The sequence below is a fragment of the Arthrobacter sp. AFG7.2 genome, assembly GCF_002892835.1.
Taxonomy (GTDB): domain Bacteria; phylum Actinomycetota; class Actinomycetes; order Actinomycetales; family Micrococcaceae; genus Arthrobacter.
In genome coordinates, this window is record NZ_PJMB01000005.1 from 113980 (window position 1) to 224801 (window position 110822).

The window sequence follows — 110822 nt, forward strand, 5'->3', positions numbered from 1 at the left end:
CCGGTGTCGGGCGGCGTGGTTGGCGCGGAAGCCGGCACGCTGACCTTTATGACGGGCGCGGACCCAGAGGACTTCGACGAGGTCCGGCCACTGCTGGAGGTCATGGGAAAGCGCGTGGTCCACTGTGGCGGCCATGGCGCAGGACAGGCCGCCAAGATCTGCAACAACCTCATTCTCGGCGTCTCCATGATCGCTGTCAGCGAGGCCTTTGTGCTGGGAGAAAAGCTCGGGCTGTCCCACCAGGCGCTGTTTGATGTCGCCTCCGCTGCTTCGGGCCAATGCTGGGCCCTCACCACCAACTGCCCCGTGCCGGGACCGGTCCCCGCCAGCCCCGCCAACCGGGACTACCAGCCAGGCTTCGCCGGAGCCCTGATGGCCAAGGATCTTATGCTGGCCGTCAACGCCCTTCACAGCACCGGGGTAGCAGCCCGGATGGGTCCTCTCGCGGCGGAGATCTACGGTACGTTTGCGGCGGGGGAGGGCGCAGGCAGGGACTTTTCCGCCATCATCACTGACATCAGGGAGAGGTCCGGTCACGCGGCCGGCGAACCCAACACCTCAGCAGACAGTACGACGCACAACGCAGCGCAGGACGACGGGAGCCCGGAATGACGGAATACGCGAACATCCTTGTGGAGCAGCGGGGCCGCGTGGGCCTGGTGACGCTGAACCGCCCGCAAGCATTGAATGCCCTGAACAAAGCCACTATGGAGGAACTGGTGTCGGCTGTGACGGCCATGGATTCCGATTCCGGTGTGGGAGCTGTGGTCATCACCGGCTCGGGCAAGGCCTTCGCCGCGGGTGCCGACATCAAGGAGATGGCGGACCAGGAGTACATGGACATGTACTCCGCCGACTGGTTCCGCGGCTGGGAGGACTTCACCCGGCTCCGCATCCCGACGGTTGCAGCGGTATCCGGGTTCGCTCTTGGGGGCGGCTGTGAGCTTGCGATGATGTGTGACCTGATCATCGCAGGGGACAACGCAAAGTTTGGCCAGCCGGAAATCAACCTGGGGGTCCTGCCGGGCATGGGCGGCTCACAGCGGCTCACCCGCGCCGTGGGCAAGGCCAAGGCCATGGACCTGATCCTCACCGGCAGGTTCATTGGAGCGGAGGAAGCTGACCGTTGCGGACTGGTGTCCCGGGTGGTTCCTGCGGAGGATGTGGTGGACGAGGCCCTGAAAGTCGCAGAGGTGATCGCGTCCAAATCCAAGCCTGTGGCCATGATTGCCAAAGAGGCCGTGAACGCCGCCTTCGAAACCGGACTGGCCCAGGGAGTCCTGGTGGAGCGCCGGTTGTTCCACTCCCTCTTTGCCACCGAGGACCAGAAGGAAGGCATGGCGGCGTTCACGGAGAAACGCCAGCCGGAGTTCAGGCACCGGTGAAGGCAAGGGACTCCCGGTAAGTGGCGAGGTCACGCTCCATTTCCTCAGCCATCAGGTGGTTATTGATGACGACGGCGGTCCAGGCTGCCGTTGCCGCGGAGGCAAGTACCTGCGCCTTCAGGTCTGAGACATTGCCCGCGGCCCACACCCCCGGGACGGACGTGGCGCCATCGGAGTCCGCCGCAAGGTAGGTTCCTGCTCCCATGGGATGCTCGGAGAGGGCCAGGCCAAGGCTGTCGAACGCTTCCAGCCGGGCCTGGGCCCGCGGCCCAACCACCAGGGCTTCCACGGCAATCTCCGGGCCTCCCGCCAGGGCGACACCCCGCAGTTGGTCATGGTCAACCCTGAGGGCTTCCACTGCCCCGCCCACCACTTTGATCCCGCGCGCAGCAAGCTGTTCCGTTTCGGCGTCCGACGGGACAACCCTGTCGTTGAGGAACAGCGTGATATTGCTGCTCCACTGCCGGAAGAGCAGGGCCTGGTGGACCGACCACGGGCCGTTTCCCATGATCCCGATAGCCTTGTCCTGCACTTCCCAGCCGTGGCAAAACGGGCAGTGAAGGACGTCCCTGCCCCAGCGCTCGCGGAGGCCAGGGATGTCCGGCAGCTCATCCACCAGGCCTGTGGTGATCAGGAGCAGGCGGCCGCGAAGCTTCCTGCCGTCGTCGAGGGTTACCTCGAAACGCTGCGCCACGTTGCCACTTGTGGACACCACCCTGCCGCGGATGATGGCAGCACCATACTGTTCTGCCTCGGCCCGGCCAATGGCCAGGAGCTCGCCGGGGCTGATGCCGTCACGGGACAGGAAACCGTGGACACCCCGGGCAGGGGCGTTGCGCGGTTCCCCGCTGTCAATCACAGCGACAGAGCGGCGGCTCCGGCCCAGCATCTGGGCGGCGCTGAGCCCTGCAGCGCCGCCACCGATGATCACCACGTCATAGGTCATTTCATTTCTGTTGCTCATGAATCCATGGTGCTGTGGCCCCTGACCCGGTAGCAAAGATCTTTGCTGAAATGGCAAGATAAGGGCATGGGTGACAGTGGCATGGGCAGTGGAACGGACGCAGTCCTGGCGGCGGTGGGGCCCCGGCTCAGAGCGCTCCGCCTGGCACGCGACATGACTTTGTCGGCTTTGGCCGAAGCCACAGGCATCTCGCTGAGTACGCTCTCGCGGCTGGAGTCCGGACAGCGGCGGCCCAACCTTGAGTTGCTGTTGCCCCTGGCCAGGGCGTACCAGGTTCCGCTTGATGAGCTGGTGGGGGCGCCGGCGACGGGTGACCCCCGGGTGCATCTGCGCCCTATCACTGTCAGGGGGATGACCATTGTCCCGCTGACCCGGAAACCGGGCGGCATCCAGGCCTACAAGCACATCCTGCCGGCGGGCCCGCTGGACCAGCCACATCCCCAGGTGCACGAGGGGTACGAGTGGCTGTATGTCCTCAACGGGAAGCTCCGTATGGTGCTGGGCAGCCAGGACCTGGTCCTCGGGGCCGGGGAAGCCGTCGAGTTCGACACCCGCGTGCCGCACTGGTTTGGGAGGGCGGACGGAAAAGCGGTGGAGTTCCTCAGCCTTTTTGGGACGCAGGGGGAGCGGATGCACGTCCGTGCAAAGCCGACGTAACTCCGGGTCCAGACTTTTTTCAGCTGCGTAAGGTAGACAGGCAGGGCAACGTGGAAGCAGACGGGGGAGTTGGAATGCTGGGAATGGCTGCTGATACAGGCGGGTCGACAGATAATCTCACCGGCCTGGTCGGTTTGGCTGCCCGGACCATCGAGCAGCTGGGTGAGTGGGGTGTGGGTGCCTTCACCCTTGCCGAAACCGTGGTGCCGCCCATCCCGAGTGAAGTGATCCTGCCGTTGGCTGGCTACCTCGCCAAGCAGGGATCCCTGAATCTGGTCCTCATCTTCATTACCAGCACCCTGGGGGCCTACCTTGGTGCGCTGTTCCTCTATTGGCTGGGCGCAAAACTGGGTCTCGAGCGTTCCATCCGCGGACTGTCCAGGTTGCCTTTGGTGGACCGGGAAGACTTCGAAAGGGCCGCAGGCTGGTTCCGCCGCCACGGCAGGTCCTCGATCTTTTTCGGCAGGCTGCTCCCCGGCGTGCGCAGCCTGATCTCCCTCCCGGCCGGAGCATCCGGCATGCCGCTAACCACCTTCAGCCTGTACACCGTCGCGGGCAGCGGTTTGTGGAACGCTGCGCTGATTGGCCTGGGATACCTCCTGGGAACCCAGTACCAGCTGATTGAAAAGTATTCGAAGTTCCTGAATTATGCGGTGTACGCTGCCCTGGCCGTTTTGGTGGCCGCGGTGGTGGTTCGGCGGCTTAAGCGGGAGAAATTCCGGCCCTGACCGGTCAGTCCTGAAAGTCGCCGGCGTTCCGGCGGAAAGCTCCCAGGATGCGGATCAGCTGGTCCACATCGCCTGCATCAAAGCCCGGGGCGCTGAACACGCCGGCGTTAAGCGCCGCCGTCGAACGTTTCGCCAAGGTGCGTCCCGCTGCGGTGAGCTCAATGAGTGTTGTCCTGCCGTCGGTGGGATGCCGGGAGCGCTCCACCAGTCCGGCGCGCTCAAGGCGGTCCACTGCATTCGTAATGGACGTGGGATGCACCTGGAGCAGTGCGCTCGCCTTATTCATGGGCAGGGAGCCTTTCCTGGCGAAACTTAGCAGCGCCAGGAGCTCATAGCGGGCAAACGTCAGCCCGAAAGGTTTGAGCGTGGTCTCGATCCGGGCCAGCAGGATCTGCTGCGTCCGCATAATGGCTGTGATGGCGGCCATGGAAGCGGCCGCGTCCCCCCAGCCGTGCTCCTCCCAGTTCCGCTGCGCTTCGGCAATGGGGTCGCGGGACAGCGAAGTATCCATGGAACACCTTTCCTGCCAGTGACGTGCCTCACTCTTTCTCCTGCCTTGTGAATATACTAGGACATCCAACGTTTGGTGGAGCGGAAGGGGCCGGAGCGCGTGGAGCTTGATGGACTCAACGGGACGCTCCCTTTCCCCGATGCTGACCTCATGTACATCGCGGATCTCCTGCCTGCCTCCGAGCGGAAGCGTTATCTCCGTATCCGGAAGTTCCTGCAGGCGCGCGTACGGGCATCATCCATTCCATACTGGAACCGCGAAGAGTTTCCCTTTGGCCTGCTGGCGGAAATGGGCACGTACGGCCTTGGCGCCCTCCATGTGGACGGCAGCTCCACCCTTTTCAAGGGCATGATGTACGTGGAGCTGGCAAGGGCGGACGTATCCCTCTCTGCACTGGCCGGAATCCACAATGAACTGATCGTGGGCACGCTCACCGCGCTGGGTTCTGAGGAACAGAAGCTCCGTTGGCTGCCCGGCCTGAAGACCTTCACGCGCCTGGGCGCCTTTGCCCTGACCGAGCCGGAGCATGGCTCGGACATTTCCGGCGGGCTGGAGACATCCGCCCGGCTCGACGGCGGCACCTGGGTCCTGAGCGGCGCCAAGCGCTGGATCGGGGCGGCAACCATCGCCGACTTCGCGCTGGTCTGGGCTCGGGATGTGGAGGACCGGCAGGTCAAGGCCTTTATTGTCGAGACGGACAGGCCCGGCTATGCGGCCACCAAGATCTCCAACAAGATCGGCCTGCGGATCATGCAAAACGCCGATATCACGTTGGATAGCGTGCGGATTCCGGCCGGCAACCTGCTGCCGGGCGCCACGGGCTTTTCCGCAGCGAACGGTCTATTGCGGGACTCGCGGGCCTGGGTGGGCTGGCAGGCGGCCGGAATCCAGCTTGCCGCGTTCGATGCCGCCCGTGCCTACTCACTGGCCCGCCGGCAGTTCGGGAGGGAACTGGCACGGTTCCAATTAGTCCAGCAGCAGCTCGCCGACATGCTGGGCAATGCCACGGCTTCACTGTCCCTCATGGTCCAGCTGGCACGTATCCGGGAGGAAGGAAAGCTCGAGATGGCACAGGCGGCCATGGCAAAAGCCACCACCACCAGGCTGGCGCGGGCCACGGTGGCCATGGGGAGGTCGCTGCTGGGCGGTAACGGCATCAGCGCGGACTATGAGATGGGCAAACTGTTCGGTGACGCCGAAATTCTCTATACCTACGAAGGCAGCTACGAGATCAACTCCCTCATCGTGGGTCGGGCCGTAACCGGGAAGTCAGCGTTCCTCTGAATTCCCCCTTCTTCACCCCGGCCGGGCCGTTGTCCCGCCTGCCCGGCATGGGTAGCATCAAACACTAAGCCTACTTAGTGTTTATCCCGGATGTTCATTCGAAAGGGGAGGCGGCATGCGCGTCAGGAATTCAGTGGTGGTTATTACCGGGGCGTCCAGCGGGATCGGCAGGGCCACTGCCCTGCGTTTCGCCACCAAGGGGGCCCGGCTGGTCCTGGCTGCCCGGGGAGCGGAATCGCTGGAAGCCGTCGCTGCTGCGTGCAGGAAACGCGGCGCGAATGCCATCGCCGTCCCCACCGACGTCACCGACGCCGGCAAGGTGGGGGAACTGGCCTCCCGCGCCGTCGAGGAGTTCGGGCGGCTGGATGTGTGGGTCAACAACGCAGCGGTCGGCGCCTTCGGCCTGCTGACCGAGATTCCGCCACAGGACTTCCAACGGGTATTGGATGTGAACATTACCGGCTACGTCAATGGTGCCCGGGCTGCGCTCATCCGCCAGACAGCCCAGGGCTCGGGCACCCTGATCAATGTTTCGTCCATCGTGGCGGAAACCCCGGTGCCCTACTCCGCCGCGTATTCCATGTCCAAGGCCGCGGTACGGGCCCTCAGCATCAGCCTGCGCTCGGAACTGGCCCGTGAAGGTGTTACCGGCGTGAACGTGTGCACGGTCCTCCCGGCCACTATTGATACGCCGTTCTACCAGAACGCAGCCAACGTCACGGGCCGCCGCCCCAAGGCCATGCCCCCCGTGTACACGCCGCAGCGGGTGGCCAAAGCCGTGGTGAAGCTCGCAGCACACCCCCGGCGCGAAACGGTCGCGGGTGGACTGGGAGGCAGGCTTTTGGTCCTGCAGCACAAGTTCTCACCAGGCGCAGTTGAAGCGGCCATTGCCCGGCAGGTGGACCACCGCCAGCTCTCGCGGCGGCAGTCAGCCGCTGTGACTACAGGGAACCTTCACCAGGCGTCGCAGTACATCGGAACGGCTTCCACCACCGGCGGATGGCACGGCCGACGGCGGACGGCGCAGCGGATGGCAGCGGGCGCGGGAGTACTGGCGGGGGCCGCAGTCGCACTGCGGAAGCGGCTGGGCCGACGGCCCTGAGCTGTACCAGCCATCCCGCGCCACGCCGTCGTTCCGGCCGTACTTCCCTAGAGGTTCCTTTTGGCGTAGGCACGCAGCGCGTCCCGCACGAAACCGGCGCCCGCTTCGCCACCGTAGTTTGCTGCGAACCGGGCGTCGGCGACGTACATCTCCGCCAGCCCCTCCACATACCCCTTAACGTCCCCGCCGCTTTCAGACGCGGGAGTACCGGGGATGGACGTCAACCACTCAACGTGGCGCCGCGCCAGGTCCTGCGCTTCGGGGCTGTCAGCGGCGAGACCTGATCCGGACGCCGCGATCCAGTCGCTGCCGAGCCTTTCGGCGCGGGACTTCCACTCCTGTTTCTGCCCGGCTCCCATGCCCCGCCACCAGGCATCGGCTGTGGCGTATGCATCCTTGCCCCAGCGCTCCTCCACCTCGTCCTTGTACTGGGTGTGGTCGAAGCCGTCAAACATCTTTTCCGCCATGAGGTCGCCTCCTTCTTTCACTGTTTCGATTGTTTGCTGTACGGACAGGACCTGCCGCGCCAGCCGCTCCTGCTCCCGCCGGAGCCAGTCCAGGTGGCTGCTCAGCGCTTTGACCGTGTCTGTCTCGTGCTGGAAGACTTCGGCGATTGCCGGCAGCCCCAGCCCGAGTTCCCGGAGCAGGAGGGTCCGTTGAAGCTGCAGGAGCGCTGCCCCGTTGTAGTAGCGGTAGCCGTTATTCGCCACGCGGCTGGGTTTTAGAAGCCCGATGTCGTCGTAGTGCCGGAGCGTGCGGCTGGTAGTGCCTGCCATCCTGGCGACGTCCTGGATGGACCAGTCCACACCTGCCCCGGCTTCGGTTGCTTCCATGCTCCGAGCGTAGGGGTTGACGCTGCGTCAAGGTCAAGCAGGCTTTTCGGGGAAACCATGACCGCGGGGGCGCCGGCGGCCGGAGCGGTTCCTTGCCTGCGCAACGAGCCGGCGGAACGCGATGATGAAAACCGCCTCGATCACCAGCATCAACCCCACCAGCAGCCATTCCCCCCGGGCAGCGAAAACAATGCATCCGGTCAGCGCCAGGGCTGTCCCCAAGGCAAGGGTGTACACGGCGAATCCAACGGCGACGCGGGCGCTGCGTACTCCGGTCCGGAAACCGAAGCCGAGGGGTTCCCCGCCCGGATGTCCGGGAATGCGGTCCGGCGCGGCCGGTCCCAGGTTGTCGAACTCTTCCCATGGGTCCTGGTCTTGTCCGCTCACCCTCCGATTGTCCCAAATTCCGGGCTGAAGGGGTGGAAGGAAGGGTATTGCCAGGGTTTGGGGAAGCAAAAAACAGCGGCCCCTCCAGCTGAACGCTGGAGAGGCCGCTGCAGGGTACGGGGGTCCGCCGGCTTGCACCGGCGGGCACCTAAGCCTTTAGAGCGGGCGGATGTTCTCTGCCTGCGGGCCCTTGGGGCCCTGGGTCACATCGAATTCGACCTTCTGGTTCTCATCGAGTGAACGGTATCCGCTGCTGGCGATAGCCGAGTAGTGGGCGAAAACGTCAGCGGACCCGTCATCGGGGGCAATGAAGCCAAAACCCTTTTCGGCGTTGAACCATTTAACTGTGCCTGTTGCCATGGCTGCATTCCTTCGTGTGACTCTGATTCTCTCCCCCGGCCATCGGCCAGGAGTGCGGGGAGAACGTCCCCCGCAGTCCCCAACGTACGGGGCGCAGGCCCCGGTTGCAAGGGTTGGGCAACATTTGGCGAGGTCAGCGCATGCCTTCACGGCGGATAGCGGTGGCAATTGCGGCCGCCCTGGTGTCCACGCCGAGCTTGGCGTAGATGTGGGCAAGGTGGGTTTTCACCGTGGCTTCCGAGATGAATAGGCGCCGGCCTAGCTCGCGGTTGCTCAGTCCCTGGGTAAGCAGGCTGAGCAGTTCCGCCTCCCGAGGAGTAAGTATTTCTTCCGGGTTGCGCAGTTGCTGGAACAGCCGCGATGCCACCGGCGGGCTCATGACGCTCCTGCCCTGCACTGCACCGCGAATGGCAGCGAAGATTTCCTCCGGTGCAGCGTCCTTCAGCAGGTAGCCCATGGCGCCGGCATCCACCGCACGCACAATGTCGGCGTCGGAATCGTAGGTGGTGAACACCAGGATGGCCTGCCGGGCGTTAACCGCGCGAATCCTCCGGATCGCCTCGATCCCGTCCATCCCGGCACCCATGGCAAGATCCATGACCACTACGGCAGGTTCCTGCTCCTGCACCATTCGCAGTGCTTCCTCCCCGGATGCCGCCTCTGCCGTCACCTGCAGGTCCGGTTGGGTTCCCAGTAGCGCCCGCAGCCCGCTCCTGACCACCAGATGGTCATCCACGAGCAGCACAGTGATCGCGCTCATGCCTGATGCTCCACTGGCTGCTGCCCGTCCCCGGCGACGGGCAGCTGGGCCGCCACGATTGTCCCTTCGCCCGGTGCGCTTTGCACTGAGAAGGTCCCGCCCAGCTGCTCCACCCGCTGCCGCATGGCACGCAGTCCGTACCCTCCGACGCTCGACGGCGCTGCCGCCGCCGCCGGATCAAAGCCCCCGCCGTCGTCGTAGATGTCCAAAGTGACTGCCTCGGGAAGGAAACCGAAGGTCACAGTCACTGCGTCAGCGGAGGCGTGCAGCCGGATGTTGGAGGCAGCGCTCTGCACCACCCGAAGCAGGGCATGGCGGACGTCTGCAGGGACAGGGCGCGGTTGCCCGGTGACCAGGAGCCGGGCTTCGGGGACGTACTGCCTGGCTGCGAGGAGCAGGGCGTCGGGAAGGGGACAGTTCTCGAGTCCGGGGGAAGCGAGTTCGTGCACCAGGGCGCGTGTCTCTGACAGGCTGCCCCGGAGCAAGGCACTGGCCCGGCCAAGGTCCGTGTGCGCTGAGTCCGAGGGCCAGGAGCGCCCTGCGGCTTCGAGAAGGAGCAGGCTGCTGGCAAGTCCCTGGGTCACGGTGTCGTGGATTTCCCGGGAAACCCTTTCCCGCTCCTCGATGGTGCCGGCACGGCGCTCGCTCGCTGCCAGCTGTCCCTGGGCAAGGGAAACCTCAGCGTGCAGCCGGCGCTGCTCCTCGGCGTCGTGCTGGATCTGGTCGTAGATCAGTGTCAGCATGGCCCCCACTGCCAGGGGGCCGAGGAGCATGGCAAGATCCGTGCCGTTGCTCATCCGGAACAGTCCGGCAGCCGTGGCGGCAGCGGTAATACCTGCTGCGGCGTAGGCCGCGGTTCCGGCCAGGGCGGCGCGGCTGAGGAAGAACAGTGCGAACGAGCACCAGGCGAAGCTGGGTGCGGCGATCACCAGGACAGCCCACAGTGCCACGAGCGCAAACATCCATGGAGCGCCGGGGCGCCCCTGCCGGGCCAGAACCGCGACGACGGCGTAGAGCAGGCAGGCGCCGGCGGCCAGGCCGAGGATCACCAGGTTGTCGGCGGGGCTGTGCCGCATGACGTAACGGACCAGTGACGCCACCAGGAGAACAGCGAAGCCAAGATGGACAGCCAGGTCGATGCCCGCCACGGAGGTTCGGCCCGGATCGCTGCCGGAGGAGAAGCCCGGGGCTGTGCCGGGGCCGGCCCTGACGGGGCTGTCAGGCGTTTGGACGGATGCTCGGGACATGGGGATTCCGGTTCGGCTGGAGGGCAGGCTATCCACAATGCTATGGCTCCCGCTCCTCTGCGTCTCTCAGCCTTTTGGCTGATGCAGCTGGCCTTTTGGCGCAGGAGGCAACAGCCAAAGGCCCGATGGCAGGGCAGGCCGGCGCGGGAAGGATTGAAGGGTACCCGCACCAAGCATTCGATCAGAGGAACACCATGAAGAAGTCCGCGAAAGTCCTTGCCGCCGCAGCCGCCAGCGCGCTGGCCCTCACCGCCGGGGTAACGGTTGCCGCGAATGCCGGCGCCGGTTCCGCTCCCACTGCCGTCCCTGCTGCCGATGTCCAGCCAGTGCCAGAGAACGTGGTGCAACAGAACCGGATCTCCGTGGGCGCTTCCGCCAGGGCGGTGCAGGCGGCTTTGGCGAAATGCCAGGCGGACAAGCTTCCCTTTGTGACGGTGGCGCTCGTGGACCGCTTCGGGACCGTGCAGGCGCTGCTTCGAGGAGACAACGCGGCCGAGCACACCATTGAGGCTGCACAGCAGAAGGCCTACACCGCCGCCGCCTTTGGGACCCCCACCAGCGAACTGGCCAAGCGCATCAACGGAACCGGCCCCGGCATCGCCGACCTCCCCGGCACGCTCTTCCTGGCCGGCGGCGTCCCGCTAAAGGTGAACGGGGTTTCGGTGGCCGGCATCGGCGTCGGCGGCGCTCCCGATGGCGCGCTGGATGAGGCCTGTGCCGCAGCCGGTGCGGACGCCATCGCGGCCGCCGGCGCCGCTCAGTAGGCTGGGCGCATGAGATGGTTCGGGGCCCTGTTTGTGGTGCTTGGCCTGGCCGGGTGCCAGGCGGGCCCGGGGCCGTCAGAGGCAACGGCGTCCCGGCCGCCGTCGCCTCTGACGACCCCAGCCGCCGTCCAGCCGCCCGCAACGGTACCGGCGTCTCCCTCCCCTGTACCGGCAACCACACTGCCTGCGCTCTCCGCTGAAGCGCAGGCGCAGCTTGACCAGGAGCTGATCGCCGCAGCCAAGGCAAACAACGTGCCGCTGGTCAGCCAATTGATTGCCCGCGGCGGCAACGTCAACGCCAAGGACGCCATCCAGGATTCGGCCTTCCTGTACGCCGGTGCCGAAGGATTCAATGAGGTGCTCCGGCTGACGTTGGCCGCCGGGGCGGACGTCGCCAGCACCAACCGGTACGGCGGGACAGCACTGATCCCGGCCAGTGAACACGGCCACGTGGAAACGGTGCAGATCCTCATCGATGCAGGAGTGCCGGTGAACCACGTCAACAACCTTGGCTGGACCGCCATGCAGGAGGCCATCCTGTTGAACAACGGCAGGCCCAGGCAGCAGGAAGTGGTCAGGCTTCTCCTGGCTGCGGGCGCGGACCCCACCATCAGGGATCCGGAGGGAAGGACTGCGCTGCAGAACGCGGAACGGCTGGGGTTCACGGAGATCGCCGCACTCATCCGAGCCGGCGGCTAACCCCGGCTAAGGGGGTTACAGGGCCTCGAGGATGCTGACGTAGTTGGCGATGCCCACGCCGCCCATGTTCTGGACCGCGGCCCGGCGGGGGCTGGCCAGCTGCATGCCGCCCGCGGTTCCGGTCAGCTGCATGGCGGCGATGACGTGCTGGGATACTCCCGTGGCTCCCACGGGATGGCCCTTGGCCTTGAGGCCGCCGGAGGCGTTGATGGGCAGTTTCCCGTCCTTGTACACCCAGCCCTCCTCGACGGCACGGGCACCCTGGCCCGGCTCCGTCAGGCCCATCGCCTCGTACATCAGCAGTTCAGCGATGGTGAAGCAGTCGTGCACTTCCGCGAAGTCCAGGTTCTCCAGCCCGACACCGGCCATCGCCAGGGCGCGCTGCCAGGACACCCGGGTGGCGTTGAAGGCAACCGGGTCCCGGCGCGATGCGGGGAAGAAGTCGTTGGCGTGGCCGAAGCCTGCCAGCCGCACCGCTGCGCCGGCACCGCCGGTCGGGGAAGTGGACAGCACGACGGCGGCGGCGCCGTCGGACACGGGGGAGCAGTCGGTGCGGCGCAGCGGGTCGGCCACCATGGGGTTCTTGTCCGAGACCGTGCGGCAGAAGTCCTCGCCAAGGTCCTTGCGGAGCTGGGCGTAGGGGTTGTCCACGCCGTTGCGGTGGTTCTTTGCGGCGATGCTGCCCAGGACATCACCCAGGTTGCCGTCGCCGTACCGCTTCCCGTAGTGCTTGGCCACCTCGGCAAAGAGTCCAGTGAAGCCGGTGGTGGAGGCTTTACCCGCCATGTCATAGTCGGCGCCCAGGAGCCCTGCCCCCACCACGTCAGCGCCCGCGTGGGTCATCTTTTCCGCGCCGATCACCAGCACCGTTTTCGCTGTGCCCGCCAGCAGGGACTTGGTGCCCTGCTGGAAAGCTGCGGAACCGGAGGCACAGGCGTTCTCCACGCGGGTGGCGGGAACGTTCGCCAGGTCTGCCGAGACCTGCAGCGCCAGCGACGACGGGAAGGCCAGCGGCATCATCCCGGAGTTGAACTGGCCGAGGTAGATTTCGTCGATCTGGCCGGGCTCGATCCCGGCGTTCGCGATGGCCTCGGTGGCAACCTGGACGATCAGGGACTCAAGGGTTTCCTCTGTGAGTTTTCCGAAGCGGCTGTGTCCCCAGCCGGTCAGGAGGACATCCTTACCGAACTGTTCCTGCAGGCTCATGCTGTGGCTCCTTCCAGGGCAGCGGCTGCCGGCGCGTCCAGGGCCACGGTGAACGCGGCTTCCGTCTTTTCCCGGATCTCCTCCACCGTGACCCCGGGAGCGAGGCGGGTCAGCGTGAGCTGCCGCCCGCCGTCGTCCGTCCTGTAGAGGTCGAAGACGGCGAGGTCGCTGACGATCCGGTCCACGCACGCCAGTCCCGTGAGGGGCAGGGTGCATTCCCGCACGATCTTGGCGCTGCCGTCCTTGGCGTTGTGCTCGGTGAGGACCACCACGCGGGGCGTCCCGGCCACCAGGTCCATGGCGCCGCCCATGCCTTTGACCATCTTGCCGGGGATGGTCCAGTTGGCGAGGTCGCCGTTGCCGGAGACCTGCATGGCCCCCAGGATGGCTACTTTGACGTGTCCGCCCCGGATCATGCCGAAGGAGGTGGCGGAATCGAAGATGCTTCCGCCGGGGAGCACCGTGACGGTCTGCTTGCCCGCGTTGATGAGGTCGGCGTCCTCCTCGCCCTCATAGGGGAACGGGCCCATGCCGAGCAGGCCGTTTTCGCTCTGCAGGACAACACGCACGCCCTCGGGGAGGTTGTTGGCCACCAGCGTGGGGATGCCGATGCCCAGGTTTACGTAGTCGCCGTCGTTCAGTTCTTCGGCTGCGATGGTAGCCATGTCATCCCTGGTCCAGGCCATGGGGGTCCCCTTGAATGAGTAGTGGGGGTTAGGCCGGAACAGTTTCCGCAGTGCGGCGTGCGGCGGGGCGCACGGTGCGCTGCTCGATGTCCTTGACGCGCTCCCTGGCCTGCACCAGGCGCTGGACGTACACGCCGGGCGTGACGATGTGGTTGGGATCCAGTTGCCCAGGTTCCACAACCACTTCGGCCTCCGCGATGGTCAGGAGGCCGGCTGTTGCAACCACCGGGTTGAAGTTCCGGGCGGTGTAGCGGTAAAACAGGTTTCCGTCCGTGTCTGCGGTGTGCGCGTGGACAAGCGCGACGTCGGCCCGGATCGCGCGCTCGCGGACGTACGTTTCGCCGTCGAACACCTCGTGGGGCTTGCCCTCGGCAACCAGGGTGCCCACGCCGGTTTTGGTGTAGAAAGCGGGGATGCCGGCGCCGCCGGCGCGGAGGCGCTCCGCCAGGGTTCCCTGCGGCGTGAACTCCACCTCCAGGTTGCCGGCCAGGTACTGCTCCGCGAAGAGCTTGTTTTCGCCCACGTAGCTGGCGATCACCTTGCGGACCTGGCCCGCTTCGATCAGGATTCCCAGACCCTTGCCGTCCACTCCCATGTTGTTCGAGACCACCGTCAGGTCCTTCACACCGGAATCGCGGACGGCTTCGATCAGGTCTGCGGGGATGCCGCTCAGGCCGAAGCCGCCCACGGCAAGCGTGATGCCGTCCTGGAGTGCCCCCGCCAGGGCGACGGCGGCTGCTGGTTGAAGTTTGGACATGGCGCCTCCTCATTGAGAAGCCCGAAGTGTTTGTCCATCTTGTGGACCCGGGGCTTGGAAAAGGACACTACGGGCGCTTTGAAGGGCGTGTCAAGGCGAGAAAAGGCGCCTTTGACTCCGGATTTTACAGTGTGGACGGTAGCATTAGCCGAGTCCATATTATGGACAATTGAGGAGGAAAGTGACTAATTCGTCAGTACAGGGCGCCCAGGTGGTCAGCCGCGTCGCCGGACTGCTGCGGCTTGTGGGGCGCAGCGCAGAGGGGATGCCGCTGTCCGCTCTGGTGAGCGAATCCGGGCTCACGCGGCCCACCGCTTACCGGCTCCTCTCCTCCCTCGCGTCCGAGGGATTGCTGGACCACGACGCGGGCAGCGGGAACTGGGTGCTGGGCCCTGAGATGCTCCTCATGGGGTCGGTGGCTGCCGCGCGGTTTCCGCTTGAGGACATTGCCCGGCCGAGCCTTCGCAGGCTGGCCGGGGCCACAGGTGAGAGTGCCTTCTTCTCCATCCGCCGCGGTTCGGAGACGGTGTGCCTGCTGCGTGAGGAGGGGAGCTTCCCTGTCCGGTCCTTTGTGCTGCACGAGGGTGTCCGTTTCCCCCTCGGTGTGGCCTCCGCGGGCACCGCCATCATGGCATTCCTGCCCGAGGCCGAGCAGGAAGAGTTGCTGGCTGATTGGGGTGAGCGTGCCGGCGCCTTCGCGGCGGGCCACCCGGAGGAGCTGGTCCGGGCCAACCTTGCCCGGACACGGCAGGACGGCTACTCGGTCAATCCGGGGCTGGTACTGGAAGGCAGCTGGGGGATGGGCGCCGCGGTGTTCGATGCGTCAGGCAGGCCTGCCTGGGCGCTTTCCCTCACCGGGATCGAGCCCCGCTTCAAGCCCGAGCGGCAGGAGGAGCTGGGCGGCCTCCTGATGGCCGAGGCGCACCGCATCACCCAGCAGCTCAACGGGGACGGGAAGGGGAGCAGGACGCACTGAGTCTGCCCACCTTTGCCGGGGAACGACGACGGCGCCCCGCCCTTTCCGGTGCGGCGCGCCGTCGTGCTTCCTGACAGTGGGGGAATCCAGCGGCCCCCTGCTGAGCTCCTAGAGCCCCGCGCGGGGCTCTTCCGGGCCCTGGCGCTTCCACCAGGTATCAAAAATGGTGACGGGGACGGTGCGCTTGTGCCGGGTACGCAAGTACTTCTCTTCGATCAGTTCGGCCACGGACTCAGGGACGTCCCGGCCTTCCAGGTAATCGTCGATCTGGTCGTAGCTCAGGCCCAGCTCGTCCTCGTCCGTGCGGCCCGGCTTGTCGTCCAGCAGGTCCGCGGTGGGCACCTTCTCCCAGACGCGGGCAGGAGCGCCGAGCTCGGCCAGCAGGGCGCGGTTCTGCCGTTTGTTCAGGCCAAACAGCGGAAGGATGTCCGCGCCGCCGTCGCCGTATTTGGTAAAGAAGCCGGTGACGGACTCCGCGCCGTGGTCCGTGCCCAGGACCAGGTAGTTGTGTTCTCCAGCCAGGGCATACTGGGCGATCATGCGGGTGCGTGCCTTGGTGTTGCCCTTGTGGAAGTCGGAGATTTCGGAGCCCACGGTCTTCTCGAACTCGTCCTCGAAGCCATCCACGGCGGCCGAGATATTGAACGTCCACTCGGTTTTGGGCCGGATGAAGTCCAGGGCGGCCTGGGCATCTTCCTCGTCGTGCTGGACGCCATAAGGCAGGCGCACGGCCACGAAGTTCGCGTCCACACCCTCGGCCTCGAGCTCCTCGACAGCCAATTGGGCCAGCTTCCCGGCCAGGGAAGAGTCCAGGCCACCGGAAATGCCCAAGACAAAGCCCTTCGTGTGGGTGGCCTTCAGGTAATCCTTGAGGAATGTGACGCGCCTGCGCACCTCCCCGGCGGGATCGATCCGGGGCTGGACGCCCATTTCTTCAATGATGCTTGCCTGGAGTTCGCGCATGCTGACCAGCCTAGCCAGCGGCAGCAACAGGCCTCAACCATCCACACCGTTCCACCCCCACTAAACTGGGGTCCATGACTTCCCCCAGTGACACTGCAGTAGACACTGCAGCCGCCCGCGCCCGCCTGCTGGAACTGATCAAGGAACTCGCCGTTGTCCGCGGCAAGGTGATCCTGTCCAGCGGGGCCGAAGCCGATTACTACATCGACCTCCGCCGCATCACGCTGCACCACGAGGCCTCCAAGCTCGTGGGCCAGGTCATGCTGGCCCTGGCGGACGACGCCGGGATCGACTTCGAGTGCGCCGGCGGACTCACCATGGGAGCCGATCCCGTTGGTACCGCAGTGATGCATGCTGCCGTTGACGCCGGCCGCAAAGTTGACGCCTTTGTGGTCCGCAAAGCACAGAAGTCCTACGGCATGGGCCGCCAGGTGGAGGGCCCGTCCGTGGAAGGCCGCAAAGTGCTGGTCCTCGAGGACACGTCCACCACGGGCGGCTCGGCGCTGACAGCAGTGGAAGGCGTCCGGAACGCCGGCGGCAACGTTGTGGCCGTCGCCGTCATCGTCGACCGGGACACCGGAGCCAAGGAAAAGATCGAGGCGGAGACCGGCGTCCCGTACCTGTTCGCCTTCGGCAAGGATGAACTCGGCTTGTCCTGACCCTCCGGGGCCCCGGCTGCCTTGGCCTTTCAGCAGGGCATCCGGAGCCCTGTGGACTGGCTGGACGCCCGCCTGCGTGTTGGACCGCACCGTGGGGCTGCTCTATCATTTGCGATAACCCCTTTTTCCCCGTACGGAGAACGTGCACCATGCTCCCCCCTGAACAAGCCTTGAGCACCACCGATCAGGTTCAAAACCTGATCCTGGAAAGTGCCGACTTTGAGGACTTCCTCAACGAACTGGCGCGGTTTTCCGCGCACCAGATGGCCGGTGACGGCGACGACGCCCTGTGCGGCATCACCCTCCTCCGGGACAGGAAAGCGGCCACCATTGGCTGGAGCAGCGATTCGGCGCGGGAAGTGGATGAAATCCAGTATTCGCTGTCGCAGGGGCCCTGCCTGACAGCCGCCCAGGAGGAACGCGAGGTCAACGTTCCGGACCTGTTCGAGGAAAACCGCTGGGGCCCCGACTATGCCGCAGCGGTGGCCTCCCATGGCCTGCGGTCCGTGTTGTCCCTGCCCTTCAACCTTCAGGGTGAAGCAAAGGCTGCGCTCAACCTGTACTCCGATGCGCCGCACAAGTTCGATGAGCGTGCCGCTGCAAGGGCGAGGGAACTCACGCGGGAGATTTCCCAGGCGCTCCGCCTGGCAGTGCGGTTCTCGCTCCACACCGACAGCGCGGCCAATCTCCGGGCGACGTTGGAGTCCCGGACCATCATCGACATCGCCATCGGCATCGTGATGGCCCAGAACAGGTGCAGCCAGGAGGCAGCGGTTGCCATCCTCACCGAGGCGTCAAGCAACACCAACACGAAGTTGAGGGACATTGCCAGGTCCCTGGTGGACTCGGTGGGAGGCACCGGGACGCGCACCCACTTCCAGGAACCCGGGAAGCGGCAGGCAGACCAAAGCGCTTAGCACGCCGGACTCCTTGTTACTGGCGGGTTGTGCCGAGCTTCCACGGAGGATACGCTTACCGAGGTTGAGCCGTCGGCCATAGACACCCTCTTTTGGAGTACCTATGGACCGCGCTTTAAACGCCCTCGTTAACGTTGATGTCCCTGCCGACATCGTCCGGATTGATATCCAGGGGAGCCTGAACCAGGGTTCCCGCACCGAACTCGTCCACATAATCCGGCGCGTCCGAAGGATGGGGATCCGCTCCCATATCCGCGTGGACCTCTCCGCGGCTGAACTGGTGGAGTCGGTTGCCCTTGCCGGACTCCGGAGTGACCTGAACGCCGTCGATGCAGGCAGCCTCCCCGGAATTTACGGCAGCGGCGTGTCCCTGGATCTGTCCCCCAATGCCGAGGGGCAGCCCGGAGCACAGAAGGGGACGCAACAGCCCCTTGCACTGATCGACGTCCTGACGGACGTGACCGAGGACGGCCAGGACTTTGCCGACGGGTACCCGCTGGTGCCAACCGGCCAGCTGGAGGAGTTGTGCGGCCGGCCGCTGGGGGAGTACTCGGACGAGGAACTGCTGGCTGCGAGCGACTGGATCTTCGCCCTGCTGGACAAACCAAAGGCCTTCGCCGGCCCGGACCTGCTGGGCCGGTACAACGACATTGGGCAGGAGTTCCTGCGGCGCCGGCGCGAGTCCCCGGCACCCCTCCCCGCCTCGGAGGGCCAGGCCGCGAGCTGAGCCGTCCGGCTGACCGGGCGTCACTGAATGGTTACCCCGGCATTGTTGCAGCAGCGTGTTCAGGTGTGCCTACGGTAGAGGTGTGCCGTATGAGGGGGAGGTAAGTCCGCAGAGCCGGTCCGGGATACCGGGTGCCCGGCTGCTGGCGGAAGGTGCTGCCCTTAAACAGTTTTCGCGGCGGGGATTCCTGGCGACAGCCGGAGCTTCAGGGGTGCTGGCTGCAGACATGCTCCTGACCCGGCAGGTTCAGTCCCAGCGGCGCTCGGACCGCATCCTTCCGGTTCCTGACGACTTCGCCGATCTTTACTACCCGGATGCAAGCTGGTTTCTCTTTCCCGGCTATAAGACCAGCTGGGAAGAGGCCCAGTGGATCCTGAACTCACTCCGGGGGGCGTTGAACCAGCGGGCCCGGCTGGCGGCAGTGGGTTACTCCAACCAGGGCCTGAATATTGACGACATTGTGATCGCCGTCATTGAGCACGTCCGTGCCCTGAAACTCACGAAGCTGTTTTTCTATGGCCACAGCTTCGGCGGAATGGTGGCCACGCAGGTGGCTGCACGCCTGCTGGAGCTCCACGGGGTGGAGGTCGAATTCATCGTCCTGGACTCAAGCCCGTACAGCAGAAATGATGTCCTGGACCAAAGCTGGTTCGACGGCGTGGTGTTCCTGTACGAGAGGGGGTTCCGGTTCCCGTCCGCGCTCCGCGGCAGCTACGAGCTGGGGGAGCGGGTCATCCACAAGGACGAACGGACGTGGCGCCAGATCCTCGACCAGACGCTCGAGCAGCTGTCCCCGATCGCGCCCTCAAGCGTGCTCATCCAGTCTGAATCAGCGTACATCTACCACTTCGACGGAAGCCGGTTCGTCGGCAAGCTGGGCTCTGCAAAGATGGCATATATCGGCAACTCCCGGGACCGCACCGTCCGCTACCAAACGGCCGTGGAAGCGTGGACTGTGGCCTTCACGGCGAACATGGTGCCGAGCATCCTGCATACGGAAGGCGCCAGGCCGGCCCATGCAAGTCCGGGCTGGAATCCGAACGTTTACCGGCCCGTCCTGAAGGAGCTGCTGGACGAGTATTTCCCGCTGCCCCGTGGCGGATCCAGGGTGACAGTTTTCTAGGCTGTCCTAGACCTGGTTCTTCAGGTCAGCCACCGAATTCAGGATCTGGTTGGGCCGGAACGGGTACGCGGCAATGTCATCCTTGTGGGTGATGCCGCTGAGCACCAGCACAGTGTGCAGGCCGGCTTCCATGCCGGCGATGATGTCCGTGTCCATCCGGTCGCCGATCATGGCGGTGGTTTCGGAGTGGGCATCGATCTGGTTCATGGCAGAGCGGAACATCATGGGGTTGGGCTTGCCCACAATGTAGGGCTCGCGGCCGGTGGCCTTGGTGATCAGCGCCGCAATGGCTCCGGTGGCAGGCATGGGGCCGTCCTTGGACGGGCCGGTGGCATCCGGGTTGGTGGCAATGAACCGCGCCCCGGCCAGGATGAGGCGGATGGCCATGGTGATGGCCTCGAAGGAATACGTGCGCGTCTCGCCAAGCACCACAAAGTCCGGGTTCTGGTCGGTAAGGATGAAGCCTGCCTCGTGCAGCGCCGTCGTCAGTCCCGCTTCGCCAATGGTGTAGGCACGGTTTCCTGATTCCGAGCCCCGAACCTGGTCCTTGAGGAACTGTGCGGTGGCCAGGGCCGAGGTCCAGATGTTCTCCTCGGGGATCTCCAGTCCGGAGGAGCTCAGGCGTGCAGCCAGGTCCCTCGGGGTGAAGATGGAATTGTTGGTCAGCACCAGGAAGCGCTTGGACGTATCCACCCAGCGCTGGATGAGCTCCGCAGCGCCGGGAATGGGCTGGTTCTCGTGGACCAGCACACCGTCCATGTCCGTCAGCCAGCACTCGATGTCCTGGCCGCTGCGATACACCGAAGGGTTGCCCTTGACCTCGTCCGCGTCTGCCATGCCTACCTCCGCCTGTGATGAAAGCCCGAAAAGTCCAGTCTAGTGTTGAGGGGTGAACCAAACCCCCGGCATGACATCTGAACCGCAACCAATACCTGGGGAGATGCAGGGCGGGCCGCAGCCCGAGGCGGCGCAAGGCGAAAAGGCCGAGGTCGGCGTCGGGCCCTGGGAGGGTGAACTGCCGGAAGGCGACCACTGGGATCCCGATCTCCTTGCTGACGGCGACCGCCGCAACGTGCTGGACAAATACCGCTACTGGAAACACGAAGCGATCGTGGCGGAACTGGATTCCAGGCGCCACAACTTCCACGTGGCCATCGAGAACTGGCAGCACGACCTGAACATCGGCACGGTGGTGCGCACCGCCAACGCGTTCCTTGCCAAGGAAGTGCACATCATCGGACGACGGCGGTGGAACAGGCGCGGCGCCATGGTCACCGACCGCTACCAGCACGTCCGCCACCACCCCACGGTCGAGGACTTCGTGGCCTGGGCGCAGGGGGAAGGGCTGGCAATCATCGGGATCGACATTTTCCCGGACTCGGTCCCGCTGGAAACCTATGAACTGCCCAGGGACTGCGTGCTGGTGTTCGGCCAGGAAGGTCCGGGACTGACGCCGGAGGTCCACGAGGCCGCCGTGGCCACGTTGTCCATCGAGCAGTTTGGCTCCACCCGGTCCATTAATGCCGCCTCCGCGGCCGCCATCGCCATGCACGCCTGGGTGCGCCGGCACGTGTTCAACCAGCACACCTGAACGGGTGGGGCCTGCGGGGTGAGGGTGCGGGTTGCGGGTGGGGCGTAATCCGGAACACTCCGCGCGGGTAATGGCTAGGATGGTGCTAGCCGTAAGCGGTACTCCAGGGTTACCAGCCCATAGACGAACCTCAGCATAGGAGTCAGCATGCCCATTGCAACCCCAGAGATCTACTCCGAGATGATCGACCGCGCAAAGGCGGGCGGCTTCGCATTCCCGGCCGTGAACGTGACGTCCTCGCAGACGCTGAACGCCGCACTGCGTGGCTTCGCGGAAGCTGAGTCCGACGGCATCGTGCAGGTCTCCACCGGCGGTGCGGCCTACTGGTCCGGCGCCTCCACCAAGGACATGGTTGCCGGCTCGCTGGGCTTCGCGGCGTTCGCCCGCGAGGTGGCCAAGAGCTACAACGTCAACATTGCCCTGCACACGGACCACTGCCCCAAGGACAAGCTGGACGGTTTTGTCCTGCCCCTGCTGGCTGCCTCCGAGGCTGAGGTCAAGGCCGGCCGCAACCCGCTGTTCAACTCCCACATGTGGGACGGCTCCGCCGAAACCCTGCAGGAAAACCTCCGCATCGCCCGCGAACTGCTCGAGCGCACCGCGGCCGCGAAGATGATCCTTGAGGTCGAGATCGGCACCGTGGGCGGCGAAGAAGACGGTGTTGAGAACGAGATCAACGAGAAGCTTTACACCACTGTTGAGGACGCCCTTGCCACCATCGAGGCACTGGGCGCCGGCGAGAACGGCCGCTACATCACCGCACTGACCTTCGGCAACGTCCACGGCGTCTACAAGCCCGGCGGCGTCAAGCTCCGCCCGGAAATCCTCAAGGACATCCAGGCCCAGGTTGGAGCCAAGATCGGCAAGGACAGCCCGTTCGACCTCGTGTTCCACGGTGGCTCCGGCTCCTCGGACCAGGAAATCGCCGACGCCGTCTCCTATGGCACCATCAAGATGAACATCGACACCGACACCCAGTACGCCTACACGCGTCCCGTGGCGGACCACATGTTCAGGAACTACGACGGCGTCCTGAAGGTCGACGGCGAGGTGGGCAACAAGAAGACCTACGATCCGCGCGTCTGGGGCGCTTCCGCCGAAGCGGGCCTGGCAGCCCGCGTGGTTGAAGCGACCAAGCAGCTCGGTTCGGCCGGAAAGACCTTCTAGATGTCGGATGAGTTCCGCAGGAACCTGATGGGCCCGGAGCCTACGCTCCTGCCTGCCGAGACCGAGGTCTACCAGCAGCTGGACGCCGGCCAGGAAGCCCTGGACCTGGTGGAGAAGCATCCCACGTCCTCACTCCTGTGGGCCGTCCTGGCTGAAGAGGCCTGGGCTGAGGGACGCACCATCGATTCCTACGCCTACTCGCGCGTGGGCTACCACCGCGGACTGGACTCGCTGCGGCGCAACGGCTGGCGCGGCGTGGGCCCCATCCCGTGGGAGCACGAGCCCAACCGCGGCTTCCTCCGTGCCCTGTACTCGCTTGGCCGGGCGTCAGCCGCCATCGGCGAGGCTGAGGAGCCGGAGCGGATCGAAAAGTTCCTTAACGACTCCGACCCCACGGCCAAGGCAGCCATCGAAGGCTCCTGAGATGTGGGCCCACGCCCAAAGGGTTCCCTGGCCGAGCTTGCGAGGCTAGAGGGCGGGTGGGGGAACGACGGCGGGCGGTCACCTTTTATGAAAAGGTGACCGCCCGCCGTCGTACGTTCAGGGGACTAGCTGGCTTTCTGGAGCCCGGTCCGCGCCATCGCATCTGCGTAAGCGACGCGCATGTCCTCGAGGTACTCCTCCTGGCGCGCCGGTGAGCCGGCAAAAGCGCGGCCGCTGAGGGAACGAACCTTGTAGGTCTTCAGGCCGCGGCGCCAGAGCAGCGGGACTTCAGTTTTCAGCAGCAGGTTGGCCAGCCGGTTGGCTTCCGTGCCGTGGGCAACGATGACCGAGGCGCGCGGAACGAGTGCCAGGAACTTGAGCAGCGGCTTGAGTCCGGCAGAGATCTGGTCCGGCGTGAACTTGCCGTTGACCTCTCCGGGGGTGTGCCACGGGTGCACGTTCCAGGGCATGACGAATTCCGGACGCAGGCCCAGCTTCCACTGGATGCCGAGCATCCGGGTGGCGGCGTCATGGTCGCCCGCGGTGATGAAGCCGGACTTGTCGGCCTCGCCGATGTTCGAGTACAGGCTGATGATGCGGCACTCGTCGACGTCGTGCATGGGGTCCACATAGGGCACCACCATGCCGGGCTTCGCAGCCTGGAGGGAATCGCACAGCTCGTTGACCGCTGCAACGTTGGGTTCGTAGCGGCGGCTCAGAAGTTGGTCATGAAAGGATTCGGGTGCCAGGGCTGTCATGTAGTGCTGGGTCTCCTGCGGGGATTGGTGTTGCTGCCAGCACGGACAGCAGGCGCACGACGGCGCACTGCATCCGTGATGGTTGAAATGGGGTGGGCCGATTCCTGGTCGGCCGTTACCAGTTTACCAAGCCCCGGGAAACGAAACGCCGGTCCCGCTGACTCGATAAAAGTTGGGCACGGGACCGGCGGTCCTGGCTGGCCGAAAAACGGCTACCAGAGGCGCTTGGTTGCCCGGCGTGCGCCCTCCCCCAGGGCCTCCAGCTTCGCGAAGGCAATCTGCGGGTGGACCCTCCCGCCGAGCCCGCAATCGGTAGAGGCAATGACGTTCTCGCGCCCCACGACCTCCGCGAAGCGCACGATGCGGTCCGCCACCAGGTCCGGATGCTCCACCACGTTGGTGGCGTGCGAGACAATGCCCGGGATGATGACCATTCCTTCGGGAAGTCTCGTGTCCTCCCAGACCCGCCACTCGTGCTCGTGGCGCACGTTGGCCGCCTCGAAGGAGTAGCCGCCGGCGTTGATCTGCAGCATGGTGTCCACCAGGTCCGCGAGGGGAAGGTCGGTAGTGTGCGGGCCGTGCCAGGAGCCCCAGCAGAGGTGGAAGCGCACCTGCTCCTCGGGGAGGCCGCGGAGGGCGTAGTTCAGTGCCTCCACCCGGATCTGCGTGAACTTAAGGTAGTCCTCAACAGTGGGTTCGGGACTGATCTGGTCCCAGTTCTCCGCGATGGAGGGATCGTCGATCTGCAGGATCAGGCCGGCGTCGGTAATTGCCTTGTACTCTTCACGAAGCGCATCGGCGCAGGCATAGATGTACTCCTCCTCCGTGGCGTAGAACTCGTTGGTGATGCGCGAGGCGCTGCCGGGGGAGAGGGCAGCAACGAAGCCTTCCCCCAGTCCGGCTGCTGTGAGGCCAGCCTTGAGGTTGGCGATGTCCGAGGCCACTGCCTCCTGCCCTGTGTAAACCAGCGGCCCGGTGACCTTCGGGAACGGCTTCGGCCCGCCTGTGAAGATGCCGCTGGTGGGATCGTTATAGGCCTCGGCAAAGATGGCGCGGTCGCGGCGGTGGATGAAGCCGGTCAACTGGACGTTGCCCGGGCTGGATTCCTTCGGCTCCACCGCCCACTTCGCGTCATTGTCCAGCTCCAGCCCGCCCATCCGGGCGAAGGAGTAGGACCACCAGGCGCCGTAGTCCACTGCCGCTGACATGGCATGGCCGTACTCGCCGTCGTTGGGAATGTCCACGCCCAGGCTCTGCTGGCGCTGCACCAAGTCAACAACGGAGGCGGTGAGCAAGTCGTTGTAGCCCTCCACGTCCGTGGGGTTCTCCTCGCGTGCCGCATTGGCGGCAATCAGTTCAGGCGTGCGGGGCAACGATCCTGCGTGGGTGACGCGGATGTGGTCAGTGTTCAGGGACATGCTGGAATTCCTTTCCATCGGTCCTGGCAGTAGCACCTTCCCAGGGCAGGACGTGTCTGCTCTCAGTGGGGTTGCTGCGGCGTCAACGATCCAGGTCTCTCGGCCGCTCCGGATGGGTCCCTCCCACTCAATTCGAGGGGGCTGCCCGGGAGCAAATCCGATTCCGGAATATGTCGGGGAGCGTCCAGTGCATCCGGCCATTCGGAACGTAATAACTGACTGCAGATTGCTGTCATGTCCATTGACAGCATCAGTTCAGGTTGGTTGGCTTTTGTCACAGCCCGTCCCTGGGGGACATCGGGGGCTGGACGCATCCAATGCACTTCCGAAAGAGGTACCTCACCGTGAGAAAAACCCTGGCAAACTTCAGGACTTTGGCACTGACCGGAGCCCTGGCCCTGGCCGCAGTAACCGTCCCGGCGCCGGCTCTCGCCGTCGGAGAAGGCCCCAACTATGACGGCAACGGCCAGATCACCACGTCGAAGCTTGCCACCTACGACCAGATGGTCTCGTTCCTCAAGGACCAGGACGCCCGCCAGTCCGCCATGGAGCTGGAAGTTATCGGCCAGACCGTGAAGGGCCGGGACATCCACCTGGTGAAGTACATCTCGGACCCGGCCAAACCCACCATCCTCTACCTGACCCAGCAGCACGGCAACGAGCAGCTCACCACTGAAGGTGCCCTGGAATTCGTCAAACACCTCGGCACGGGCAAGTCCGCAGGAATCCTTGACGGCGTAAACATCCTGGTGGTTCCCATGCTCAACGCGGACGGCGCCATGGGCGACGTGAACTTTTCCCTTGACGACTACCTGGCCAAGGGGGACCGCAACATGACCCGCTACAACGCCAATGAAGTGGACCTCAACCGGGACCACGTGGCCAAGGTCCAGCCCGAGACCCAGGCGCTGCACAACAATGTGATGCGCAAGTACAACATCGATTACATGATCGACCTCCACCACCAGGGCACCCGGAGCCAGCGTGACGGCGAACTGGTGTCCGGCTCCATCCTGTACCCCACCACTCCGAACGCCGATCCTGCCGTAGTGGAAAAGTCCAAGCAGCTGGGCGCCGTGGTCTTCGAAAACGTCGACTCCACCGGTTGGGGCCACCTGGGCAAGTACGTGGGCGGCAGCGCTGAAACCATCAGCCGCAACGGCATCGCGGTGGAGTACGGCATCTCAACCCTGCTGTTCGAGATGCGGGGCATGTCCGACCACTACCTGGACGGCTACGCCCTGGGGCTGCGGAGCAACGGCTACCTGATCAAGCAGACGGTGACCACGCTGACCGCTACCGCCGCTGCCATTGCTGACGGTTCAATTGCCGACGCCGACACCTCCTTCTGGGACAGCCTGGCCACCCAGACCTCCCGTCCGGGAGAGGAAGCCGACGACGAGTAGCAACACCCGCTGACGGTCCGCCGCGGTCCTTGACGTGCAGGAGTCCTTTACCTTGCGCGAAGGGCCGCGGCGGCCCAACGAGTGGACAAAGTCACTCATCGGCTAAACTTGGGTGGTAAGAGCCCCGGAACTCTTGCGTCGCTGCGCCTCCCGCGGGCCGGCGAAGGCCGGTACGTTCGGGGCATTCTCATGAACGGCGCTGTGCAGGGCCGCCACGCTGTGGCCGGTACCGGGCAGCCCGAACGAATGGGGGAGGATCCCATGCCAGCAATTGTGATCGTAGGAGCCCAGTGGGGCGACGAAGGAAAAGGCAAGGCCACCGATCTTCTCGGAGGCCGTGTTGATTACGTCGTCAAGCCGAACGGCGGCAACAACGCCGGGCACACCGTCGTCGTAGGCGGTGAAAAGTACGAACTCAAATTGCTGCCGGCAGGCATTCTCAGCCCCAACGCAGTCCCCATTATCGGCAACGGCTGCGTGGTCAACCTCGAGGCCCTCTTCCAGGAGATCGATGGCCTGCAGGCCCGGGGTGCGGACACCTCCAAGCTCCGTGTTTCGGCCAACGCCCACCTGGTGGCCCCGTACCACCAGATGCTGGACAAGGTCACCGAGCGCTTCCTGGGCAGCCGCGCCATCGGCACCACAGGGCGCGGCATCGGTCCGGCCTACATGGACAAGGTGGCCCGGCTGGGCATCCGCGTGCAGGACGTCTTCGACGAATCCATCCTCCGCCAGAAGGTGGAAGGGTCCCTGCGCCAGAAGAACGAACTCCTGGTCAAGGTCTACAACCGCCGCAGCGTTGTGGTCGATGAGATCGTGACCTACTTCCTGTCCTTTGCCGAACGGCTCCGCCCGCTGGTTATCGACAGCACCCTGGTCCTGAACACGGCATTGGACGAGGGCAAGGTGGTCCTGATGGAAGGCGGCCAGGCGACCTTCCTCGACGTCGACCACGGCACGTATCCGTTCGTGACCTCCTCCAACCCGACAGCAGGCGGCGCCTCCGTTGGTTCGGGCATCGGACCCACCCGCATTTCCCGCTCCATCGGCATCATCAAGGCCTACACCACCCGCGTGGGCGCCGGGCCGTTCCCCACCGAGCTCTTTGACGAGATGGGTGTCTACCTGCAGAAGACCGGCGGAGAATTCGGCGTCAACACCGGCCGGCCGCGCCGCTGCGGCTGGTACGACGCCGTCCTGGCCCGCCACGCCTCGCGCGTCAACGGCTTCACGGACTACTTTGTCACCAAGCTGGACGTGCTCACGGGCATCGAGCAGATCCCGGTGTGCGTCGCTTACGACGTTGACGGCGTCCGGCACGACGAAATGCCCATGACGCAGACCGAGTTCCACCACGCAGTGCCGATCTTCGAGTACTTCGAGGGCTGGACCGAGGACATCACCGGCGCCCGCACCCTCGCGGACCTCCCCGAGAACGCGCGCAACTACGTGCTGGCCCTCGAGAAACTGTCCGGTACGCGGTTCTCCGCCATCGGCGTGGGGCCGGACCGGGACCAGACCATCGTGGTGAACGACCTCATCAACGATTAGCCCCCAGGAATTACGACGGCGGCGGGCCACCATGCAGGTGGCCCGCCGCTTTTGTGCTCCCGGACACCGAGGGGCGTGCTCTGTTGAACACCGGGCCTGCCCGGGGGAGGCCGGGTCAAAAAAGTTTTTCAACATTTTCTCCTGCATGCGTAACCCCGGACGTACCTGCAGCGATTACCCCTATGTAGCGCCGGTCTGGAACTTGTCCCCCATCACGTTCCAGGCCGGCTCTTTCACTTTCCGGCGGCAGGGGCAGCTGCCATGCCGGACCGGAAGCGAGGACGCGTGGCGTTCCGGTGCAAGGGTTACTGAGCGGTAAAGTGATGCCGGGGAAAGCTCCGCACGCCGGACAGGTTCTCCATCATGACAACCCCTCTTTGACTGAAAGCACTACGTCTGTGACCGATGCCCTGGCAGATGAGGCCGTGCGGGACGCACCCGCCGGGACAGCTGCTTTCAGCGTTGTCTACCGGACATATGCATCACAGGTTCTGGGCTATCTCACAGCCCGGGGAGTCGAGGATCCGGAGGCGGTCATGCAGGAAGTGTTCCTCTCCGTCCTGCCGCGGCTTGACACTGTTCACGGGGGAGCCGCAGGCCTTCGTACCTTCATCTTTTCGGTAGCCCACGCCCGGATGGTGGACGACCACCGGCGCCAGAGCCGGACCCCCGCCAAATTGCCCTTCGAACCCGAACTGGACCACCGCGAAGATCTGTCCGCTGAGACCGAAGCGCTGGAACGGATTTCGCCGCAGGAAGTCCTGGGCTTGCTGGACGCCTTGCCGCAGGACCAGCGGGAAGTACTGGCCCTCCGCCTCGTGGCGGGGCTCACCGTGGAGCAGTCAGCGGAGGCCATGGGCAAAAGCGAGGGTGCTGTGAAGCAACTCCAGCGGCGGGCCATCCTCAAGCTCCGGGGACTCGCGGACGTGAAGGAATACCTGAAGCCATGACACCACAAACGGACCACACAGCAGCCGCTGTTGACGGGATGCTTCTTGATGCGGGCCTGGAGCAGGACGGAGAGCTCCGTCGCGTCCTCCTCGCTGTCACGTCATTGGCGGATCTGCCGGTCCCGCCCCCGTCCGGAGAACTCGCTGCCCTGCTGAGTGTTGATCCTGCAGGGGAGACCTCGGAGGAGGACCCGCATCAGGGCAATGAGGGAACCGTAATGGCGGTTGACGACCTTGGGCGGCGCCGACGGCTCCGTGCCCACCGGACGACTGTGGCCGGACTGGCCCTGGTGGCGGGCATGGGAATGGGTGTGGGCACCGTGGCGGCCAGTTCCACCGGTCCTGCCAAAGACGGCAGCCCCTCCGTACAGCAACTGCTCGAGGACTGGGCGCCGTCCTGGACCCTCCGCAGCCCGGCGGACAGCGTGCCGGGGTTCCTTCAGGCACATGACAATGACGGCGATGGTGGGGACGTCCGCGGGCACGGCGGCGGCCCTGCCGGCCATGAAAACGTCCTTGCCCAGGACCCGCCGGAAGACCTGCCGTCATCCGAGCCGTCTTTGCACGCCCCGGCACCCGAGGCCCGGGAGGAGGGCAGGCAGGAACCCGGGCAGCTTCCTGCGGTTCATGGGCAGGACGGAGGGGACGCACCGGAAAAGAACGCTTCGGGAGGTTCGCAGGGCACGGCAGCCGGAGTGAACGGAGCCGCCCGGCCGGATCCCGCCAGCGGTACGGGCAGCGGGAACGCATCACCTGCAGGCCACGGGTCGGGACAGGGGGCCGGTCCTGCTCCCGGGGTGCTGCCGGAAGCAGGGCAGGGTCCGGGAGCGCAGGGGGGCGGAGCTGCGTCAGGGCCCAAACCTGTTCCAGGTGCTAAATGGCTGGAGAAGTTCGGCCGTTAGCCGGACACTGGCCGGCACTACGCCCGCCCCACGTTTCCTCCGCGTAGGCTGGGCGAATGGGCCATACTAACGATCCTGCAGTCATGGAACGCCTGATGCGCACCAAAGGCCGCTGGGCCATCGTCGGGTTGACCACCAACGAGTGGCGCGCTGCCTTCGACACCTCGCTGTTCATCCGTGACAGGCTGGGGATGGAGATCATTCCCGTCAACCTGCCCGGAGAGCCGGTCCACGGTGAAACCGGGTACTCCAGCCTTCTGGACATTCCTGCTGCCAGGCAACCCATCGACGTCGTGGACTGCTTTGTCAATTCCCACAGGGTGGGGGACGTGGTGGACCAGGCCATTGCGGTAGGCGCAAAGGCCGTATGGATGCAGCTGGGGGTTGTTGATGAGGCCGCCGCGGAGCGGGCCAAGGCAGCAGGGCTGGACGTTGTCATGGACAGCTGCCCGGCACAGCAGGCCTGGAAATACAACCTCTGACAACCCGCCGTACACTCAGCGCTGCAGCAGCTCCGGATAGTGCCGCTCCGTGACATCCGGGTGCGCCCGCATCCTGCCCTTCAGCATGTTAAGGCCAAACGAGGCCAAAAGCGGGTTGGCCGGGTCATCCGTGATTCCCCTCGCTGCAGCCTTCAGCTCCGGCGGCAGCGGTACGGGATCAATCACGGCATCAAGCCGCGGGGACCAGAAGAACGGAACGGAGTACCGGTCCACCCCCGTCGGAGGCGCCTGCACGCGGTGGATGGTGGCAGCCAGGTATCCCTCCGTCGCAACTTCCAGCATCTCACCCAGATTCACCACCAGTGCGCCCGGAACAGGCTCTACCGGAACCCAGCCGGCGGCTCCGGGCGGCCGGACTTCCAATCCGCCCACGTCGTCCTGGAGCAACAGCGTGACGAATCCGTAGTCGGCATGTGAACCCACGCCCTGGTCTCCGGCGGCCTCCACCACTCCGCCCACGTAATGCACCAGCTTCCCCATCCAGGCCGGTGAATCCCGGAACGGTTCGTCAAAGTAATTCTCCGGCAGCCGGAGGGACACGGCGATGGCCCTGAGCAGCTCCATCCCCACCGAGGACATCAGTGCGGCCCACTCCATGGCGGCCGGTTCAAGTTCCGGGAAGGATTCATGAGGCCATAGGTTGGGGCCCTGCAGCAACCAGAACGGCTGGTCCTCCGGGTAGTCCATTACCGGCTGCCGCTCAGGCGAGTAGTCGATCTGCTCCCGCGCGTCCGCCCTTCCCTGGGTGACCTCTGTGCCCATCCGGGTGTAGCCGCGGAAGTGCGGTGAAAGCCGGTTATCCAGCTTCAGGCGCTCCTCAAGCGGCAGGGCAAAGAACCTCCTGATCACGTCCAGCAGCTGCTCGGCCTGGCCGGGGGCTGCACCGTACCCGGTGATCTGGAAGAAGCCCACGTTGTGGGTGGCGTTCCGCAGCTGCTCGATGAAGTCGGGGCTGAATGCGCCGTTGGCCTGCCGTGCCCTGCCCAGGTCCAGAACAGGTATCGATCCCTGATCGTGTGACATCCTCGCAGACTAGCACTGGACGCAACGGCTTTATAGGCTTCCTGGATGGAACCCGACGCACTGCGGAAGATATGCCTCTCGTTTCCCGGAGCGTATGAGGACTACCCCTTCGGCCCGGAGATTGCCGTCTTCAAGGTCCGGGCTCACGGTGCCGCCGGTGCCCGCCAGGAGGGGAAGGTCTTTGCGCTGTCCCCGATGACCACGGACGGGTATGTAAACCTCAAATGTGAGCCAGGCCTGGCAGTGCAGCTGCGCTCCGCGCACCCGGACATCACCGGAGCCTGGCACATGAACAAGAACCATTGGAACGGCGTGCGGCTGGGCGGGGCACTTCCCGATGACATGATCCGGGACATGGTGGAAGACTCCTACGACCTGGTGGTGGCAGGCCTCAGCAGGAAGCAGCAGGAACAGCTCGGGTGGGCGCGCCTGAGCGGTTCGGCCGGTGGAACGCATGCCTGAGAAAAGGCCGGCTGCGGGCGGGCTCAACTATCCCGGAATTGGCGGCACGGAGCACGGCACTGCCCCCGCCGGCTACCCGCGGGTCCTGGAGGAGGCCTTTCTTGGCAACGGCATAGGGGTGTACCGGCAGGTCGCAGCAGGCATCCTTGCCTGGGAGCTGCAGCGGCGGGCCGGGCTGCGGGTCCGCTCCGATTCGCCGTCGGCAGAGCCGGGCGCGAGGGTGGTCAGCGGCTTCGGCGCTGGCCCCTTCCGGCTGAATGCACCGTGCCAGGTGGTATGGGTGCGGCAGCCTGCGCCCGAAGGAATGCCGCAGTCCGCAGGGTTCGGCTACGGAACGCTGCCCGGGCACCCGGCCAGGGGTGAAGAATCCTTCGAAGTGGAAATCAATGGCCGCGGGGAGGTGTTCCTTCGGATCCAGGCATTCAGCAAACCAGCCAACTGGTTCTACGCCGCCGGCGGACTGGTCACCCGTGCCGCGCAGCGCTACGTGACCTCCCGGTACATTGAAGGGGCACGTACTCTTGCATCGGAAGGAACCCCACGTGATCTTCATCGTCGTTAAGTTCAAGGTCAAGCCGGAATGGTCGGAGCGCTGGCCGGGCCTGGTGTCAGACTTTACAGCGGCCACCCGGCAGGAACCGGGAAACCTGTGGTTCGACTGGTCCCGCAGCCTTGACGATCCGAACGAGTTCGTCCTGGTGGAAGCTTTCAAGGACGACGCCGCCGGGGACCATGTCAACAGCGCCCACTTCAAGCAGGCCATGGCGGACATGCCACAGGCCCTGGCAGAGACCCCGAGGATCATCAGCCGCCAGCTCGACGGCGAGGGCTGGGATTCGATGGGCGAACTCACCATCTGAGCAGCATCAGTATTTCGGTAGGCTGAAGCCATGTGGATCGGCTGGATCGAATTCGACATCCTCCTGGGAGACGTCCAAAGCCTGAAGGAAAAACGCTCGGTGATCAGGCCCTTGCTGGCTGACATCAAGCGGCGTTTCGAGGTTTCGGTCGCGGAGGTGGGTGATCACGCCCAGCACCGGCGCTCGCAGGTCGGCGTCGGCCTGGTGGCAGCCGACCGGGCCCACCTCGTGGAAGTGCTGGACGCCGTCGAACGCTTTGTGGCTGCGCGCCCGGAGTTCGAACTGCTCAGCGCACGCCAGCGGGACCACCACAGCGAGGATTGATCACCGGGCCTCCCACGCCTCTGTCCAAGTTATGTCGGCGAGTGTGGACTGGCCCCTGAGGCTCGGGTGGAAGTAGTCCAGGATGCTCATATCCTCCGGGCTCGGCACATGCGCGTAAAGGGCTCCGCCATCATGGCGGCAGCTTGTGTACTGGGCGCACGATTGTGCCAAGGCGGCGTTGAAGGCCTCCTGGCGCCGGACCACCTCCTGCCGGGCCTCCTCGCTGGCAGAAACGGCCAGCATTGACTGGCAGGCCCCCGAAGCTGACCAGGCGGACTGCGCTGCAGGGTCCTCTCGAAGGACATGCCACAGCTGGTAAAGGCTGGGGATGCTGCTGACGAATACCCGGGGCCGTGGCTCCGTCCGGTCCAGTATTTCCAATGCCTGGGTCACCGAGGCCCTGAAGTCCTCCACCGGCGTCATGGTCTCGAGCGATGACGTGCAAAGATCATTCGCGCCCATCAGCACCGTGACATATTCGGGCCGGTGCCCGGCTGCTGCCGCAGCCTGGCGCGGCAAATCCGAAGCCTTCGCCCCGCTGACGGAGTGATTGGCGTTGTTTCCCCTGATGGCCGGGCCCAGCTGGAGCAGCCGTTCGTAGTGGCTGGCCACGCCATCACCGGGACCGTCTCCGGTTGACCAGGACTGTGCCGGCTGGTCGCCGGGCCGGCAGCATGCATTATTGGCCTGGCTCAGTGAGTCCCCCAGGGCAGCCATGCTCCGGGGATACACGGCTTCCGCTGCTGTCTGGGGTGTTGGTGCCGCAGCCAGCGTGACAAGGATCAGCAGCAGCAGGACACTGAGGTACCGCGGCAACGTGCGCACAGCACGATTAAAGCGGAAATCCGCGCCCATCAGGACGTCCGCACCCGGTCAGGGGTGGGACGTCCGGATCAGGCGCGGACCCGATGCAGCGGTGCCGGGACCTTAGCCGAAGTACTTCGGCAGCGTACCCTCGTGCGCTTCGCGGAGGGCGTCCAGGGACAGCGCCTCCACACCGTTGATCTCCAGGGTGCCGCTGGCCGCGTCCACCACGCCGATGCGGGTGTGGGCGAAGCCGCGGGCGGTGCACATGTCCGTGAAGCGGACTTCCTCGGAGCGGGGGACGCCCACGACGGCGCGGCCCTGGGACTCGGAGAAGAGCGCCGTGAACAGGTCCACGCCGTCCCGGTCCAGGACATCCTGCAGCGCGATCCGGGCACCCACGCCGTAGCGGAGCGAGGATTCCACGAGGGCTGCCGCGAGGCCGCCTTCGGAGAGGTCGTGCGCGGAGTCGATCATGCCGTCCCGCGATGCATTGATCAGGATTTCGCCCAGCGCGCGTTCTGCCTCGAGGTCAACCTCCGGCGGCTGGCCGCCCAGGTGGCCGCGCATGTTCGCCCACTCGGAACCGTCCAGCTCAGCACCCGTGGTGCCCAGCAGGTAGATGGCCTGGCCGTCCTCGCGCCAGCCCGACGGCGTGCGCCGGGCAACGTCGTCGAGCTTGCCCAGGACTGCCACCACGGGGGAGGGGTGGATGGGTGTGGTGCCCGTCTGGTTGTACAGCGAGACGTTGCCGCCGGTGACCGGGATGCCCAGCACCATGCAGGCGTCGGACAGGCCGCGGATGGCTTCGGCGAGCTGCCACATGACATCCGGGTCCTCCGGGGAGCCGAAGTTCAGGCAGTCACTGACGGCCATCGGGACGGCGCCCGAGGTGGCCACGTTGCGGTAGGCCTCAGCCAGGGCCAGCTGTGCACCATGGTACGGATCCAGGTAGGTGTAGCGGCCGTTGGCATCGGTGGCCAAGGCAACTCCCAGTCCGGTTTCCTCGTCCACCCGGACCACGCCGGCGTCGTCGGGGAACGCCATGGAGGTGTTGCCGCCCACGTAGCGGTCGTACTGGTCCGTGATCCAGGACTTGGAGCACATGTTCGGCGATGCCACCAGCTCGGTGACGGCTTTGGCCAGTTCAGCCGGGGCAGCCGGACGGCCTGCGTCCTGCACGGAGCCGGTGAAGGTGTCGGCCTGGACGGCATCCTGCCATTCCGGACGGGCGTATGGACGGTCGTAGACCGGGCCGTCGTGCGCCACGGTGCGGGGATCGACGTCGACGATCACGTCGCCTTCCCAGGTGATGATGAGGCGGCCGGTGTCGGTCACCTCACCGAGCCAGGAGTACTCCACGGCCCACTTGTCCATGACGGCCTCGAACGCTTCCACGTTCTCCGGCGTGACAACGGCCATCATGCGTTCCTGCGACTCGGACATCAGGATCTCGCCCGGGGTCAGCGTGGGGTCGCGCAGCAGCACGGAGGTGAGCTCCACCTGCATGCCGCCGTCGCCGTTGGAGGCGAGCTCGGACGTGGCGCAGGAGATGCCTGCCGCGCCGAGGTCCTGGATGCCTTCCACCAGCGAGCCCTTGAAGAGCTCCAGGCAGCACTCGATCAGGACCTTCTCGGCGAAGGGGTCGCCCACCTGGACGGCGGGGCGCTTGGACGGCTTGGTGTCGTCAAAGGACTCGGATGCCAGCACGGAGGCGCCGCCGATCCCGTCGCCGCCGGTACGCGCACCGAACAGGACCACCTTGTTGCCCTTGCCGGAGGCATTGGCCAGGCGGATGTCCTCGTGCCGCATGACGCCCACGGCGAGGGCGTTGACCAGCGGGTTGCCCTGGTAGACGGAATCGAACACCATTTCGCCGCCGATGTTCGGCAGGCCCAGCGAGTTGCCGTAGCCGCCGATGCCGGCAACCGCACCGTGCATGACGCGGGCGGTGTCCGGGTGGTCGATGGCACCGAAGCGCAGCGGGTCCATGACGGCCACGGGGCGGGCGCCCATGGAGATAATGTCGCGGACAATGCCGCCGATGCCGGTTGCGGCACCCTGGTAGGGCTCAACGAACGACGGCGAGTTGTGGGATTCGATCTTGAAGGTCACGGCCCAGCCGTCCCCCAGGTTGGTCACGCCGGCGTTTTCGCCGATGCCCACCAGCATGTCCTTCTTCATTTCCTCCGTGACCTTCTGGCCGAACTGGCGCAGGTGGTTCTTGGAGGACTTGTAGGAGCAGTGCTCGCTCCACATGACGGAGTACATGGCCAGTTCAGCGCCGGTGGGGCGGCGGCCCAGGACTTTGACGATCTCGTCGAACTCGTTCTGCTTCAGGCCCAGTTCGGCCCACGGCAGCCCGGTGTCCGGAGTCTTCGCGGCGTTTTCGACGGTGTCAATGTTGAATTTCTTGGTGGTGTCGATGCTCACTTGCCGGCTCCCACAATCTTGGTCAGTACGGAGGTGAAGAAGCCCAGGCCGTCGGTGTCCGACCCGCCGATGCCATCGAGGGACTCGGGGCCGAAGCCCGGCTCCACAGCGTGCTCGGGGTGCGGCATAAGGCCCACCACGTTGCCGGCGGCGTTGGAGATGCCGGCGATGTCGCGGCGTGAGCCGTTGGGGTTGAAACCGACGTAGCGGAACACTACGCGGCCCTCGGCCTCAAGGGCGTCCAGGGTTTTTTCATCCGCGATGTACTGGCCGTCCTGGTTTTTCAGCGGGATGGTGATCTCCTGGCCCGCTTCGTAATCCACGGTCCACGCAGTGTTGCTGTTTTCCACGCGCAGCACCTGATCGCGGCACAGGAACTTCAGGTGGTCGTTCTTGATCATCGAACCAGGCAGCAGGTGCGATTCGGTGAGGATCTGGAAGCCGTTGCAGATGCCCAGGACGGGAAGCCTGGCGTCACTGTTGGCGGCGTCGATGATCCTGGACATCAGCGGCGCGAAGCGCGCGATGGCGCCGGCGCGCAGGTAATCGCCGTAGGAGAAGCCGCCGGGGATGATTACAGCGTCCACGTCACCGAGTCCGCTGTCACCGTGCCAGAGTTCGACGGCGGTGCCGCCGGCGAGGCGGACGGCGCGGGCGGCGTCACGGTCATCGAGGGTCCCGGGGAAGGTGACGACGCCGATCCTTGCGCCCGCGAGCCTGCCGGCGCCGGGAGCGTCGGAGGCGGGTGCTCCGCCGATCAGGGGAAGTTCAGTCATGTCAGGCCTCGACGACCTCGACGTTGACGACGTCCTCGATCACGGGGTTGGACAGGAGGGTGGCTGCGGCGTCGCGCGCCTGGGCCAGGATGTCCTCGGTCACCTCGCCGTCAACCGTCAGTTCGAAACGCTTGCCCTGGCGGACAGAGCTGAAGCTGGTGAAACCCAAACGGGGGAGCGCGCCGACGATCGCCTTCCCCTGCGGGTCCAGAATCTCGGGCTTGGGCATGACGTCAACAACGATCCGGGGCATCCGGTAACTCCTGTGCGTGAGCTTGGGTAAGGGCGCAGCGGAGTGGTGCCGTCTCACGCCGTTCCTGGTGTCCGGAACACGTTGTGTTAGACATTGTGTCAGACGTTGAGGACGGGCGCTCCGCGAGCTTGCCAGTCCATTCTACCGGCCGGAGCGCCACACACTGTATTCCGCTGATTCGGCCCCGGCGAGTGCTTGTTTCCTGCCGCGCCCGGCATCACGCCACAGGGTTTCCGCCACGGGATCTGGAGTTGAGCGTGAGGCGTCACTAGGATTGCTGAATGGCTGATAAACCGAAATCCGTGCTGTTGCCCATGGTCGCTGCAGCGGTGTTCGCAGGGCTGGGCCGCATGGTGCTCCAGAAGATTAAGGCCGACCGTTTCGCCAAGGACAACAGGGTGGCTGGACCCGTGGATGAAAAGACCAGGCAGTGGATCAGCGACGTAGTCCGCACGCCGCGCCAGTAGGAACCAATGCTTGGTGCGCGGTCCCTCGGGGCGCCCTTCGGGGCGCCCTTTTTAGTGTCCGGCGGGTGTTCCCGCCACTCCCTTTGACTGGCTTAAATTTCCCTTTTGTGTCCTATGTCATATTTCGCTCTCAGTCTGTACTCTTTGAATCGGCTGGTCTCACGAAATGACAAGATCTGTAACTTCGCGTGCCATGCCAAGTCGTTTCGGGCCCCCAACCCTTGGCTGGGCCGGTACATCGTGAAAGGTTTGCACGTGAGATCTACTGGAAAGAGCCCCATGCGGGGCGGGGGATTCCGGAAGGCTGCGGCGCTTGCCGTGGGCTTGCCGCTCCTCCTCACCTCGATGGCCATGAGTCCCGCCACCGCGGCGCCGGCCGGGCAGGACAACGCAGTCACTGCCAGGAAAACTGCACCCGCCGACTTCAAGGACGGGCGCTACATTGTTGTCCTGGCAGGGGCAGCCGCGGCAGCCTATGAAGGCGAGACGGCAGGGCTCGGCGCCACCAAGCCGCAGAACGGGCGGAAGCTGGACGCGGGAAGCCCGAATTACAAGGCCTACGACGCACACCTCCGCAAGCAGCAAAGGGACGTAGCTGCCAGCCAGGGAGTCACCCCGGGAAAGCAGTACACCGCTGCCCTCAATGGCTTTACCGCAGAACTCACTGCTGCCCAGGCCATGGAGCTGTCCAAGGACGAGCGCGTGCTGGTGGTCGCACCCGACGTGGAGAACAAGCCTGACTACACCACCACGGACTTCCTCAAGCTGACGGGCCCCGACGGAGTCTGGGCCAAGCAGTTCGGCGGCGAAGCCAACGCGGGCAAGGGCGTGGTTGTGGGGGTCATAGACTCCGGCTACGCTCCGGACAATCCCTTCCTCCAGGGTGACCCGGTCCAGCCGCTCAGCGGCCCGGCGCAGGTAGGCGTGCCCTACCGCACTGCCGAGGGCCGCATCGCCATGCTCAAGGCCGACGGCACCACGTTTGAGGGTGAATGCCAGAAGGGCCAGGGCTCGGGGGCTTCGTTCGACGGCTCCCTGTGCAACTCCAAGGTGGTAGGCGCCAGGTACTTCGCAGATACCTTCATGCAGTACGTCGCTCCTGAGAACCGGGCCCCGGAGGAACTCATCTCCCCGGTGGACGTAGGCAGCCACGGTACCCACACCGCCACCACCGCAGCCGGCAACGCCAACGTGGAACAGGTGATCGACGGCTCGAGCTTCGGCAAGAGCTCCGGCGTTGCTCCCGCTGCCAAAGTCTCGGTCTACAAGGTGTGTTGGGAAGACACCAACCCTGACACCGGAGGCTGCTACTCCTCCGCTTCCGTCGAGGCAGTCGAGGCGGCCATCAAAGACGGCGTCGACGTCCTGAACTACTCCATCTCCGGAAACAACAACAACACCACCGACCCCGTGGCCCTGGCGTTCCTCAACGCGGCCGCTGCCGGTGTCTTCGTCTCCGCTTCCGCCGGAAACTCCGGTCCCACTGTGTCCACCGTCAACCACGCCTCCCCGTGGCTCACGACCGTTGCCGCGTCAACGTTCCCCAGTGACCTTCTGGGCACGGTCAAGGTCTCCGACGGATCGATATACCGCGGAGCATCGATCATGAAGTCCGAAGTTGCTGACAAGCCTGTGGTGGTTGCAGCGGCAGCGGCAGCAGCAGGAGCAGCGAACGCCAACCTCTGCGGCCCCGGTACCCTGGACGCTGCCAAGGTAGCAGGCAAGGTAGTTGTCTGCGACCGCGGTGTTGTGGACAGGACAGCGAAGAGCCAGGAAGTCCAGGACAAGGGCGGCGTGGGCATGATCCTGGTGAACCTCACCAGCAGCTCCGAAGATGCTGATAACCATGTGCTGCCCACTGTCCACGTCAACGCCCCCAAGAGCCTGGAACTGAAGTCGAAGCTGGAAGCAAACTCCGCCTTGACAGTCAGCCTGGTCAAGGGAGACCGCACAGGCGAACCCGCTTCCCCGGCACCACAGATTGCCGGCTTCTCCTCCCGTGGGCCCACACTTGCCGCCGGTGGCGACCTCCTGAAGCCCGACATCGCTGCCCCGGGCGTCAACGTCCTGGCGGGTGTGTCCACCATTGGTAATGACGGTGACCAGTTCGGCTTTATGTCCGGTACTTCAATGGCTGCCCCGCATATTGCCGGCTTCGGCGCGCTTGTGCTTGGCAAGCAGCCCACCTGGTCTCCCGCGACGGTCAAGTCGGCCATGATGACCACTGCCTACCCGCTGGTGAACGCCGACGGTTCGCCCAACGTGGATCCGTTCCAGGGCGGCGCCGGCCACATCGACTCAACCCGGGTCCTGGATCCGGGCCTGGTCTACAACTCCGGCATCAAAGACTGGCTTGGCTTCCTCAACGGCCAGGGCGTGGACACCGGCGCACCTCAGGCAGGCACCATCGCTGCACGGGACCTGAACGTTCCGTCCATCGCACTGGGAAGCCTGGTGGGTGAGGTCCAGGTGAAGCGCAAGCTGACCGCCCTCGTCCCCGGAATGTACCGGCCCGAGGTCAGCATGCCCGGCTTTGACGTCCAGGTGGAGCCGAAGGCGCTGAACTTCGCCAAGGCGGGCCAGACCCGCGAGGTTACCCTCACCATCAGGAACCTGAGCGCCCCGGTGGGCAAGTTCAGCACAGGAACCCTCACCTGGAAGGGCCCACGGACAGTGAGCTCACCCATCGCCATCCGCCCCGTTGATGCCCAGATCGCTCCGTCCTTCTCCTTCAGCTCGGCCACGGGCAACGGGAGCGGCACGATGGAACTGGTGTCAGGTTCGGACAACCCCATCAACGTGGGGGTGGAGGGACTGGCTCCGCTGAACCAGACCGCCATCACCAAGACCCCCGGTGAGTACGCTGCCCGTGACGACGAGCACAACGCGGTCGTCAAGGTGACGGTCCCGCAGGGAGCCTCATTCGCCCGCCTCGGTGTGCAGGCGCAGAAGGACGACGTCGACTGGGACATGGTGGTGTATGCACCCAACGCCGCGGGAAGCCTGACGGCAACCCAGGTGGCAACCGCTTCCGCCAGTGAATTCCTGGACCTGCAGTCTCCCCGCTCGGGAACGTACTACATCGTGGCCAACCTCTATTCGACGCCTGACAACGGGGCGGCCAGCGCCTCCGTCCAAGCAGTGACGTTTGCAGGTGACGCAGGGAACCTTACGGTTGAACCAAATCCGATCCTGGCTCCGAACGGAACCGCTACCTCGGCAACACTGTCCTGGACCGGTCTCGCTGACGGTGCCTACCTGTCCCGGCTGAGCCTGGGCAGCAACGGCATCAAGACCTGGGTCAACGTCCAGGTGGGCGCTGCGCCCGTCGCCCCTGCGGGAGCCCCGCAGATGGCACTCGTGGACGCAATCCCTGCCGCCTAACGGCTTCACCTAGCAAAGGCAGGATCCCGGGCGTTCAACCGCCCGGGATCCTGTCTTTTGTCCAACGGGCCTAGGTGCGCCCGGATCCTCCGCCGGCGCCCCCGAGCAAAGGAGCCATGGCTTTCCAGCGGGAGATTTCGCAGCCGTCGGTCCGGGTGAACACGGAATCGACGCTGCGTCCGTGAAATGTTCCCGTGACCACCGCTACCTGGGGCCCGCCGTACTGCTGCGTGCACAACCGGGGCGGGCCGGGTTTGGGGAAAAAGATACTTTCGCCGTACTGTTCCACGGCCGCCAGGGCGGCATCGGGGTCAGGTACGGTGCTGTCAGGTTTTGCCGTACCACCGTCGGCCACCAGCCGGAACACGTATTCGGCGGCGTCAGGATTTTCCCGAAGCCTGACGGTCAGGTCGATCACGCGGGCACCATCCTGGCCACTGTATCCAGCCCAACGGCGAGCTTTTCCCGAAGTGCTGCTGCCTCAGCGGCAAAAGAGCGCTGATACTCCACGTACTCCGCCTTGCCTTGGGGCGTCTCAATGGGAATCGCGGGATAGCCCCACTCCGCCAGGTCATAGGGGGAGGCCTGCATGTCCATGGCGCGGATCCGCCAGGACAACTCGAAGCAGTCCATGACCAGTTCGCTGGGCAGGGCCGGCAGCAGCTTGTAGGCCCACTTGTACAAGTCCATGTTGGCGTGGAGGCAGCCGGGCTGTTCCAGGTGGCGCTGGCTCTCCCGGCTCGGCGCAAACTCATTGAGCGGGACAGCATCGGCTGTGTAAAAGCGGAACGCATCGAAGTGGGTACAGCGGATCCGGTTGTCCTCCACCACTTTGTCCGTTCCGGCAGGTCCCAACCGCAGCTGCAGATACTCGTGGCGCAGGTCGAACCTGTCCTGGTGGTAGACCATCGCCCATTCGTGCAGCCCGAAGCAGCCGAACTGGGCGGGGCGGGCTGCAGTTCCACGCAGGATGATATTTGCGAAGGCAAGTGCCTCGCGGCGGTCCACGAGGAAAGCGTCCCGGTCAAAGGCGACGGCGGTGCTTCCTTCAGGCAGCCCCAGGAGGGCGAGCTCGCCGTCGTCGAGCTGCCGGTAATGCTTCCATCCGGAGCGCTCGGCAGCTTCCCGGCCCAGCAGGACGTGCCCTGCGCCGGGGTGCCACCGTCGCAACTGTCCCGGCTTATGCGTGTAGTAGGTGAACAGGAAGTCTTCCACCGGATGCTTCTTGCCTGCTGACCTGCGGGCGAGGTATGGGTCCGCGTAGCGGCTGACACGCTGGTGGTGGGCTTCCTCCAGCACCTGCCATTCGTCCGCCGCCAGGAGCCTAGGCTCCACCGGCAACACCAAGAACGTCCTTTGCCGCATCCCACGTGCTGATTTCACAGCCGTCGGTGCGCGCGAACTCCGCATCCACTGGTACCCCGTCCACAACTCCCGTGACGGTGGCTTTTTGCGGCCCGCCGTACTGCTGCGTGCAGGCCGCCTCAGTCCCGGGCCCGGAGGTGCTGAGCAGGCCGGCGTTTTCCTTCAATGCGGCACAGGCTGCCTCAGGGGCAGGATGCACGCTCTCGGCGTTAGGGACACCGTCTTCACAGACCAGGGTGTAGCTGGTCTCCGGTTGTCCCTCGGACGGGGTGATGATGATTGACAGCTCGACGTTGCCCTGGCCGGGCCCTGAAGGGGCGGCAGAAGGTTCGGGGGCGGGGGCAGGGACGGAGGTTTCGGCGTCGGCTGAGGGGCTGCTCGACGGCTCGGCCGATGCGGTGGCTGAGGGGGTGGGGGCTGCGGACGTTCCTCCGGTAGGGGTACCGCCGCCCTGTCCCGGGGAACATGCCGAAAGCAGGGTTGCGGCCAACAGCAGGGCAACGGCCTGCGTCCGCGTTCGGCGCTTGGAGGCCACGTTTGTGGGCACCGCCCGCCCGGAGATCCTGCCCGACGTCCTGCTTGTGGACCGTGCCCTGTCCTTCATCCCTTTATTCTACTGCTGGTCCTGCGTCTGTCTCTGATCGGATGTGGCAGCAATGAGCCCCATCATGGAGGTGTGGAGCTCGCTGACCTGGGCCCGGGTCAACCCCAGCCGTTCCATCATGGTTCCCGGAACCTTAAGGGCCTCCGCCCGGAGCGCCGCGCCTTCCTCCGTCAATTCGACGGCGAGGGCGCGCTCGTTGCCGTGCACGCGCCGTCGCGTAATCAGCCCGGCTGCTTCAAGCCGGCGGAGGAGCGGTGAGATGGTGGCAGGTTCCTGGGCGAGTGCGTCACTGATATTCCGGACGGTCCGTGGACTTTCCTCCCACAAGCACAACATCACCAGGTACTGCGGGTGGGTCAGGTTGAGCCGTTCGAGGACGGGCTTGTACGCACCCACAACACTCCGCGCGGCCACGGTCAGGGCGAAACACAGTTGGTGCTCGAGGAGCAGGTCTTCGTCCTGTGCCGCCTCGATGTTGTGTACCGTTTGCATGCGTCCTCCAACTGTTAGTGCACTAACTATTAGAGTACACTGTGTGCAGGAAGTGCGTCAGACAAGGAGCGGGTTTCATGGGTAACGCCAACTCACAGGGCAAGGAAAATGCCTCGCAACGTTTTATGCGGGCCACGGGCAGGCTCCGGGCCATCTTCGGCCCCGCAAACCGCTCATCCCTGGTCCACGACATGACCGAAGAAAACCGGCGGCTCCTGGCCCAGCGCGAAGCCGAGACCCAGCAGTGGGAGACCGTGACGCGGCCTGACGGCAGCACCTATGTTGTCCCCAGGAATCCGGAGGACAGATCACTCCGCTGATCCGGCCGGGCCGGCGGCCGGGAGCCTTTTGGCGCCTGCAGGCTTAGAATAAGGGCACTGGCTCCCGCAAGGAGGCAGGGCGTATTCCCCCCGATATCCGGGAAGGGGGTGGAAACAGTGGCACATGTAGTCAGCGGGTTCATGAGCCTTACAGACAGGCTCCGGTTCTTCTTTGGGCCAGCCGCGCGGCTGGACTCGGGTTCACCCGTGGTGCACAGGCACGACGCTTTCGAGCAGGCCTCGGAAGAGGAGTTGACGCACTTTATCGTGGAAACCGACTCGACCGGCCATCACTACGCTGTACGCCGCGAAGATCTCGACAGGCAAGGCTGAACCAGCCCAGGCTGTTACGGGTATTCCGCAGCAGGACAATAATGCAGGGCAAACAAAAAGCCGGGCCTCTTCCGTTGTAACGGAGGAGGCCCGGCTTTTTGGGTTCTACGGCTAGCGGCCGGTGCCACCGTAAACAGTAGCTTCGTTTTCGCTGTCCAGGTCAAAGGCCCGGTGGATGACGCGGACAGCCTCATCGAGCAGATCTGCGTGGGTCACCACCGAGATGCGGATCTCGGAGGTGGAAATCATGTTGATGTTGATGCCGGCGTCGGAGAGTGCCTTGAAGAACGTCGCCGATACGCCCGGGTGGGAGCGCATCCCCGCGCCGATCAGCGACAGCTTGCCGATCTGCTCGTTGTACTCGATGGACTCGAATCCAATCTGGTCCTGCGCCGCGTGGAGGGCCGCCAGGGCGTCAGCGCCTTCCACGATGGGCAGGGTGAAGGAAATGTCCGTGCGGCCCGTGCCGTGGGTTGAGACGTTCTGCACGATCATGTCGATGTTCGAGTGGGCATCGGCGATGACCTGGAAGATAGCGGCTGCCTTGCCCGGGATGTCGGGGACACCAACTACCGTGACCTTGGCTTCGGAACGGTCATGCGCAACGCCGGAGATGATTGGCTGCTCCAAGGCAACTCCCTCTTGTGTGGTGATCTTGTCTTCGGCGCTGGGGATGACCCAGGTGCCTTCATGCTGGCTGAATGACGAGCGGACGTGCAGGGGGACGCCGAACCTGCGGGCGTACTCCACACAGCGCAGGTGCAGGATCTTGGCCCCGGAGGCCGCAAGTTCGAGCATCTCCTCACTGGAAATCCGCTCGATCTTCTGGGCGGAAGGGACCACGCGGGGATCGGCCGTGTAGATTCCGTCCACGTCCGTGTAGATCTCGCAGACGTCTGCTTCCAGGGCGGCCGCAAGCGCCACGGCAGTGGTGTCTGAGCCGCCGCGGCCCAGGGTGGTGATTTCATTGGTGGCGCGGCTCATGCCCTGGAAGCCGGCCACAATGGCGATGTTGCCCTTGTCCAAAGCCGTGCGGATCCGGTGGGGGTCGACGTCGATGATCCGGGCCTTGCCGTGAATGCCGTCGGTGATCATGCCGGCCTGCGAACCGGTGAATGACTGGGCAGAGGCGCCCAGCTTGTTGATGGCCATGGCCAGCAGGGCCATCGAGATACGCTCGCCTGCAGACAGCAGCATGTCCATTTCGCGGGCGGGGGCCGCATCGGTCACCTGGCCGGCGAGGTCCAGGAGCTCGTCAGTGGTGTCACCCATGGCCGAAACCACCACAACCACTTCGTTCCCTGCAGTCTGGGCGTCCACCACGCGTTTGGCCACCCGCTTGACGCCGTCGGCGTCCGCTACGGAGGATCCGCCGAACTTCTGCACGATAAGCTGCTTGGTCACCGCACGGCCCTCGGCGAGGCCCTGCAGCTGCGTGCCGTTGTGCACTTCGGTAGTGGGCGTACTCATGCGCGTACCTTCACTGGTCAATTGGAGTCCGGCCACACAGCCTTAACGCTGTGCTGGCCCTGACTGGGAACTAACGCCATTGACGGCGCGACTTCTGCCTCCAGTTTATCGCCGCCGGCAGCCCGCGGTTGAATTGTGACCATTTTCAGCGCCGGAGGGTGCCTGCTGGACAAGGAGCAGGCGTAGGCTCGGTAGGTCTGAAGGCATGGAACTGTGGGGGACAGGTGCGTATACATGGCAATGATTTCTGAGGTGCCGGGACATCCGGCCGGGCCGGAGTCCGCAGGTGGAATATCGGCACGGGGTGTCAGCAGAAGCTTCGGTGCCGTCCGGGCCGTGGAGCACATGGACTTCCACGCCCCTGCGGGCAAGGTGACCGCCCTGATCGGGCCCAACGGCGCAGGCAAGACGACGCTCCTGCTGATGCTGGCGTCGCTGCTGGCTCCGGATGAGGGCACCATCAGCGTGGGAGGGCTTGACCCCCGGCACGATCGGGCCGAGGTCCGAAAACACTTGGGCTGGATGCCGGACACGCTTGGTGTGTGGGAGTCGCTGACTGCCCGCGAGATCCTGACGCAGATGGCCCGCTTCTACCGTCTGCCTGCCCAAGGCCTTGGCGGGCGGGTCAGCAACATGCTGGAACGGGTCCGGCTGGCAGGGCTCGCCGACCAGTCCGCCCGGGTGCTGTCCCGTGGCCAGCAGCAGCGCCTCAGCCTTGCGCGCGCACTGATCCATGATCCGTCCGTCCTGCTCCTGGATGAGCCTGCCTCCGGCCTGGACCCTGGCTCGAGGGTGGAGCTCCGGATGATGTTGCGGCAGCTGGCGGCGGAGGGGAAAGCCGTAGTGGTCTCCTCCCATGTTCTCAGCGAACTTGACGAAATCGCGGACGGCGCCGTGTTTGTCAACAAGGGCCGCACTGTCCGCCAGCAGACCACGGCGGAGGCGGCCGCCGCCGGACGGCGCTACGCCGTTTCCGCGTCCGACCCGGCGGCCCTTGCCGCCAAACTGACGGAGCTGGGACTTGTGTTCCGCCGCCAGGAGGGACGCCGTCCGGCAGTAACCCTGATGCTGAATAACGACGGCGATGCGGAGCGCCTCCTGCGCGACCTGGTGCTGGCCGGCGTCGGAATTACGTCCTTTGCGCCCGCAACCGGCGCGCTGGAAGAGACCTACATGAACCTCGAGGGGGAGCTGCAGTGAGCCAATCAATGGACAACCGGCAGGATACCGCCGGAACCTCAGCCCCCGCCGCATACCTTGCCGGCATCAGGGACGTGGTGGTCCTTGAACTCAAGCAGCGGCTGCGTTCACGGGGCTGGTACATCATGCTGGCCATCTGGTTTGTCCTGACCGGCGTCGTCACGTGGCTGACCTGGGCCAGCTGGAACGCATCGCAGGCTGCCCAGGAGGCATACGGCGGCTTCCCGACGCCGGAGCCCTCCGGCCCTGGCTCCATGATTTTTGAAGTGGTCCTGGCATTTGTCCTGCTGTTCGCGTTGCTCGTTGCGCCCGCGTTGTCTGCCAACGCCATTACGGGCGACCGGTCGGGAGGAACACTGGCGATTCTGCAGGTCACCCTGCTTGAGCCCGGCCAAATCCTGTGGGGCAAGTTCTTTGCCGCCTGGCTGGCAGCCCTGGCGTTTCTGGTGGCCAGCGCACCGTTCCTGGTTATCGGCGTGGCGCTCGGCGGAATGACGCCGGGACATGTGCTCGTTGCGCTGCTGATGCTGGCCGTGGAAGTGGGAATCGTGTGTGCCCTGGGCGTGGGGATCTCAGCCCTGGCAGGGCGACCCTTGTTTGCAATCGTCGTGACCTACCTGACGGTGGCCGGGCTGGTCTTTGGCACGCTGATATCCTTCGGACTCGGTACAGGCCTCACCCAGGGCACGGTCATGGCCAGCAATCCCCAATACCGCCAATACGCGCCGCTGGAGTCCGGACCGTTCGGGCCTGCATACACCTGCTCCGGACCGCTCCGGGAACAACCCGCCCTCCGAACGGAGCGGGTTGCGTGGCTGCTGGGAATGAACCCCTTCGTGGTGGTAGCCGATGCCATCCCCTACCGCGACCGTACAAGCCAGGCGGGTTTCGCTTCGATCGGTGCCATCGAGGGAATCAGCCAGGCAGCCCGTCAGGCGATGGCAGGTCCCGACGGTACGGTCCCGTGCGCCAACGGCGTTGTCCAGCCGACGTACCTGGGACAGAAATCACCGCTGTGGCCGGTTGGGTTGGGGCTTCAGCTGGCGCTGTCTGCGCTGCTGATGCGGTTGGGGTGGCGCGCACTTCGAACCCCTGCCCGAAAGCTGGCACGGGGCGTACGCATCGCCTAGGCCTGGCCGTCCACCCGTGTGAACAATGCAGGTCAGGTCAGGTCAGGTCAGTGCATTGCGGCGGCCCTCAAACGCGCGTCCCAGGGTCACCTCATCCGCGTATTCGAGGTCTCCGCCCACCGGGAGGCCGGAGGCGAGCCGGGTTACGGCGATCCCGATGGTTTTGAGCATGCGGGCCAGGTAGGTCGCCGTGGCTTCACCCTCCAGGTTGGGGTCTGTGGCAATAATGACTTCCTGGATGGCGCCGTCATTGAGCCGGGTAAGCAGTTCGCGGATTCGGAGCTGCTCCGGTCCTACGCCTGCAATGGGATTAATGGCGCCGCCCAGCACATGGTAGCGGCCCCGGAACGAGCGGGTCCGCTCCACGGCCAGGACATCCTTTGATTCCTCCACGACGCAGATCACGGCTGGATCCCGGCGGGGGTCACGACAGATGTTGCAGAGTTCCTGCTCCGTGACGTTGCCGCAGACAGAGCAGAACTTCACCCGTTCCTTGACAGTGGTGATCGCCTCAACCAGCCGCTTCATGTCCTGGGGGTCAGCTTCAAGAATGTGGAACGCAAGCCGCTGGGCAGACTTGGGACCCACACCGGGAAGGCGTCCAAGCTCGTCGATCAGCTCCTGGACAGCACCTTCGTACACGTTTTCCTCTTTAGCTTGATGTGGTTAGCGGTAAAGCAAGGACTTCCCGACGGGCCGGCGGACCGGACCCCTGCCGCGGTCAGTAGCGCGATGTGATGGGGCTTCCGTCGGACGAGCGCTCCTCGATCAGCTTCCCGCCCAGAATACGCTCCACTGCTGCCCGCCCGAACACGCCGGACTCTTCGATGGTTTCATCATCCGCGCTCGGGATGTCCTGGACGTACGGGGCGGCAGCCGCCACCGCCCGGGCCGGGGCCTTGGCGCGCCCGGCCTCTGCTTCAGGGCTGTTGGACAGCCGCTGGTAAAGACTTTGCCGGGCTTCCGCCGCGGCAGCAGCAGACGGTGGGGCGGCCAAGGCAGGGGCGGCATTGGCTGGAGCGGCCTGCCGGGAGGCCGACGAAACCGGAGCAGGGGAGGACGGAGCTGCCGCGAACGCTGCCGCAGGGGCTGGAGCCACCTGCGCCGGAACGGATGCGGAAGCGGAGGATGCTGATGCCATCGCGTACTCGCGCACCCGTACCTGATCCGGCGCCGAAGGCGGTTCTTCCACCTGCACTCCTGGCCGTCCGGGGCCGGGCAAGGGTGCAGGGGCTGACAGGCCCCACTCCGGCTCCGGGTTGGAACCGGCCACCGTTACCGGAATGGAGGGGGGCACCTGGGCGGCAGCGGGTTCGTAGTGCGGCGTCGGAGCCGGTCTGCTCAGAGTCTTTTCGGGCACGCCAGGGGACGGGGCCCTGCCCACGTTGCTCTCTTCGCCAACCACCCAGACTCCGGGAGCCTGTTCGACTGCCCGGGTCCAGGGATCGTGCGGAGTCTCTGGAGCCCGATTCCCCTGACTTTCAGGCTGGTCATTGTGATGGGCGCCCGGGACGTTGCCGGGACCCGTTGCCGCGCCGGCCGGAATGGAACCAACTGCTGAGGAGCCGGCCCGGCTTGGGCTGTGCGGGCCGGCGCCTGGAGTACGTGCGGAGGGTTGGGAACCGGCGGACGGTGCCCAATCCATGGGGGGTTCCTCTTCCAGCGGGGGAGCGTCCTCGTCCCTCGCCGGTCCCCAATCGTCGTCCGAATACGAGTAGTCCCCTGCAGTGGCCGCTTGGGGCGCTTGAACGGGGGAGGAACTTATGGGCGCGGGGAACTGCCCAGCGGTCCGGCTGGTCCCAAGCACACCGGTACCGTTTTCCGGAACCTCGGGTGCAGGCGACGCCGGTGGTACTGCCCGTTCCGGCGCACCTGCCGGGGCCAGTGGGTGGTGGCCGGCGTTACCTCGAGCTGGGCTCTCGCCGGCGCCAGACTGCTGTTTTCCGCCCGGGGTAATGCCCTGCTGGTCGACGCTGTCCCCGCCATCCCTGCCTGGTAGATCGCCCTGCGGTTTCGAAGCAGCGGAGCGGCTTGCCGTCTCCGGCTGCTGAGATGGGTCGTGGGGCGAGGGCGCCGGGGCGAGGCCCCAGGCGACGTCAGCCGACGTTGCCGGGGCCACCCGGCTGGCGGAAGCTTTTGGGTTTGGCTCAGAGCTCGCCGGCGTGCCGCCCCCGGCAGACGCAGTGATCTGGCAGTCGATGCCCACAGTTTTGTGGATGGCCTGGCGGAGGTTCTCTGAATGGTCCGCCCGGCCGAAAGCACCTGCAAGCCCGGTGGTGGTGAAGGTGAGGGTGAGGACGTGTCCGTCGAAGGAAGCCACCTGGGCATTGGGTTCGACGAGTGCCCACGTACTGCGCTTGATTTTAGACAGTGTCTGCAGGACATCCGGCCACGCGCGACGCAACACCTCAACATCGCCCATCGGCCCGGGTGAAGCAGCCGGCGCCGCGGCGGCAGGCCTTTCATGTTCCGCAGGAGCGGGAGAAGGTTGGGGACCGGTGCCTGTGGCCGGCCGTGACCCTTCCCCGCGGATGCCGTCCGGCACCGGGCCGGAAGCCGCTGCCGGCCTGCCTCCTTGTACGGCGCCAGGTGCAACCGATGCCTGCTGTCCCGTATTGGTGCGCTGCGGGTCAGCGTCGCGGCCGCGCGTAGCCGGGGGAACGGCTGGGCGTGTGTTTGCGGCAGAATCCTCTACCGGCCAGTCATCGGTGCTGACGCGCGGAGCCGTCAGCGGGCCACCGGAAGCAGCAGCGGAGGAGGCGTCCCCGGAAGGGCGCGAAACGCTCGGCGAAGGGGCTGGCGGAGTGGCCGTTGCCCCTGCTGGAGCTGCCTGGGCCGAAGGCCCGCGCTGGACTGCAGGCGCCGGCTGGACTGCAGGTCCCGCGGGAGCAGCCGGCGCTGCCTGGACTGCAGGTCCGGCGGGAGCGGCCGGCGCGGATTGAGCAGTGCCGGCGGCGTTCTGTGCCGGGTCCGCGGAGGTGGAGGGTGCGGCCTGGGCGGGGGCCGGGAGCATTCCGGGTTGGGGCGCCGGGGAACCTGCAGCCGCGGCGCCGGCAGCGGATGAGCCGGCGGGAGTCCCGACGTCGTTCCCTGCATAGTTGAGCCGGCGTTCCACACGGTCTATCCGTGCAGCCATGCCGCGCTCGTTTTGCTCGGAGCTGGGCAGCAGGATCCGGGCACACAGCAGCTCAAGGTGCAGCCGTGGGGACGTTGCCCCTGTCATCTCGGTAAGGGCCGTGTTGGTGACATCTGCGGCGCGGGACAGCTCCGCCGCCCCGAGGTTGTGGGCCTGGTTCTTCAGCCGGGCGATCTGGTCTGCGGGCATTCCGCGCAGTATGGTCGAGGCGCTCTCCGGCATGGCCTGAACGATGATCAGGTCCCGGAAGCGCTCCAGCAGGTCTTCCACGAACCGGCGGGGATCGTGGCCGGTCTGGATCACGCGGTCCACAGCACGGAAAACGGTAGCAGCGTCAGAGGCAGCCACAGCTTCGACAACGTCATCCAGCAGTGATGCATGGGTGTAGCCGAGCAGCGCGACGGCAAGTTCGTAGTCCAGGCCGTTGGGGCCCGCGCCCGCCATCAGCTGGTCCAGGACAGAAAGCGAGTCACGGACGGAACCACCGCCGGCACGGATCACCAGTGACAGGACACCAGGGGCAACCGGGACGTTTTCCTGGTTGCACAGCAGTTCCAGGTAGGCGATCAGCGGTTCCGGCGGCACCAGCCGAAAGGGGTAATGATGGGTGCGGGAACGGATGGTCCCGATGACTTTGTCCGGTTCGGTGGTGGCGAAGATGAACTTGATGTGTTCCGGCGGCTCTTCGACGATCTTCAGCAGGGCGTTAAAGCCGGCAGACGTGACCATGTGGGCCTCGTCAATGATGAAGATCTTGTAGCGGTCCCGCACCGGGGCGTACGTGGCGCGCTCGCGGAGGTCCCGGGCGTCGTCCACGCCGCCATGGCTCGCGGCGTCGATCTCGATGACGTCCAGCGAGCCGGAGCCGCCTCGGGCCAGCTCGATACAGCTGGGACAGGTGCCGCAGGGAGTGTCGGTAGGGCCCTGGGCGCAGTTGAGGCAGCGCGCCAGGATCCGTGCCGAGGTGGTTTTGCCGCAGCCCCTGGGACCGGAGAAAAGGTAGGCGTGGTTGACCCGGTTTTTCCGTAGAGCCGTCATCAGCGGCTCGGTGACGTGCTCCTGCCCGATAACGTCAGCAAACGAGTCTGGACGGTATCTGCGGTACAGGGCGGTAGTAACTGTCACAGAGAAAACCCTACCAATCCGGGCCGACATCCTGCCGCCCTGTGGGGGAATAGTAAAGACCCCCCATGCACCCGCCAGAGCCCATTTACCCTTGCTACCTTCCGGTCCTGGGGGAGTTCAACAGGATGACGCCACATGAGGGGCCGCCAGTTACTTTACCCGAACTTCCGGCCTGACTCGAATCGGCCATCGGCCTGGCGCCAGCCGTCAACCTGCCAGCTCATGAAGGCGGGTTCCTCATACGGATGCGCTGCCCTCAGCGCGGCGACCACGGCGCCCAGCAAGGGCTTTTCCACCACGCACTCGATCCTGTCCTCGGCAGCCTGCTCGGGGATTCCGGTACGTCCAACGTAGGGTTTGGCGCCTTCCTGCGGAGTGAAGTGGCCGGTCCCGGGGGTGACGAACGAGCAGTGCGAGTACTTGCCGATCCTGCCGGCTCCGGCGTCGCCAACGGCCGCCAGTACCTCTTTCGTGTGGGACTGCGGGACGTAGACCACCAGTGCATACAGCTCGTTCATGGCTCCCATCCTGTCTCAACCAGGCCCTCGGGCGGGAGGAATCCGTTGCTTATCCCGGCCACTGCCTTGATCATTGATATATACACCGATTGGGGCAATCTCAAGGTTGTGAGCTGCGTGGCCTGGCTGAACGGGGCCGGACCCGGCAGCTCAACGGTGATCCGGGGAATGGGCGCGTTGGGGGCGTCCATTTCGTGGTTAAAAGTCACGGCGCCCTGCGGCGGCCGGCGTGCGGACCGTCCTTCCCGCTTGCCCCGCGGGCCCAATTGGGCGATGCGGAAAAGATCAGGTAACCTAGTATCTGCTTTTGTTTCAGAAGCAGCTGGAGAATTCGCCTAGCGGCCTATGGCGCACGCCTGGAACGCGTGTTGGGTTAACGCCCTCGGGGGTTCAAATCCCCCATTCTCCGCCGGTAAGGAACCCGGCTCCGGCAAACGCCGGAGCCGGGTTCTTTCGTTAACAGCAGAGCCTCCTTATTCTGCTTCCGGCACGCCCAGCCGGCGAAGACGTTCTCTGGCGGCCAGCTCGCTGGGACCCCGGGGACCCAACGCCAGGCGTACGACGCCGAGAACCGCCTTCGTTGCGAGCCTCACCGGCAGGGCCACCGGACCCAGCCGTGGAACAGCCAGTCCAAGCATCTCGCGGTACCTGGGCTCCAGGCTGTAGACCGCACCGGCGAACAGGATGCGGTAGCCCGGGCGCAACATCCGGTTCAACGGCGGGTTGCGGATGAAGTCCACTGTCTCTGCCACCCGGGCGTCAACGCGCAGCTCACCGCTTTCGTACCAGCGGTCCAGTTGTCCGTGCATGTCCGCCTCGCTCAGGGGCGGGTCCTCTACACCCATCAAACGGCCTGCCTGGGCCCACTCGCGGACATAGGCGTCCGGGCCGCCGGGAATTGCGCCGCCCCAGATCTTGTGGGCAGTGAGGAACGCGTCAGTGAAAGCGAGGTGGATCCAGCTGGCCAGTTCAGGATCATTGGCGCTGTAACTGCGCTGCGTACCGTGGTTATCGCTGTAACTGCCCTGCACGGATTCGTGCATCCGGCGGACTCTGCGCGAGGCATCATCGGCGGCTTCCGTGGAACCATACGTCACGGTAAAAATCCAGCGGATGGTGTTCGCCAGCCGGGCCAGCGGGTCCTCGCGGAAATTTGAATGGTCGTGGACGCCGGCAAGGGCGCCGGGGTGGAGGGACTGCATCAACAGTGTCCGGATTCCGGCAACGATGGGGGACATGGAGCCATGCACCGCCCATACAGCGGAGCCGGGCAGATGGTAGCCCGCGTCCTTGCCCTCCGCGAGATCGAGCTGCCACTGAGGCACGCCCTCAGAGCCGTTGCTGAACGTGCGGACCAGCCGCTTTTTGACGGGAGCCAGGATGTTCTTCATGGTGCATGCCCTCCTGTGGAGAACCGGTTGTGATCTCATCGTAAGCACAGCGGGGCCCGCCAGCGGCGTCGGGGGCCGCCTGCGGTCATCAGCAGGACAGCGGACACCCACAAAAAAACCACAGTGAGCCGCCGCAGGGTTCACAGCGTACCGGCCCGTGTGTTCACATTGGAGATACCGTCATGACAGAGGGCGGCTGGCAACGTCCTGGAGTCACTTTCATGGGCAATCACGCGGTTTCCGGGAAGGACGCCAAAAGCCCCAGAGGCCTGTGCCTCCCCGCTGCCCGGGCTGTGGCGGCTACCGGTGTATTGGCAGCATCCGTCTACGGTTTGAATCTTTCCGGCAGTGCACCTGTTCCCGGAACAGCTTCGGCCTCCGTGGTCCGTTCCGGAGCCGAAGCGGGGATGGGCGCTGTGGGAACTCCTTCCGGCTCCAGCAGCAGCAGTGCCGGTACCGCTACGGTCCTGGGCGGCAGCACCGACGTCGTCACGCCGCCATTGGACGGTCTGGTAGCGGGCCCGGAGACGGCCAGCATCCTGACTGCTCCACACGTGGAGCTTGCCTTTCCGCGTCCGATAGTCAGCGGCACCGGCGGGGGCCCGGGGTCACCGCTGACCGTAGAACTGACAGGGCTGGGCCGGCCTCCCGCGGGCTACCTCATGGCGCCCCTCAAGATGTTGACTCCCTCGTCGCCCTTCGGGTTCCGGGTCAGTCCGCTGTCCGGGGCAGCCGGAGACTTCCATCTGGGCCAGGACTACGCAGCGCCGTGCGGCACCCAGGTGTACGCGGCTGATTCGGGCGTTGTACGTGCCGCTGGGTGGCATGCGTGGGGCGGCGGCAACCGGGTGGAAATAGACCACGGCAACGGTCTCATCAGCACCTACAACCACCTGGAGTCCATAGCCGTCCGAAGCGGAGACTCCGTTGCTGTTGGCCAGGCCATCGCCAGGGTAGGGAGCACTGGATGGTCGACAGGATGCCACCTGCACTTCGAAACGATCCTTAATGGCCACCACATCAGTCCACTGAAGTGGATCCTGATACCGCTTCGGCCAGCCGGCAGCGGACCCGCTGACCTGCGGTCCTACCTGCCGGGCACAAATGCTCCATCCGCCGGTCCCATACGTTGGACCATTCCGGTGGGGCAGGGCAGCGAGCCTCCTTCCATTCCCCGCTGGGTAAGTAAGCCGCCCACAATGGCCGGCTCACCTTCCGGACCGGCATCCTGGCTCTCGACCCTTCGGCCGGCTGATTCTTCAACACCGTCGTGGACTGCGACGCCCGGTACGGCAACGCCGTCGCCTACTGGAGTGTCGCCGTCGCCAACGGGTTCAGGAACGGCGTCGCCGACACCGACACCAACGGATCCGGGAACTGGGACGCCGACGCCGACGCCGACGCCGACGGATCCTGAGACTGGAATGCCGACGCCGACGCCGACGGATCCTGAGACTGGAATGCCGACGCCGACGCCGACCGACCCTGAGACTGGAACGCCGACGCCGACGCCGACCGACCCTGAGACTGGAACGCCGACGCCGACCCCGACGGACCCGGGAACGGGAACGCCGACACCGACGCCGACCCCGACCGACCCAGGAACGGGAACACCGACGCCGGTGGAGCCTTCCCCGGCGCCTCCGCCGCCCTCGGAACCCGTTGAACCGCCGCCACCCGCGCCGGTTGAGCCTCCGCCCCCGCCGCCGGAGCCTGTCCAACCGCCGCCACCTGCTCCGGTTGAGCCGGCCCCGGTTCCGCCGCCGCCACCCGCGCCGGTTGAGCCGGCCCCTGAGCCACCGCCACCTGCTCCGGTTGAGCCGGCCCCTGAGCCACCGCCTGCACCTCCAGCCCCGATCGAGCCGACACCGATACCCACGGCGACCTTCTCAGCCGCGCCTATTCCTCCAGCACCGATTGAGACCACCGAACCAGTGCCATTGCCGACCGAAACGTCCGTGACGCCAACTCCGTAGGGTTCCAGCAGGAAGTTTGCCCAGGATTCACCAAGCCCGGACCAGTACAGTGGTGCGCTGGCAACGAATTCCACGCATGAACAAACTTCCGAGGACTCAACCCGTGACAGCCCTGTACCCGATCCCGCTGACCCTGAACGACGGAACCGCGACGGATTTCGGCAGGTTCAAGGGCCGCGTGGTGATGGTGGTGAACGTTGCGTCAAACTGTGGGTTCACCCCCCAGTACGCGGGGCTGGAGGCGCTCTACGAAAAGTTCCGGGACCGGGGATTTGAGATCCTCGGCGTGCCGTGCAACCAGTTTGCCGGGCAGGAACCGGGCAGTGACAGCGAAATCGCGGAGTTCTGCCAGCGGAACTTCGGGGTTTCTTTTCCGCTGACCGTCAAGGCGGACGTGCGCGGCAGGAACCAGCACCCGCTGTACACGGAGCTCACCAAGTTCAAGACCGGGCTGCTCCCCGGATTGGTGAAGTGGAACTTCGAAAAATTCCTCGTGAACCGTGAGGGAGAAGTGGTGAAGCGCTTTGCTCCCACAGTGGAACCGGACTCGGCAGAGGTCATCGACGCCATCGAGGAACTCCTCGGCTGATAAGCGCACCTGTGCCGAACGTGCCGGCGCAAAAGCGCAGTTCTTTCACCTTTTTCCACATCAGCCACGGCGATTTACCCAAAGTTTGCCGAATGTCTGATTGGATAAACATTACTGAAGGGTACAAGGGAAGCGCCGTTTCCCACCGACCACAGAGGCAGCAATGGAGCACATCGAGGCCGAACATCCCCGGCCACGCCATTTCCTACTCCACCTGAGCGATCCCCACCTGATGGGAGGTCCGGACCCCCTCTACGGCGTCGTTGACAGCGAAGCGCGGCTTATCCAGCTCTTTGACGAAGTCAAAGCGTCGGGGGCGAGGCCGGAGGCCGTCATCTTCACGGGCGACCTCGCAGACAAAGGCGATCCTGAGGCTTACGTAAAACTGAGGGCCATCGTGGAGCCCGCCTGCGAGGAACTGGGCGCAGAAGTCATTTGGGCGATGGGCAACCATGACAACCGTGCCAACTTCAGGACAGGCCTGCTGGACGAGCCCGCACATGACGCCCCCGTGGACAAGAGCTACTTCATCAATGGGCTCCGGGTTATCACCATGGACACTTCCGTGCCTGGCTTCCACCATGGCGAGCTAAGCTCCTCGCAGCTGGAGTGGCTGACGCGGCAGCTGGACACCCCCGCCCCGGACGGCACCGTCCTGGCGTTGCACCACCCGCCGGTGCCGTCCGTCCTGGATCTTTCGGTCCTGGTTGAGTTGCGGGACCAGGCGTCGCTGGAGGCAGTAGTCCGCAATTCGGACGTGCGCACCATTCTTGCCGGGCACCTGCACTATTCAACGACGGCGAGTTTTGCCGGCATCCCAGTGTCCGTGGCGTCGGCCAGTTGTTACACCCAGGACCTCAACGTTCCTGTCGGGGGCACCAGGGGACAGGACGGCGGCCAGTCCTTCAACCTGGTCCACGTGTACGAGCACACCATCGTGCACTCGGTGGTTCCCCTGGGCAATTCGACGACGGTGGGGGAGTACGTCTCCCCGGAGGAGACGAAGCGCCGGCTGGAGGCCGCCGGGATCCGGATACCTGAGACTGCCAAGCAGCGGAGCAGCACGAAACTTGGGCTGCCTACCAGCCGCTAGGACAGTGCACGAAGGTCCGTGCCGCCGGGCGGCACGGACCTTGTCTTGCCGGACTGCGCATCCGGCCGGTATTTTCCGGAGTCCTACTTTTCCCAGGGTGCCTTGATGGGGAAGTACTTTTCCAGGAAGTCGGTGACCACTTCGGCGCGCTCGTCAGCAGGGATCTCCGGGAAGCTGCCGTCATTCAGGCAGAAGAAGTCCATGTTCCTCTTTGCCAGGAGTTTGGGCAGGTACTTCAGTCCCGCCTTCATCGTGGTGTCAACGTAGCGGACTTTAGCAGCGGTCTGGGTGACGGCACGGCCGGTGAGCAGCGCATAGTAGTGGTAGAACGAGTTGGTGACGGAGATGTTGTCCGCGGCCCGGAAGCGGCTGCCCGCCGTCTTCCGGAACTCTTCGGGGAACTCCCGTTCCATTTTTGCCACCACGCTGCGGCGCAAGGGCGCTGCGCAGTGCTCCAGATGGCGGGTTGTGATCCGCCCGAACCGGTTCCACAACAACTTCCGGTTGACGCGCGCAGCGTTCTCGAACCCGCTCCGCTCAATGGCGTTCTCGCCCAGGCCGATCCGGGTTTCTGCCTCCACGAACTTCGTAATGCCGCCGGGAGTGAAAAACAGGTCGGGGCTCACGGGCCGGCCGAAGAACATGTCGTCATTGGAGTACAGGAAGTGCTCGGACAGGCCCTCGATGTTGTGGAGCTGGCACTCCACTGCCTGGGAATTGTGCGTGGGAAGCACCGAGGGGTCGGAGAAGAACTCCTCGCTGCGGACAATGGTCACCGAGGGGTGGTCCGCCAGCCACTCAGGTGCCGGTGAATCTGTGGCAATGAAGACGCGGCGGATCCACGGCGCGAACATGTACACCGAACGCAGGGCGTACTTGAGTTCGTTGATCTGCCGGAAGCGGGCTTCGTGGTCATCGCCCTCGCCGAGGACAGCATCTTTCTGCTGGGCCCGCCGCGCGGCGATGTACTCCGGGGAGCTTCCATCCACCCAGGAGAACACCAGATCGATGTCGAAGCTGATGTCGCTGGCGTGGTCTGCGAACATGTTCTCGATGGTGGGCCACGTGTGGCCGTAGCGCTCAACGGTGCCACGGACGGCGTCCTGCCGGAGCAAGGTCCTGCGCGTGAGGGAGTTCTCAATAGGCAGGATGATCTCGTTGGACTTAAACGACCAAAGCTCAAGCTGCACGCCTGCGGAGGCACCGAATTCGAAGCCGCCCGCGGGCTCCACCCGGGGCCGGTACAGGCGGAAGATTCGCGCCTCCTTGTTGGCCGAGAGCTCACCATCTGCAACCAGCAAGGACGTTTTCTTCTTGGCATCCACGGTCATGGAATAGAAAGGCTCGTCCCGGCAGGCTTCCACCAGGGCCGCCCGAAGCTTTTTCCTGTCTTTCCAGTCCAGGGCAATGACCGGCCTGTCATTGTTGCCCCTCACCAGCAGGTACGCCAGGTCCGCGCCGGCCAGCACATTGCGTACGAACAGCAGGTCCTCCACCATGGCCTGGTAGGGAGTCCTGTTGTGGTTGATCAGCGCAATGCGGCCCTTATGCGTGATGACATCAGGGCGGGGATTTAGCCGCTGCTCAGCTTCGGCTGAGGTGATCTCGGCATGAAATTGTTCTTCTACGGATGCCTGGCCGCCGTAGTAGACCTCGTCTTGAACCGGTGCTTCTGTAATGGTCGTCTCCGTGCTCGTCAAAGTAAGCGTTTCTACCTGCATGATAGCTGCGTGCTGGAAACAGCAGGTTTCGGGCAGGGCTGCCCGGGGCCGGGGAACCGGCTCAGCCGCCCAGTGCATCCCGCCAGCTGCGCAGGAAGGCCCCGCCGGCGTCGTCATGGATCACCGAGGCCCCAAGCCCCAGATCCTCGGCCGTCAGGACCGCGTACGGCTTCTCCGGGATACCGTCGGCCGGCCGGACGTCCACGTGCTTGACCGCGTGATCGTTGTGGTGCAGCCAGTCGGCCATTGCGTAATCGGTGCGCGAATCGCCCACTGTCCGCCATGCTGCCGGGGTGATGCCCTGGGCGGCAAGCAGCTCCACAGCGCGGCTGGCGCCCAGATCCTTGCCAAGCCGCACCGACTCAATGTCCGTGGAGATGATGGTGGGATCAACCCGGTAGTCCACCTCGTCGTCGGAATTGGGGGCATGGTGGTCCAAGCGCACCACTCCCAGTCCGTGGCGGGCCATCAGGTCCATGGCGTCGGCGTCGAAGAGTTTCTGCTCCGCAAGGTAATCGGCGCTGGGAACATCAATATGCTGCTCCACGGACACCATGGCTCGCTTCGTTTCATCAAAAAACATGTGTGCGGCGTAGTCCTCTGCCACCATGCGCCGGACATCGTCCCCGTAGGCCGCCGGTACGGCAAGTTCCCGGTCCACGTGAATGGGGCCGGGCCCGGCTGCGGTATAGCTGAACCAGACAGCGCCCTTTTCGCAGACGGCATGGATGATGGTGCCTGCGGGGATCCCGGCGGCGATCATGGGTTCCATCACCTGTTGCCGGATGAAGGCGTCAGAGCGTCCGGTGTTGAAAATGACGGGAATCCCTGCGGCGGCGAGGGCCATGAGGTCATCGATGATCTCCCGCTTAACATCCCGTGTGACCGGACTTGCCACCGGCCCGTCCACATCGAGCAGGAGCGCCAGCGGCGGGGTGGCCGGCACGTGGGCTGCGGGTGCAGAAATGGCGGGGGACTCGGATGCTGTCATGGTCCTATTCTGTCAGCCGTGCCGTCACCTCTGCGGACACCGGGCTGGCGGCAAGCGGCACTACCGCAGGTAGCCCATGGTTACTGTTTGGCCACAACCTGCGGCAGGAACCGCAGGGCACTTTCGCTGGGCCTGCAGGATGCCTAGTGTGGCAAGGTGATATTTAAAGCTGTGGGCGAGGGCCGCCCGTACCCCGACCATGGTTACACCACGCCCAAGGAATGGGCTTCGCTCCCGCCGCGTCCGGTCCGCCTGGACGAGCTGGTGACCACCAAGCGCACCCTTGACCTGGAAGCGCTGCTGGCTGAAGATTCCACCTTTTTCGGTGACCTGTTCCCGCACGTGGTGCAATACCAGGGGACCCTGTACCTGGAGGACGGGCTGCACCGCGCCGTCCGCACCGCCCTGCACCAGCGCACCGCCATCCACGCCCGTGTCCTGGTGATAGATGGCTAGGAAGAAGCAGCAGGACGTAAGCGTCCTCCACGGCCACCACGTTGTCACCGGTTCCGAGCTTCGGGCCGCCTTTGAGGCGGCGCCGGGCGCCGACGGGACAACCCGCGTACGCCGGCGTGCGCTGCACGGGATTGTGCTGGTCCTCCTCGTCGGCCTCATCGCCGCGGCCATCATCACGGCGCTGGCCATCATCAACGGGCAGCTGAAGCTTCCCGCTGCGGCGCCTGCCGAAGAAGCGGCCTCCACCTGCCCGGCCGGGACTTTCGACTACACCCCCAATGACCAGGTCAACCTCAATGTCTACAACTCCACCAGCCGGCCCGGTTTGGCCCGCTCAGTGGCGGACGAGTTCCTGGCGAGGAAGTTTGTGGTGGGTGCGGTTTCGAACATTGATGCGGGCTACCGCGGGACCGCTGCCGTGATTTCCGGGGCCGCCGGGCATGCCGCGGCGTTCACCGTCCAGCGGAACCTGGCGGGGTCGGACTACTTTCAGGACAGCCGGACCGACGGGAGCGTTGACGTGATCCTCGCGCAGGACTACAGAGCGCTGGTCCCGCCCGAGCTCGTTGACCAGACGCCGGGGACGCTGGGCTGTCCGCGGGAAAGCCGCCGCGTCGCCGACGACGACAAGTTACCCGTCATGCCCTCGGCAGCGCCCGCACCCTGATGGGTGGCTAGCCGGCCACCACGGGAAGCGGGCCGAGCCGCACGGGGCGGCCGTCGTCGTCGAACCGTGCGCCGGCACCCAGCTGGATGAAGCGCACTGTCCTGGCCACCCGGGCCTCCAGTTCGGCGGGCTCATCGCTGCCCCTGGCCGCGCTGGAGGACAAGGTGCCCAGGATCAGCTGAGCCTGCTGGTTGACGTCAGCCACCGGAAGGTACCCCTGCTCCATTCCGTCCCGCAGGATTCCCTGCAGCAGCACGCTGAGCTCGCCGACGTGGTCGGCGAGCTTGGCAAAGGACGACGGCGACAGCACGGCGCCCATGGCGGGTCCCGGCGGCAGGTGGCGGCGGCTGAGGTCCACCACCTGGGCGCGGACGTACAGCGCGAGCCGGTCCACCGGGTTGTCCAGTTGGTTCAGCGAGTCCCGCAGTTCGGAAAGGAACTTCTCAGTCTCATCCAGGGCATAGGAGATCAGCAGTTCTTCGATGTCCGCGTAGTAGTTGTAGACGGCGGTCCGGCCCACGCCGGCGTGCCGGGCAACATCTGTCATCGTCAGGCCGGGCAGGCCATGGGAGAAAAGGAGTTCACCGAAGGCCGTGAGGATGCGCCGCTGGGTGTCTGCTCGTTGCTCGGCGTTGCTGGCCGCTGAAATCCTTGGCATGTGGACACTTTACCGCGATGTGTCAGTAAAAGCCTGCGCTTGGCTGCGCTGGCCTGCATGCCCGCCTACACCTGGCAGCCGTCCGGTCCGCAGGCCCCGCCATCCGCGGAGTTGACCAGCACCAGGGGATTGGATTCCTGCCATGCCTGGTCCAGCGCCGCAGTGAACGTCTCAACGGGCTGGGCGCCGGACAGCCCATACTTCCGGTCGATGACGAAGAACGGGACGCCGCTGATCCCCAGGGACCGGGCCTCCTGGATATCGGAACGGACGTCGTCGGCGAACTTGTCGGTGGTGAAGAGTTCCTCTGCTTCTGGCTGGCTGATGCCCAGGTCCAGGGCGAGCGACATGAGGTACCCGCGGCTGCCGATATCCTTGCCGTGCTCGAAATGGTCGCTGAGGAGCCGCTCCTTGGCGGCGTCCTGCTTGCCGTGCGCGGCCGCGAGGTGGATCAGGCGGTGGGCGTTGAAGCTGTTGGCCACCACCACAGAGTCAAAGCGGTAATTCAGGCCTTCACCCTTGGCCTGCTGCGCCACGTGGTCGAACATCTGCGACACCTGCTGCGCCGGCATCCCCTTGCGGGTACTCAGGTACTCCAGCTCGGTTCCGTCGTAGTGTTCGGGGAGGCCGGGGTCCAGCTGATAGCTCCGCCAAACCACCTCGACGGAATCGCGGTGCTGGAAGGCCGCCAGGGCAGATTCAAAGCGGCGCTTGCCGATGTAGCACCAGGGACACGCGACGTCGGACCAGATTTCAATCTTCATGTCCAAGGAAACAGCACACCCGCAGCCGCCATTCCGGAACCCGGTATGACGTGCCCCACAGCTGGGTCTTGTCCGCGGGGGATATGTGGACGATAGTCGGGTTATGGGGCTGCACAAAGGCCCTCAGGGTAAACATTTCCCAACAACGCGCGGACCGGGAAGGTTCCGCGGAGTAAGTTGCCCGGCCATCTGGGGGAGCCCGGCCTGTCATTTCCTGGAGGTCAGGATGCGGATAGGACTGGTTGCGGGACCGTGGATTACGGTCCCGCCCGCTGCGTACGGTGGGACGGAAAGAGTAGTGGACAGCCTCGCCAGGGGCTTCGCCGCCGCGGGGCACGAAGTACTGCTGGCCGCGCCTTCCGACAGCATCTGCCCGGTGCCGAGGGTGGCCCGCATGCGGCCCTCGGCTCCCGAAGAGCTGAACCTTGCGAAAGCCGAGCTCAGCCACGTGGCGCGGGCGTACAAGGGCTTGGGCGGCGTGGATATCATCCATGACCACACCCTGGCCGGGCCTCTCTACCTTCACCGGCCTGAGAAGATTCCGGTGGTGACCACGATCCATTGCCGGCTGGACGCCGAGGCGGCAGACATTTACGGTGCCATCGCGCGGAAGGCATCGGTGATAGCAATCTCAAGGGACCAGGCATCGCATGCTCCTGACGTGCCCGTTGCCCGGGTGATCCATCACGGTATGGATGCCTCGTCCGTGCCGCTGGGCACCGGCAGCGGCGGATATCTCTGCTTCGTGGGCAGGGCCAGCCCTGATAAGGGGCTGCTGGAGGCGGTCGCGATTGCCCGGCAGGCCGGAATTCCGCTCAGGATTGCCGTCAAGATGCGCGAGCAGGATGAGGTCGGCTATTTCCGCGACGTGGTCGCTCCCATCCTGGGGCCGAACGAGGACTTTGTGGGGGAAGTGGATGACGCCACCAAGTACCGGCTGATGGGTGACGCTGTCGCGTTCCTGAACCCGATTCAGTGGCCGGAGCCCTTCGGGCTGGTCATGATCGAGGCGCTGGCCACCGGCACCCCCGTCATTGGCACGGCGGTGGGTTCGGCACCTGAAATCATCGATCATGGAACGACTGGATACCTGGGGGAGATGGACCAGCTCGCCGGTTTCGTCCAGCGGGCTGCGGGCCTCGACCGGAAGGCATGCCGCAGGGCGGTGGAGGAGCGTTTCAGCGAGGAACGCATGGTAAATGACTACCTCCGGCTTTTTAGCGGGCTGGTTGGAGGCACAACGCCCGCAGGGGTTCCGCATGCTGCCGGCTTGCACCAGAATCTTTAAAGGGGCGGGCGCCCTTCCGATCCCCGGAAGGATACCCCGCCGCTGACTAAGGAGTCCTTCCATGACTGCCTGGAACGCCGATACCGAGGCAGCCGCATCCGAATCCGGATCGGTCACTGTGGTGGAGGGATCCTCGTTCTGTATCAGTTCCGGGACCGGAGACATCAGTTCCGATGGCGGTACGAACGGTGCATTCTTCCAGGACACACGCATCATCTCCCACTGGGTACTGCGGATCAACGGCTCCCTGCGCGAGCCACTGTCCGCCCAGCGGCCCAAGCCCTTCGAAGCCACATTCGTTGGCAGGGCACAATGGTCCGGGCGCCGGTTCGACAGCCCCCTGGTTGTCCGCCAGCACCGCCATATCGGCCCTGGCCTGCAGGATGACATCACGCTGGAGAACTACTCGGCGGAGCCGGTGGAGTGCGATATGGAGCTCCTCGTGGACGCAGACCAGGCCGATCTCTTTGACGTCAAAGTGGGCCGGACGTCCCGGCACGCGGAGCCCGTCCGCACCGTCCGCGACGGCCGGCTTGTGATCGAAGGCGTTCACGGTGAAGAGCGGCGCGGAACTGCTGTCCACGCCCGCGGCGCTGCGGTCAGCACAGACGGGCTTCGTTTCCGGGTAACCATTCCGCCCCGCGGCAAATGGGCAACCAGCGTCATTGTGGTTCCACTGATCAATGGCCGGGCGCCCCAGGGGGCCTTTAGCGACGACGGGCTCCCGCACCACCGGGAAGGCGTCCGCCGGCACCGCCACTGGGAGCAGAACGTCCCGCTGATTACCGTGTCTGACGCCAACCTGCAGGCTGTCCTGAACCGCAGCCAAAGCGACCTGGGGTCGCTGCGGATTTTTGATCCCCACCACCCGGAGCGGGCAGCAGTGGCGGCAGGTGCGCCGTGGTTCATGGCGCTGTTCGGACGGGACTCCATCCTGTCCTCCTACATGAGCCTCATGGTTGATCCCAAGCTGGCGGCAGGGACGCTGCAGACCCTGGCCGGCCTTCAGGGAATGAAAGTGGACCACGACTCGGAGGAAGAGCCGGGGCGCATCCCCCACGAAGTGCGGCTGGGCGTAACAGCGGGGCTGTCGCTCGGTGGCACCGCCTACTATGGGACGGCTGATGCCACCCCGCTGTTCGCTGCCCTTGTAGGCGAACTCAGCCGGTGGGGGCTGTCCAAGGACATCGTGGAACCATTGCTGCCCCACGTGGACCGCGCCCTGGAGTGGATCGACCGGTACGGGGACCGCGACGGCGACGGATTCGTGGAGTACCTCCGGCCCAATGACCACGGCCTGGTCAACCAGGGGTGGAAGGACTCCTGGGACGGCATCAACTTTGCCGACGGAACCATGGCGGAAGCGCCGATCGCCCTGTGTGAGGTGCAGGCGTACGTCTATGGGGCCTTCGTGGGCAGGTCCCTGCTGGCCCGCTGGAGCGGAGACCACGCCTTGGAACAGCACTGGGAGGGGCGCGCTGCGGAGTTGAAAGCGGCCTTCAACGAGAAGTTCTGGCTCCCGGACAAGGGCTACTTCGCGGTGGCGCTGGACAAAGGCAAGCGCCCGGTGGATGCCTGCACGTCAAACATGGGGCACTGCCTGTGGCTGGGCATTGTGGATGAGGACAAAGCGCCCTCCGTTGTGGAGCAGCTGATGTCGCCGCAGATGTTCACCGGCTGGGGAATCCGCACCCTGGCCTCGGACATGGGCGCCTACAACCCCGTCAGTTATCACAACGGTTCGGTATGGCCCCATGACACGGCCCTGGTTGCCACGGGGCTGATGCGCTACGGGTTTGTGGAGGAGGCCCGCAGGGTTGCCACCGGCATTTTTGATGCCGCTGAGCATTTCGACGGGAGGCTGCCGGAACTGTTCTGCGGCTTCGACCGCGGCGAGTTTCCCGGGCCTGTGCCATACCCGACAGCCTGCTCGCCGCAGGCTTGGGCTGCCGCGGCGCCGATACAGCTGATCCGGGCGCTGCTCCGTTTCGACCCTGTTTTCACCCGCGGGGTGGTGCATTTGGCGCCGATCCTGCCAGAGGGCGTGGGCGACTTCCAGGCCGAGAACGTGCTGCTGGACACGTCCCGGGTCACCATCAGGGCCCATGGTACGGGCGGCAGCATCGACGGGCTGCCGCCCGGGCTGAAACTCCTGGCCCAACCGCGTCCGCCCCTTGCCTATCCGCCCCGGGAGGCCTGACAACGCCTCACAAGTCCTCACTGGGACGGGGCAGCCGGCGGGCGACCGCGGGCGTACCGGACCGGCACGTTTACGGAAGGCCCCGCTCCAGCACAAAATCGTGCTCCACCGCGGTCCCCAGCTGGAAGGATTTGGTGCCCACCTTCCGGAACCCGGACTTTTCATAAAAGCGGATGGCCCTGGCGTTCTGGCTGTTGACGCCCAGCCACACCCCGGCCGCACCTGTGGCGGCGGCCGCCTGCAGGCTGGCATGCATCAGCTCAGCCGCCGCACCCAGGCCATGATGGCCGGGATGCACGTAGCACTTGCTCAGCTCCACCGACGGTGTGAGTGCCAGCACCGAGGACACGTCCGGGTCTGCCGGGGGCCGGTTCACCAGCAGGCTGTAGCCGCGGAGGCTGCCCTCCGCCTCGATGACCAGGACGGTGACGTCCGGATCGGCGAGGTACTCCAGGAAGTGCTGTTCGCTGAGGGTGTTCGCCAGGTGCGCCGCGATGTCTTCAGGCGACGCCGACGGCGGGCAGGCCAGCGGAAAGGTGACGGCCGCCAGGGCAGCCAGCGCCCCGGCGTCGTCCCTTGTTGCCTGTCGGATTGTGGAAGTCATGCAGGGATTCTATGTGCGACGGCGCCAGGGCTACTGCTTGAAGGCGGCGTCGAAGGAGGTGCTCGACGCCGGGAAGTCGAACTTCTTGAGGGCGGCGAGGGCTTCGGGGGCGCCGTGGAGCCGGTCCATTCCCGCGTCTTCCCACTCCACTGAGATGGGGCCTTCGTAGCCGATCGCGGACAGCGCCCGGAAGGCTGCTTCCCACGGGACGTCGCCGCGGCCTGCGGAGACGAAGTCCCAGCCGCGGCGGGGGTCGCCCCAGGGGAGGTGGGAGCCCAGGACAGTGTTCCGGCCCGTCTGGCGGACCTTGGTGTCCTTGCAGTCCACGTGGTAGATCCGGTCCTTGAAGTCCCAGATGAAGGAAACGGGGTCCATGCCCTGCCACATCATGTGGGACGGATCCCAGTTCAGGCCAAAGGCTTCGCGGTGGCCGATCGCTTCGAGGGTCCGGACTGTGGTCCAGTAGTCGTAGGCGATTTCGGAGGGGTGGACTTCGTGGGCGAACCGGACGCCGCACTCGTCGAAGACGTCCAGGATGGGGTTCCAGCGGTCCGCGAAGTCCTGGTAGCCGGCCTCGATCACCTTTTCCGGGACGGGCGGGAACATGGCGACGTACTGCCAGATGGAGGAGCCGGTAAATCCGACGACGGTGTCCACACCGAGTGCCTTGGCGAGGCGGGCGGTGTGTTTCATTTCCTCGGCGGCCCGCTGGCGGACGCCTTCCGGGTCGCCGTCGCCCCAGACCTTTGAGCCCACGATGGCCTGGTGGCGGAAGTCGATGGGGTTGTCGCAGACTGCCTGGCCTTTGAGGTGGTTGGAGATGGCCCAGACCTTGAGGTTGTACTTCTCCAGGATGGCCAGCTTGGACTCAACGTAGCCGGGTTCGTCCCAGCGCCACGCGTCCAGATGGTCGCCGGAGACGGCAATTTCCAGGCCGTCGTAACCCCAGCCGGAGGCCAGCTTCGCGACTTCCTCGAAGGGCAGGTCGGCCCACTGGCCGGTGAACAGGGTAAACGGGCGGGGCATGTCAGGCTCCTTCGGTGGCGGGGGACAGCTGGACGAGGGCGCTTTTCGATGCGGCGGACTGCTCCACGGCGTCCAGGATGCGCTGGACGGCCAGTCCGTCCTCGAACGACGGCGACGGCGCGGTTCCGGAGTCCACGGCGAGCAGGAAGTCGCGGACTTCGTGCGTGAACGTGTGCTCCCAGCCGATGATGTGGCCCTGCGGCCACCACGCCTCCAGGTAGGGGTGACCCGGTTCGGTGACGACGATCCGGCGGAAGCCCTGCTCCCGGGCAGGCGCCGTGGCGTCGAGGAACGCGAGCTCGTTGAGGTTTTCCAGGTCGAAGCGGAGGGCACCCTTGTCGCCGTAGACCTCCAGCTGCAGGGAATTCTTCCTCCCGGTGGCCACCCTGGAGGCCTCCACTGAGGCGATTGCCCCGGAGGCGAGGGACAGTGTTGCCCAGGCGGCGTCGTCGACCGTTACGTCCTCAAGCCCTTCGGCACCGGGGCGCCGGTTGACGAAGGTGTGGGTGCGGCCGGAAACTTCCGTGACCTGGTCCCCGAGCAGGAACAGGACCTGGTCGATGGCGTGCGAGGCGATGTCGCCCAGTGCGCCGGAGCCCGCTGTGTCCTTCCTCAGCCGCCAGGTCATGGGCGCCTGGTCGTCCGCGAGCCAGTCCTGCAGGTAGGCGGCGCGGACGTGCCTGACCGTTCCGAGCCTGCCTTCGGTGATCAGCTCTTTGGCAAGGGCGAGCGCAGGCACCCGGCGGTAATTGAATCCCACCATCGACTGGACGCCTTTGGCCCGGGCAGCCCGGGCTGCAGACGTCATTGCTTCGGCCTCGGCCAGGGTGTTGGCGAGCGGCTTTTCCAGCAGCACGTGCTTCCCGGCATCAAGGGCGGCGATGGCAATTTCAGCGTGCATCCAGCCAGGGGCGCACACGTCGATGATGTGGATATCGTCCCGGTCCAGGACTGACCGCCAGTTCGTGGCGCTCTCTGCCCACCCGTACTTCCCGGCGGCTTCCGAGACTGCGGCCGCGTCCCTGCCCACCAGGACCTTCTGTTCGAACGCGGGGACGTCGAAGTAGCTGGCCACGTTCCGCCACGCGTTGGAGTGTGCCTTCCCCATGAAGGCGTAGCCGATCATGGCAACGCCCAGGGGCGCGGTCCCGGCTGCTTCCGCGCTCATGCGTTGTCGCCGATGGTCGGGCTTTCCGGTGCCCAGTCTTCGGGGAGCGCTGCCGAAGCCGGAGCAGAGCTTTCCACGTCCACGAATGTCCCTGACGTCATGGATTCCGAGATGGAGACCATGGCGTCCAGTACGTGGTATGCGAGATCCCCGGTTGCCCTGTGGGGGACACCGGAGCGCAGCGAGCGTGCCATGTCCAGGACGCCCATGCCGCGGCCGTTCGCAGCGCCGGTTGCCGGGATGGTGGTCCAGTCCTCGGCTCCCGCACGCCAGAGCCTGACGTCGCCGTCGAAGTTGTTGGGGTCCGGCAGGGAGATGGTGGCCTCCGTGCCGGTGATCTCCACGAAGCCCATCCGGACGCGCGGGGACTCGAAGGAGAAGACGCTGTGGGAGGACGCGCCGCTCTCGAACTGGGCCATTGCCGAGACGTGGGTGGGGACTTCGACGGTGAATTCCTGGCCGGCCTTGGGCCCGGACCCGATGACGCGGACGTCCTTGGCCTTGGACCCGACGGCGGCCACCTTGCGGATGGAGCCGAACGCCTGGATCAGGGTGGTGAGGTAGTAGGGGCCCATATCGAACAGCGGGCCCGCGCCGTACTGGAACAGGAAGGCGGGGTTGGGGTGCCACGACTCGGGGCCGGGTGTCTGGAATGTGGTCATGCCGGTCAGGGGCGTGCCGATGTCCCCGCGCTGGATCAGGCGCAGGGCGGTCTGGAGCCCGGCGCCCAGGAAAGTGTCCGGTGCGCAGCCCAGGCGGATGCCTGCCGAATCGGCGGTCTTGAGGAGGCCAAGGCCTGATTCGCGGTCCAGGGAGAACGGCTTCTCGGTCCAGACGTGCTTGCCGGCGTTGACGGCTGCGGTCGCGACCTCAACGTGGGCCGCCGGGATGGTCAGGTTGACGATGATTTCGACGTCAGGGTGCTGCAGCGCCTTCTCCACGCCGCCCCATTCGGCGATTCCATATTCCCTGGCCCTGGCCTCGGCGGCTTCCTCGAAGAGGTCGGCGATGACGTGGACCTTCAGGTCAGGGAAGGTGGTGAGGTTGTCCAGGTACTGCTTGCTGATGTTGCCGGCGCCGATGACGCCGACGCCGACAGGGCCTTTGCGTGACGAGGGTGCGGTTGCGGGGATGCTCATGCCTTGATTCCTTCTCCGGTTGCCGTCAGGAACGAAAGGCTCTCGTTGATGCCTTCGAAGATGTCTCCGGCGTAGTCATCGAATTCCACCACGCCCACCTCCAGCGACGTGGCGGCGGCGATGACGTCCAGGACCGGAACCTTGCCCTGGCCCGCAGGCTGCTGGGCTTTGGTGTCCGTGGTGAGGGGACCGTCCTTGATGTGGATCAGCTTTACCCTGTCCCCGAGCTTCGTGAGGATGTCCACGGGATCCTGCCCTCCAACCGCAACCCAGTAGGTGTCCACTTCCAAGACCAGTTCCGGATCGAGCAGGTCCGCGAAGTATTCCAGGGCGGTGCGCCCCTCGATCATCGACTCCAGTTCCCACTGGTGGTTGTGGTAGCCCACCCGGACGCCGTACCCGGCACCCTTCCGTGCAGCGGCATTCAGCTGTGCGGCCGTTTCCTGGATGTCTTCGGCCGACTGCCAGCGCTCGGCCGGGATGAAGGGGTCGATGACTGTGCCGATGCCCAGTTCCTTGGCGGCCGCGAAGATTTCATCCTGGTCCTGGCTAAGCAAGGGTGCGTGGCCCGAGGGGGCAGTGAGCCCGTTGTCCTTCAGCGCTGCGCCAAGTTCCTTGGCCATGGCTACGAAGTTGTAGGGTTCCACCTGGCTGAAGCCGATGTCCGCAACCCTGCGGATGGTGCCCGGCAGGTCTTTCGCGACGGCGTCGCGGAGGGTGTAGAGCTGGAGTGAGTAGGACAAGGCATCTCCTGGTTGGCTAGTGTGCTGGCATGGCTGTGATGCAGGTCTACTTGCAAAGCTAGGAGTACTTTTGCCGGACGTCAAGCAAAAGTTGTTGCCGTGACATAAATAAGTTGATCTGCTATCCATGTCCTATGAACAACACTGCTGGCGCCCGGACGGCTCCGGAGCCGATCGGAGTGCAGGGCCGCGCTGGTGACATCTTCCAGTTGCTGCGCGACGGCAAGGCCCGCACCCGCGCCGAGCTCGCGGGCACCACCGGCCTGGCCAGGTCAACCATCGCCGCCAGGATAGACGCCCTGATTTCTTCCGGGCTCGTTGGTCCTGCCGGTGAGGCAACCTCCAGCGGCGGCAGGCCGCCGTCGCGCTTTGCCTTCAATCCCGCCGCCCGGGCCGTGCTGGCCGTGGATGTAGGGGCAACGCATGTGGCGCTGGCCGTCACGGACCTGGGGGGAGCCGTGCTGGCCGAGCATCGGGTAAACCAGCCGGTGGCGGACGGGCCGGAGAAGGTCCTGGGGCTTGTGGTGCGCGAGGCCGGGAAACTGCTTGCTTCGGCGTCCGGGAAAACGGTGGAACTTGCCGGGGTGGGCATCGGGCTTCCGGGACCTGTGGAGCATGACACGGGCCGCCCCGTGAACCCGCCGATCATGCCGGGCTGGGACGGGTTCGACGTCGTCTCTTACGTGCAGCGCTCACTGCCGGTGCCCGTGCTGGTGGACAACGACGTCAACATCATGGCGCTGGGCGAGCGCGCGGCCCACTGGCCGGAGGAGGACAACTTCCTTTTCGTGAAAGTTGCCACCGGCATCGGTGCGGGCATCATCAGCAGCGGTGAACTGCAGCGCGGCGCCAACGGCACAGCCGGAGACCTTGGCCATGTCCGGGTCCCCCGCGGTGATGACGTCCTGTGCCGCTGCGGCAACCACGGCTGCCTCGAAGCCCTCGCCTCAGGGCCGGCAATCGCAGGGACGCTGCGCCGGGGCAGACTGGAGGCGGACCAGGGGCGGGACGTGCTGACGCTCGTGGCCCAGGGGAACCCCGAAGCCATCCATGCCTTGCGCCAGGCCGGCCGGGACCTGGGCGATGTGCTCGCCACCGTGGTCAACCTCCTGAACCCGTCGGTCATCGTGATTGGGGGAAGCATTGGTGCTTCGGGGGAGCACCTGGTGGCCGGTGTCCGTGAAGTTGTCTACCGGCGCTCGCTGCCCCTCGCAACGTCGCAGCTCCGGATCGGGCTGTCCCGGGCAGGGGACAAGGCCGCCATCCTGGGGGCCAGCCAGCTGGTCACCCGGCACGTCCTTTCGCCGGCAGTGATTGAGGCAACCCTGGCCGGCTCCACGCTGCCGGGTTGATCCTGCTACGGCGCGATGGTCCGGACAGGCGCGCCCGCAAGCCATGCGGTAACGTCCTCGAAAGCGCCGCCATAGAACTGCCGGTAGCTTTCGCGCGTGACGTAGCCCAGGTGCGGTGTGAGCACCGTATTGGGTGCGGCCAGGAGCGGGTGTCCCGCCTGCAGAGGTTCCTGGTCGAAAACGTCCAGCGCTGCTCCGCGGATCCAGCCTTCGCCCAAGGCCTTCAGCAGGGCATCCTGGTTGACCAGCGGGCCCCTGGCAGTGTTCACCAGAAGGCCCTCGGGTCCCAGCAGCCGCAGTTCCTTTTCTCCGACCGTGTCCACTGAGCGTTCGGAAAGCCGCAGGTGCAGGGTGGCGACGTCCGAGAGGCGGAACAGGTCTTCCTTGGCCACCAGCCGTGCACCCGCTTCCTCCGCTGCTGCAGCCGTCAGGTTCTGGCTCCAAGCCAGCACCTCCATCCCGAAGGCTTGCCCGTACGCCGCGATCCTCCGGCCGATCTTGCCAAGCCCCACCACACCCAGGGTTTTCCCGGCCAGTTCGAAGCCCACTGAGGTCTGCCAGGTGCCGGCGCGCAGGGAGTTCTCTTCGGCCGGAAGGTTCCGGGCGAGGGCCAGCAGGAGTGCCCACGTCAGCTCGGGGGCAGCGGCAGGGGAACCGGGAGTGCCGCAGACGGTGACGCCCTGCTGAGCTGCGGCCGCAACATCGATGGCGGCATTCGCCATCCCCGTGGTCACCAGCAGCTGGAGTGCAGGGAGCTTTTCCAACACCTCGCGCGGAAAAGCGGTGCGCTCCCGCATGGCAACCACGATGGTGATATCCGTCAATGCGGCCACCAGGGCCTCCGGTGACGCGAAGGGTTCACGGTACGTGATCACCGTGACGCCCTCGGCCTCCAGGGCCGCCCAGTCGGCAAAACCATGGGCTACATCCTGGTAGTCATCGAGGATGGCGAGGCGGTGCTGCATGGCGTTTGTCCTTCGTCCGGATCTCCCTGGCGTGAAGTTCATCGTAAGGCAAGCGTCACTGGCGGACCTCGTGAAACCGCTGTGCGGCCCGGCGTGATAGCAATGGGAGTGATGAAACCACCGCCAAACCGGTTCTCCTCCCTGTGAGCGGCCGCATCCTCGCCCGGATTCCCAACAGCTGGATCCTGCTGGCATGCCTCGGGTTGCTGGCCCTCAACCTGCGGGGCCCGTTTGTGGCGGTTGCCCCCGTGGTGGACCTGATGCAGGCGGAGCTCAACTTCTCGCCGGTCCTGTTGGGGCTCCTGACCAGCATCCCGGTGCTCTGCTTCTCCCTGGCCGCCCCTTTGGCGTCCCTGGCTGCCAGGAGGTTTGGCGCCGAGTTCGCCGTGACGCTGACCATCCTTGGAGTGCTGGCCGGCGTGCTGGTGCGGTCTGCCGGCGGGCCGGCACTGGTTGTGGCGGGTACGGTGCTGATCGGACTGGCGATCACGGTGGGCAACATTGCGGTGCCGCTGATCATCCGCCGGGATTTCGCGCCCGCCCGGCAAGGGACGGCGATGGGCATCTACACCGCATCCCTGAACATCGGCTCGTTTCTGACATCGGTGGCCACAGCGCCCCTGGCCGGCATCGCCGGGTGGAGGTTCGCCCTGGGATCAGTGGCGGTCCTGGCAGTGGCCGCCATAGCTTTTTGGACGCTCGCGGTTGGCCCGCGGAGCGCCTTCCTCGCCTCGCGCCAGGATTCCGCGGTCAGCAGCCTGGCACCGGTCAAGGGTTCGCGCTGGATCACCGCCGGCCTGACGGCGGGTTTTGCCGGCCAGGCCTTCTCCTACTACGGAGTGACGGCGTGGCTTCCGAGCTACCTCAACGACGAGCTGGGAATGTCCGCTTCCGAGGCCGGCGCAGCGTCCTCCATCTTCCAGATCCTCGCCATCGTGGGCGGGCTGGGCGTCCCGTTTGCCGCCAAATACATGAGTACGACGGCGGTGGCGGTCACCTTGGGTGTCCTGTGGACGGCCGTCCCCGCGGGGTTGCTGCTCGCCCCCGGGCTCTGGTGGTTGTGGTCCATCGCCGGCGGCATTGCCCAGGGCGGGGGCATCACCGTCATCTTCATCGCCATCATCCGGCTGGCCCGGGACCAGGCATCGGCGGGCCGAATGTCCGCCACCGTCCAGGGCGTCGGCTACTGCTTCGCCGCGGTCGCCCCGCCGTTGGTTGGCTTCATCCACGACGTCACAGAATCCTGGACGCCGGCACTGCTGGTAATCCTGGCGTCCGTGCTGACGTTCTTCGCCGGCACCGCCCTCTCCGTGCGGCGGGTGCCGAAGGGCCGTTAGGGGTTGGACGTTCGGTGGTGCTCCGTTGCCGGGCCGGCCCTCCGGATCTCGGAGGTGCCTGTTGCGAAGGGCGCGCCGGCCCGGCAAACGGAAGATTGTGCGGATCCTACGCGGCGGCGAGTTCCTCGACAGTGGCCTTCTCTCGGGCCTCCGTCAGGTACCGGGCGTAAGCGGGGAGGGTGAGGAACGACGGGAAGTCGCGTGCGAGGGTGACCTCTTCAAAGATGTCGCGCGCGTCTTCGAAGCGGTCGCCGTCGAAGCGTTCCAGCCGGGCGAATTCCTCGTCCAGGAGTTCTTCGATCCACTCGTGGGTAATGATTTCGCCGTGGTCGGTGATGGCGCGGGCGTAGATCCACTGCCAGAGCTGTGAGCGGGAGATCTCGGCGGTGGCAGCGTCCTCCATGAGGTTGTGGATGGCCACCGCGCCGTTGCCGCGCAGCCACGACTCGATGTAGCGGATGCCGACTTCGATGTTGTTCCGGATGCCTCTTTCGGTGATGGTGCCGGTGGTGGCGGCGACATTGATCAGGGCCCGGTCATCCGGAGTAACGTCTTCGCGGGTGCGTTCCAGCTGGTTCGGGCGCTCGCCGAGGATGCTGTCGAACACCTCGCGGCAGACCGGCACCAGGTCCGGGTGGGCCACCCAGGAGCCGTCAAAGCCGTCGTTGGCCTCGCGGGTTTTGTCTGCACGGACCTTCTCGAGGGCAATGGTGTTGGCTGCCTCGTCCTTGCGGTTGGGGACGGCTGCAGCCATGCCGCCAATGGCCATGGCGCCGCGCTTGTGGCAGGCGCGGACCAGCTGTTCGGTGTAGGCGCGCATGAACGGCTGGGTCATGGTCACCTGGGCCCGGTCCGGCAGGACGAAGCGGGGGCCGCGGGTGCGGAAGTTCTTGATCAGGGAGAAGATGTAGTCCCAGCGGCCGGCGTTCAGGCCGGCGGCGTGGTCCCGCAGTTCGTAGAGGATCTCCTCCATTTCGAACGCTGCGGTGATGGTTTCGATCAGGACCGTGGCGCGGATGGTGCCCTGCGGGATGCCGAGCAGGTCCTGGGCCAGGATGAAGATGTCGTTCCAGAGCCGGGCTTCGAGGTGGTTCTCGATCTTGGGCAGGTAGAAGTACGGGCCCTTGCCCTGGGCGAGCAGGCGGCGGGCGTTGTGGAAGAAGTACAGGCCAAAGTCAACGATCCCGCCTGCGATCGGTTCGCCGTCGATCAGCATGTGCTTTTCCGGCAGGTGCCAGCCTCGCGGGCGGACCACGACGGTGGGCAGTTCGCCGGCCGGGCGGAGCTTGTATTCCTTGCCCTCCGGGCTGGTGAAGTCGATTCGGCGCTCCAGGGCGTCCGTGAGGTTCAATTGGCCTTTGATGACGTTCCGCCAGGTGGGGGTGGAGGAGTCCTCCATGTCCGCGAGCCACACCTTGGCGCCGGAGTTCAGGGCGTTGATGGTCATCTTCTTGTCCACCGGGCCGGTGATTTCCACGCGGCGGTCCTCCAGGCCGGGGGCCGGGGGAGCGACCCGCCAGGAAGGATCGTTGCGGATGTGCTCGGTCTCGCGGAGGAACCGCGGATCCTGGCCGGCGGCTATGGCACCCCGCCGGCTGCGGCGGGCCTGCAGCAGCTCCTGGCGCCGCGCCGCCGTCGCCCGGTGCAGTTTCGCGACGAACTCCAGAGCGTCCGGAGTAAGCACCTCGTTCTGCCGGCAAATCGGCTGCGCGGTGAGGGTAATGCCATTGATAGTGAAGCTATCGGTGAAGCTGTTCATCTCAGTCTCCTTAAAGACGAAAAGGGAAGTTCGACGGCGGCTGGCGGCACAAAGGGTGACTAACGCGCAAAGCCGAAGGAGCGGTGATGCGGCAGCCTGCGTAAAGGGGCCCTGTGCCCGCCCCCGACCGAGTTCTACGAGGTCTTGGGGCGGGCATGGGGATAGCAGGCAGAGCATTGCCGCTTCGAAGGCGAAGGTGACCGTCCGCCGTCGAGCAGGAAAGTTAGTGGAACTGGCCCTCTTCGGTCGATCCGACCAGGGCGAGGGTGGATGCGTTCGGGTTGAGCGCAGTGGCGATGTCGTCGAAGTAGCCGGTGCCGACTTCGCGCTGGTGCTTGGTTGCGGTGTAGCCGCGGGACTCGGAGGCGAATTCCTTTTCCTGGAGCTCAACGTAGGCGCTCATGCCTTCGCGGGCGTAGCCGTGGGCGAGGTCGAACATCGAGTAGTTCAGGGCGTGGAAGCCGGCCAGGGTGATGAACTGGAACGTGAAGCCCATGGCGCCGAGTTCGCGCTGGAACTTGGCGATGGTGGCGTCGTCCAGGTGCTTGCGCCAGTTGAACGACGGCGAGCAGTTGTAGGAGAGCATCTGGTCCGGGAACTCCGCCTTGACGGCCTCCGCGAACTTGCGGGCGAGCTCGAGGTCAGGGGTGCCGGTTTCCATCCAGATCAGGTCCGAGTAGGGGGCGTAGGCCTTGGCCCGGGCAATGCAGGGCTCGATGCCGTTGCGGACCTTGTAGAAGCCCTCGGCGGTGCGCTCCCCGGTGATGAATTCCTGGTCCCGCTCATCGACGTCGGAGGTGATTAGGGTGGCTGCCTCGGCGTCGGTACGGGCGATGACCACGGACGGGGTGCCGGCGACGTCGGCCGCGAGCCGTGCGGCGTTCAGGGTCCGGACGTGCTGCTGGGTGGGAATCAGGACCTTTCCGCCGAGGTGGCCGCACTTCTTCTCCGAAGCCAGCTGGTCTTCCCAGTGCACGCCTGAGGCGCCGGCCTGGATCATGGACTTCATGAGCTCGTAGGCGTTCAGCGGGCCGCCGAAGCCGGCCTCGGCGTCGGCAACGATCGGGACCAGCCAGTCCTCGACAGTCTGGACGCCTTCGGAGAACTCGATCTGGTCGGCGCGGAGCAAGGCGTTGTTGATGCGGCGGACCACGGTGGGGACCGAGTTTGCGGGGTAGAGGGACTGGTCCGGGTAGGTGTGGCCGGAGTTGTTGGCATCGGCTGCGACCTGCCAGCCGGAAAGGTAGATGGCGCGTAGCCCGGCTTTGACCTGCTGGACGGCCTGGTTGCCGGTGAGGGCGCCGAGGGCGTTGGTGTAGCCGCCGGTCTTGTGTTCTTCGGTGAGCTGCTTCCACAGCTTCTCAGCGCCACGGCGGGCCAGGGTGTGTTCTTCGGAGACGCGGCCGCGGAGGCGGACGACGTCGGAGGCCTTGTAGTCCCGGGTCACACCTTCCCAGCGGGGGTTGGCGGACCACTCGAGCTCCAGGGCGGCTGCCTGCTGTTCGGGCGTCTGCTGGGTGGGCTCAAATGCTGCAGTCATCGTTGATCTCCTTGATTGAGCTCCGGAATCGGTGGGCGGGAACCGCGCCGTTGCGGTTCCCGCCGGCTTCCCGGTGCGGTGTTTCTTTCCGTGATCACTACTTTTCCGCACTTCCACAGGGGTTTCTAGACGAAAAGACTGGAAAGAAACGCACTTCTTCACGTATTCTGCATAAATGTCGCCCACAAGCTGGAACCGCAAAGCCGCCGCTCCTTCCCCGGCTGTTGCCGCCCCCGAACTTGACGTCATCAGCCTCGGCCGTCGCGTCCGCCACCTGAGGAAAGCGGCCGGGCTGACGCTCGATGACCTGAGCGCCGCCGTCGGTACCGCCCCCAGCCAGCTGAGCCTGATTGAGAACGGAAAGCGTGAACCCAAACTGGGCTTGCTGCAGCAGCTGGCGGCGGCACTGAACGTGGGCATCGACCAGCTCCTCGGAGCCGAGCCGCCCAGCCGCCGTGCCGCCCTGGAGATCGAGCTGGAACGGTACCAGCGGAGTCCGCTCTACGAGTCCCTTAACCTGCCGAAAATCCGCATCAGCTCGCGGCTTCCCATGGACGTGCTGGAATCCATGGTGGGGCTGCAGCATGAGCTCGAGCGCAAGCTGAATGAGCAGGTGGCAACCCCGGAGGAGGCCCGCCGGGCCAATGGCGAACTGCGGGCCATGATGCGGGAAAGGAACAACTACTTCCCGGAGTACGAGGCCGAAGCCCAGAAGGTCCTGGCCAGCGTGGGCCACACCACCGGGCCGCTGTCCCAGCACGTCATCGCCGACATCGCCGCGCACCTGGGGTTCAGCCTCCATCACGTGGGCGATCTGCCGCATTCAACGCGCTCCGTCACCGATCTAAAGAACCGCCGAATTTACCTGACGCAGAACCAGCGGACGGACCATGACCCCCGGTCGGTGCTGCTCCAGGCCCTGGGGCACTACGTCCTGGGCCACCAGACGCCGAAAAACTACGGTGACTTCCTGATGCAGCGCGTGGCCACCAATTACTTCGCCGCAGCGCTGATGCTCCCCGAGCAGGCCACCGTGGACTTCCTGCAGAGGGCGAAGCAGGCGAAGGAGATTGCGGTCGAGGACATTCGGGATGCGTTTGCCGTTTCCTACGAGACCGCCGCGCACCGGTTCACGAACCTGGCCACCCAGCACCTGGAGATCCGCACGCATTTCCAGAAGACCCATCAGAGCGGAATTATCTACAAGGCCTACGAGAACGACGGCGTGACGTTCCCGCAGGACCATACCGGCGCCATCGAGGGCCAGCCGTCCTGCAAGCAGTGGACTTCCCGGGTGGTGTTTGACGTCCCCGACAAGTTCCGCGCGTACAACCAGTACACGGACACGCCGGCCGGAACCTACTGGTGCACCGCCAGGACGGAACGCTCGGCCAACGGCGAGTTCTCCCTCTCCGTAGGTGTGCCCTATGCGCACGTGAAGTGGTTCCGTGGACGGGATACCACCGAACGGTCCAAATCCACCTGTCCGGATGAGAACTGCTGCAAGCGACCCCCTGCCGAGCTTGCCTCCGAATGGTCAGGAAACGCCTGGCCGTCCGCCCGCGCCCACTCGCATCTGCTGGCCGCGATGCCGCCCGGTGCCTTCCCCGGCGTTGACGAGACTGAGGTGTACAGCTTCCTGCAGGCGCACTCGGGAAGCTAATCGCGGTTGGCCAACGCCAGCCCGTCACGTTGTGGAGCCAGAAGTGAGCTCAAATTATATTCACCGACGGCCTGTAGGACGCTTTGCGCTTCAAGGTAAGAAAAGGGGCTGCCGGACCAGCGGCCCGATTCCCGAAGGAAACGCAGGAACCCATGAAGGCTCCTCGCTATACGTATCGCCTGTTGCCGGTTGAGCGAGAGCAGTATTCCTAAAATTCGGATCATCACCTGAGGCTCCATTGCAGTGACGGTCTTGATGCTGCTTGCTTTCATATACACGCAGTAAAAAACCGATAAATGTGCCATAGCAATTCTGATGTCGGTGCCCTGGCCTTGCACGTCATACCACCGCACAAAATCTGGAAAGAGCCTGTCCAACTCCTGCGTGGTGCTTCCCGGGGTGAGTCTGTTTTTGCCGACATTCCTGGCAGGATTACCTGAGAGCTTCTTGCCCCTGGTTGCAGTGCCCGGCGTCCGGCGCTTCCTTCTGGCCACATTCGTCCTCGCTTTGCTTCGCGTGCTATCCGTTTACACAGGACGCTACGGACGTGGTCATGATGGCCGCTACGACAGAGAGGCGTATGTGGAAAACCGGCCGGAATCTGCCTGCCAAATGCCGTCGCCGGCTTTTCCTCTGGTCCCAACTGCCGGCCAGGCGTAGAGTCCGTCCATGGCACTGGATCCTGTTGAAACAAACCCCGGGAATTACCGGATTGCTTTCGAAAACGAGCGTGTCCGCGTGCTGGAGTACATGGACAAACCGGGGCATGCGACTTCCGAGCACAGCCATCCTGACAGCGTGATGATCACGCTGAGCTCGTTCCGCCGCCGTATCTCCTCCAACGGAAAATCCGTTGACGTAGAACTTCCGGCCGGAGTGGCCAGGTGGCTGCCGGCGCAGCACCACTCGGGTGAAAATACCGGTGACACGGACACCCGCACGTTCTTCATAGAGCTCAAGGAGCCAGCGGGTGTTCCGGCGGATGAAGCGGACCAGCCGCTGGGGCCGGCAGGCTCCTGAGCTTGCAGGCCAGAGAGCGTCCGTGGTTTGGTGTCGGGTTAGCGCGCGCCGCCCTGCCACAGCGCATCAAACGGGGCGCCGGACGCCACGCGGTTCCGGATCCCTTCGGTGACAAAGGCCTTGGCGGTGCGCGCTGCTTCAAGTGGTGAGGACCCCTTGGCGAGTTCGGCGGTCACGGCGGCAGCCAGGGAGCAGCCGGCACCGGAAACAGCCACCTCGCCCACCTTGGGTGCGCTCAGGACTTCCAGGGTCTCGCCGTCGTAGAAGACGTCGACGGCGTCCGGGCCTTCCAGCCGCACCCCGCCTTTGGCGAGTACTGCTGCGCCGCTGAGTTCGTGGATGCGGATAGCGGCGGCCTTGAGGGACTCGACGTCGCTGATCTCCAGTCCGGAGAGGGACTCGGCCTCAAAGTGGTTCGGGGTCACGAAGGTGGCCAGCGGGAGGATCTGTGCCTTCAGCGCCTGGTCCGTGTCCAGTGCGTGCCCGGGCTCCTGGCCCTTGCAGATGAGAACGGGGTCCAGTACCACGTTGCGGAACTGACCGGTCTCGAGGGCACCCGCCACGGTGCTGATGGTGGCAGGACTGCCCAGCATGCCGATCTTCACCGTCTCCAAGACTGACGGTGCGCCGGATTCCCGCCCGTAGGCCGCCGTCGTGGCCTCCAACTGGTCTGCGATCACCTGCTGGTCAACGGGCACAAAGCGGTGGTTCCAGTTGTCCTTCGGGTTGAAGGAGACGATGCAGGTCAGGTTGGCGATGCCAAAGACGCCGAGTTCCTGGAAAGTCTTCAGGTCGGCCTGGGCGCCGGCGCCGCCGGTGGCTTCGGACCCTGCAATCGTCAGGACAACTGCCGGAGCAGCAAGGGACTCTGGTGCGTCAACGGAAACTGAAGTCATGGCACCATCCTGCCATCCGGCGTCGCCCGCCCGCTTTGTGGTGCTGAACAGCGGTAGCGAATCAGGGGTGTTCAGGAACACAAGCCAGCCCGTCATCCTGGTCCAGGCGGGTGAGCCTCCACACCGCTGGGCGGCCCAGGGCGAGCGAGCAGCCATCCGTAAGCGCCGCGAGGACCGCGAACGTCAGTTGGAAATCCGGCCTCGGGCTTGGCCCTGCGGCAACCAGTGCGAAAACGAGTCCCAGCACGACGCCCAATGCCGCGAAGGTTGCCACGTGCAGCCACTGGTTCCGGACCGGTTGGAGCAGGATGGCCAGGGGCGCGCCAAGGCACGGAAAGTTGGCTTATCGGGCCGGCTGATGCATACGCTCCCGCGGTGGGAGAATAGGGAGACAGTGCTAATACAGCCGGTTCCCGCCGTCCGGGCACCGAGCGAACCACTATGAACGGACTTCCGCCATGACACCAGCTTCAGGCCATCACGCCCTGCCCAAAACCACTCCTGCTCCGGCCGGCCCACGGTTTGCCTCGATCGGCTCCCCGTACTTCGGCATCATGCTGGCGGTCATGGCCGTGGTGCTGATCCTGTCCAATATCGGGGCGTCCAAGGGTGTAGCCATCGGGCCGATCATTACGGACGGCGGGTTCTTCCTCTTCCCGCTGGCCTACATCCTGGGCGACGTGATCAGTGAGGTCTACGGCTTCAAAGTGGCACGCAAAGCCATCCTCACCACCTTTGCGCTGTCCGTCTTCGCGTCCCTCTGCTACTGGGCGATCATCGCCCTTCCGGGGTTCGACGACGAGTTCGGAACGTCCAAGCAGGCCGCCCTGGAGGGGGCGCTGGGCCCGGTGCCGCAGATCGTGCTGGCGTCGCTGCTGGCCTTCCTGGCCGGGCAGACCATCAACTCCTGGATCATGGTCCGCATGAAGGCCCACTCCGGTGAGAAGTCGTTGTGGGCCCGCATCATGGGGTCCTCCGTGGCCGGCGAATTTGTGGACACCCTGATCTTCTGCAGCATCGCCGCGTCGGTCATTGGCATCACCGACTTTGGAACTTTCGTGAACTACGTTGTGGTGGGGTTTGTGTACAAGACCCTGGTGGAGTTCATCCTTGTCCCCGTGACGTCCCTGGTGATCCGATGGGTCAAGAAGCGGGAACCGAGCTACGGGGTTCCTGCCGCCTCCGCGAAGGGTGCGCTGTAGGGCCACCGCCGCAGCCTGAACCATCAGGGTTTGCGCCCGCCTTCTATTCACCCGGCTATTCACCCGGTTCGACGGTTCCCGGCCGGTTCGACGTCCGCAGCCGTCGAGTGTGCAGGGAACCGTCGAACGGGGGCGTCAGCCGTCCTGCGAACCCTGGGCCAGCGCCCGTAGAACCCGGTACTTGAACTCCGCCTCGTTGAAGAGGTGTTTCCATTCAACCCGGAGGAAGGTCCAGCCCTCTTCCATGAGGGCCTTTTCCCTCCGCCTCTCCTCATAGATCACCTCTTGAGGTGGCCGGTATTCGAAGTACTTGGACTTGCCGTCAAACTCGAGAGCCACCTTCCGGGCCGGCCAGGCGAAGTCCAGGCGGTGATGGCCCAGGGTCGTGTGCACCACGTACTGCAGCTCCGGCGCCGGGATCCTCAGCCTGTGGATGAGCTCACGGGTGAGGCTTTCTCCAGCCGACTCTGAACGTGGGTCGGCCAATTGAAGGGCCTGCCGCAGGGTGATGACTCCGTTGCGGCCTGCCAACGCGGTGCATTGCTCTCTTAGGAGTGGAAGGTCAGCACCCAGCCTGGCAGCGTGGTCCATCAGGATTATTGACTGGCGAAGATTGAACATCAGGCAGCAGTCCACCACTGTGCGCTCCAACGAAGTACATGGCAATCCGTCCACAAACGATACGTCCCGGCTGTTGAGCTTACTGGTATGGGCAACGACATCCCGCCCGTGCGAAATTCCGGACGGGCGGCCCGACTGGGTCAGGTGCACCACCTCGTCGACGTCCCACAAGTGAAGCCGCCGCAAGCCGGCACTCGAGGTGTGGCTGTAAACAAAGCCGCCCGCCGACGTCGTACGCGTTCCGTGGGCGTGCGCATGCACGAGCTGCCGACGGCGTCCCGACGTTTTCAACCCGGTCCACCAGCTGCCACGCGCGTAACAACCGCGCCGTATACGGATCAGGACCCCTTTGCGGACCAGTGCCGCGATGGCCCGGGAGTTCAGCCCTTGCTCCATGAGTTCATTGGTCCGCCAGAGATTCGCCGTGGCAGAAAGCCCAGCACGTCCGTTCATGGCTCCAGCATTGCCGAGCCCCACCTCGGACGCCCAGGGCCGGGCAACGCTATGTGGACAAGCCCGGCTCGACGGTTCCCTGCGCACGCGGTCACTCGGCACGTCGAGTGGGCAGGGAACCGTCGAACCGGCGGGAGGCGCCCCGGCTCAGGAGTAGTACTGCCCCAGCGTCTCGGCCTTGAAGTCGAAGAAGGTCCCGTCCTCGATGGCCAGGCGGGCATCGTCCACCATTTTCACCACGAAGCGCTCGTTGTGGATGGAGATCAGGGTGGCTGACAACATCTCCTTGGCCTTGAAGAGGTGGTGGATGTACGCCCGGGAATAGTTGGTGCAGGTGTAGCAGTCGCACCCGTCCTGGAGCGGGCCGAAGTCCCGCTTGTACTTGGCCCCGGAGAGGTTGAAGCGGCCCTGGGCTGTGTAGAACGCAGAGTTCCGCGCCACCCGGGTGGGGGAGACGCAGTCGAAGGTGTCGGCCCCGTTCTCGATGGCGGTGAAGATGTCATCCGGCTCCGAGATGCCCAGCAGGTGCCGGGGTTTGTCCTCCGGCAGTTCCTCGTTGCACCATCGCACGATGGTTCCCAGGTTCTCCTTCTCCAAAGCCCCGCCAATGCCGAACCCGTCAAACGGCATGGCGCCAAGGTCCCGGCACGCCTTCCGCCGCAGGTCCTCGTACTGCGCGCCCTGGATGACGCCGAACAGCGCCTGATATGGCTTGCCCACCCGGGACGAGGTCAGGCGGAAATGCTCCTCGATGCAGCGCAAGGCCCACAACCGGGTGCGCTCCAGGGAATCCTCCTGGTACCCGCGCGAGTTCTGGAGGGTGGTCAGCTCGTCGAAGGCGAACATGATGTCCGCGCCGATCCGGTGCTGGACCTGCATCGAGATTTCGGGGGAGAAGCGGTGCCTGTCGCCGTTCAGGTGAGATTTGAACCAGACCCCGTCGTCGTCGATATGGGCCAGCCGCTCCTTGCCGGGAGCGACAGCGTCATCTGGCCCGGACGCGTCCACGGATTTCATGTCGATGACCTTTTTGAACCCTGAACCAAGGCTCATGACCTGGAATCCGCCGGAGTCCGTGAAGGTGGGTCCGGACCAGTTCATGAACGGGCCAAGACCGCCGGCCTCGTCCAGGATGTCCGCCCCGGGCTGCAGGTACAGGTGGTAGGCGTTGGCGAGCAGGGCCTGGGCACCCAGGTCCGCCATGGATTCCGGCAGTACGGCCTTGACGGTGGCTTTGGTTCCGACGGCGATGAACGCCGGCGTCTGGATCTCACCGTGCGGCGTGGAGATGGTGCCCGTACGTCCCAGGAACCGGCCGCCGTTGGACGTTTCCTGCACAGCAGTCGGCGCGGAGCTCTCAGCCAGGCGGGTGCCTACCCGAAATGAAAACTCCGACTGCCGTGCCCGTGCTTCATCAGCGGCAGTGTGCGGACCCGGTCCAACCGGGGTGTCGGCAGGGGAAGGAGCAGGGGCAGGGTTGGCTGGCACCGTACCAGTGTGCCAGCAAGCAGCCCAGTCCCGGCAACCGGCCGGTCAGCTGGGCCCTCAGCTGGCCGGTTCCGAGGCGGGGTAATGCTCAGCCCGCCAGGTGTCCCAGGACGAACGGATGGCCTCCAGCCTCGCGGCGCCCAGGTCGTAGGTGGAGACGATGACCATGGACCCCTCGCCCTCCTCGCGCACGTCCTTGATCGCGGGGTGGTCGGCCACCACCAGCAGCCCCTCGCCGTGCTCCGCATAGCTGTGGACGGTGAGGCCCACCTGGTGGCTGGTCCGGTACCAGACCTTTCCGCTGATCTCCTCGCCGGTCCCCAGGGTCAGCTGGTAGGGCTCACCGGGCGCGGGGAGGTCAGCCAGGCCGAGCTTGTCGATCGCGGAGCCCTGGCCTTCCGTCAGGTGCAGGAACAGGGTGTGCCGTCTGGCGTGCGGATGGCGTTCCAGGGCAAAGCGCAGCTGCTGGAGGAACGTCAGCCATCCCTGGGTGATGTCCTCGTCCCAAGCCGCCCATTCGGAGTCGTGGTCCAGCGCCCCGCGGGTCACACTGACCTGCGTCCCGTTGGGCACGGGCTTCAACTCAAAGGTATCGCCGCCATGGACGGTCACGCTGGTGTGGTCCGGGGACTCCTCAACGTCGCCGGAAAAGTAGATCTCCTTGATCTCGGAGTCCAGGTCCTCTGCCTGCCAACCGTGCCACTGGGCGACCTTAGACGGTTCGCGCAGCATGGTCCAGACCTGCGGCACGTCGGCGTTGATCACTACGCTCAGATTGTTCGTCATAGCCCCGAATGTACAACTCCGGCAGGTTGCCGGGTAGGGGCAAATGACCTAATCACGCAGGGCTCCCAGGCGCAGTGTCAGGCGCGGACGGCCTCGAGTTCATTGCTGATGCGGCGCTCCAGTTCGCCCATCCCGATGGTTTCCGAGCCGCCGTGCGCCCGCAGGAAGAGCAGGGATTCCAGCCGGAGCAGGCGCCACTCGCGCTCGGCGTCATGGTTGGAGTTGTCGATGGAGCGGAAAATTTCCTTGTCATACAGGTTGGGCTCATTGAGCGAGCGCTGCCGGACCTTGGCCGCCATCCTGGCCTTGAACGGATCCGTTTCCTGGTTTTCCGGGGTCCGGATCAGCTTCTCGTACACCTCGGCACGCTCCGGCTGGCCGTTCTGCCGGCAGATGTAGCTGGACAGTGCCAGGGACGCTTCCACGGAGGCCCACCGGCCCGGGTTCCCGTCGAAGGGCAGGACGTTGAGGAGGTCGGCCACTGCCAGCGAGCCCTCGGCGTCCTTGAGGGTAATGAACAGCTCGTGGGCGAGGTCGCTCAGGTCCTTCAGGCAGCTGCCGGACTTGAAGTTGACCCCTTTGGCCAACCGGTCCGCGAGCAGCAGGACGCCCATGGCATCCGGGTGCGCTTCCGCAGCAGCTTCCACCACGGACTCCGGCGTGCCCTCCGGGGCGGGGATCAGGGCCAGGTCCTCCTCGCTGGGGCCGCTCAGTGCAGGCGGTACCGGCGGGAGGGGAGGTACGACGACGGCGGGAGCGGCGGCAGCGGGCGCAGGGGCTCCGCCGGGCTGCTTCTGCGGCTCCTGCCTCGCCTCCACTTCAGTGGCCGCGGCCCCCGGAAGCTGCGTGACGGCGTCGGACGCCCCCTCCACCACTGTCACCGTGGTGCCCACTGCGATGCGCAGGGTTCCACCGCCGGAAAGGCTGGCGAGCACCAGCGCTGGCGCGCCGAAGTCATCCCTCTCCAGCTCAACCTGATGGATTTCCGCCGTCCGTCCGCCGTCGGGCAGGACGATGTGGCTGCCGGTGGTCAGAGATCCAGCCTGCTGTTCAAGATGGTGCCTGGCGGCTGGTGTTTCGGTCATGGGAGTCCTTAAATTCTCTTGCGGTCCGCCCTACAGTCTACAAAGGCGGGCAGCTAAAATCGGGGACCCCCAGGTTCCCGCGTGGGTGTCAGAAGCCGACGCCGGCGAAGGCCAGCGCCTGGCGGATGAGGCCACCGCGGCCTCCTGCGAATTCCATCTGGACGCCGGGGCTGAGGACTTCCTCGGGGGTCATCCAGGTCAGTTCCAGGGCGTCCTGGCGGGGCTCGCATTCGCCCGTCACGGGGATGACGTAGGCCAGGGCCACGGCGTGTTGCCGCTCGTCGGTGAAACCGGTCTGCGACGGCGCCGGGAAGTATTCCGCCACCGTGAAGGGGACGGGGCTGATGGGCAGCTGCGGGAACGCCAGCGGTCCCAGGTCCTTTTCCATGTGCCGCAGCAGCGCGGCGCGGATGGTCTCCCGGTAGATGACACGGCCCGACACCAGGGAGCGGATCATGGTCCCGTCCTCATCAGCCTGGAGCAGGGTTCCCACTTCATTGACGAAACCCAGCGGGTCCAGCCTGACCGGCACTGCCTCCACATACACCATGGGCAGCCGCCCGCGTGCCTCAAAGAGGTCTTCTTCGGAGAGCCAGCCGGGATTCGGGTCAGGTGTGCGCACGTTCATGGTTAAGTTCTACCCCATGGGACGCTGCCGGACGGGTGAGGCTAAGCTTCCGGCGGAATACGTCGGCTCCACTGGGGGCTGTCAGGCGTGGCGCCGGGAGATCCAGAGGGTGCCCGGGACGTGGGCTGCTGCTCCGGCCACGGCGTCGGGGCTGGCGACGTGCAGCGTGCGTCCGAAGGCTTCCTCCGTGACGCTGGCCTGGAAACCGGCCGAGGCAAGGCGGTCCCGCAAAGGTTCCAGCCCGCCGTCGTACTCGAAACCCAGCCCGGAGCGCGGCGTTCCTGAGGCCGGGCGGACCATCAGGATCCCGCCGTTCTTGGCGGCAAAGTCGGCGGTCTCGTCCTGGTCCGGAACCGGGCGCGGCCGGGCCCCCACCTGCTGCAGGGTCCGGGAAGCAGCGGCGGGATCCTCCGTGAACCAGACCCCGACGACGGCGAGAGCCGGATCGGCGTCGGCGCCCATGGCGCCGTGGGCGGCCTTGTCCGCCAGGAAGCTGAAGCCGTCAGGGGCCGTGATCCTGCAGGTTTCGCCGTGGTCCGCCGTGATGAGCTCGGCCGGCGTCCTCCCGTCCTCTTCAGCCGCCAGGTTGGTGCGCCGGGCAAACTCCGCCAGGTCGCCCACCTCAACGGCCAGTTCGGTGGTCCCGTCCTCAGCGGCTCCCGCGGGCACGGCGTGGAGGGCCAGGCGGCCCGAACCGGCGTCGAAAACCGGCCAGCCGGCGTCGTTCTCGGTGCGGATCATGCCCAGGGCGGTGAGGAGGCTGTCCCAGGAGTCGAGCCTGGAGGTGAAGTGAAGGGGGCGCACGCGGAGCATGGACATTCCTTTGTTTCAAGAAAAACGGAGGCTGTGAGTCCATAGTGGCACGGAGGGGCAGGTCTTGTGCCTTGGGAAGGCAGGAGCAGAATAGGGCCATGGCCGTTGAACTTGAAGAACTGCTGCTGCCTGACGCGGCGGCGTGGCGCAGCTGGCTGGAAGAAAACCACGGCACCAGCCCGGGCGTCTGGCTGATCCTGCACAAGAAGGGCGGCACCATCACGGAGCTGGATTACGCGGCTGCCCTGGACGAGGCGTTGTGCTTTGGCTGGATCGATGGCCAGGCACGCCGCCGTGACGAGCAGACGTCCTTCCAGCGGATGACGCCGCGGAGGCCCAGGAGTCCGTGGTCGGCGAGGAACGTCAGCTATGTGGCACGGCTGGATGCGGCGGGCAGGATGACCGATGCCGGCTGGGCAGCGGTGAACGAGGCGAAGGCTGACGGCCGCTGGGACAATGCCTATGGCGGACAGGCGACGGCGCAGGTTCCGGAGGACCTGGCGGCCGCCATAGCCGCGGTTCCCGCCGCCCGGGCCATGTTCGATGTCCTCACCGGGACAAACCGGTACGCGCTGATCTATCGGATCAACTCGGCCAAGCAGGCGGCCACGCGGGAACGGAGAATTGCCGGGTTCGTGGAGATGCTGGCGCGCGGGGAGACACCCTATCCACAGAAGAAGCGGCCCGGTGGCCAGGCACCCGAAACGCAGTAACCCCGGGCTGCTGCTTCCAGCCCCGGGTCAGTCGAGCGGGAAGGCCACGGCTTCGCCCACCACGCGCAGGCACAGCTCCATGCCCGGCCGGGCGATGGACGCGTTCCAGTGCCGGATGGTAATGACTTCGCCGCCGCCGGGGTAGCGGTGGTCCGGGCTGGAAGCCAGTTGTGGCGGGACGGAGAGCTTCAGGCGCACAGTGGTTTCCGGGCCGAAGTAGTCCGTGTCCACCACCACTCCGCGGATGGCCCCGTCCTCGGCAATACGGATCTGCTCCGGCCTGAGCATCAGCTGCACCCGGCCCTGCGCCGGGGGCCTGCGGACGGGAATGGCTCCCAGGGAGCAGGTTGCCAGCGATCCTTCAAGCCAGGCGTCCAGGATGACGGCGTCGCCGAGGAACTCTGCGGTGGCGCGGTCTGCAGGGCGGGTGTACACGACGAACGGGTTGCCGATCTGGGCGAGTTTCCCGCCGCGCATCACAGCCACCTGGTCCGCGAAGGACAGGGCCTCAGCCTGGTCATGGGTGACCAGGATGGTGGTGACGCCGGCCTGGTTCAGGACCTTGGCCACGGCCCGCCGGGTGGCCACCCGAAGCCCCGCGTCGAGAGCCGAGAACGGCTCGTCAAGGAGCATCAGTTCCGGCTCGCGCGCCAGGGCCCGGGCCAGGGCAACCCGCTGCTGCTGGCCGCCGGACAGTTGGTGCGGGCGGCGCTTTGCCATCGCAGGGTCCAGTGACACCATCTCCAGCAGTTCGCTGATCCGGGCAGCCACCCCATGCCTGCCGCCAGGGAGGCGGTCCGGATCCAGTCCGAAGGCGATGTTCTGCCCGACGCTCAGGTGCGGGAACAGGGCGCCGTCCTGCGCCACGTAGCCGATATGCCGTTTGTGCGCCGGTACCCACACGCCGTCGCCCGCCACCTTGGTACCGTTCAGCGCGATGCTGCCCGTCTCGGGGTGTTCGAATCCGGCGATCAGCCGCAGCAGGGTGGTTTTGCCTGAACCGGAGGGTCCCACAATGGCTGTGGTTCCGCCCTTGGCCACGGAGAGGTTGACGCCCTTCAGGACGGCCTGGTTGCCGAAGTTCTTGGTGACGTCCGTGATTTCCAGATGGCTGTTCGTGGTGGGAGCCACGGACGCTGCGATCCGTGGCTCCGGCAGCCGGGAAGGGGCTTGTTCTGTCACTGTCCGGCTACTTTCTTGGACTGCTGGAAGAGGAGGTACGTCATGGGGGCGGAGAGCAGGATCATCAGCAGGGCATACGGGGCGGCGCCGGCGTAGTCGATTTCGCTGCTCTTGCTCCAGAACTCGGTGGCAAGGGTGCGGGTTCCGTTGGGGGACAGCAGCAGGGTGGCGGTGAGTTCATTGGCGATGGCCAGGAACACGAGCGCGGCACCGCCCGCGGCAGCGGGTGCCGTGAGCCGCAGGGTGACCCGGACGAACGATACGAGCGGAGGCTTGCCCAGCGCCTGCGCAGCTTCGTCCAGTTCTTTGGGCGCCTGCGCAAGGCCCGCCCGGAGGTTGACCAGTGCGCGGGGAAGGAACAGCAGGACGTAGGCAGCCACCAGGACTCCGGCGGTCTGGTAGATCCCCGGGACTATCCGGATGCTCACGGTGACGAAGGCCAGGCCCACCACGATTCCGGGCAGCGAACTGGTGATGTAGTTGGAGAGCTCCAGCGACTTGCTGAACCAGCCGGGATGGCGGACGGCCAGGTACGCCATGGGAAAGGCCACTACGGTGGTGGCAGCGGCTCCGGCCAGGCCGTAGCCGAGGGTGGTGAGCAGGGCCGGCAGGAACTCGTCGGCAGCCCACACGGCCGGTCCGCCGGAGGCCACCCAGCGCAGCACGAAGTACAGTGGGAGGCCGAACGCCAGGGCCGTGAGTGCCAGCAGGAACAGCTGGGCAGGAACCTGGTAGGCGTGCAGCGGCAGGCGGGTCGCCCTGGCCTGGGCGCCCGGGCCGATCCGTGCGTAACGGGCTGTGCCGCGGCTCCTGACCTCGGCCAGCAGCAGGAGGAGGCAGAAAAACACCAGCACGCTGGCGAGCATGTTCCCCGCCGCGCCGTTGAAGGTGGACTGGTACTGGACCATGATCGCCGTGGTGAACGTGTCGAAGCGGATCATGGCGAAGGCCCCGTACTCGGCCAGCAGGTGCAGGGCCACCAGGAGCGCCCCGCCGGTCATGGCGATGCGGAGCTGGGGGAGGACCACCCGGAAGAACGTCCGCCAGGCACCCAGGCCTAGGGCGGCCGCGGACTGCTCGATGGCCGGGTCCAGCCGGCTCAGGGCGGCAGCAGCAGGAATATAGACCAGCGGGAAGTAGGACAGCGTGGCGATCAGGATGCCTGAGCCCAGCCCGCCGAGTGAAGGGATCGCGGAAACCCAGGCGTAGCTGTTCACGAACGCGGGGATGGCCAGCGGCGCGGCCAGCAGCACAGCCCAGATTTTGGCACCGCGCAGCGTTGTGCGTTCCACCAGCCAGGCACCCGTGACACCCAGGACCAGGCACAGCGGGACGGTGAACGCCATCAGCAGGATGGTGTTCAGCAGCAGTTCGGCCACGCGCGGCCGGAAGATGAGTTCGACGGCGGTGTCCCACCCGGTTGCCACGGTCATGTACACGACGTAGCCCAGCGGGACGAGCGAAAACAGGGCTATCAGCACCGCCAGGGCGGAGACCGCAGAAACGCCGAAAGGCGGGCGGGGGCTGTTGCCCCGGCCCGCCGTCGTCGTGCTCCCTTGCGGGGGAGCCGATAGATCAGAGGTCACGAAATTACAGGAGTCCTGCCGAAGTCATCAGTTCGGTGACCTTTTCGGAGTTGAGCTTTGCGGGATCCACGGTGGGAGCCTGCAGGTCCGCGATCGGAACCAGCTTTTCGTTGGCCGGGACATCCGAAGCGATGGCGTACTCAAACGAGGTGCCGTCCTTCAGGACTTCCTGGCCCTGCTTGCCCGTGATGAACTTCAGGAATTCCTGGGCCGCGGCCTGGTTCTTTGAGGTCTTCAGCACGCCGCCGCCGGAAACAGAAACGAATGCCCCGGGGTCCTGGTTCTTGAAGTAGTACGGGGAAACGTTCTGGGAGTTCTCGCCGGTCTTGGCCTGGTCCCCGTAGTAGTAGTAGTGGTAAATCAGGGCGGCATCAACCTCGCCGGCGTTGACGGCCTTCATGGCCGTGCTGTTGCCCTTGTAGGCCTTGAAGTTTTCCTTCATGCCCTTGAGCCATTCCTCGGTGGCGGCCTCGCCCTTGAGCTCCAGCAGTGCGGAAACGATGGCCTGGAAGTCTGCGCCGGACGGGGAAGCAGCCCACTTGCCCTTCCACTCCGGGTTGGCCAGGTCCAGCATGGACTTGGGCAGCTGGTCTTCGGTCAGCTTGTTCTTGTCGTACACCAGGACGGTGGAGCGGGCAGCGATGCCGGTCCACTTGCCGGTGGAAGGCCGGAACTCTTCGGGCACCTGCTCGATGGTGGCCGCATCCACGTCCGCGAACAGGTCCGCGTTCTCCACCTGGGTCATGGCGGGGGAGTTTTCCGTCAGGAAAACGTCAGCCGGGGATGCTGCGCCTTCCTGGATGATCTGGTTCGAAAGCTCGGTGTCCGAGCCCTGCCGCATGGTGACCTTGACGCCGGTCTCCGCCGTGAAGGCGTCGATCCATTCCTTGGTCAGGCTCTCGTGCTGGGCGTTGTAGACCGTAATTTCACCGGCGTCCCCACCGGCGGACGCGGCGGAAGAGCCTGTGGCTGCCGGAGTGGTGCTGCCGCCGCAGGCGGTCAGTCCAAGTGCTGCGGTGGCGGCAAGTGCGATGCCGGCCAGCGCGCTGTTGCGGATCTTCATTGAGGGACTGCTTTCTGGGGAAACGTCAGGGGGTCCTGGCAGGCGTTGGGGAAGAACGCCTCCTTCAGGAACTGTAGGGTAGGCAAACCTAAGCTCCAACCCGGAAAGCGGTTAAAGTGATGAGCATCACATGAATTACGGAACTGTTGCGTGTCCTAATCGCAGGGCGGCGTGAGGGCAGCCGCTGCCTCCAGGACCATCCATGCCTGCAGTTGGGTGGAAAGTTCGACGACGGCTCCCGGCGGGTGCGTTTCACTGGCCGGTTTGGCGGCGTGCAGGGAGAAGATGCTGGCGGCGGACCGCATTGGCTTCCCTTCGCCGGCTTCGACGCGGCGCCTCCCGGACCACAAAGCGTCAGCCGTGTCGGTCACCAGGCGTGCCGCGGTGCCGCGTGTTGCTGCGGGAAGCCTCTCATCGGCAGAGGCCAGGGCAAGGTAGCGGCAAAGGATTCCGGTGAAGAGGCCGCCGTCGCCCGTTCCCTCGCAGCGCAGCACCCGGCCGCCGCCGTGTGCAGTTGCCCCGCCTGCCTGGATGGTGAGGAGACGGTCCACTGCGTCCACCACCACGGACGCCCGGTCAAGGTTTGCTTCCCCGCCGACCTCAAGGAGGGCGCCCAGTACAGGGCCCTGGTTGTAGGTGTAGACAGCCCTTTCCACCACCACGTCCCCCGCGGGGTTCAGCCGCGCGCCGTCCAGGTACAGGCCCTGGATCGGGTCGAAGAGGGTGGTGTCCAGCCAGGCCAGCAGTTCCCTGGCCTTCGCCGTGCGGCCGCTCCGGGCGAGATACAGCGCGATGGGTGCCGTTGCCGGGGTGTTCTTGAAATCGTGCTTTTTGCTCCAGAAGGCGCCGCCGCCCAGGTCATCCGTGCAGGCGGCGTCGAACTGGCGGGTGAGTGATGCCCGGAGGCGCGCGTTGCGTTTTCGCCCTGGCCTGCCGTCGTCCCCGGCAAGGGTGTCGAGCCGGAGGGCGGCCAGCGCCAGCCAGGCCATGTCGTCGTAGTAGTTGTTGACGAAGGTGAAGGCGTTGCGCAGCCGGATTCCGGTGATGAGCCGGGAGGCCAGCCGCCCGGCGCCGGGATGGCCGGGGCCGTTGAACCTGTCAGGCGGGGTGCCGCCATTAGCCAGTTCGCGCCTGCCCGCATCCACCAGGCAGTCCACGTAGTGTGCCTGCCACCAGTAGTGCCAAGGGCGCAGGAGGGTTCCGTTCAGGTACGTCCGCCGAGCGGGCGGGGGCCACTGGACAGCGCCGAGATGGGTGCCCGGAAGGAAGAACAGCCTCCTGCCGAAGAGGGCCGTGACGGACCGGGCGGCGTGGTTGGCTCGGTCCTGGCGCTCGGCAGGGGAGGGGTCCAGGCGGGTCATGGATTCCACCCTAACGCGGGTTCTTTCATCACCCGGGACTGACTGCTGGTGCGGGCGCCTTACATTTCAGTTAACATTCACTAACTAACACCGGGGGGCTTTCAGCCCTCCGGGGCACGCATCAAGGAGGATGTATGGACGTCAACGGCACCGTGGCACTGGTAACCGGAGGTGCTTCCGGCCTGGGGGCGGCAACAGCCCGGCGGCTGTTCGACGACGGTGCGTCCGTTGTGCTGGTTGACCTGCCGTCCTCCGCCGGGGCGGCGCTCGCAGCAGACCTCAACGCTTCCGGCGCACCGGGCCGGTCCGCCGTCTTTTCCCCCGCGGACGTGACGAACGAAGCCGAGGTGCAGGCCGCCGTCGACGCCGCCGCCACCCTGGGGCCGCTGCGGATCGTGGTGAACTGTGCCGGAATAGCCACGCCGGGAAAGGTCCTGGGCAGGGACGGCGCACTTCCGCTTGGGGCCTTCAGCCGCGTCATCCAGGTGAACCTCCTGGGCACCTTCAACGTCCTCCGGCTGGCAGCGGCTGCGATGGTGGCAACAGAACCGGCCATAACAAGGCTGGGTGGACCCGAACGTGGCGTGATCATCAACACCGCCTCGGTTGCGGCTTTCGAAGGACAGATCGGGCAGCCGGCGTACGCGGCGTCCAAGGGCGCCGTTGCGGCGATGACCCTGCCCATCGCCCGGGAGCTGGCGCGCTCACTCGTCCGCGTGGTCACCATCGCGCCCGGCATCTTCGAAACGCCGATGATGGCAGGCCTGCCGCAGGAGGCCCAGGACTCCCTGGGCGCACAGGTGCCGCATCCCTCCCGGCTTGGCAGGCCGGACGAATATGCCAACCTGGTGGCGCACATCGTGGACAACGCCATGCTGAACGGGGAAACCATCCGGCTCGACGGTGCCATCCGGATGGGGCCGAAATGACCGGGCCGGAGAGCGCGGGAGGCAGCCTCCCGGAACTGCCCTCGGCGGACTTCTTTGCCTTCGAATCCCTGCTGGACCGGAAGGAACGGGACAAGCTCGCGGAACTGCGCGAGTTCCTGGCTGCGGAGATCGCGCCGTACGCGGGGGACTGGTGGAACAAGGCGGAATTCCCGGCGCATATCCTTCCCAAACTGGCTGCCCTGGAACTGAGCACCCCCGCAGAACGCGGCTACAGCCACCTGTTCGCCGGCCTGGTGATAGCCGAAATGACAAGGGTGGACACCTCGATCGCCACGTTCTTCATGGTCCACCACGATCTGTTCGTCCAATCCCTCTACGACTTCGGCAGCGAGGACCAGAAGCAGCGGCTGCTGGCAGACGCCTCCAGCCTGCGCATCACGGGCGCCTTCGCCCTCACGGAGCCCGGCCACGGTTCGGACGTTGCCGGCGGCATGGAAACCCGGGCCAGAAGGATCTCCTCGGCGACCGGCGAGCCGGACGACGGCGGTGATGCCTGGGTGCTGAACGGGGCGAAGCGGTGGATCGGCAACGGGACGTTCTGCGACTACATGCTGGTGTGGGCCTGCGACGAGGCTGACGGGTCCGTCCGGGGATTCATCGTGGACGGAACCCTGCCTGGAGTCAGCCGGACCAGGATCGAAAACAAGATTGCGCTGCGGACGGTGCAGAACGCGGACATCGTCCTGGACGAGGTGCACGTGGCTGAAGCCGACCGGTTCGCTTCGATCAACAGCTTCGCGGACACCAGGGAGCTGCTGCGCGGATCGCGGATCATGGTGGCATGGCAGGCGGTGGGCCAGCAGCTCGCCGCGTTCGACGTCGCCCGGCAGTACGCCGTCGAACGCCGCCAGTTCGGCCGCCCGCTGGCACACTTCCAGCTGATCCAGCAGCAACTGGTGACGATGCTGGGCAATGCTGTGGCCAGCATGGGGATGATGGCCGGGCTTGCCCGGCTCCAGGATCAGGGCGCCGCCGATATGCCGCAGGTGGCGCTGGCCAAGTCATACCTGAGCGCGCGGATGCGGGAGACTGTGGCGCTGGGACGGTCCATCCTGGGCGGAAACGGCATCGTGACCGACTACAGGATGGCCAAGATCTTCTCCGACGCCGAAGCCATCTACACCTACGAGGGGTCCTTCGAGATCAACACCCTGATTGTGGGCCGGGCGGTCACCGGGATCTCAGCGATCACCTAGACCGCACGGCCAGCTCACTCAACGCTGGGCAGCTTCTCGCCCGCCTCCACCCGCACGTCCAGCGAGTTGTTCTTCACCGGCATGGGGCAGGTGCCGTACGGAGTAAAGGCGCTGGGGTAGTTGATGGCACGGTTGAAGTCCAGGACCACTGAACCATCGGGGCGCGGCCGGGGCAGGGCGAGCTTCCGCCAGTCGTCAGTGGTGTCGCCGTTGGTTTCGTCATGGAAGGTGACGGTCAGGGCCCCGAGCTTTTCCTCCTCCGCCTGCAGCCGGAACTCGTGGCCGCTGCCGGGAACACGGAACACTACCTCTCCCACGGTCCGGTGCACCCCGTCCACCAGGGGATTGGCTGTAGCGGTGGGCACGTCCAGAGGCTCCGGATACGGCTCGAACCGGCCCGTCACTTCCCACTCCGGGTTGTACCCGTAGGTGGGCACGCCGGTGAATTCCGTCAGTACCGGCGACGCCGAGTCCCGGGTCCGGATGGCGTAGCGCCCTGCCCGCATGGCCAGTTCCACCACCACCTGGTCTCCGCCGGGGCCGCCGAACCGGACCCACATCAGGGACTCCTCATCGGAGAGGGCAGCAGTTATGGTCCCGTCCACCGGTTTGCCCGCCTCCACCTCGGAAAGGCCGTCCGCGGTTACTGCGGTGAGTACCGCCGTCGTACCATCCGTTGACCAGAGTCCCGGCGCCAGGCCGACGGCCGAGGCTGAGTCCTCGAGCCACTGGAACGAGGTGAGGGTCAGCCAGCCGTGGCGGGTGGCGAGGGCCTTGTTGCGGTTGTCGCGGAAGCGCTGCCAGCGCTCCACCTTGGCGTCCGGGAGGGTGCTCATGGTTCCTTTCGAGCGTTCAGTGTGCCCCGGTTCCAACAGCGCATTGCCGGCGTTCATTCCGGGCCTTGCCTTCGACTCTACGCCACGCTGGGCATCCCGGTTTGAACGTCATAGTGGTCTGCGCGGTTGAATAGGTGCCGTGGACATACTTGCTGGAATAAGCACCGAGTGGCTCAAGGCCCTGACCTGGATCACGGCCGTGGCTGTGGGCGTGGCCGTCCTGCTGTGGCGGCGCCGGGTGACCGCTGCAGCGCTGGCTGCCGCGGTGGTGTTTATGGCCGCCAGCGCAGGGGCGGGGATCTACGTCCTGAACCATTTGGGCGACGGCCGCTGGGGCGGGGACCAGCAGGCGAAACTGAGTCCGCCGCCCCTCACTGAGACGCCCGTGGTGGGGAAGTTCCTGGAACCACTGGAAGGCATGCTGGGGAACGTCACGGACGGCGTCAACGAGTTCACGGACTTCCAGTCTGCGCTGCCGGTGGCGCTGGACTTCTTTGTTGCCGCGGGGTGGGCACTGGCCCTTTCGGTGCCTCTGGCATTGGTGGTCCTGGCTGTCAGCGCGAGGGAGGCCAAGCGCCGCAACGCCGAGTTCGCCGCCTATAAAACGCAGGTTGAGCAGCTTCGGCAGGAGCTCGACCACGTCAAACGCCACGTAGGTTACCCGGAACACGACATTATCTGAGACGGATTCCCCCGCCGCCCCGCTCTGCGGGTAGCATCTTTAGCTAGTTACGTGGCTCACAGTATCCAGCGCAGTGTACGAGCCAAGTCCGAACCCTCGAAAGATAGTTTCCATGGCTCACACTGCAACGAATCCCGAAACCGATCTTGCCTCCGAATTGCGGGCAGACGTCCGCCGCGTTTCCACCCTCCTGGGCGAATCACTGGTCCGGCAGCACGGTCCTGAACTCCTGGACCTGGTAGAGCAGGTCCGCCTCCTGACCAAGGAATCCAAGGAAGCAGCCCGCGGCGGCGCCGATGCCACCGGGCCGTGGAGCGCGCACGACGTCGTAGCCCAGGTCCGCGAGCTCCTGGGCTCACTGCCCATTGAGCAGGCCACCGACCTGGTCCGTGCCTTCGCTTTCTACTTCCACCTCGCCAACGCGGCCGAACAGGTCCACCGGGTGCGGGGCCTGAGGACCCGGGCGGAAAAGGACGGCTGGCTGGCCAAGACCGTGGCGGACATCGCTGACCAGGCGGGGCCCGGCGTGCTTCAGGAAGTGGTCAACGGGCTGGACGTCCGGCCCATTTTCACGGCACACCCCACCGAAGCTTCCCGCCGTTCGGTACTGGACAAGATCCGCAAGCTCTCCGACGTGCTGGCCCAGCCCACAGCCGAGGGCACCACCGCCCGCCGGCGCCAGGACCGCCAGCTGGCCGAAATCATCGACCAGATGTGGCAGACGGACGAGCTCCGCCAGGTCCGGCCCACGCCGGTGGACGAGGCTCGCAACGCCATCTACTACCTGAGCAGCATCCTGACCGATGCCATGCCGGAGATGCTAACCGAGCTCTCGGAACTGCTGGGGGAGCACGGCGTCACCCTTGCGTCCCAGGAGGCGCCCATCCGCTTCGGCTCCTGGATCGGCGGCGACCGGGACGGCAACCCCAACGTCACTGCGGCAGTCACCCGTGAAATCCTGCAGATCCAGAACCAGCATGCCGTCCGCATCAGCATCGGCATGATCGACGAACTGATCTCCATCCTCTCCAACTCCACCGCGCTCGCCGGCGCCGACCAGGAGCTGCTGGAGTCCATCGACGCCGACCTGAAGAAACTCCCCGGGCTGGATAAGCGCGTCCTTGAGCTCAACGCGCAGGAGCCCTACCGGTTGAAGCTCACCTGCATTAAGGCCAAGCTCATCAACACCGGCAAGCGGGTGGCTGCAAACTCCAACCATGAGCACGGCCGCGACTACAACGGGACCGGCGAACTCCTCGCCGACCTGGAACTCGTGGAGCTCTCGCTCCGAAACCATTCGGCGTCGTTGGCTGCCGATGGCGCGCTGGCCCGGGTCCGCCGCGCCATTGCCTCGTTCGGACTCCACCTGGCCACGCTGGACATCCGCGAACACGCGGACTACCACCATGACGCCGTCGGACAGCTGATGGACCGGATCGGCGGGCCGGGGCTGCGGTACGCCGAACTCAGCCGCAGGGAGCGCCTTGAGGTGCTGGGCTCCGAGCTTGCCTCGCGCCGGCCGCTGTCCGGGCACCCCATCAAGCTCGACGGCGCCGCTGACGGCACCTACGACGTCTTCCGTGAGATCCGCCGTGCCCTGCGCGCCTATGGCCCTGACGTCATCGAGACCTACATCATCTCCATGACGCGCGGCGCCGACGACGTCCTTGCCGCAGCCGTCCTGGCCCGCGAAGCCGGCCTGGTCAACCTCTTTGGCGAGAAGCCCTACGCGAAGATCGGGTTCGCGCCGCTGCTGGAAACGGTGGAGGAACTTCGGGCCTCTGCCGAAATCGTGGACCAGCTGCTCTCCGATCCCTCCTACCGCGAACTCGTGCGGCTGCGCGGCGATGTGCAGGAAGTCATGCTGGGCTACTCGGACTCCAACAAGGAATCCGGCGTGATGACCAGCCAGTGGGAAATCCACAAGACCCAGCGCAAGCTGCGGGATGTGGCGGCAAAGCACGGCGTGCGCGTGCGCCTGTTCCATGGCCGCGGCGGCTCCGTGGGCCGCGGCGGCGGGCCCACCTACGACGCCATCCTGGCCCAGCCCAACGGCGTCCTGGAAGGCGAAATCAAGTTCACGGAGCAGGGCGAGGTCATCTCGGACAAGTACTCGCTGCCCGAGCTGGCCCGCGAGAACCTCGAGCTGTCCCTCGCCGCCGTGCTGCAGGGTTCGGCCCTGCACCGCGACCCGCGCACCTCCGCGGACCAGCGGGAACGGTACGGGCACGTCATGGAAACCATTTCCGACGCCGCCTTTGAGCAGTACCGGAAGCTGATCGATGACCCGGATCTGCCCGCCTACTTCATGGCGTCCACGCCGGTGGAACAGCTTGGTTCCCTGAACATCGGTTCCAGGCCTTCCAAGCGCCCGGATTCCGGCGCAGGGCTCGGCGGGCTGCGCGCCATTCCCTGGGTGTTCGGCTGGACGCAGTCCCGGCAGATCGTCCCCGGCTGGTTCGGCGTCGGCTCCGGCCTGAAGGCAGCGCGGGAGGCCGGCAATTCCGCGCAGCTGGCGGAGATGTGGGACAACTGGAACTTTTTCCGGTCGGTGCTCTCAAACGTTGAAATGACGCTGGCCAAAACGGACCTGGATATCGCCGGCTATTACGTGTCCACCCTGGTACCGGATGAACTGCACCATATTTTCCAGGCCATCCGCGAGGAATACGAGCTGACCGTGGCCGAGGTGCAGAACCTGACCGGGGAGAACCTGCTCCTGGACGCCCAGCCCACGCTCAAGCGTTCGCTGGAAATCCGGGACCAGTACCTGGACCCCATCAGCTACCTCCAGGTGGAGCTGCTGCGCCGCATCCGGACTGAAGGTGCCGGCCAGGAGGGCGCCATCAGCGAAGGAGAGATCGACGAACGCCTCCAGCGCGCCATGCTCATCACCGTCAACGGCGTGGCGGCCGGCCTGCGCAACACCGGTTAACCCCGTCGCGCCATCACTTTTGGTCCCGATAGGGGTTTATAGCGACCGAAAGTGATGGCGCACCATCGGGTTTGGATAAGGTTGGGGACATGCCTTCCTTCCAGACCCGCCTGAAAATCACCGGGCTCCGGCCGGGCAATCCGCCCGAAGCCGTGATGGACACCGCGGTGGAGGCGCTCGGGACCCGGCACCACGTGGAGGCACATCAGCTGCAGCTTGCCGGGGGAGTGCCGCTGCTGAACCTGCGCTTCCTCGTCGATGCCACCGAGTACAACGGGGAGAACCGGCAGGCGCTGGAATCGGCAGCCATGATGCGTGACGCCGTCGAAAACGTTGCGTTGACCGGGTCACTGACCGTGCTGCGCCGAAACCGGGGCCGCTGGTCTCCGGTGTAGCAAACCTCCGCAAAGACTGATGCTCAGGGCTCGGGCGCCAGCGGCCCAGGTTCGTCCACCGGGGACGGGTTGCCCTTCCGGCGGGTGACAATAACGCCGACGACGGCCCCCACTATCAGGCCGAGCACCACACCAATGAGTGAGCTGGCCCAGAACGGCAGTCCGGTGGCTGAGCCGGTGAAATATCCGAGGCCCACCAGCCAGCACGCCCACAATACGGCGCCGATTCCGGCGCACAGGCTGAAACCCCGGACGGCAACATCGGCGATGCCTGCGGCGGCGGAGGTGGCAAGACGGCCCCCGGGGATGAAGCGCGCTCCGATGATGGTTCCGTAGGTGGAAGACCGTCCGGCCCTGGCAATGGCCTCATGGATCCCTCGGTGAACCCGGCGGCCCCAGTTCCAGCGGTCCAGCACATGGCTCAGCCGCCGCCGGAAGAGCTGGAACACCACCATGTCGCCGAGCCAAGACGCCACGGCGGAGAGGAGCCCCACCAGGAAAACGTTCGTCCGGCCATCGGCGGACAGGGCCCCGCCGGTGATCACCACCATCTCGGAGGGGACAAGGGGAAAGATGGCATCGCCGAGCACTACGGGGATGATCCAAAAGTAGATCGCAGCCCCCCAGCTCTCAGCGCTGCCGAAGTCCATGGCCACAAGGTACCGCACTTTGGGCATGCGGGAACCGGCGGAAGTCCGCAGAATATCTGGTGGAAAAGCCCGCGGCACGGCCCGGATCAGGAGCCTGCGCGCGCCGCCTCGCTGAGTTCCAGCCGGCTGCGGTACTCCGCCGGCTTTCCGGTGATGGGATCAATGAACCGGATGCCGCGGGCCAGGAGCTGAAGGGGCCTGGTGTAGTCGTCCGGGGCCTTGTCCAGCAGGTCGGGGTAGAAGGCGTCGTTGATGATGCCCAGCCCCAGCGAGGCCATGTGCACCCGGAGCTGGTGGGTTTTTCCGGTGTGCGGCTCCAGGCGGTACCGCGCGAGCCGGCCGGAACTGCCGGGCGCCCAGGCGGTGGTGCCGGCCGCGGCCGAAGAAGCGCCGCCGTCGAACGTTTCCAGCTGCTCGATCCGGGTTTCGGCGTTCGGTTCGCCGTCCACCACCTCGGCGAGCAGGTAGCTGCGGGATTTGGTCATGCGGTTGCGGACCACCACGGGAAATTCGACGGCGGCGTGGCCAGGTGCCGGATCGGCGGCGGAGACGCACTCATATTCCTTCTGCACCTGGCGCTTCTCGAAGAGCACCTGGTATTTGCCGCGCGTCTGCGGGTTGGTGGAGAAGAGGAGGATGCCCGCCGTCATGCGGTCCAGCCTGTGCATGGGGATCAGGTCCGGCAGCCCCAGCTGGTTGCGCAGCCGCACCAGGGCCGATTCCTGGATGTAGGTGCCGCCCGGGGTGGTGGGCAGGAAGTGCGGCTTGTCCACCACCAGCAGGTGCTCGTCCTGGTGCAGGATGGCGATGTCCACCGGAATCCGGGTCTCCGGCGGGAGGCTGCGGTAATACCAGATGAAGGTGTGGTGCTGGAGGGGAGTGCTGCGGTCCAGGGGTTTCCCGCCCTCGCCAACGATCTCACCGGCGTCGAACCTGTCCTCGATGCCCTGCGGATCGATGTGTCCCCAGCGGTGCATCATGTAGTCCATGGCAGTGTCCCATGGGCCCTCGTCGGGGAGGCGGAGCCGGGTGGCATTCACGCCGTCGCGCACGGGAAGGGGGGATTGCATCACCGGTCCATTCTACCGGCGGTCCTTGCTGCCCTTGCGGAGCGCCCGTCACAGCGCTGCTGCGCAACGGCCACAGCAGGCTGACAGATTCAGCATGCGCCAGGTAATTTCCGTGTCCCGGCTCAGGCGATGGCCACAGCAGGAGCGTTTTTAAGGCTGCGCCGGAGCTGCGGGGCCGCATCCAGCCGGTCCTGCGCTGACCGCAAGGCCAGGACCGCAGCCTCCAGCTTTTCGGGCGGCAGGGTGAAGGGCACCCGGAGGTAGCGCTCGAAGGCGCCGCCAATCCCGAAGCGCGGTCCTGCCGCCAGCCTGATCCCAAAGTCGGGGGCAATGACAGTCAGGGCGGTGCTGATCGGAGCGGGCAGCCTGCACCAGGCGGACAGGCCGCCGGCGGGATACGCCGTCTCCCACTCCGGCAGGTGTCCGGCAAGGAGCTCCAGAAGGGCGGCGCGGCTGTCCCGCAGGGCGGCAATCCGTGCCGGCAGTGGCTCGTCCAAGGCCCGGACCAGGTGGGCGGCGTCCAGTTGTTCCATGAGGGGTCCGCCGAGGTCAAGTGAGGTCCTGGCCGCCGCAAACCGCTGGACGAGGTCCTCCGAGGCCCTGATCCAACCAATGCGGAGCCCGCCCCAATGGGACTTGCTGAGCGAGCCGATGGTTACCACTGCCGGACTGAAGGCGGCAACCGGAGCGGTCCCGGCGCCGTCGAGGTTCAGCTCCCGGAGGGTTTCATCCACCACCAGGACCGTTCCGGCGGCCGCAGCCGCCCGGACCAGCTGGCGGCGCTGGAGGTCGGGCATGAGCTGGCCCGTGGGGTTGTGGAAATCCGGTACCACGTAGGCCAGCCTGGGCCGCTGCTGCTGCAGCGCCGCCTGTACTGCATCCATGTCCCACGTCTGGGCCGCCCTGCCATGGGCTCCGTGGATGCCCGCCCCGGTCCCGCCCGAAAATGCCACCGGGACCGGCCTGCAGCCCGCCGCCCGGATGGCGTCCAGGGCATTGGGGTAGCTGGGGTGTTCCACCAGCACCCGGTCCTGCCTGCCGGCGAGGGCGCGAAGAATGATGTTGAGGGCATGCTGCGCCCCCGACGTCACCAGGATCTGGCCGGCGGTGGTGGGCGCCCCGGCCGCGGTGTAGCGCGCCGCCACTGCCTCCCGCAGCGGGAGCAGGCCGATGGCGTCGTAGCCGAACCCGGGGAGCAGGGCCGGAAGTTCGGTGAGGGCGGCCGCGAACGCCCGGTGCACCACCTCGCCGCTGGCAGGAAGGGATGCGTACGCGAGGTCGATGAGTCCCTCCGGGGCAGCAAGCCCAGGGGCCGTCAGCGCCGGATCGTTCCGCACCGGACCCGTGAACAGCGTGGTCCCCGCAGGGGTGAGGCGCGGAATCCGCGTCCGGCTCCTGCTGCCCTGGCCGCCGGTCAGGAAACCCTGCTCGCGGAGCAGGCCATAGGCGGCGGTGACCATGGTCCGGCTGACGCCCAGGGTTTCGGACAGTGCACGCTCACTGGGCAGGGCGGTGTCCAAAGCCACCCGGCCATCGAGCACCAGCAGGCGGACGACGTCGGCCAGCTCGCGGTAGCCGGGCGTCGCGCCGACATTCCACTCGCCCAGGAGGCGGGAAAGGCCGGAGGCGGTAAGGGATGCCATCAGGCCAGTATCTCAGACTGGCTATGTAATTCAATGCCAGTTTTCTGGGAGAGTCATAGTCATGTTGACCCGCAGACTCCTTCAGCTCTTTATCGGCCTCGCCATGTACGGCATCTCCCTGGCCATGTTCATCCGTGCCGGACTGGGCCTGGACCCGTGGGACGTCTTTCACCAGGGGGTCGCCGGCAGGACAGGGCTCAGCATCGGCGCGGTGGTCATCATCGTAAGTTTCCTGGTCCTCCTGCTCTGGATTCCGCTGCGGCAGTGGCCGGGTTTCGGCACCCTGTGCAACGCAGTCCTGGTTGGCCTCTTTGCGGACGTCGGCCTCGCCCTGATCCCCGCCGTCTCCCACCTGGGCGGGCAGGCCGGCCTGCTTGCCGCCGCCGTGCTGCTGAACGGCATCGCCTCGGCCTGCTACATCGGTGCCCGGTTCGGTCCCGGCGCCCGCGACGGGCTGATGACAGGTCTGGCCAGGCGCACCGGCTGGTCCGTCAGGTGGTCCCGCACGCTGATTGAAATCGTGGTCCTGGCCGTTGGGTGGTTCCTTGGCGGGTCCGTGGGAGTGGGCACTGTTGTCTACGCCCTTGCCATTGGGCCCCTGGTCCAGCTGCTGCTTCCGGTGTTCATGGCGCCCCCTGCGCCGGCCCGTCAAAGTGGCGCCGGGGAGGGCGGCAACTCAGCAAGCCGTGCCGGCTCCGGAAGCCGCGGCAGCGGAAATACAACGCCGGATGCGCTGGCCAGCACGAAGTAAGGCGGCGGGCGGGAGCCAGGAATCCTAGGCCAACAACGGCTGGCATTTGGGGCAGAAGTAGATGTCCCGCTCCTCGTCGCCGTTCAGCTTGCCCAGCACCCCGCGGCGGACGGGTGTTCCGCACTTCAGGCAGGGCTGGTGTTCACGGCGGTAGACCCAGTAGCCCGGCCGGCCCGCCATCCTCCCTACAGGCATGCCCCTGGCGTTGAGGATTGTGACCCGGCGGCCGGGGCCAAGGTTAACCTCCAGGAGCTGCTTGGCGTCTGTCATCATGGTCCGCAGGTCCTGCACTGCCGATACTGGCGAGGCGGGGTGTACGCCCGAGAGGAAGCACGCCTCGCACCGGTAGATATTGCCGATTCCAGCGAGGTTGCGCTGGTCCAGCAAGGCCACGCCGATAGGGACGTCCGGGGCTGCCCGGACCCTCCGCTCCGCCTCGTCCAGGTCCCAGTCCGGCCCCAGCAGGTCCGGGCCAAGGAACCCGACGATCGAATCCTCGCCGGCCGTGGCCACTACTTCCACCACGCCGAGGGAAAATCCGACGGCGTCCGCCACCGCGGTGCGCAGCACGCACCGCGCCGTGTAGCCGGGCTTGCGCCACTTTCCACCCGGCGGGTAGACCTGCCAGGTGCCCTCCATTTTCAGGTGCGAATGGATGGTGAGTTTCTTGTCGTCCGGTCCCACAACGCGCATCAGCAGGTGCTTGCCGCGGGGCACCACCTCGGCCACAGTCCAGCCGGCCAGGTTGAGGGTGGCAAACCGGGGCACGCGGAAGTCCGAAGCGAGCAGCGTTTGTCCTGCCAGGGCCTGGTGCAGCTGCTGTGCTGCACGCCAGACGGAATCACCCTCAGGCACGGATTCTCAGTCCTTTCGGGGTGGAGTAGGCACCGGCAGAGCTGAGCGCGGCGGCGACGGGGGTGTCCAGGATGCCGTGGCCATTCACTTTCTCCATGATCAGTTTGTCTACTGCCCCGCGGGTCACCACACCCACCAGCGCCGACCCGGCCGCCGCGAGGACGGTTTCATCGTCGCTGAAGGCCAGCAGAGTCTTCCCGCCCCGTTCCACGTAGAGGACGAGGGCGCCGTCCACCAGCACCACCAGGGCACCCGCCTTCCGGCCGGGACGGTGCCCGCTGCCGGCGTCGTCATGGAGGGCCGGCCACGGGAGGGCCGCACCGTACGGGTTGGCAGGGTCTGTTGCCGCGAGCGCAAGGGCAACGGGTTCGGGCCTGGCCAGCTGCGTGTCCTCGGAGTAGGAACGAAGCCGGTCCACGGTGGCCGGAACGGCGAACTGCGCAGCCCCCAGGTGCTCAATGAAGTAACCCCGGCGGCAGCGCCCGGCTTCCTCCAGCCGTGCCAGGACTTTGTACATCAGGCCGAAGCCGCCCAGGATCTGCTCCGCCATGACCGAGCCCCTGGTCACCACCCCGTAGCGGTCCAGCAGGAGCTCAGCAGTGGCCCGGGCGTGGATGGTGGGGTCGAGCTCCGGCTGCGGCAGGGCGGACCAGCGGCCGGCAGCCATTGGGGGAGCCGCCGCGCCGCCGGCTGACGTACCGTAGCGGCCGGTCGCCAGGCCCGGTGAACCCATGAGCCCGCTTCCATGGGAGCGTCCCAGCCGGCTAAGCCGAGGCGCCCTTGCCCGGGGCGCACGGGCCACCTGCCGGTGGGCCGTGTGGCCGCCGGCGATCAGCGCGCGGACCGGGGCAAAGGTATCCCCGGTGATCCGGCCTGCCCACGCCAGGTCCCAGAGCGCTGTGACCACTTCCTGGTCGCCGAGGACGGAGTCCATGCCGCCGGCGACGTCGGTCAGTTGCCGGAAAAAGTAGCCGCCGCCGTTGTTCCGCAGATGGTCCAGCAGCCGCTGCTGGGCATCGCCGGGTTCGTAGTCCATGGCGGGTTTCAGCGTCAGCTCGGCGGAGTCAGCCAGGTGGAGGCTGATCCAGCCGTCATTTCCGGGCAGGGCGCCCGCGCCGGACCACAGAACCTCTCCGCTTGCCATCAGTTCATCCAGCATTGCCGGTTGATAGTTGGAGACCCTCCCGGCCAGGACCAGCGGCTCCCACGCCGACGCCGGGATGGGTACTCCGGACAGCTGGTCAATGGCGGTGACGATGCCGTCCAGCCCGCGCAGTGCCGGCTGGCCGCGTCCCCCGCCGGGGGTTCTGACGTGCTGCCAGGCGGGCAGGAAGCGGCCGTAGGCTGCCGCATCCACCGGTTCAACTTCCGCCCGCAGGGCTGCCAGCGAACGACGGCGGAGCTTCCGCAGGACCTCGGCGTCACACCACTCGCTGACAGCAACCTGTGGGGGCAGGTTCGGCGAAGGGACATCATCTGCCGGCTGCGCGCCTTGTTCCAGGTCACCGGCGGGAGCGGCTTCGCCATCATCCCTGCTGTCCGGGGCAGGTTCCGGCGGTGCGGAATGCGGCCGGAACTCGCCCTCCACCACGCGCCCGTCGGCTGCCAGCCTTTTCAGGGCGGTGCCCACCACTGCCACGCCCAGGCCGAGCCGTGCTGCTGCCTCGGCTGCGGTGAAGGGTCCGTGCGTCCGCGCGTACCGCGAAACAAGGTCGCTGAGGGGATCCGCCACGGGTTCGATGAAGGCGAGCGGGACCCCCATGGGCAACGGAACGCCAATGGCATCCCGAAGCCGCGCGGCGTCCTCCACAGCCGCATACCGTTCTGCCCCGCCGATATTCACCTTGATGGCACGGTTGGCGCGCTGCAGGGCAAGCAGGTGGGTGGTGGCCTCTGCGTGTTGGGCGTGGCGGGTCTCCACGGGCGTTTCGATGTGCCCGCTTTCCTCGTGCTCACCTGCCAGGTCCAGGACCGGAGTTCCGGCAGACTCCGTTGCAGCCGCATGCTCTACGGCCACGGCCGGCTCCAGCCGGGCCGCGACTTCTTCCGGCGCCAGCGGCCCCAGAAGCCGGAGCAGGTCCGCGACTCCCTCCACGCCCCGTACGCGCCTGTCCGGGGCCAGCCGCTGCAGTTCGCGCTCCGTGGCCTCGATGACCTTGGGGTCCAGGAGTTCGCGCAGTTCAACGCGGCCCAGCAGCTCGTTCAGGAGCGTGGAGTCCAGGGCCAGGGCAGCGGCACGGCGCTCCGCGAGCGGGGAGTCGCCCTCGTACAGGAACTGCGCCACATAACCGAACAGCAGGGACTTCGCGAACGGGGACGGCTGGGACGTGGTGGTCTGGACAATCCTCAGCTCGCGCCGCTCCACGGAGGCTGCAATGTCCTTCAGGGCGGGGAGGTCGTAGACGTCCTGCAGGCACTCGCGGACAGTCTCGAGGACGATGGGAAAAGTGGGGTACTTCCGCGCGACATCGAGCAGCTGGGCGGACCGCTGCCGCTGCTGCCACAGCGGCTGCCGCTTGCCCGGGGTCTGCCGGGGCAGCAACAAGGCGCGGGCCGAACATTCCCGGAACCGCGAGGCGAAGAGCGCGCTGCCGCCCACCTCGGCGGTGACAATCTGCTCCAACTCCTCGGGGTCGAAGAGGAACAGCTCAGCGCCCGGCGGCTCATCCTCCATCATGGGCACCCGCAGGACGATCCCGTCGTCGGCGGCCATCGCCGAGCCGTCCAGGCCGTACCGCTGGTGGAGCCGCTGGCCGACCGCCAGCGCCCAGGGTGCGTGCACGGGCATCCCGAAGGGGCTGTGCAGGATGACACGCCAGTCGCCCAGCTCATCGTGGAACCGCTCCACCACCAGGGTGGTGTCACTCGGCACCACTTCGGTGGCGAGCTTCTGTTCACTGAGGTACTGGATCAGGTTGTTTGCGGCGAACTCGTCCAGCCCGCTTGCCTTGCAGCGCTCGGTGGCAGGGCCGACGTCGGACGCTGACAGTTCGCGGACGAACGCGCCCAGGGCGCGGCCGAGGTCCACAGGCCTGCCCAGAGAATCGCCTTTCCAGAAGGGCAGCTTTCCGGGCTGGCCGAAGGCGGGGGAGACAAGCACCCGGTCATGCGTGATGTCCTCGATCTTCCAGCTGGTGGCGCCCAGCGCAAAGACGTCCCCCACCCGGGATTCGTACACCATTTCCTCGTCCAGCTCGCCCACGCGCCGGCCGCCCTTCGGTGCGGGCGCCGGTTTGCCGTCTGCGGAAGGAGACGCGCTTCCCTCCACCTCGCTGCCGATGATGTAGACGCCGAAAAGCCCGCGGTCCGGGATGGTGCCGCCCGAGGTAACGGCCAGGCGCTGGGCACCGGGCCGCCCTTCGATGGTGCCGGCGTTGCGGTCCCAAATGATCCGGGGCCGGAGCTCAGCAAATTCATCGGACGGGTAGCGGCCCGCCAGCAGGTCCAGGGTGGCTTCGAACGCTGAACGGGGGAGCGACGCAAAAGGCGCGGAGCGCCGCACGGTGGCGAACCATTCCTCAACGTCAATGCTGCCCAAGGCGGTGGCGGCAACAGTCTGCTGGGCCAGGATGTCCAGGGGATTCGCAGGGATGCTGAGGCGTTCGATTTTGCCGCCGAGCATTCTTTCCACCGTGATGGCCGTGTGGACCAGGTCCGCGCGGTGCTTGGGGAACAGGACGCCCTGGGATACTTCGCCCACCTGGTGCCCGGCCCGGCCCACCCGTTGCAGCCCGCTGGCCACGGACGGCGGCGATTCCACCTGCACCACCAGGTCAACGGCGCCCATGTCGATGCCAAGTTCCAGCGAGGATGTGGCCACAACGCACCGCAGCCGTCCGGACTTCAGGTCATCCTCGATCAGTGCCCGCTGATCCTTGGAGACCGAACCGTGGTGCGCCCGGGCCAGCACAGGATCAGCGCCGGCGGAACTTCCTGCCTGCGCCATCATCTGCGCCGGCGTTGCCGTGGACGCGGGAGCGCCGGGCGCAGCGGGCTGGGGGACGGGGCCGTCCCAGCCGCCGCCCACCG

At 65.8% G+C, this 110822-nt stretch carries 110 protein-coding genes, 1 tRNA gene, 1 other RNA gene and 1 pseudogene (2 of these 113 only partly in view); 51 read left to right on the forward strand and 62 right to left on the reverse strand.

Annotated elements, in window-relative coordinates:
• A protein-coding gene (gene mmsB, locus CXX84_RS10865) for a 3-hydroxyisobutyrate dehydrogenase (protein ID WP_102976728.1) crosses the window boundary here: on the forward strand, window positions 1–612 show its 3' portion. Its footprint begins 375 nt before the window's first position; the window shows 612 of its 987 coding nt (coding positions 376–987); its start codon lies off the left edge, out of view; its stop codon occupies window positions 610–612.
• On the forward strand, window positions 609–1385 hold the full coding sequence (locus tag CXX84_RS10870) for an enoyl-CoA hydratase (RefSeq protein WP_102976729.1): 777 nt from the start codon (window positions 609–611) through the stop codon (window positions 1383–1385). Before mmsB ends, CXX84_RS10870 begins: the two co-directional genes overlap by 4 nt.
• On the opposite strand, the gene CXX84_RS10875 is transcribed toward CXX84_RS10870, so the two are convergent.
• Window positions 1372–2349, reverse strand: coding sequence for an NAD(P)/FAD-dependent oxidoreductase (locus CXX84_RS10875; RefSeq protein WP_102976730.1), 978 nt, complete (start codon window positions 2347–2349; stop codon window positions 1372–1374). The two genes, CXX84_RS10870 and CXX84_RS10875, sit on opposite strands and share 14 nt — an antisense overlap.
• A gap of 66 nt (window positions 2350–2415) precedes the next feature.
• Here CXX84_RS10875 and CXX84_RS10880 point away from each other — a divergent pair, with 66 nt between their 5' ends.
• Together CXX84_RS10880 and CXX84_RS10885 are read left to right on the forward strand one after the other, a co-directional pair.
• A complete protein-coding gene (locus CXX84_RS10880) occupies window positions 2416–3006 on the forward strand; it encodes a helix-turn-helix domain-containing protein (protein WP_223253064.1) in 591 nt (196 codons plus the stop codon).
• A gap of 74 nt (window positions 3007–3080) precedes the next feature.
• On the forward strand, window positions 3081–3734 hold the full coding sequence (locus CXX84_RS10885) for a DedA family protein (RefSeq protein ID WP_102976731.1): 654 nt from the start codon (window positions 3081–3083) through the stop codon (window positions 3732–3734).
• Between the two features lie 4 nt (window positions 3735–3738).
• Here the strand turns inward: CXX84_RS10885 and CXX84_RS10890 are convergent, their stop codons facing one another.
• A complete protein-coding gene (locus CXX84_RS10890) occupies window positions 3739–4245 on the reverse strand; it encodes a MarR family winged helix-turn-helix transcriptional regulator (RefSeq protein WP_102976732.1) in 507 nt (168 codons plus the stop codon).
• A gap of 150 nt (window positions 4246–4395) precedes the next feature.
• Between CXX84_RS10890 and CXX84_RS10895 the strand changes: the two genes are divergently transcribed.
• Both CXX84_RS10895 and CXX84_RS10900 read left to right on the forward strand, forming a co-directional pair.
• The gene (locus CXX84_RS10895; protein WP_102976904.1) at window positions 4396–5529 is read left to right on the forward strand and encodes an acyl-CoA dehydrogenase family protein; all 1134 of its coding nucleotides are present in this window, start codon (window positions 4396–4398) and stop codon (window positions 5527–5529) included.
• A gap of 115 nt (window positions 5530–5644) precedes the next feature.
• A complete protein-coding gene (locus CXX84_RS10900; RefSeq protein ID WP_102976733.1) occupies window positions 5645–6631 on the forward strand; it encodes an SDR family oxidoreductase in 987 nt (328 codons plus the stop codon).
• 47 nt (window positions 6632–6678) lie between these two features.
• Here CXX84_RS10900 and CXX84_RS10905 read toward each other — a convergent pair whose 3' ends face one another.
• The 5 genes from CXX84_RS10905 to CXX84_RS10925 all read right to left on the reverse strand — a co-directional run bounded on the left by CXX84_RS10905 (window position 6679) and on the right by CXX84_RS10925 (window position 10218).
• A complete protein-coding gene (locus CXX84_RS10905) occupies window positions 6679–7464 on the reverse strand; it encodes a MerR family transcriptional regulator (RefSeq protein ID WP_223253065.1) in 786 nt (261 codons plus the stop codon).
• Window positions 7465–7497: 33 nt separating this feature from the next.
• Complete coding sequence (locus CXX84_RS10910; RefSeq protein ID WP_102976734.1) at window positions 7498–7851, reverse strand: hypothetical protein; 354 nt, start codon at window positions 7849–7851, stop codon at window positions 7498–7500.
• Between the two features lie 156 nt (window positions 7852–8007).
• A complete protein-coding gene (locus CXX84_RS10915; protein WP_013599688.1) occupies window positions 8008–8211 on the reverse strand; it encodes a cold-shock protein in 204 nt (67 codons plus the stop codon).
• Between the two features lie 133 nt (window positions 8212–8344).
• A complete protein-coding gene (locus tag CXX84_RS10920) occupies window positions 8345–8971 on the reverse strand; it encodes a response regulator (RefSeq protein WP_102976735.1) in 627 nt (208 codons plus the stop codon).
• Entirely contained in the window at window positions 8968–10218 is a 1251-nt protein-coding gene (locus tag CXX84_RS10925; RefSeq protein WP_102976736.1) for a sensor histidine kinase, read from the reverse strand. The genes CXX84_RS10920 and CXX84_RS10925 overlap by 4 nt, the downstream gene beginning before the upstream one ends.
• A 194-nt stretch (window positions 10219–10412) precedes the next feature.
• On the opposite strand from CXX84_RS10925, the gene CXX84_RS10930 reads away from it, so the two are divergent.
• Complete coding sequence (locus CXX84_RS10930; RefSeq protein ID WP_102976906.1) at window positions 10413–10982, forward strand: GlcG/HbpS family heme-binding protein; 570 nt, start codon at window positions 10413–10415, stop codon at window positions 10980–10982.
• A 9-nt stretch (window positions 10983–10991) separates the two neighbouring features.
• Window positions 10992–11681 (forward strand): ankyrin repeat domain-containing protein, encoded by a 690-nt coding sequence (locus CXX84_RS10935; RefSeq protein WP_102976737.1) that lies wholly within the window; start codon window positions 10992–10994, stop codon window positions 11679–11681.
• 15 nt (window positions 11682–11696) lie between these two features.
• On the opposite strand, the gene CXX84_RS10940 is transcribed toward CXX84_RS10935, so the two are convergent.
• The 3 genes from CXX84_RS10940 to CXX84_RS10950 are packed head-to-tail and all read right to left on the reverse strand — an operon-like array spanning window position 11697 to window position 14330.
• Window positions 11697–12887: an acetyl-CoA acetyltransferase gene (locus tag CXX84_RS10940; RefSeq protein WP_102976738.1), complete on the reverse strand. Its 1191-nt coding sequence runs from the start codon at window positions 12885–12887 to the stop codon at window positions 11697–11699.
• Window positions 12884–13573 carry a CoA transferase subunit B gene (locus CXX84_RS10945; RefSeq protein ID WP_102976739.1) on the reverse strand — a complete coding sequence of 230 codons (690 nt, stop codon included), beginning with the start codon at window positions 13571–13573 and terminating at the stop codon, window positions 12884–12886. The genes CXX84_RS10940 and CXX84_RS10945 overlap by 4 nt, the downstream gene beginning before the upstream one ends.
• Window positions 13574–13601: 28 nt before the next feature.
• Window positions 13602–14330 (reverse strand): CoA transferase subunit A, encoded by a 729-nt coding sequence (locus CXX84_RS10950; RefSeq protein WP_102976740.1) that lies wholly within the window; start codon window positions 14328–14330, stop codon window positions 13602–13604.
• Window positions 14331–14511: 181 nt separating this feature from the next.
• On the opposite strand from CXX84_RS10950, the gene CXX84_RS10955 reads away from it, so the two are divergent.
• Entirely contained in the window at window positions 14512–15306 is a 795-nt protein-coding gene (locus CXX84_RS10955; protein ID WP_102976741.1) for an IclR family transcriptional regulator, read from the forward strand.
• 108 nt (window positions 15307–15414) lie between these two features.
• On the opposite strand, the gene nadE is transcribed toward CXX84_RS10955, so the two are convergent.
• Window positions 15415–16269, reverse strand: coding sequence for an ammonia-dependent NAD(+) synthetase (gene nadE, locus CXX84_RS10960; protein ID WP_102976742.1), 855 nt, complete (start codon window positions 16267–16269; stop codon window positions 15415–15417).
• Window positions 16270–16343: 74 nt separating this feature from the next.
• On the opposite strand from nadE, the gene pyrE reads away from it, so the two are divergent.
• From pyrE to CXX84_RS10980, 4 genes are all read left to right on the forward strand, one after another.
• A complete protein-coding gene (gene pyrE, locus CXX84_RS10965; protein ID WP_102976743.1) occupies window positions 16344–16928 on the forward strand; it encodes an orotate phosphoribosyltransferase in 585 nt (194 codons plus the stop codon).
• Between the two features lie 149 nt (window positions 16929–17077).
• Window positions 17078–17845 carry a GAF and ANTAR domain-containing protein gene (locus CXX84_RS10970; protein ID WP_102976744.1) on the forward strand — a complete coding sequence of 256 codons (768 nt, stop codon included), beginning with the start codon at window positions 17078–17080 and terminating at the stop codon, window positions 17843–17845.
• Window positions 17846–17948: 103 nt separating this feature from the next.
• A complete protein-coding gene (locus CXX84_RS10975) occupies window positions 17949–18572 on the forward strand; it encodes a hypothetical protein (RefSeq protein WP_102976745.1) in 624 nt (207 codons plus the stop codon).
• Between the two features lie 82 nt (window positions 18573–18654).
• Window positions 18655–19695 carry an alpha/beta fold hydrolase gene (locus tag CXX84_RS10980; protein ID WP_102976746.1) on the forward strand — a complete coding sequence of 347 codons (1041 nt, stop codon included), beginning with the start codon at window positions 18655–18657 and terminating at the stop codon, window positions 19693–19695.
• A gap of 6 nt (window positions 19696–19701) precedes the next feature.
• Here the strand turns inward: CXX84_RS10980 and CXX84_RS10985 are convergent, their stop codons facing one another.
• The gene (locus CXX84_RS10985; protein WP_102976747.1) at window positions 19702–20532 is read right to left on the reverse strand and encodes an HAD-IIA family hydrolase; all 831 of its coding nucleotides are present in this window, start codon (window positions 20530–20532) and stop codon (window positions 19702–19704) included.
• Between the two features lie 70 nt (window positions 20533–20602).
• Here CXX84_RS10985 and CXX84_RS10990 point away from each other — a divergent pair, with 70 nt between their 5' ends.
• The 3 genes from CXX84_RS10990 (at window position 20603) to CXX84_RS11000 (ending at window position 22876) form a co-directional block, all read left to right on the forward strand.
• Window positions 20603–21286 (forward strand): TrmH family RNA methyltransferase, encoded by a 684-nt coding sequence (locus CXX84_RS10990; protein ID WP_411266207.1) that lies wholly within the window; start codon window positions 20603–20605, stop codon window positions 21284–21286.
• Between the two features lie 147 nt (window positions 21287–21433).
• The gene (gene fbaA / locus CXX84_RS10995) at window positions 21434–22453 is read left to right on the forward strand and encodes a class II fructose-bisphosphate aldolase (RefSeq protein WP_102976749.1); all 1020 of its coding nucleotides are present in this window, start codon (window positions 21434–21436) and stop codon (window positions 22451–22453) included.
• A complete protein-coding gene (locus CXX84_RS11000; protein WP_102976750.1) occupies window positions 22454–22876 on the forward strand; it encodes a DUF3151 domain-containing protein in 423 nt (140 codons plus the stop codon).
• 125 nt (window positions 22877–23001) lie between these two features.
• On the opposite strand, the gene CXX84_RS11005 is transcribed toward CXX84_RS11000, so the two are convergent.
• Complete coding sequence (locus CXX84_RS11005; protein WP_102976751.1) at window positions 23002–23634, reverse strand: uracil-DNA glycosylase; 633 nt, start codon at window positions 23632–23634, stop codon at window positions 23002–23004.
• Window positions 23635–23846: 212 nt separating this feature from the next.
• On the reverse strand, window positions 23847–25052 hold the full coding sequence (locus tag CXX84_RS11010) for a cobalamin-independent methionine synthase II family protein (RefSeq protein WP_102976752.1): 1206 nt from the start codon (window positions 25050–25052) through the stop codon (window positions 23847–23849).
• 317 nt (window positions 25053–25369) lie between these two features.
• Between CXX84_RS11010 and CXX84_RS11015 the strand changes: the two genes are divergently transcribed.
• From CXX84_RS11015 to CXX84_RS11035, 5 genes are all read left to right on the forward strand, one after another.
• The gene (locus CXX84_RS11015; protein ID WP_102976753.1) at window positions 25370–26458 is read left to right on the forward strand and encodes a M14 family zinc carboxypeptidase; all 1089 of its coding nucleotides are present in this window, start codon (window positions 25370–25372) and stop codon (window positions 26456–26458) included.
• Between the two features lie 261 nt (window positions 26459–26719).
• A complete protein-coding gene (locus tag CXX84_RS11020; protein WP_102976907.1) occupies window positions 26720–28009 on the forward strand; it encodes an adenylosuccinate synthase in 1290 nt (429 codons plus the stop codon).
• Between the two features lie 398 nt (window positions 28010–28407).
• On the forward strand, window positions 28408–28959 hold the full coding sequence (locus CXX84_RS11025) for an RNA polymerase sigma factor (RefSeq protein ID WP_102976754.1): 552 nt from the start codon (window positions 28408–28410) through the stop codon (window positions 28957–28959).
• Complete coding sequence (locus tag CXX84_RS11030; protein WP_102976755.1) at window positions 28956–29861, forward strand: hypothetical protein; 906 nt, start codon at window positions 28956–28958, stop codon at window positions 29859–29861. Before CXX84_RS11025 ends, CXX84_RS11030 begins: the two co-directional genes overlap by 4 nt.
• A 56-nt stretch (window positions 29862–29917) precedes the next feature.
• Window positions 29918–30343 carry a CoA-binding protein gene (locus tag CXX84_RS11035; RefSeq protein WP_102976756.1) on the forward strand — a complete coding sequence of 142 codons (426 nt, stop codon included), beginning with the start codon at window positions 29918–29920 and terminating at the stop codon, window positions 30341–30343.
• 15 nt (window positions 30344–30358) lie between these two features.
• Here the strand turns inward: CXX84_RS11035 and CXX84_RS11040 are convergent, their stop codons facing one another.
• On the reverse strand, window positions 30359–31387 hold the full coding sequence (locus tag CXX84_RS11040; RefSeq protein ID WP_102976757.1) for an isopenicillin N synthase family dioxygenase: 1029 nt from the start codon (window positions 31385–31387) through the stop codon (window positions 30359–30361).
• A gap of 45 nt (window positions 31388–31432) precedes the next feature.
• Here CXX84_RS11040 and CXX84_RS11045 point away from each other — a divergent pair, with 45 nt between their 5' ends.
• Genes CXX84_RS11045 through CXX84_RS11060 form a run of 4 tightly spaced genes read left to right on the forward strand, consistent with a single transcriptional unit; the run spans window position 31433 to window position 33033 of the window.
• Entirely contained in the window at window positions 31433–31849 is a 417-nt protein-coding gene (locus tag CXX84_RS11045) for an MmcQ/YjbR family DNA-binding protein (RefSeq protein ID WP_102976758.1), read from the forward strand.
• Window positions 31842–32411: a DUF1990 family protein gene (locus tag CXX84_RS11050; RefSeq protein WP_102976908.1), complete on the forward strand. Its 570-nt coding sequence runs from the start codon at window positions 31842–31844 to the stop codon at window positions 32409–32411. The genes CXX84_RS11045 and CXX84_RS11050 overlap by 8 nt, the downstream gene beginning before the upstream one ends.
• Entirely contained in the window at window positions 32392–32709 is a 318-nt protein-coding gene (locus CXX84_RS11055) for a putative quinol monooxygenase (protein ID WP_102976759.1), read from the forward strand. Before CXX84_RS11050 ends, CXX84_RS11055 begins: the two co-directional genes overlap by 20 nt.
• Before the next feature lie 30 nt (window positions 32710–32739).
• Entirely contained in the window at window positions 32740–33033 is a 294-nt protein-coding gene (locus CXX84_RS11060; protein WP_102976760.1) for a DUF503 domain-containing protein, read from the forward strand.
• On the opposite strand, the gene CXX84_RS11065 is transcribed toward CXX84_RS11060, so the two are convergent.
• The 4 genes from CXX84_RS11065 to purS all read right to left on the reverse strand — a co-directional run bounded on the left by CXX84_RS11065 (window position 33034) and on the right by purS (window position 37299).
• Window positions 33034–33858: a GDSL-type esterase/lipase family protein gene (locus CXX84_RS11065; protein ID WP_189337565.1), complete on the reverse strand. Its 825-nt coding sequence runs from the start codon at window positions 33856–33858 to the stop codon at window positions 33034–33036.
• A gap of 102 nt (window positions 33859–33960) precedes the next feature.
• A complete protein-coding gene (purL, locus tag CXX84_RS11070; protein ID WP_102976762.1) occupies window positions 33961–36270 on the reverse strand; it encodes a phosphoribosylformylglycinamidine synthase subunit PurL in 2310 nt (769 codons plus the stop codon).
• A complete protein-coding gene (purQ, locus tag CXX84_RS11075; RefSeq protein ID WP_102976763.1) occupies window positions 36267–37046 on the reverse strand; it encodes a phosphoribosylformylglycinamidine synthase subunit PurQ in 780 nt (259 codons plus the stop codon). Before purQ ends, purL begins: the two co-directional genes overlap by 4 nt.
• A 1-nt stretch (window position 37047) precedes the next feature.
• A complete protein-coding gene (gene purS, locus CXX84_RS11080) occupies window positions 37048–37299 on the reverse strand; it encodes a phosphoribosylformylglycinamidine synthase subunit PurS (RefSeq protein WP_050056479.1) in 252 nt (83 codons plus the stop codon).
• Between the two features lie 281 nt (window positions 37300–37580).
• Here purS and CXX84_RS11085 point away from each other — a divergent pair, with 281 nt between their 5' ends.
• Together CXX84_RS11085 and CXX84_RS11090 are read left to right on the forward strand one after the other, a co-directional pair.
• Window positions 37581–37766, forward strand: coding sequence for a hypothetical protein (locus tag CXX84_RS11085; RefSeq protein WP_102976764.1), 186 nt, complete (start codon window positions 37581–37583; stop codon window positions 37764–37766).
• Between the two features lie 279 nt (window positions 37767–38045).
• Window positions 38046–41150, forward strand: a complete 3105-nt coding sequence (locus tag CXX84_RS11090; protein WP_102976765.1) for a S8 family serine peptidase — start codon at window positions 38046–38048, stop codon at window positions 41148–41150.
• A 70-nt stretch (window positions 41151–41220) separates the two neighbouring features.
• Here the strand turns inward: CXX84_RS11090 and CXX84_RS11095 are convergent, their stop codons facing one another.
• From CXX84_RS11095 to CXX84_RS11110, 4 genes are read right to left on the reverse strand one after another with little or no spacing between them, the layout of a single operon-like run.
• The gene (locus CXX84_RS11095) at window positions 41221–41568 is read right to left on the reverse strand and encodes a serine protease inhibitor (RefSeq protein WP_102976766.1); all 348 of its coding nucleotides are present in this window, start codon (window positions 41566–41568) and stop codon (window positions 41221–41223) included.
• Window positions 41565–42515 (reverse strand): 3-methyladenine DNA glycosylase, encoded by a 951-nt coding sequence (locus tag CXX84_RS11100; RefSeq protein WP_189337566.1) that lies wholly within the window; start codon window positions 42513–42515, stop codon window positions 41565–41567. Before CXX84_RS11100 ends, CXX84_RS11095 begins: the two co-directional genes overlap by 4 nt.
• Entirely contained in the window at window positions 42475–43119 is a 645-nt protein-coding gene (locus CXX84_RS11105; protein WP_102976768.1) for an SSI family serine proteinase inhibitor, read from the reverse strand. Before CXX84_RS11105 ends, CXX84_RS11100 begins: the two co-directional genes overlap by 41 nt.
• Before the next feature lie 9 nt (window positions 43120–43128).
• On the reverse strand, window positions 43129–43611 hold the full coding sequence (locus CXX84_RS11110; RefSeq protein ID WP_102976769.1) for a MarR family winged helix-turn-helix transcriptional regulator: 483 nt from the start codon (window positions 43609–43611) through the stop codon (window positions 43129–43131).
• Window positions 43612–43688: 77 nt separating this feature from the next.
• Between CXX84_RS11110 and CXX84_RS11115 the strand changes: the two genes are divergently transcribed.
• Together CXX84_RS11115 and CXX84_RS11120 are read left to right on the forward strand one after the other, a co-directional pair.
• On the forward strand, window positions 43689–43931 hold the full coding sequence (locus tag CXX84_RS11115) for a hypothetical protein (RefSeq protein WP_102976770.1): 243 nt from the start codon (window positions 43689–43691) through the stop codon (window positions 43929–43931).
• A 117-nt stretch (window positions 43932–44048) separates the two neighbouring features.
• Entirely contained in the window at window positions 44049–44264 is a 216-nt protein-coding gene (locus CXX84_RS11120) for a hypothetical protein (protein WP_102976909.1), read from the forward strand.
• 111 nt (window positions 44265–44375) lie between these two features.
• On the opposite strand, the gene CXX84_RS11125 is transcribed toward CXX84_RS11120, so the two are convergent.
• Window positions 44376–45734, reverse strand: coding sequence for an aspartate kinase (locus CXX84_RS11125; RefSeq protein ID WP_102976771.1), 1359 nt, complete (start codon window positions 45732–45734; stop codon window positions 44376–44378).
• 234 nt (window positions 45735–45968) lie between these two features.
• Here CXX84_RS11125 and CXX84_RS11130 point away from each other — a divergent pair, with 234 nt between their 5' ends.
• Window positions 45969–46934, forward strand: coding sequence for an ABC transporter ATP-binding protein (locus CXX84_RS11130; RefSeq protein ID WP_223253066.1), 966 nt, complete (start codon window positions 45969–45971; stop codon window positions 46932–46934).
• On the forward strand, window positions 46931–48064 hold the full coding sequence (locus CXX84_RS11135; protein ID WP_223253067.1) for an ABC transporter permease: 1134 nt from the start codon (window positions 46931–46933) through the stop codon (window positions 48062–48064). The genes CXX84_RS11130 and CXX84_RS11135 overlap by 4 nt, the downstream gene beginning before the upstream one ends.
• Window positions 48065–48106: 42 nt before the next feature.
• On the opposite strand, the gene recR is transcribed toward CXX84_RS11135, so the two are convergent.
• The 4 genes from recR to CXX84_RS11155 all read right to left on the reverse strand — a co-directional run bounded on the left by recR (window position 48107) and on the right by CXX84_RS11155 (window position 52843).
• A complete protein-coding gene (gene recR / locus CXX84_RS11140; protein WP_102976774.1) occupies window positions 48107–48706 on the reverse strand; it encodes a recombination mediator RecR in 600 nt (199 codons plus the stop codon).
• Window positions 48707–48785: 79 nt separating this feature from the next.
• The gene (locus CXX84_RS11145) at window positions 48786–52355 is read right to left on the reverse strand and encodes a DNA polymerase III subunit gamma and tau (RefSeq protein ID WP_102976775.1); all 3570 of its coding nucleotides are present in this window, start codon (window positions 52353–52355) and stop codon (window positions 48786–48788) included.
• Between the two features lie 21 nt (window positions 52356–52376).
• An RNA gene (gene ffs / locus CXX84_RS11150) (signal recognition particle sRNA small type) lies at window positions 52377–52473 on the reverse strand.
• Window positions 52474–52480: 7 nt separating this feature from the next.
• On the reverse strand, window positions 52481–52843 hold the full coding sequence (locus tag CXX84_RS11155; RefSeq protein WP_102976776.1) for a hypothetical protein: 363 nt from the start codon (window positions 52841–52843) through the stop codon (window positions 52481–52483).
• A gap of 324 nt (window positions 52844–53167) precedes the next feature.
• Here CXX84_RS11155 and CXX84_RS11165 point away from each other — a divergent pair.
• Window positions 53168–53252 (forward strand) — tRNA-Ser (locus CXX84_RS11165).
• A 64-nt stretch (window positions 53253–53316) separates the two neighbouring features.
• Here the strand turns inward: CXX84_RS11165 and CXX84_RS11170 are convergent.
• Window positions 53317–54234, reverse strand: a complete 918-nt coding sequence (locus CXX84_RS11170; protein WP_102976778.1) for an oxygenase MpaB family protein — start codon at window positions 54232–54234, stop codon at window positions 53317–53319.
• Between the two features lie 325 nt (window positions 54235–54559).
• Window positions 54560–54727 carry a hypothetical protein gene (locus CXX84_RS19325; protein ID WP_223253077.1) on the reverse strand — a complete coding sequence of 56 codons (168 nt, stop codon included), beginning with the start codon at window positions 54725–54727 and terminating at the stop codon, window positions 54560–54562.
• A gap of 184 nt (window positions 54728–54911) precedes the next feature.
• On the opposite strand from CXX84_RS19325, the pseudogene CXX84_RS19330 reads away from it, so the two are divergent.
• Window positions 54912–55250 (forward strand): annotated as a pseudogene (locus CXX84_RS19330) (M23 family metallopeptidase); the annotation flags it as partial.
• Between the two features lie 71 nt (window positions 55251–55321).
• Here CXX84_RS19330 and CXX84_RS19335 read toward each other — a convergent pair.
• A complete protein-coding gene (locus tag CXX84_RS19335) occupies window positions 55322–56284 on the reverse strand; it encodes a hypothetical protein (RefSeq protein ID WP_223253078.1) in 963 nt (320 codons plus the stop codon).
• A 2-nt stretch (window positions 56285–56286) separates the two neighbouring features.
• On the opposite strand from CXX84_RS19335, the gene CXX84_RS11180 reads away from it, so the two are divergent.
• Together CXX84_RS11180 and CXX84_RS11185 are read left to right on the forward strand one after the other, a co-directional pair.
• Complete coding sequence (locus CXX84_RS11180; protein ID WP_411266208.1) at window positions 56287–56799, forward strand: glutathione peroxidase; 513 nt, start codon at window positions 56287–56289, stop codon at window positions 56797–56799.
• A 163-nt stretch (window positions 56800–56962) separates the two neighbouring features.
• The gene (locus tag CXX84_RS11185; RefSeq protein ID WP_102976781.1) at window positions 56963–57892 is read left to right on the forward strand and encodes a phosphodiesterase; all 930 of its coding nucleotides are present in this window, start codon (window positions 56963–56965) and stop codon (window positions 57890–57892) included.
• An 83-nt stretch (window positions 57893–57975) separates the two neighbouring features.
• Here CXX84_RS11185 and CXX84_RS11190 read toward each other — a convergent pair whose 3' ends face one another.
• Both CXX84_RS11190 and CXX84_RS11195 read right to left on the reverse strand, forming a co-directional pair.
• On the reverse strand, window positions 57976–59613 hold the full coding sequence (locus CXX84_RS11190; RefSeq protein ID WP_102976910.1) for a stealth family protein: 1638 nt from the start codon (window positions 59611–59613) through the stop codon (window positions 57976–57978).
• Between the two features lie 61 nt (window positions 59614–59674).
• Entirely contained in the window at window positions 59675–60604 is a 930-nt protein-coding gene (locus CXX84_RS11195) for a hypothetical protein (protein ID WP_102976782.1), read from the reverse strand.
• A gap of 156 nt (window positions 60605–60760) precedes the next feature.
• On the opposite strand from CXX84_RS11195, the gene CXX84_RS11200 reads away from it, so the two are divergent.
• Complete coding sequence (locus CXX84_RS11200) at window positions 60761–61060, forward strand: type II toxin-antitoxin system VapB family antitoxin (protein WP_102976783.1); 300 nt, start codon at window positions 60761–60763, stop codon at window positions 61058–61060.
• Window positions 61053–61727, forward strand: a complete 675-nt coding sequence (locus CXX84_RS11205) for a LytR C-terminal domain-containing protein (RefSeq protein ID WP_102976784.1) — start codon at window positions 61053–61055, stop codon at window positions 61725–61727. The genes CXX84_RS11200 and CXX84_RS11205 overlap by 8 nt, the downstream gene beginning before the upstream one ends.
• Window positions 61728–61734: 7 nt before the next feature.
• On the opposite strand, the gene CXX84_RS11210 is transcribed toward CXX84_RS11205, so the two are convergent.
• Together CXX84_RS11210 and CXX84_RS11215 are read right to left on the reverse strand one after the other, a co-directional pair.
• On the reverse strand, window positions 61735–62385 hold the full coding sequence (locus CXX84_RS11210; protein ID WP_102976785.1) for a TetR/AcrR family transcriptional regulator: 651 nt from the start codon (window positions 62383–62385) through the stop codon (window positions 61735–61737).
• 65 nt (window positions 62386–62450) lie between these two features.
• A complete protein-coding gene (locus CXX84_RS11215; RefSeq protein ID WP_102976786.1) occupies window positions 62451–63149 on the reverse strand; it encodes a DsbA family oxidoreductase in 699 nt (232 codons plus the stop codon).
• A gap of 226 nt (window positions 63150–63375) precedes the next feature.
• On the opposite strand from CXX84_RS11215, the gene CXX84_RS11220 reads away from it, so the two are divergent.
• Both CXX84_RS11220 and CXX84_RS11225 read left to right on the forward strand, forming a co-directional pair.
• Window positions 63376–64437, forward strand: a complete 1062-nt coding sequence (locus tag CXX84_RS11220; protein WP_102976787.1) for a glycosyltransferase family 4 protein — start codon at window positions 63376–63378, stop codon at window positions 64435–64437.
• Window positions 64438–64498: 61 nt separating this feature from the next.
• Window positions 64499–66637: a glycogen debranching N-terminal domain-containing protein gene (locus tag CXX84_RS11225; protein WP_102976788.1), complete on the forward strand. Its 2139-nt coding sequence runs from the start codon at window positions 64499–64501 to the stop codon at window positions 66635–66637.
• A gap of 70 nt (window positions 66638–66707) precedes the next feature.
• Here CXX84_RS11225 and CXX84_RS11230 read toward each other — a convergent pair whose 3' ends face one another.
• Genes CXX84_RS11230 through CXX84_RS11250 form a run of 5 tightly spaced genes read right to left on the reverse strand, consistent with a single transcriptional unit; the run spans window position 66708 to window position 71317 of the window.
• Complete coding sequence (locus tag CXX84_RS11230) at window positions 66708–67241, reverse strand: GNAT family N-acetyltransferase (protein ID WP_102976789.1); 534 nt, start codon at window positions 67239–67241, stop codon at window positions 66708–66710.
• Window positions 67242–67271: 30 nt separating this feature from the next.
• Window positions 67272–68267, reverse strand: a complete 996-nt coding sequence (locus tag CXX84_RS11235) for a sugar phosphate isomerase/epimerase family protein (RefSeq protein ID WP_102976790.1) — start codon at window positions 68265–68267, stop codon at window positions 67272–67274.
• Between the two features lies 1 nt (window position 68268).
• Window positions 68269–69435, reverse strand: a complete 1167-nt coding sequence (locus CXX84_RS11240; protein WP_102976791.1) for a Gfo/Idh/MocA family protein — start codon at window positions 69433–69435, stop codon at window positions 68269–68271.
• Window positions 69432–70574, reverse strand: a complete 1143-nt coding sequence (locus CXX84_RS11245) for a Gfo/Idh/MocA family protein (RefSeq protein WP_102976792.1) — start codon at window positions 70572–70574, stop codon at window positions 69432–69434. The genes CXX84_RS11240 and CXX84_RS11245 overlap by 4 nt, the downstream gene beginning before the upstream one ends.
• Window positions 70571–71317, reverse strand: coding sequence for a sugar phosphate isomerase/epimerase family protein (locus tag CXX84_RS11250; RefSeq protein ID WP_102976793.1), 747 nt, complete (start codon window positions 71315–71317; stop codon window positions 70571–70573). The genes CXX84_RS11245 and CXX84_RS11250 overlap by 4 nt, the downstream gene beginning before the upstream one ends.
• Window positions 71318–71451: 134 nt before the next feature.
• On the opposite strand from CXX84_RS11250, the gene CXX84_RS11255 reads away from it, so the two are divergent.
• Window positions 71452–72669, forward strand: coding sequence for an ROK family transcriptional regulator (locus CXX84_RS11255; protein WP_102976794.1), 1218 nt, complete (start codon window positions 71452–71454; stop codon window positions 72667–72669).
• Between the two features lie 5 nt (window positions 72670–72674).
• On the opposite strand, the gene CXX84_RS11260 is transcribed toward CXX84_RS11255, so the two are convergent.
• Window positions 72675–73634, reverse strand: a complete 960-nt coding sequence (locus tag CXX84_RS11260) for a D-2-hydroxyacid dehydrogenase family protein (RefSeq protein ID WP_102976795.1) — start codon at window positions 73632–73634, stop codon at window positions 72675–72677.
• A gap of 143 nt (window positions 73635–73777) precedes the next feature.
• Between CXX84_RS11260 and CXX84_RS11265 the strand changes: the two genes are divergently transcribed.
• Entirely contained in the window at window positions 73778–74971 is a 1194-nt protein-coding gene (locus CXX84_RS11265) for a CynX/NimT family MFS transporter (RefSeq protein ID WP_102976796.1), read from the forward strand.
• A gap of 106 nt (window positions 74972–75077) precedes the next feature.
• On the opposite strand, the gene aceB is transcribed toward CXX84_RS11265, so the two are convergent.
• Window positions 75078–76730 carry a malate synthase A gene (gene aceB, locus CXX84_RS11270; RefSeq protein WP_102976797.1) on the reverse strand — a complete coding sequence of 551 codons (1653 nt, stop codon included), beginning with the start codon at window positions 76728–76730 and terminating at the stop codon, window positions 75078–75080.
• Between the two features lie 223 nt (window positions 76731–76953).
• A complete protein-coding gene (gene aceA, locus CXX84_RS11275) occupies window positions 76954–78270 on the reverse strand; it encodes an isocitrate lyase (protein WP_102976798.1) in 1317 nt (438 codons plus the stop codon).
• Between the two features lie 175 nt (window positions 78271–78445).
• Here aceA and CXX84_RS11280 point away from each other — a divergent pair, with 175 nt between their 5' ends.
• Window positions 78446–79933, forward strand: a complete 1488-nt coding sequence (locus CXX84_RS11280; RefSeq protein WP_102976799.1) for a helix-turn-helix transcriptional regulator — start codon at window positions 78446–78448, stop codon at window positions 79931–79933.
• Here the strand turns inward: CXX84_RS11280 and CXX84_RS11285 are convergent.
• Window positions 79930–80427 (reverse strand): hypothetical protein, encoded by a 498-nt coding sequence (locus CXX84_RS11285; RefSeq protein ID WP_146031872.1) that lies wholly within the window; start codon window positions 80425–80427, stop codon window positions 79930–79932. The two genes, CXX84_RS11280 and CXX84_RS11285, sit on opposite strands and share 4 nt — an antisense overlap.
• A gap of 175 nt (window positions 80428–80602) precedes the next feature.
• On the opposite strand from CXX84_RS11285, the gene CXX84_RS11290 reads away from it, so the two are divergent.
• Complete coding sequence (locus CXX84_RS11290) at window positions 80603–80953, forward strand: cupin domain-containing protein (RefSeq protein ID WP_102976801.1); 351 nt, start codon at window positions 80603–80605, stop codon at window positions 80951–80953.
• A gap of 38 nt (window positions 80954–80991) precedes the next feature.
• Here the strand turns inward: CXX84_RS11290 and CXX84_RS11295 are convergent, their stop codons facing one another.
• Window positions 80992–81849 (reverse strand): hydroxymethylpyrimidine/phosphomethylpyrimidine kinase, encoded by an 858-nt coding sequence (locus CXX84_RS11295; RefSeq protein WP_102976911.1) that lies wholly within the window; start codon window positions 81847–81849, stop codon window positions 80992–80994.
• Window positions 81850–81910: 61 nt separating this feature from the next.
• Window positions 81911–82123, reverse strand: a complete 213-nt coding sequence (locus CXX84_RS18995; protein ID WP_146031873.1) for a hypothetical protein — start codon at window positions 82121–82123, stop codon at window positions 81911–81913.
• Between the two features lie 184 nt (window positions 82124–82307).
• On the opposite strand from CXX84_RS18995, the gene CXX84_RS11300 reads away from it, so the two are divergent.
• On the forward strand, window positions 82308–83051 hold the full coding sequence (locus CXX84_RS11300) for a queuosine precursor transporter (protein WP_102976802.1): 744 nt from the start codon (window positions 82308–82310) through the stop codon (window positions 83049–83051).
• Between the two features lie 135 nt (window positions 83052–83186).
• On the opposite strand, the gene CXX84_RS11305 is transcribed toward CXX84_RS11300, so the two are convergent.
• From CXX84_RS11305 to CXX84_RS11330, 6 genes are all read right to left on the reverse strand, one after another.
• On the reverse strand, window positions 83187–84125 hold the full coding sequence (locus CXX84_RS11305) for a type IV toxin-antitoxin system AbiEi family antitoxin domain-containing protein (RefSeq protein ID WP_102976803.1): 939 nt from the start codon (window positions 84123–84125) through the stop codon (window positions 83187–83189).
• A 147-nt stretch (window positions 84126–84272) separates the two neighbouring features.
• On the reverse strand, window positions 84273–85613 hold the full coding sequence (gene tgt, locus CXX84_RS11310; protein ID WP_102976804.1) for a tRNA guanosine(34) transglycosylase Tgt: 1341 nt from the start codon (window positions 85611–85613) through the stop codon (window positions 84273–84275).
• Window positions 85614–85670: 57 nt separating this feature from the next.
• Window positions 85671–86399 (reverse strand): SRPBCC family protein, encoded by a 729-nt coding sequence (locus CXX84_RS11315; protein ID WP_102976805.1) that lies wholly within the window; start codon window positions 86397–86399, stop codon window positions 85671–85673.
• 77 nt (window positions 86400–86476) lie between these two features.
• Window positions 86477–87484: a DUF6707 family protein gene (locus CXX84_RS11320; RefSeq protein WP_102976806.1), complete on the reverse strand. Its 1008-nt coding sequence runs from the start codon at window positions 87482–87484 to the stop codon at window positions 86477–86479.
• A gap of 88 nt (window positions 87485–87572) precedes the next feature.
• The gene (locus CXX84_RS11325) at window positions 87573–88112 is read right to left on the reverse strand and encodes an NUDIX hydrolase family protein (protein WP_102976807.1); all 540 of its coding nucleotides are present in this window, start codon (window positions 88110–88112) and stop codon (window positions 87573–87575) included.
• An 81-nt stretch (window positions 88113–88193) separates the two neighbouring features.
• Window positions 88194–88925 carry a hypothetical protein gene (locus tag CXX84_RS11330; RefSeq protein ID WP_102976808.1) on the reverse strand — a complete coding sequence of 244 codons (732 nt, stop codon included), beginning with the start codon at window positions 88923–88925 and terminating at the stop codon, window positions 88194–88196.
• A 98-nt stretch (window positions 88926–89023) separates the two neighbouring features.
• Between CXX84_RS11330 and CXX84_RS11335 the strand changes: the two genes are divergently transcribed.
• Window positions 89024–89638, forward strand: coding sequence for a YdeI/OmpD-associated family protein (locus CXX84_RS11335; protein WP_102976809.1), 615 nt, complete (start codon window positions 89024–89026; stop codon window positions 89636–89638).
• A 27-nt stretch (window positions 89639–89665) separates the two neighbouring features.
• Here the strand turns inward: CXX84_RS11335 and CXX84_RS11340 are convergent, their stop codons facing one another.
• The 4 genes from CXX84_RS11340 to CXX84_RS11355 all read right to left on the reverse strand — a co-directional run bounded on the left by CXX84_RS11340 (window position 89666) and on the right by CXX84_RS11355 (window position 94830).
• On the reverse strand, window positions 89666–90820 hold the full coding sequence (locus CXX84_RS11340) for an ABC transporter ATP-binding protein (protein WP_189337567.1): 1155 nt from the start codon (window positions 90818–90820) through the stop codon (window positions 89666–89668).
• Window positions 90817–92406, reverse strand: a complete 1590-nt coding sequence (locus tag CXX84_RS11345; RefSeq protein ID WP_102976810.1) for an ABC transporter permease — start codon at window positions 92404–92406, stop codon at window positions 90817–90819. Before CXX84_RS11345 ends, CXX84_RS11340 begins: the two co-directional genes overlap by 4 nt.
• A gap of 4 nt (window positions 92407–92410) precedes the next feature.
• Window positions 92411–93469, reverse strand: coding sequence for an iron ABC transporter substrate-binding protein (locus CXX84_RS11350; RefSeq protein WP_102976811.1), 1059 nt, complete (start codon window positions 93467–93469; stop codon window positions 92411–92413).
• A gap of 155 nt (window positions 93470–93624) precedes the next feature.
• Window positions 93625–94830 (reverse strand): glycoside hydrolase family 76 protein, encoded by a 1206-nt coding sequence (locus CXX84_RS11355; RefSeq protein WP_102976812.1) that lies wholly within the window; start codon window positions 94828–94830, stop codon window positions 93625–93627.
• A gap of 134 nt (window positions 94831–94964) precedes the next feature.
• Here CXX84_RS11355 and CXX84_RS11360 point away from each other — a divergent pair, with 134 nt between their 5' ends.
• Both CXX84_RS11360 and CXX84_RS11365 read left to right on the forward strand, forming a co-directional pair.
• Window positions 94965–95759 carry an SDR family NAD(P)-dependent oxidoreductase gene (locus CXX84_RS11360; RefSeq protein ID WP_102976813.1) on the forward strand — a complete coding sequence of 265 codons (795 nt, stop codon included), beginning with the start codon at window positions 94965–94967 and terminating at the stop codon, window positions 95757–95759.
• Window positions 95756–96976 (forward strand): acyl-CoA dehydrogenase family protein, encoded by a 1221-nt coding sequence (locus CXX84_RS11365; protein WP_102976814.1) that lies wholly within the window; start codon window positions 95756–95758, stop codon window positions 96974–96976. The genes CXX84_RS11360 and CXX84_RS11365 overlap by 4 nt, the downstream gene beginning before the upstream one ends.
• Before the next feature lie 14 nt (window positions 96977–96990).
• Here the strand turns inward: CXX84_RS11365 and CXX84_RS11370 are convergent, their stop codons facing one another.
• Window positions 96991–97812, reverse strand: coding sequence for a DUF1684 domain-containing protein (locus tag CXX84_RS11370; protein ID WP_102976913.1), 822 nt, complete (start codon window positions 97810–97812; stop codon window positions 96991–96993).
• Between the two features lie 139 nt (window positions 97813–97951).
• Here CXX84_RS11370 and CXX84_RS11375 point away from each other — a divergent pair, with 139 nt between their 5' ends.
• From CXX84_RS11375 to CXX84_RS11385, 3 genes are all read left to right on the forward strand, one after another.
• Window positions 97952–98494 (forward strand): hypothetical protein, encoded by a 543-nt coding sequence (locus CXX84_RS11375; protein ID WP_189337568.1) that lies wholly within the window; start codon window positions 97952–97954, stop codon window positions 98492–98494.
• 112 nt (window positions 98495–98606) lie between these two features.
• Window positions 98607–101429 carry a phosphoenolpyruvate carboxylase gene (gene ppc, locus CXX84_RS11380; protein WP_102976815.1) on the forward strand — a complete coding sequence of 941 codons (2823 nt, stop codon included), beginning with the start codon at window positions 98607–98609 and terminating at the stop codon, window positions 101427–101429.
• A gap of 89 nt (window positions 101430–101518) precedes the next feature.
• Window positions 101519–101824 carry a hypothetical protein gene (locus CXX84_RS11385; protein ID WP_102976816.1) on the forward strand — a complete coding sequence of 102 codons (306 nt, stop codon included), beginning with the start codon at window positions 101519–101521 and terminating at the stop codon, window positions 101822–101824.
• A 23-nt stretch (window positions 101825–101847) separates the two neighbouring features.
• Here the strand turns inward: CXX84_RS11385 and CXX84_RS11390 are convergent, their stop codons facing one another.
• The 3 genes from CXX84_RS11390 to CXX84_RS11400 form a co-directional block, all read right to left on the reverse strand.
• The gene (locus CXX84_RS11390) at window positions 101848–102474 is read right to left on the reverse strand and encodes a DedA family protein (protein WP_102976915.1); all 627 of its coding nucleotides are present in this window, start codon (window positions 102472–102474) and stop codon (window positions 101848–101850) included.
• A gap of 86 nt (window positions 102475–102560) precedes the next feature.
• The gene (locus tag CXX84_RS11395; RefSeq protein ID WP_102976817.1) at window positions 102561–103544 is read right to left on the reverse strand and encodes an RluA family pseudouridine synthase; all 984 of its coding nucleotides are present in this window, start codon (window positions 103542–103544) and stop codon (window positions 102561–102563) included.
• A gap of 122 nt (window positions 103545–103666) precedes the next feature.
• The gene (locus CXX84_RS11400; protein WP_102976818.1) at window positions 103667–105190 is read right to left on the reverse strand and encodes a PLP-dependent aminotransferase family protein; all 1524 of its coding nucleotides are present in this window, start codon (window positions 105188–105190) and stop codon (window positions 103667–103669) included.
• A 58-nt stretch (window positions 105191–105248) separates the two neighbouring features.
• Between CXX84_RS11400 and CXX84_RS11405 the strand changes: the two genes are divergently transcribed.
• Window positions 105249–105938, forward strand: coding sequence for a YczE/YyaS/YitT family protein (locus tag CXX84_RS11405; RefSeq protein ID WP_223253069.1), 690 nt, complete (start codon window positions 105249–105251; stop codon window positions 105936–105938).
• A 24-nt stretch (window positions 105939–105962) separates the two neighbouring features.
• On the opposite strand, the gene CXX84_RS11410 is transcribed toward CXX84_RS11405, so the two are convergent.
• The gene (locus CXX84_RS11410) at window positions 105963–106793 is read right to left on the reverse strand and encodes an Fpg/Nei family DNA glycosylase (RefSeq protein ID WP_102976819.1); all 831 of its coding nucleotides are present in this window, start codon (window positions 106791–106793) and stop codon (window positions 105963–105965) included.
• Window positions 106786–110822, reverse strand: partial view of a DNA glycosylase AlkZ-like family protein gene (locus tag CXX84_RS11415; protein ID WP_102976916.1) — the 3' portion only. The gene runs 1021 nt beyond the window's last position; the window shows 4037 of its 5058 coding nt (coding positions 1022–5058); the start codon falls outside the window, past its right edge; its stop codon occupies window positions 106786–106788. The genes CXX84_RS11410 and CXX84_RS11415 overlap by 8 nt, the downstream gene beginning before the upstream one ends.

Excerpts from the sequence above, each read along its gene's own strand:
- CXX84_RS10870 (WP_102976729.1), top strand. The coding sequence starts at position 609 with ATGACGGAATACGCGAACATCCTTGTGGAGCAGCGGGGCCGCGTGGGC.
- CXX84_RS10875 (WP_102976730.1), bottom strand. The coding sequence starts at position 2,349 with ATGAGCAACAGAAATGAAATGACCTATGACGTGGTGATCATCGGTGGC.
- CXX84_RS10880 (WP_223253064.1), top strand. The coding sequence starts at position 2,416 with ATGGGTGACAGTGGCATGGGCAGTGGAACGGACGCAGTCCTGGCGGCG.
- CXX84_RS10885 (WP_102976731.1), top strand. The coding sequence starts at position 3,081 with ATGCTGGGAATGGCTGCTGATACAGGCGGGTCGACAGATAATCTCACC.
- CXX84_RS10890 (WP_102976732.1), bottom strand. The coding sequence starts at position 4,245 with ATGGATACTTCGCTGTCCCGCGACCCCATTGCCGAAGCGCAGCGGAAC.
- CXX84_RS10895 (WP_102976904.1), top strand. The coding sequence starts at position 4,396 with ATGTACATCGCGGATCTCCTGCCTGCCTCCGAGCGGAAGCGTTATCTC.
- CXX84_RS10900 (WP_102976733.1), top strand. The coding sequence starts at position 5,645 with ATGCGCGTCAGGAATTCAGTGGTGGTTATTACCGGGGCGTCCAGCGGG.
- CXX84_RS10905 (WP_223253065.1), bottom strand. The coding sequence starts at position 7,464 with ATGGAAGCAACCGAAGCCGGGGCAGGTGTGGACTGGTCCATCCAGGAC.
- CXX84_RS10915 (WP_013599688.1), bottom strand. The coding sequence starts at position 8,211 with ATGGCAACAGGCACAGTTAAATGGTTCAACGCCGAAAAGGGTTTTGGC.
- CXX84_RS10920 (WP_102976735.1), bottom strand. The coding sequence starts at position 8,971 with ATGAGCGCGATCACTGTGCTGCTCGTGGATGACCATCTGGTGGTCAGG.
- CXX84_RS10925 (WP_102976736.1), bottom strand. The coding sequence starts at position 10,218 with ATGTCCCGAGCATCCGTCCAAACGCCTGACAGCCCCGTCAGGGCCGGC.
- CXX84_RS10930 (WP_102976906.1), top strand. The coding sequence starts at position 10,413 with ATGAAGAAGTCCGCGAAAGTCCTTGCCGCCGCAGCCGCCAGCGCGCTG.
- CXX84_RS10935 (WP_102976737.1), top strand. The coding sequence starts at position 10,992 with ATGAGATGGTTCGGGGCCCTGTTTGTGGTGCTTGGCCTGGCCGGGTGC.
- CXX84_RS10940 (WP_102976738.1), bottom strand. The coding sequence starts at position 12,887 with ATGAGCCTGCAGGAACAGTTCGGTAAGGATGTCCTCCTGACCGGCTGG.
- CXX84_RS10945 (WP_102976739.1), bottom strand. The coding sequence starts at position 13,573 with ATGGCCTGGACCAGGGATGACATGGCTACCATCGCAGCCGAAGAACTG.
- CXX84_RS10950 (WP_102976740.1), bottom strand. The coding sequence starts at position 14,330 with ATGTCCAAACTTCAACCAGCAGCCGCCGTCGCCCTGGCGGGGGCACTC.
- nadE (WP_102976742.1), bottom strand. The coding sequence starts at position 16,269 with ATGCGCGAACTCCAGGCAAGCATCATTGAAGAAATGGGCGTCCAGCCC.
- pyrE (WP_102976743.1), top strand. The coding sequence starts at position 16,344 with ATGACTTCCCCCAGTGACACTGCAGTAGACACTGCAGCCGCCCGCGCC.
- CXX84_RS10970 (WP_102976744.1), top strand. The coding sequence starts at position 17,078 with ATGCTCCCCCCTGAACAAGCCTTGAGCACCACCGATCAGGTTCAAAAC.
- CXX84_RS10975 (WP_102976745.1), top strand. The coding sequence starts at position 17,949 with ATGGACCGCGCTTTAAACGCCCTCGTTAACGTTGATGTCCCTGCCGAC.
- CXX84_RS10985 (WP_102976747.1), bottom strand. The coding sequence starts at position 20,532 with ATGGCAGACGCGGACGAGGTCAAGGGCAACCCTTCGGTGTATCGCAGC.
- CXX84_RS10990 (WP_411266207.1), top strand. The coding sequence starts at position 20,603 with ATGACATCTGAACCGCAACCAATACCTGGGGAGATGCAGGGCGGGCCG.
- fbaA (WP_102976749.1), top strand. The coding sequence starts at position 21,434 with ATGCCCATTGCAACCCCAGAGATCTACTCCGAGATGATCGACCGCGCA.
- CXX84_RS11000 (WP_102976750.1), top strand. The coding sequence starts at position 22,454 with ATGTCGGATGAGTTCCGCAGGAACCTGATGGGCCCGGAGCCTACGCTC.
- CXX84_RS11005 (WP_102976751.1), bottom strand. The coding sequence starts at position 23,634 with ATGACAGCCCTGGCACCCGAATCCTTTCATGACCAACTTCTGAGCCGC.
- CXX84_RS11010 (WP_102976752.1), bottom strand. The coding sequence starts at position 25,052 with ATGTCCCTGAACACTGACCACATCCGCGTCACCCACGCAGGATCGTTG.
- CXX84_RS11015 (WP_102976753.1), top strand. The coding sequence starts at position 25,370 with ATGCACTTCCGAAAGAGGTACCTCACCGTGAGAAAAACCCTGGCAAAC.
- CXX84_RS11020 (WP_102976907.1), top strand. The coding sequence starts at position 26,720 with ATGCCAGCAATTGTGATCGTAGGAGCCCAGTGGGGCGACGAAGGAAAA.
- CXX84_RS11030 (WP_102976755.1), top strand. The coding sequence starts at position 28,956 with ATGACACCACAAACGGACCACACAGCAGCCGCTGTTGACGGGATGCTT.
- CXX84_RS11035 (WP_102976756.1), top strand. The coding sequence starts at position 29,918 with ATGGGCCATACTAACGATCCTGCAGTCATGGAACGCCTGATGCGCACC.
- CXX84_RS11040 (WP_102976757.1), bottom strand. The coding sequence starts at position 31,387 with ATGTCACACGATCAGGGATCGATACCTGTTCTGGACCTGGGCAGGGCA.
- CXX84_RS11045 (WP_102976758.1), top strand. The coding sequence starts at position 31,433 with ATGGAACCCGACGCACTGCGGAAGATATGCCTCTCGTTTCCCGGAGCG.
- CXX84_RS11050 (WP_102976908.1), top strand. The coding sequence starts at position 31,842 with ATGCCTGAGAAAAGGCCGGCTGCGGGCGGGCTCAACTATCCCGGAATT.
- CXX84_RS11060 (WP_102976760.1), top strand. The coding sequence starts at position 32,740 with ATGTGGATCGGCTGGATCGAATTCGACATCCTCCTGGGAGACGTCCAA.
- purQ (WP_102976763.1), bottom strand. The coding sequence starts at position 37,046 with ATGACTGAACTTCCCCTGATCGGCGGAGCACCCGCCTCCGACGCTCCC.
- purS (WP_050056479.1), bottom strand. The coding sequence starts at position 37,299 with ATGCCCCGGATCGTTGTTGACGTCATGCCCAAGCCCGAGATTCTGGAC.
- CXX84_RS11085 (WP_102976764.1), top strand. The coding sequence starts at position 37,581 with ATGGCTGATAAACCGAAATCCGTGCTGTTGCCCATGGTCGCTGCAGCG.
- CXX84_RS11090 (WP_102976765.1), top strand. The coding sequence starts at position 38,046 with ATGCGGGGCGGGGGATTCCGGAAGGCTGCGGCGCTTGCCGTGGGCTTG.
- CXX84_RS11100 (WP_189337566.1), bottom strand. The coding sequence starts at position 42,515 with ATGCGGCAAAGGACGTTCTTGGTGTTGCCGGTGGAGCCTAGGCTCCTG.
- CXX84_RS11105 (WP_102976768.1), bottom strand. The coding sequence starts at position 43,119 with ATGAAGGACAGGGCACGGTCCACAAGCAGGACGTCGGGCAGGATCTCC.
- CXX84_RS11110 (WP_102976769.1), bottom strand. The coding sequence starts at position 43,611 with ATGCAAACGGTACACAACATCGAGGCGGCACAGGACGAAGACCTGCTC.
- CXX84_RS11115 (WP_102976770.1), top strand. The coding sequence starts at position 43,689 with ATGGGTAACGCCAACTCACAGGGCAAGGAAAATGCCTCGCAACGTTTT.
- CXX84_RS11125 (WP_102976771.1), bottom strand. The coding sequence starts at position 45,734 with ATGAGTACGCCCACTACCGAAGTGCACAACGGCACGCAGCTGCAGGGC.
- CXX84_RS11130 (WP_223253066.1), top strand. The coding sequence starts at position 45,969 with ATGGCAATGATTTCTGAGGTGCCGGGACATCCGGCCGGGCCGGAGTCC.
- CXX84_RS11145 (WP_102976775.1), bottom strand. The coding sequence starts at position 52,355 with ATGTCGGCCCGGATTGGTAGGGTTTTCTCTGTGACAGTTACTACCGCC.
- CXX84_RS11155 (WP_102976776.1), bottom strand. The coding sequence starts at position 52,843 with ATGAACGAGCTGTATGCACTGGTGGTCTACGTCCCGCAGTCCCACACG.
- CXX84_RS11170 (WP_102976778.1), bottom strand. The coding sequence starts at position 54,234 with ATGAAGAACATCCTGGCTCCCGTCAAAAAGCGGCTGGTCCGCACGTTC.
- CXX84_RS11180 (WP_411266208.1), top strand. The coding sequence starts at position 56,287 with ATGAACAAACTTCCGAGGACTCAACCCGTGACAGCCCTGTACCCGATC.
- CXX84_RS11185 (WP_102976781.1), top strand. The coding sequence starts at position 56,963 with ATGGAGCACATCGAGGCCGAACATCCCCGGCCACGCCATTTCCTACTC.
- CXX84_RS11190 (WP_102976910.1), bottom strand. The coding sequence starts at position 59,613 with ATGCAGGTAGAAACGCTTACTTTGACGAGCACGGAGACGACCATTACA.
- CXX84_RS11195 (WP_102976782.1), bottom strand. The coding sequence starts at position 60,604 with ATGACAGCATCCGAGTCCCCCGCCATTTCTGCACCCGCAGCCCACGTG.
- CXX84_RS11205 (WP_102976784.1), top strand. The coding sequence starts at position 61,053 with ATGGCTAGGAAGAAGCAGCAGGACGTAAGCGTCCTCCACGGCCACCAC.
- CXX84_RS11210 (WP_102976785.1), bottom strand. The coding sequence starts at position 62,385 with ATGCCAAGGATTTCAGCGGCCAGCAACGCCGAGCAACGAGCAGACACC.
- CXX84_RS11215 (WP_102976786.1), bottom strand. The coding sequence starts at position 63,149 with ATGAAGATTGAAATCTGGTCCGACGTCGCGTGTCCCTGGTGCTACATC.
- CXX84_RS11220 (WP_102976787.1), top strand. The coding sequence starts at position 63,376 with ATGCGGATAGGACTGGTTGCGGGACCGTGGATTACGGTCCCGCCCGCT.
- CXX84_RS11225 (WP_102976788.1), top strand. The coding sequence starts at position 64,499 with ATGACTGCCTGGAACGCCGATACCGAGGCAGCCGCATCCGAATCCGGA.
- CXX84_RS11230 (WP_102976789.1), bottom strand. The coding sequence starts at position 67,241 with ATGACTTCCACAATCCGACAGGCAACAAGGGACGACGCCGGGGCGCTG.
- CXX84_RS11235 (WP_102976790.1), bottom strand. The coding sequence starts at position 68,267 with ATGCCCCGCCCGTTTACCCTGTTCACCGGCCAGTGGGCCGACCTGCCC.
- CXX84_RS11240 (WP_102976791.1), bottom strand. The coding sequence starts at position 69,435 with ATGAGCGCGGAAGCAGCCGGGACCGCGCCCCTGGGCGTTGCCATGATC.
- CXX84_RS11245 (WP_102976792.1), bottom strand. The coding sequence starts at position 70,574 with ATGAGCATCCCCGCAACCGCACCCTCGTCACGCAAAGGCCCTGTCGGC.
- CXX84_RS11255 (WP_102976794.1), top strand. The coding sequence starts at position 71,452 with ATGAACAACACTGCTGGCGCCCGGACGGCTCCGGAGCCGATCGGAGTG.
- CXX84_RS11260 (WP_102976795.1), bottom strand. The coding sequence starts at position 73,634 with ATGCAGCACCGCCTCGCCATCCTCGATGACTACCAGGATGTAGCCCAT.
- aceB (WP_102976797.1), bottom strand. The coding sequence starts at position 76,730 with ATGAACAGCTTCACCGATAGCTTCACTATCAATGGCATTACCCTCACC.
- aceA (WP_102976798.1), bottom strand. The coding sequence starts at position 78,270 with ATGACTGCAGCATTTGAGCCCACCCAGCAGACGCCCGAACAGCAGGCA.
- CXX84_RS11280 (WP_102976799.1), top strand. The coding sequence starts at position 78,446 with ATGTCGCCCACAAGCTGGAACCGCAAAGCCGCCGCTCCTTCCCCGGCT.
- CXX84_RS11290 (WP_102976801.1), top strand. The coding sequence starts at position 80,603 with ATGGCACTGGATCCTGTTGAAACAAACCCCGGGAATTACCGGATTGCT.
- CXX84_RS11295 (WP_102976911.1), bottom strand. The coding sequence starts at position 81,849 with ATGACTTCAGTTTCCGTTGACGCACCAGAGTCCCTTGCTGCTCCGGCA.
- CXX84_RS11300 (WP_102976802.1), top strand. The coding sequence starts at position 82,308 with ATGACACCAGCTTCAGGCCATCACGCCCTGCCCAAAACCACTCCTGCT.
- CXX84_RS11305 (WP_102976803.1), bottom strand. The coding sequence starts at position 84,125 with ATGAACGGACGTGCTGGGCTTTCTGCCACGGCGAATCTCTGGCGGACC.
- CXX84_RS11315 (WP_102976805.1), bottom strand. The coding sequence starts at position 86,399 with ATGACGAACAATCTGAGCGTAGTGATCAACGCCGACGTGCCGCAGGTC.
- CXX84_RS11320 (WP_102976806.1), bottom strand. The coding sequence starts at position 87,484 with ATGACCGAAACACCAGCCGCCAGGCACCATCTTGAACAGCAGGCTGGA.
- CXX84_RS11325 (WP_102976807.1), bottom strand. The coding sequence starts at position 88,112 with ATGAACGTGCGCACACCTGACCCGAATCCCGGCTGGCTCTCCGAAGAA.
- CXX84_RS11330 (WP_102976808.1), bottom strand. The coding sequence starts at position 88,925 with ATGCTCCGCGTGCGCCCCCTTCACTTCACCTCCAGGCTCGACTCCTGG.
- CXX84_RS11335 (WP_102976809.1), top strand. The coding sequence starts at position 89,024 with ATGGCCGTTGAACTTGAAGAACTGCTGCTGCCTGACGCGGCGGCGTGG.
- CXX84_RS11350 (WP_102976811.1), bottom strand. The coding sequence starts at position 93,469 with ATGAAGATCCGCAACAGCGCGCTGGCCGGCATCGCACTTGCCGCCACC.
- CXX84_RS11355 (WP_102976812.1), bottom strand. The coding sequence starts at position 94,830 with ATGACCCGCCTGGACCCCTCCCCTGCCGAGCGCCAGGACCGAGCCAAC.
- CXX84_RS11360 (WP_102976813.1), top strand. The coding sequence starts at position 94,965 with ATGGACGTCAACGGCACCGTGGCACTGGTAACCGGAGGTGCTTCCGGC.
- CXX84_RS11365 (WP_102976814.1), top strand. The coding sequence starts at position 95,756 with ATGACCGGGCCGGAGAGCGCGGGAGGCAGCCTCCCGGAACTGCCCTCG.
- CXX84_RS11370 (WP_102976913.1), bottom strand. The coding sequence starts at position 97,812 with ATGAGCACCCTCCCGGACGCCAAGGTGGAGCGCTGGCAGCGCTTCCGC.
- ppc (WP_102976815.1), top strand. The coding sequence starts at position 98,607 with ATGGCTCACACTGCAACGAATCCCGAAACCGATCTTGCCTCCGAATTG.
- CXX84_RS11385 (WP_102976816.1), top strand. The coding sequence starts at position 101,519 with ATGCCTTCCTTCCAGACCCGCCTGAAAATCACCGGGCTCCGGCCGGGC.
- CXX84_RS11390 (WP_102976915.1), bottom strand. The coding sequence starts at position 102,474 with ATGGACTTCGGCAGCGCTGAGAGCTGGGGGGCTGCGATCTACTTTTGG.
- CXX84_RS11395 (WP_102976817.1), bottom strand. The coding sequence starts at position 103,544 with ATGCAATCCCCCCTTCCCGTGCGCGACGGCGTGAATGCCACCCGGCTC.
- CXX84_RS11405 (WP_223253069.1), top strand. The coding sequence starts at position 105,249 with ATGTTGACCCGCAGACTCCTTCAGCTCTTTATCGGCCTCGCCATGTAC.